Annotated in this window: 81 protein-coding genes and 4 pseudogenes; 39 read left to right on the top strand and 46 right to left on the bottom strand. The window is 65.5% G+C overall.

The genetic code is table 11. The annotated features are described in order from the left end of the window. Positions 1-139, top strand: a pseudogene (locus J6500_RS24940) (DNA repair protein); the annotation flags it as partial. Positions 140-205: 66 nt separating this feature from the next. On the opposite strand, the gene J6500_RS24935 reads toward J6500_RS24940, so the two are convergent. Next, positions 206-1,012, bottom strand: coding sequence for an ImuA family protein (locus tag J6500_RS24935; protein WP_225715348.1), 807 nt, complete (start codon positions 1,010-1,012; stop codon positions 206-208). 255 nt (positions 1,013-1,267) lie between these two features. Here J6500_RS24935 and J6500_RS24930 point away from each other — a divergent pair, with 255 nt between their 5' ends. After that, on the top strand, positions 1,268-2,683 hold the full coding sequence (locus J6500_RS24930) for a UdgX family uracil-DNA binding protein (RefSeq protein WP_225715347.1): 1,416 nt from the start codon (positions 1,268-1,270) through the stop codon (positions 2,681-2,683). 529 nt (positions 2,684-3,212) lie between these two features. After that, positions 3,213-4,841, top strand: a complete 1,629-nt coding sequence (locus J6500_RS24925; protein WP_225715346.1) for an inorganic phosphate transporter — start codon at positions 3,213-3,215, stop codon at positions 4,839-4,841. Between the two features lie 173 nt (positions 4,842-5,014). Here the strand turns inward: J6500_RS24925 and J6500_RS24920 are convergent, their stop codons facing one another. Continuing rightward, on the bottom strand, positions 5,015-6,187 hold the full coding sequence (locus tag J6500_RS24920; RefSeq protein WP_225715345.1) for a M20 aminoacylase family protein: 1,173 nt from the start codon (positions 6,185-6,187) through the stop codon (positions 5,015-5,017). 230 nt (positions 6,188-6,417) lie between these two features. On the opposite strand from J6500_RS24920, the gene J6500_RS24915 reads away from it, so the two are divergent. Further along, the gene (locus J6500_RS24915; RefSeq protein ID WP_225715344.1) at positions 6,418-6,843 is read left to right on the top strand and encodes a hypothetical protein; all 426 of its coding nucleotides are present in this window, start codon (positions 6,418-6,420) and stop codon (positions 6,841-6,843) included. A 149-nt stretch (positions 6,844-6,992) separates the two neighbouring features. On the opposite strand, the gene J6500_RS24910 is transcribed toward J6500_RS24915, so the two are convergent. Beyond that, entirely contained in the window at positions 6,993-7,763 is a 771-nt protein-coding gene (locus J6500_RS24910; protein ID WP_225715343.1) for an IclR family transcriptional regulator domain-containing protein, read from the bottom strand. A gap of 169 nt (positions 7,764-7,932) precedes the next feature. Between J6500_RS24910 and J6500_RS24905 the strand changes: the two genes are divergently transcribed. The 5 genes from J6500_RS24905 (at position 7,933) to J6500_RS24885 (ending at position 13,043) form a co-directional block, all read left to right on the top strand. Next, on the top strand, positions 7,933-8,424 hold the full coding sequence (locus tag J6500_RS24905) for a MaoC family dehydratase (RefSeq protein ID WP_225715342.1): 492 nt from the start codon (positions 7,933-7,935) through the stop codon (positions 8,422-8,424). Between the two features lie 11 nt (positions 8,425-8,435). Further along, on the top strand, positions 8,436-8,876 hold the full coding sequence (locus J6500_RS24900; protein ID WP_225715341.1) for a MaoC family dehydratase: 441 nt from the start codon (positions 8,436-8,438) through the stop codon (positions 8,874-8,876). Positions 8,877-9,106: 230 nt separating this feature from the next. Further along, entirely contained in the window at positions 9,107-10,414 is a 1,308-nt protein-coding gene (locus J6500_RS24895; protein WP_225715340.1) for an MFS transporter, read from the top strand. A gap of 99 nt (positions 10,415-10,513) precedes the next feature. Further along, the gene (locus J6500_RS24890; protein WP_225715339.1) at positions 10,514-12,133 is read left to right on the top strand and encodes a GMC family oxidoreductase; all 1,620 of its coding nucleotides are present in this window, start codon (positions 10,514-10,516) and stop codon (positions 12,131-12,133) included. A 7-nt stretch (positions 12,134-12,140) separates the two neighbouring features. Further along, entirely contained in the window at positions 12,141-13,043 is a 903-nt protein-coding gene (locus J6500_RS24885; protein ID WP_225715338.1) for an alpha/beta fold hydrolase, read from the top strand. Positions 13,044-13,414: 371 nt separating this feature from the next. Here J6500_RS24885 and J6500_RS24880 read toward each other — a convergent pair whose 3' ends face one another. Further along, positions 13,415-13,822, bottom strand: coding sequence for a GFA family protein (locus J6500_RS24880; protein WP_225715337.1), 408 nt, complete (start codon positions 13,820-13,822; stop codon positions 13,415-13,417). Positions 13,823-14,049: 227 nt separating this feature from the next. Between J6500_RS24880 and J6500_RS24875 the strand changes: the two genes are divergently transcribed. From J6500_RS24875 to J6500_RS24860, 4 genes are all read left to right on the top strand, one after another. Further along, positions 14,050-14,997 carry a metallophosphoesterase family protein gene (locus tag J6500_RS24875; RefSeq protein ID WP_225715336.1) on the top strand — a complete coding sequence of 316 codons (948 nt, stop codon included), beginning with the start codon at positions 14,050-14,052 and terminating at the stop codon, positions 14,995-14,997. 14 nt (positions 14,998-15,011) lie between these two features. Then, the gene (locus J6500_RS24870; RefSeq protein ID WP_225715335.1) at positions 15,012-15,335 is read left to right on the top strand and encodes a cupredoxin domain-containing protein; all 324 of its coding nucleotides are present in this window, start codon (positions 15,012-15,014) and stop codon (positions 15,333-15,335) included. A 94-nt stretch (positions 15,336-15,429) separates the two neighbouring features. Beyond that, complete coding sequence (locus J6500_RS24865) at positions 15,430-15,987, top strand: sigma-70 family RNA polymerase sigma factor (protein WP_225715334.1); 558 nt, start codon at positions 15,430-15,432, stop codon at positions 15,985-15,987. Next, positions 15,984-16,760, top strand: coding sequence for an anti-sigma factor family protein (locus J6500_RS24860; protein ID WP_225715333.1), 777 nt, complete (start codon positions 15,984-15,986; stop codon positions 16,758-16,760). The genes J6500_RS24865 and J6500_RS24860 overlap by 4 nt, the downstream gene beginning before the upstream one ends. Before the next feature lie 96 nt (positions 16,761-16,856). Here the strand turns inward: J6500_RS24860 and J6500_RS24855 are convergent, their stop codons facing one another. Together J6500_RS24855 and hpnO are read right to left on the bottom strand one after the other, a co-directional pair. Continuing rightward, positions 16,857-18,800: a multicopper oxidase family protein gene (locus J6500_RS24855; protein WP_376707855.1), complete on the bottom strand. Its 1,944-nt coding sequence runs from the start codon at positions 18,798-18,800 to the stop codon at positions 16,857-16,859. A gap of 363 nt (positions 18,801-19,163) precedes the next feature. Beyond that, entirely contained in the window at positions 19,164-20,555 is a 1,392-nt protein-coding gene (gene hpnO / locus J6500_RS24850) for an aminobacteriohopanetriol synthase HpnO (RefSeq protein ID WP_225715331.1), read from the bottom strand. A 102-nt stretch (positions 20,556-20,657) separates the two neighbouring features. Between hpnO and J6500_RS24845 the strand changes: the two genes are divergently transcribed. Continuing rightward, positions 20,658-21,284 carry a DUF2147 domain-containing protein gene (locus J6500_RS24845; protein WP_225715330.1) on the top strand — a complete coding sequence of 209 codons (627 nt, stop codon included), beginning with the start codon at positions 20,658-20,660 and terminating at the stop codon, positions 21,282-21,284. 127 nt (positions 21,285-21,411) lie between these two features. On the opposite strand, the gene hpnN is transcribed toward J6500_RS24845, so the two are convergent. Continuing rightward, complete coding sequence (gene hpnN, locus J6500_RS24840; RefSeq protein WP_225715329.1) at positions 21,412-24,027, bottom strand: hopanoid transporter HpnN; 2,616 nt, start codon at positions 24,025-24,027, stop codon at positions 21,412-21,414. Positions 24,028-24,480: 453 nt separating this feature from the next. Here hpnN and ispH point away from each other — a divergent pair, with 453 nt between their 5' ends. Together ispH and hpnH are read left to right on the top strand one after the other, a co-directional pair. Then, positions 24,481-25,407, top strand: coding sequence for a 4-hydroxy-3-methylbut-2-enyl diphosphate reductase (gene ispH / locus J6500_RS24835; RefSeq protein WP_225715328.1), 927 nt, complete (start codon positions 24,481-24,483; stop codon positions 25,405-25,407). A 42-nt stretch (positions 25,408-25,449) separates the two neighbouring features. Next, the gene (gene hpnH / locus J6500_RS24830; protein WP_225715327.1) at positions 25,450-26,619 is read left to right on the top strand and encodes an adenosyl-hopene transferase HpnH; all 1,170 of its coding nucleotides are present in this window, start codon (positions 25,450-25,452) and stop codon (positions 26,617-26,619) included. A gap of 83 nt (positions 26,620-26,702) precedes the next feature. Here hpnH and J6500_RS24825 read toward each other — a convergent pair whose 3' ends face one another. The 6 genes from J6500_RS24825 to J6500_RS24800 all read right to left on the bottom strand — a co-directional run bounded on the left by J6500_RS24825 (position 26,703) and on the right by J6500_RS24800 (position 32,905). Further along, entirely contained in the window at positions 26,703-27,461 is a 759-nt protein-coding gene (locus tag J6500_RS24825; RefSeq protein WP_376707854.1) for a phosphorylase, read from the bottom strand. Next, positions 27,458-29,437, bottom strand: a complete 1,980-nt coding sequence (shc, locus tag J6500_RS24820) for a squalene--hopene cyclase (RefSeq protein WP_225715325.1) — start codon at positions 29,435-29,437, stop codon at positions 27,458-27,460. Before shc ends, J6500_RS24825 begins: the two co-directional genes overlap by 4 nt. A gap of 60 nt (positions 29,438-29,497) precedes the next feature. Further along, positions 29,498-30,754, bottom strand: coding sequence for a hydroxysqualene dehydroxylase HpnE (hpnE, locus tag J6500_RS24815; protein WP_225715324.1), 1,257 nt, complete (start codon positions 30,752-30,754; stop codon positions 29,498-29,500). Further along, positions 30,754-31,593 carry a presqualene diphosphate synthase HpnD gene (gene hpnD / locus J6500_RS24810; RefSeq protein WP_225715323.1) on the bottom strand — a complete coding sequence of 280 codons (840 nt, stop codon included), beginning with the start codon at positions 31,591-31,593 and terminating at the stop codon, positions 30,754-30,756. The genes hpnE and hpnD overlap by 1 nt, the downstream gene beginning before the upstream one ends. Continuing rightward, a complete protein-coding gene (gene hpnC / locus J6500_RS24805; RefSeq protein ID WP_225715322.1) occupies positions 31,590-32,468 on the bottom strand; it encodes a squalene synthase HpnC in 879 nt (292 codons plus the stop codon). The genes hpnD and hpnC overlap by 4 nt, the downstream gene beginning before the upstream one ends. 197 nt (positions 32,469-32,665) lie before the next feature. After that, positions 32,666-32,905 carry a cysteine rich repeat-containing protein gene (locus J6500_RS24800; RefSeq protein WP_225715321.1) on the bottom strand — a complete coding sequence of 80 codons (240 nt, stop codon included), beginning with the start codon at positions 32,903-32,905 and terminating at the stop codon, positions 32,666-32,668. A gap of 405 nt (positions 32,906-33,310) precedes the next feature. Between J6500_RS24800 and J6500_RS24795 the strand changes: the two genes are divergently transcribed. Further along, complete coding sequence (locus tag J6500_RS24795; protein ID WP_225715320.1) at positions 33,311-33,814, top strand: hypothetical protein; 504 nt, start codon at positions 33,311-33,313, stop codon at positions 33,812-33,814. A 77-nt stretch (positions 33,815-33,891) separates the two neighbouring features. Here the strand turns inward: J6500_RS24795 and J6500_RS24790 are convergent, their stop codons facing one another. From J6500_RS24790 to J6500_RS24775, 4 genes are all read right to left on the bottom strand, one after another. Next, entirely contained in the window at positions 33,892-36,276 is a 2,385-nt protein-coding gene (locus J6500_RS24790) for an efflux RND transporter permease subunit (protein WP_225715319.1), read from the bottom strand. Positions 36,277-36,472: 196 nt separating this feature from the next. Beyond that, on the bottom strand, positions 36,473-37,273 hold the full coding sequence (gene eutC / locus J6500_RS24785; RefSeq protein ID WP_225715318.1) for an ethanolamine ammonia-lyase subunit EutC: 801 nt from the start codon (positions 37,271-37,273) through the stop codon (positions 36,473-36,475). 4 nt (positions 37,274-37,277) lie between these two features. Further along, positions 37,278-38,864: a B12-binding domain-containing radical SAM protein gene (locus J6500_RS24780; protein ID WP_225715317.1), complete on the bottom strand. Its 1,587-nt coding sequence runs from the start codon at positions 38,862-38,864 to the stop codon at positions 37,278-37,280. An 85-nt stretch (positions 38,865-38,949) separates the two neighbouring features. Continuing rightward, positions 38,950-40,371, bottom strand: coding sequence for an ethanolamine ammonia-lyase subunit EutB (locus J6500_RS24775; protein WP_225715316.1), 1,422 nt, complete (start codon positions 40,369-40,371; stop codon positions 38,950-38,952). A gap of 310 nt (positions 40,372-40,681) precedes the next feature. On the opposite strand from J6500_RS24775, the gene J6500_RS24770 reads away from it, so the two are divergent. Beyond that, complete coding sequence (locus J6500_RS24770) at positions 40,682-42,421, top strand: methyl-accepting chemotaxis protein (protein ID WP_225715349.1); 1,740 nt, start codon at positions 40,682-40,684, stop codon at positions 42,419-42,421. Between the two features lie 270 nt (positions 42,422-42,691). Here the strand turns inward: J6500_RS24770 and J6500_RS24765 are convergent, their stop codons facing one another. The 10 genes from J6500_RS24765 to J6500_RS24720 all read right to left on the bottom strand — a co-directional run bounded on the left by J6500_RS24765 (position 42,692) and on the right by J6500_RS24720 (position 57,851). Then, entirely contained in the window at positions 42,692-43,570 is an 879-nt protein-coding gene (locus tag J6500_RS24765; RefSeq protein WP_225715315.1) for a transglutaminase family protein, read from the bottom strand. Continuing rightward, positions 43,567-46,098: a circularly permuted type 2 ATP-grasp protein gene (locus J6500_RS24760; RefSeq protein WP_225715314.1), complete on the bottom strand. Its 2,532-nt coding sequence runs from the start codon at positions 46,096-46,098 to the stop codon at positions 43,567-43,569. Before J6500_RS24760 ends, J6500_RS24765 begins: the two co-directional genes overlap by 4 nt. Before the next feature lie 18 nt (positions 46,099-46,116). Beyond that, positions 46,117-49,377, bottom strand: coding sequence for a transglutaminase family protein (locus tag J6500_RS24755; RefSeq protein ID WP_225715313.1), 3,261 nt, complete (start codon positions 49,375-49,377; stop codon positions 46,117-46,119). A 162-nt stretch (positions 49,378-49,539) separates the two neighbouring features. Then, positions 49,540-51,063: a D-arabinonate dehydratase gene (locus J6500_RS24750; protein ID WP_225715312.1), complete on the bottom strand. Its 1,524-nt coding sequence runs from the start codon at positions 51,061-51,063 to the stop codon at positions 49,540-49,542. A 103-nt stretch (positions 51,064-51,166) separates the two neighbouring features. Further along, entirely contained in the window at positions 51,167-51,943 is a 777-nt protein-coding gene (locus J6500_RS24745) for an HpcH/HpaI aldolase family protein (protein WP_225715311.1), read from the bottom strand. A 34-nt stretch (positions 51,944-51,977) separates the two neighbouring features. Then, positions 51,978-53,063, bottom strand: coding sequence for a malate/lactate/ureidoglycolate dehydrogenase (locus J6500_RS24740; protein WP_225715310.1), 1,086 nt, complete (start codon positions 53,061-53,063; stop codon positions 51,978-51,980). A gap of 36 nt (positions 53,064-53,099) precedes the next feature. Next, positions 53,100-53,828: an ABC transporter ATP-binding protein gene (locus J6500_RS24735; RefSeq protein ID WP_225715309.1), complete on the bottom strand. Its 729-nt coding sequence runs from the start codon at positions 53,826-53,828 to the stop codon at positions 53,100-53,102. Beyond that, the gene (locus J6500_RS24730; protein WP_225715308.1) at positions 53,828-55,600 is read right to left on the bottom strand and encodes a branched-chain amino acid ABC transporter ATP-binding protein/permease; all 1,773 of its coding nucleotides are present in this window, start codon (positions 55,598-55,600) and stop codon (positions 53,828-53,830) included. The genes J6500_RS24735 and J6500_RS24730 overlap by 1 nt, the downstream gene beginning before the upstream one ends. Next, the gene (locus J6500_RS24725; RefSeq protein WP_225715307.1) at positions 55,597-56,472 is read right to left on the bottom strand and encodes a branched-chain amino acid ABC transporter permease; all 876 of its coding nucleotides are present in this window, start codon (positions 56,470-56,472) and stop codon (positions 55,597-55,599) included. The genes J6500_RS24730 and J6500_RS24725 overlap by 4 nt, the downstream gene beginning before the upstream one ends. A 233-nt stretch (positions 56,473-56,705) precedes the next feature. Continuing rightward, positions 56,706-57,851, bottom strand: a complete 1,146-nt coding sequence (locus J6500_RS24720) for an ABC transporter substrate-binding protein (RefSeq protein WP_225715306.1) — start codon at positions 57,849-57,851, stop codon at positions 56,706-56,708. Between the two features lie 244 nt (positions 57,852-58,095). Between J6500_RS24720 and J6500_RS24715 the strand changes: the two genes are divergently transcribed. Beyond that, on the top strand, positions 58,096-59,091 hold the full coding sequence (locus tag J6500_RS24715; RefSeq protein ID WP_225715305.1) for a GntR family transcriptional regulator: 996 nt from the start codon (positions 58,096-58,098) through the stop codon (positions 59,089-59,091). Positions 59,092-59,144: 53 nt separating this feature from the next. On the opposite strand, the gene hpaR is transcribed toward J6500_RS24715, so the two are convergent. Continuing rightward, complete coding sequence (gene hpaR, locus J6500_RS24710) at positions 59,145-59,681, bottom strand: homoprotocatechuate degradation operon regulator HpaR (protein ID WP_225715304.1); 537 nt, start codon at positions 59,679-59,681, stop codon at positions 59,145-59,147. A 110-nt stretch (positions 59,682-59,791) separates the two neighbouring features. On the opposite strand from hpaR, the gene hpaH reads away from it, so the two are divergent. From hpaH to J6500_RS24680, 6 genes and pseudogenes are all read left to right on the top strand, one after another. Beyond that, positions 59,792-60,598, top strand: coding sequence for a 2-oxo-hept-4-ene-1,7-dioate hydratase (gene hpaH / locus J6500_RS24705; protein WP_225715303.1), 807 nt, complete (start codon positions 59,792-59,794; stop codon positions 60,596-60,598). Between the two features lie 27 nt (positions 60,599-60,625). Continuing rightward, positions 60,626-61,024, top strand: a complete 399-nt coding sequence (locus tag J6500_RS24700) for a 5-carboxymethyl-2-hydroxymuconate Delta-isomerase (RefSeq protein ID WP_225715302.1) — start codon at positions 60,626-60,628, stop codon at positions 61,022-61,024. After that, entirely contained in the window at positions 61,017-62,558 is a 1,542-nt protein-coding gene (hpaE, locus tag J6500_RS24695) for a 5-carboxymethyl-2-hydroxymuconate semialdehyde dehydrogenase (RefSeq protein WP_225715301.1), read from the top strand. The genes J6500_RS24700 and hpaE overlap by 8 nt, the downstream gene beginning before the upstream one ends. 123 nt (positions 62,559-62,681) lie before the next feature. Next, on the top strand, positions 62,682-63,665 hold the full coding sequence (gene hpaD, locus J6500_RS24690) for a 3,4-dihydroxyphenylacetate 2,3-dioxygenase (protein ID WP_225715300.1): 984 nt from the start codon (positions 62,682-62,684) through the stop codon (positions 63,663-63,665). Between the two features lie 157 nt (positions 63,666-63,822). Continuing rightward, positions 63,823-64,695: a fumarylacetoacetate hydrolase family protein gene (locus J6500_RS24685; RefSeq protein ID WP_225715299.1), complete on the top strand. Its 873-nt coding sequence runs from the start codon at positions 63,823-63,825 to the stop codon at positions 64,693-64,695. A gap of 25 nt (positions 64,696-64,720) precedes the next feature. Next, positions 64,721-66,215: pseudogene (locus tag J6500_RS24680) on the top strand (thiamine pyrophosphate-dependent enzyme). 8 nt (positions 66,216-66,223) lie between these two features. Here J6500_RS24680 and alkB read toward each other — a convergent pair. The 9 genes from alkB to J6500_RS24635 form a co-directional block, all read right to left on the bottom strand. Next, positions 66,224-66,877: a DNA oxidative demethylase AlkB gene (gene alkB, locus J6500_RS24675; protein ID WP_225715298.1), complete on the bottom strand. Its 654-nt coding sequence runs from the start codon at positions 66,875-66,877 to the stop codon at positions 66,224-66,226. Between the two features lie 6 nt (positions 66,878-66,883). Next, positions 66,884-67,627 (bottom strand): 2OG-Fe(II) oxygenase, encoded by a 744-nt coding sequence (locus J6500_RS24670; protein ID WP_225715297.1) that lies wholly within the window; start codon positions 67,625-67,627, stop codon positions 66,884-66,886. A 143-nt stretch (positions 67,628-67,770) separates the two neighbouring features. Next, entirely contained in the window at positions 67,771-68,457 is a 687-nt protein-coding gene (locus J6500_RS24665) for a DUF2848 domain-containing protein (RefSeq protein WP_225715296.1), read from the bottom strand. Continuing rightward, positions 68,450-69,799, bottom strand: coding sequence for an amidase (locus tag J6500_RS24660; protein WP_225715295.1), 1,350 nt, complete (start codon positions 69,797-69,799; stop codon positions 68,450-68,452). Before J6500_RS24660 ends, J6500_RS24665 begins: the two co-directional genes overlap by 8 nt. Before the next feature lie 82 nt (positions 69,800-69,881). Next, on the bottom strand, positions 69,882-70,601 hold the full coding sequence (locus J6500_RS24655) for an ABC transporter ATP-binding protein (RefSeq protein ID WP_225715294.1): 720 nt from the start codon (positions 70,599-70,601) through the stop codon (positions 69,882-69,884). Continuing rightward, positions 70,591-71,319: an ABC transporter ATP-binding protein gene (locus J6500_RS24650; protein WP_225715293.1), complete on the bottom strand. Its 729-nt coding sequence runs from the start codon at positions 71,317-71,319 to the stop codon at positions 70,591-70,593. Before J6500_RS24650 ends, J6500_RS24655 begins: the two co-directional genes overlap by 11 nt. Continuing rightward, positions 71,309-72,232 carry a branched-chain amino acid ABC transporter permease gene (locus tag J6500_RS24645; protein ID WP_225715292.1) on the bottom strand — a complete coding sequence of 308 codons (924 nt, stop codon included), beginning with the start codon at positions 72,230-72,232 and terminating at the stop codon, positions 71,309-71,311. The genes J6500_RS24650 and J6500_RS24645 overlap by 11 nt, the downstream gene beginning before the upstream one ends. Beyond that, positions 72,225-73,148 (bottom strand): branched-chain amino acid ABC transporter permease, encoded by a 924-nt coding sequence (locus J6500_RS24640; protein WP_225715291.1) that lies wholly within the window; start codon positions 73,146-73,148, stop codon positions 72,225-72,227. The genes J6500_RS24645 and J6500_RS24640 overlap by 8 nt, the downstream gene beginning before the upstream one ends. Before the next feature lie 43 nt (positions 73,149-73,191). Further along, the gene (locus J6500_RS24635) at positions 73,192-74,439 is read right to left on the bottom strand and encodes an amino acid ABC transporter substrate-binding protein (protein WP_225715290.1); all 1,248 of its coding nucleotides are present in this window, start codon (positions 74,437-74,439) and stop codon (positions 73,192-73,194) included. 209 nt (positions 74,440-74,648) lie between these two features. Between J6500_RS24635 and J6500_RS24630 the strand changes: the two genes are divergently transcribed. From J6500_RS24630 to J6500_RS24615, 4 genes are all read left to right on the top strand, one after another. Next, entirely contained in the window at positions 74,649-75,062 is a 414-nt protein-coding gene (locus tag J6500_RS24630) for a Zn-ribbon domain-containing OB-fold protein (RefSeq protein ID WP_225715289.1), read from the top strand. 4 nt (positions 75,063-75,066) lie between these two features. Beyond that, positions 75,067-76,206 carry a thiolase C-terminal domain-containing protein gene (locus tag J6500_RS24625; RefSeq protein ID WP_225715288.1) on the top strand — a complete coding sequence of 380 codons (1,140 nt, stop codon included), beginning with the start codon at positions 75,067-75,069 and terminating at the stop codon, positions 76,204-76,206. A gap of 155 nt (positions 76,207-76,361) precedes the next feature. Further along, complete coding sequence (locus J6500_RS24620; RefSeq protein WP_225715287.1) at positions 76,362-77,276, top strand: SDR family oxidoreductase; 915 nt, start codon at positions 76,362-76,364, stop codon at positions 77,274-77,276. A gap of 181 nt (positions 77,277-77,457) precedes the next feature. Next, a complete protein-coding gene (locus J6500_RS24615) occupies positions 77,458-78,570 on the top strand; it encodes an SMP-30/gluconolactonase/LRE family protein (RefSeq protein WP_225715286.1) in 1,113 nt (370 codons plus the stop codon). A gap of 78 nt (positions 78,571-78,648) precedes the next feature. Here J6500_RS24615 and ppc read toward each other — a convergent pair whose 3' ends face one another. From ppc to J6500_RS24600, 3 genes and pseudogenes are all read right to left on the bottom strand, one after another. Further along, positions 78,649-81,441 (bottom strand): phosphoenolpyruvate carboxylase, encoded by a 2,793-nt coding sequence (gene ppc / locus J6500_RS24610; protein ID WP_225715285.1) that lies wholly within the window; start codon positions 81,439-81,441, stop codon positions 78,649-78,651. Positions 81,442-81,691: 250 nt separating this feature from the next. Beyond that, positions 81,692-83,237, bottom strand: a pseudogene (locus J6500_RS24605) (acyl-CoA synthetase). 143 nt (positions 83,238-83,380) lie between these two features. Then, positions 83,381-84,193 (bottom strand): crotonase/enoyl-CoA hydratase family protein, encoded by an 813-nt coding sequence (locus J6500_RS24600; protein WP_225715284.1) that lies wholly within the window; start codon positions 84,191-84,193, stop codon positions 83,381-83,383. A gap of 100 nt (positions 84,194-84,293) precedes the next feature. Here J6500_RS24600 and J6500_RS24595 point away from each other — a divergent pair, with 100 nt between their 5' ends. Beyond that, complete coding sequence (locus J6500_RS24595) at positions 84,294-85,169, top strand: SDR family oxidoreductase (protein ID WP_225715283.1); 876 nt, start codon at positions 84,294-84,296, stop codon at positions 85,167-85,169. Positions 85,170-85,410: 241 nt separating this feature from the next. Beyond that, positions 85,411-86,991, top strand: coding sequence for a fatty acid--CoA ligase (locus J6500_RS24590; protein ID WP_225715282.1), 1,581 nt, complete (start codon positions 85,411-85,413; stop codon positions 86,989-86,991). A 148-nt stretch (positions 86,992-87,139) separates the two neighbouring features. Here the strand turns inward: J6500_RS24590 and J6500_RS24585 are convergent, their stop codons facing one another. Beyond that, positions 87,140-87,616, bottom strand: a complete 477-nt coding sequence (locus J6500_RS24585; protein WP_225715281.1) for a GFA family protein — start codon at positions 87,614-87,616, stop codon at positions 87,140-87,142. 14 nt (positions 87,617-87,630) lie between these two features. Next, complete coding sequence (locus J6500_RS24580; protein ID WP_225715280.1) at positions 87,631-88,905, bottom strand: acyl-CoA dehydrogenase family protein; 1,275 nt, start codon at positions 88,903-88,905, stop codon at positions 87,631-87,633. Positions 88,906-89,125: 220 nt separating this feature from the next. Here J6500_RS24580 and J6500_RS24575 point away from each other — a divergent pair, with 220 nt between their 5' ends. After that, the gene (locus J6500_RS24575; RefSeq protein ID WP_225715279.1) at positions 89,126-89,905 is read left to right on the top strand and encodes an enoyl-CoA hydratase-related protein; all 780 of its coding nucleotides are present in this window, start codon (positions 89,126-89,128) and stop codon (positions 89,903-89,905) included. 130 nt (positions 89,906-90,035) lie between these two features. On the opposite strand, the gene J6500_RS24570 is transcribed toward J6500_RS24575, so the two are convergent. Genes J6500_RS24570 through J6500_RS24560 form a run of 3 tightly spaced genes read right to left on the bottom strand, consistent with a single transcriptional unit; the run spans position 90,036 to position 92,192 of the window. Further along, positions 90,036-90,413, bottom strand: a complete 378-nt coding sequence (locus J6500_RS24570; protein WP_225715278.1) for a DUF6285 domain-containing protein — start codon at positions 90,411-90,413, stop codon at positions 90,036-90,038. 1 nt (position 90,414) lies between these two features. After that, positions 90,415-91,401 carry a phosphotransferase family protein gene (locus J6500_RS24565; RefSeq protein WP_225715277.1) on the bottom strand — a complete coding sequence of 329 codons (987 nt, stop codon included), beginning with the start codon at positions 91,399-91,401 and terminating at the stop codon, positions 90,415-90,417. Further along, the gene (locus tag J6500_RS24560; RefSeq protein WP_225715276.1) at positions 91,398-92,192 is read right to left on the bottom strand and encodes an enoyl-CoA hydratase/isomerase; all 795 of its coding nucleotides are present in this window, start codon (positions 92,190-92,192) and stop codon (positions 91,398-91,400) included. The genes J6500_RS24565 and J6500_RS24560 overlap by 4 nt, the downstream gene beginning before the upstream one ends. A gap of 155 nt (positions 92,193-92,347) precedes the next feature. On the opposite strand from J6500_RS24560, the gene J6500_RS24555 reads away from it, so the two are divergent. The 5 genes from J6500_RS24555 (at position 92,348) to J6500_RS24535 (ending at position 96,347) form a co-directional block, all read left to right on the top strand. Further along, positions 92,348-93,130: an SDR family NAD(P)-dependent oxidoreductase gene (locus J6500_RS24555; RefSeq protein ID WP_225715275.1), complete on the top strand. Its 783-nt coding sequence runs from the start codon at positions 92,348-92,350 to the stop codon at positions 93,128-93,130. A 311-nt stretch (positions 93,131-93,441) separates the two neighbouring features. Then, positions 93,442-93,819, top strand: a complete 378-nt coding sequence (locus J6500_RS24550) for a VOC family protein (protein WP_225715274.1) — start codon at positions 93,442-93,444, stop codon at positions 93,817-93,819. Positions 93,820-93,997: 178 nt separating this feature from the next. Beyond that, positions 93,998-95,272 (top strand): acyl-CoA dehydrogenase family protein, encoded by a 1,275-nt coding sequence (locus J6500_RS24545; protein WP_225715273.1) that lies wholly within the window; start codon positions 93,998-94,000, stop codon positions 95,270-95,272. A 167-nt stretch (positions 95,273-95,439) separates the two neighbouring features. Further along, positions 95,440-96,057: a flavin reductase family protein gene (locus J6500_RS24540; protein WP_225715272.1), complete on the top strand. Its 618-nt coding sequence runs from the start codon at positions 95,440-95,442 to the stop codon at positions 96,055-96,057. Positions 96,058-96,071: 14 nt separating this feature from the next. After that, positions 96,072-96,347: a GNAT family N-acetyltransferase gene (locus tag J6500_RS24535; RefSeq protein ID WP_225715271.1), complete on the top strand. Its 276-nt coding sequence runs from the start codon at positions 96,072-96,074 to the stop codon at positions 96,345-96,347. 125 nt (positions 96,348-96,472) lie between these two features. Here J6500_RS24535 and yghU read toward each other — a convergent pair whose 3' ends face one another. Continuing rightward, positions 96,473-97,351: a glutathione-dependent disulfide-bond oxidoreductase gene (gene yghU / locus J6500_RS24530; RefSeq protein WP_225715270.1), complete on the bottom strand. Its 879-nt coding sequence runs from the start codon at positions 97,349-97,351 to the stop codon at positions 96,473-96,475. Positions 97,352-97,630: 279 nt separating this feature from the next. Here yghU and J6500_RS24525 point away from each other — a divergent pair, with 279 nt between their 5' ends. Beyond that, entirely contained in the window at positions 97,631-98,764 is a 1,134-nt protein-coding gene (locus J6500_RS24525) for a nitronate monooxygenase (RefSeq protein ID WP_225715269.1), read from the top strand. A gap of 143 nt (positions 98,765-98,907) precedes the next feature. Next, positions 98,908-99,694: pseudogene (locus tag J6500_RS24520) on the top strand (acetyl-CoA acetyltransferase); the annotation flags it as partial.

Here is a 99,694-nt window from a genome sequence, read left to right as displayed (position 1 = left end):
GGTCGGGCGATGGATCATGGAATGGAAATGTGATGAGTGCCAGTTCAGTGAACCGCCGGCGTATCCTCAGCCTCTGGCTGCCACGCCTGCCCATCGACCGCATCAAGCGCAAGCTCGCGCAGTCCGTCTCGCGAGTTGACGCTCGGGAGGTGGCAGGGCTCCCTCCCCCGCAAGCGGGAGAGGGAGCCCTGCCACCTCCCGAGCGTCAACTCGCGAGACGGACTGCGCGAGCTTGCGCTTGATGCGGTCGATGGGCAGGCGTGGCAGCCAGAGGCTGAGGATACGCCGGCGGTTCACTGAACTGGCACTCATCACATTTCCATTCCATGATCCATCGCCCGACCGGGCCATGACGGTTGCGCACGAGTTCGGCGTCGAAGCGCGGCGCGCCAAAGGAGCTCGCCGCGCTGCCCGGCGGCGAATGCGCCGCGCGCACGATCCAGCGTGTCTCGGCGGTCGAGGGGATCGGCGTAGCCGCGATCCGCAGCAGCAGCGCTGACACGCCGGCGGCTTGCGCGGCGAGAGTCAATTTACGGCTGGCGACGAGATCGAGCTGGCGGACATTGCCCCAGACCTCCAGCACGACGGCACCGAGCGCATCGCAGGCGAGCGCGTCGGCGGCGGTGCGCAAGGCGGCATCGACATCGGCGGCGCGCACGGTGACCAAGAGGCGCGGATCGAGGCCGAGCTCGCAGAGCCCGTTCATCGACAGCGCGCCGTTTTCGCGCTCTGAAAAATCCTGCCGCACCCACACCAGCGGCTTGCGCGGCGACAGCCGTCCGGCAAGGCCCGCGATGAAGCCGGTCGCAGCTCCTGCCTGATGGCCGCCGTCGGCGAACACCTCGTGCAGCGCGGCCGGCGCCAGTCCGCCGCGCAGCATCAGGTCAGCACCGGCGTGACCGAGCGCGATGCGGTTCGGCAAACCCGTATCCATCCCCGCATCCATGGGCGCCTCGATGCGCGCGATGCTGCCGCGCAGGGACGCAAGCGTGCTCATGCGTGCGCCGTTCATATGCGCCACTCCTTCCAACCAAAAATTTGAGGCCGTCACTGCTTCGAACAGAGAACCAGGGACTGGCTCATTTGTTCATGATATGTTCTAATATAAAGCTAACAGGACCGGCAGAGTCAATCGGGTTGGTGGGCTCTTCGATTCATCAGCGGAATCAAGGGGATTTGGCAGCAGCCCGAACGGGCGCGGCGCTCCCGCCGCGATCGGCGCACACGGACCCGAAGAATGGCGGCAGACGGATACGGAGCAGATCGCATGCACATCATCAGGCTCGACAACGACACCGATTTCGAAGGCTGGCGCAAGGCCGCGCGGCGGCTGGCGCTGAACGGCGTCAAGCCGGCCGATGTCACGTGGACGGTGCGCGGTGGGACCGAATTGTCCGCAGCCTCCGGTGTCGACGATCTGCCCGATGCACCGCACGCATTCAACGTGCCGGCCACATTCGTCGAGCTGACGAAGGCCGCGATCCTGCATCGAAACGGCGAACGCTTCGCCCTGCTCTATCGCCTGCTATGGCGGCTGCGCAGCCATCACGATCTGGCGGGCGACTCCGATATCGCCGAGGCCAACGCGATGGCGCGCGCGGTCTATCGCGACATGGACCGGATGATCGCGCAGGTCCGCTTCCGCGAGATCGGCCGCGAGCGGAACGCGCATTATGTCGCCTGGTTCGAGCCCGAGCATCACGTCGTCGAAGCCGCCGCGCCGTTCTTCGCCAACCGCTTCGCCGACATGCCATGGTCGATCCTGACGCCCGACCTCTGCGCGCATTGGGATGGGCATGCGGTCTCGATCACGTCAGGCATCGACAAGTCCGAAGTGCCGAACGAGGACCGGCTCGAGGAAGCCTGGCGCCGTCACACCAGCGGCCTGTTCGATCCCGCGCGGCTGAAATTGATGGAGATGCCGCAAGCCTATTGGAGGAACCTGCCCGACGACTCGATCATTAAGCCCCTGATCGAAGACGCGATGCGGATGACGAGCGGCCCTTTCATCGCCAACAAAGCGAGCGAACCGCACCAGCCGCAGCAACCGCAGGATCGGCCGATGGCACGCAAGACAACCGGCGACAGCATCGCCGCACTGCGCGAGGACGCCGCCGGCTGCCGCGCTTGTCCGCTGTGGAAGAACGCAACGCAGACTGTGTTCGGCGAAGGTCCGCAAACCGCATCGATCATGCTGGTCGGCGAGCAGCCCGGCGACAAAGAGGATCTCGCCGGCAAGCCGTTCGTCGGCCCAGCCGGGCTGATGCTCGATCGCGCGCTCGACGAAGCCGGCATCGACCGTGGCAAGGTCTATGTCACCAATGCAGTCAAGCATTTCAAATTCGTGCCGCGCGGCAAGGTCAGGTTGCATCAGAAGCCGGCGACGCCGGAGATCCGTGCCTGCCGGCAGTGGTACGAGCGGGAACTCGCCGCGATCAAACCCGATCTCGTGGTGGCGCTCGGCGCTACCGCAGCGCAAAGCGTGCTTGGCAAGATCACGCCGATCAACCGGAACCGCGGCCATCTGATCGAGCACGACGGAACCAAGGTGCTCGTCACCGTGCATCCGTCCTATCTGCTACGGCTGCCGGATCGGGAGGCCAAGACGCTGGAATATCAGCGCTTTGTCAACGATCTGAAAATCGCCGCCGGCTGGCTGCGGCGCTCCGCCCGCGCCGCCTGACTGTCCCGCATTGTCCATGGAACCACACATAGGCGTGAGATTGTTGAGAATATTTATAAAGGCCTACAACCTTTAATTGATCTGTGATAGGGTATTATATCCGAGACTCCTTGGGCGTCATGTTCACGCCATGACGTACCCTGAGGTCGGCGCGCTGCACGGTTCGCTAGCCCCAATCGTGCAGCGCGCGGCCTCGCTCCGGCTCCCACCAAGCGCTTCACTGCCGACAGCTTTCCTCTCCCGATGACGTTCGCCAAAACTCGGGCGTCCGGCGGCTCGGGCATGCTGCTGCTCACGCGCCTCATGGTTTGCACGCGGTTGCACAAGGATGATCGCGCACAATCGACGATGTCCGCGGCCGCCGCAGTATTAGAACGATTCCAAACAGAAGCCCAAAATATCTGCACAGAATTGCAGCGCCTCTCCGCTCTGTTGCCACAGTCGTTCGGGCGAACAGTTGCGACTGTCATTCAACCTTCAACTCCCTGAGCCACAACTGGGTCTCTCATTGTAGACGAGGGGCGTCAGAATGACCGACATCACACTCAATTCATCGATGGCCGAGGGAGCGCCGATTCAGCCGGCGTCGCGGCCCAATCTCGACAAGGGCTTCAACCCGCTCACCATGATCCTTTTCTTCGGCATCCTTGCCGCGGGACTGCTGTACGTCGCCTACAGCATCTACTCGGACGTCGATGCCACCGGCACCAAGGTCACGACCTACCTGCCTTACATCCTGCTGTTCATTGCCCTGCTGATCGCGCTCGGCTTCGAGTTCGTCAACGGCTTCCACGACACCGCCAACGCGGTCGCCACCGTGATCTACACCCACTCGCTGCCGGCGGAAGCCGCGGTGATGTGGTCCGGCCTGTGGAACTTCCTCGGCGTCTTGACCTCGACCGGCGCGGTCGCGTTCGGCATCGTCTCGCTGCTGCCGGTGGAGTTGATTTTGCAGGTCGGCTCCAGCGCCGGCTTCGCCATGGTGTTCGCGCTCCTGATCGCCGCGATCCTGTGGAATCTCGGCACCTGGTATTTCGGCCTGCCGGCCTCCTCCTCGCACACGCTGATCGGCTCGATCATCGGCGTCGGCGTCGCCAACGCGATGCTGCGCGGCCGCGACGGCACCTCGGGCGTGGACTGGGGCAAGGCCACCGAGATCGGCTATGCGCTGCTGCTCTCGCCGCTGGTCGGCTTCATCTGCGCCGCCGTGCTGCTGCTGCTGCTCAAGATGATCATCAGGAACCCGGCGCTGTATGCCGCCCCCGAGGGCCACAAGGCGCCGCCGCTCTGGATCCGCGGCCTGCTGATCCTGACCTGCACCGGCGTCAGCTTCGCCCACGGATCGAATGACGGCCAGAAGGGCATGGGCCTGATCATGCTGATCCTGATCGGCACCGTGCCGACCGCCTACGCGCTGAACCGCGCGCTGCCGGAGAGCCAGGTGGCGAAATTCCAGCAGACCTCGGAGGCCGCCTCCAAGGTGATCGCGGCCAAGGGCGCCGGCCACAATATCATCGGCGATCCCCGTCCCGCGGTGACGCAGTACGTCTCCTCGCACCACATCAGCGAAGGCACCTATCCGTCGCTGTCGGTGCTGGTGAAGGATGTCGGCGAGCAGGTGCAGAAGTACGGCTCGCTCAACAGGGTGCCCGCGGAAGCCGTCGGCAACACCCGTAACGACATGTACCTGACTTCGGAAGCGATCCGCTTCCTGATGAAGGACAAGGAAAACGACCTCAACAAGGAAGAGGTCGCGACCCTGAACGCCTACAAGGCCTCGCTCGACAGCGCCACAAAGTTCATCCCGACCTGGGTTAAGGTGGCGGTCGCGATCGCGCTCGGCCTCGGCACCATGATCGGCTGGAAGCGCATCGTCATCACGGTCGGCGAGAAGATCGGCAAGACCCACCTGACCTACGCGCAGGGCGCCTCGGCCGAGCTGGTTGCCGCCGCCACCATCGGCGCCGCCGACACGTTCGGCCTGCCGGTCTCGACCACCCACGTGCTGTCGTCCGGCGTCGCCGGCACCATGGCGGCCAACGGCTCCGGCCTGCAGCTCGCCACCATCAGAAACCTGCTGATGGCCTGGGTCCTGACCCTGCCCGCCGCGATCCTGCTCTCGGGCGTGCTCTATGTGATCTTCGCGCGGGCGTTCTGATCCGCACGAGCCGTAGCGGCTCACACACAAAGGCCCGCGCCGACCGCGCGGGCCTTTTTGTTTTGGTAATTGCTATCTCACCCGTCATTGCGAGGCGCGAAGCGACGAAACAATCCATATCTCCGCAAGTGGCACGATGGATTGCTTCGCTTCGCTCGCAATGACGGCGGTGCTCACGCTGCCAACGCGGTCTCCACGATCTTCACGAAATACGAGGTGCCGTAGACGATCGCCTCGTCGTTGAAATTGTAGGCGGGGTGATGCAGGCCGGCGCTGTCGCCGTTGCCGCAGAAGATGAAGGCGCCGGGGCGCGCTTCCAGCATGTAGGAGAAATCCTCGCCGCCCATCAGCGGCGGCATCTCGTGCACATTGGATTCGCCCGCGACCTCCCGGGCGATGCGGCTGGCGAATTCGGTCTGCGCGCGGTGATTGACCGTGACGGGATAGCCGCGCTTGTAGTTGAGCTCGATCTTGGCGCCGGTCAGCGTGGCGACGCCCTTGACCACTTCGCCGATCCGCTTCTCGACCAGCTGGCGGACTTCCGGGGTCAGGGTGCGGACGGTGCCGCGCAGCTCGGCGGTCTGCGGGATCACGTTGCGGGCGTTGCCGGCGTGGAATTCGCAGATCGAGACCACGGCGGACTCGAGCGGATCGACGCTGCGCGACACCACCGACTGCAGCGCCGTGATCAGCTGCGCGCCGACCATCACCGAGTCGATGCATTTGTGCGGACGCGCGGCGTGACCGCCGAGCCCCTCGATGCTGATATTGACCTCGTCGGTCGACGCCATGATCGGGCCCGGCCGGATCGCGAACGAGCCGATCGGGATGCCCGGGCCGTTGTGCATGCCGTAGACCTGCTCGATGCCGAAGCGGTCCATCAACCCGTCCTTGATCATGGCGGCGGCGCCCGCGCCGCCCTCCTCGGCGGGCTGGAAGATCACCACCGCGGTGCCGGCAAAGTTGCGCGTCTCGGCGAGATAGCGCGCCGCGCCGAGCAGCATCGCGGTGTGGCCGTCATGGCCGCAGGCGTGCATCTTGCCGGGCGTCTTGGAGGCATATGGCAGGTTGGTCTCTTCCTGGATCGGCAGCGCATCCATGTCGGCGCGCAGGCCGATCACCTTGAGCTCGCCGTCGCCGGCCGGCTTGCTGCCCTTGATCACCCCGACCACCCCGGTCTTGCCGAGGCCGGTCACGACCTCGTCGCAGCCGAACTCCTTCAGCCTGTCAGCCACGAATGATGCAGTGCGGTGGACGTCGTAGAGCAGTTCGGGATTTTCATGGATGTCGCGGCGCCAGGCCTGAATGTCGGGTTGCAGATCGGCGACGCGATTGACGATGGGCATGAGAGTTCTGGCCTCGAAGGTTGGACTGCTGGTGCCTGTCTAGCATGCAAGAGCCGGTCCACCCAACAGGTGCGGGCATGCCCTCCGGCCGGGGCCTGCATGACCGAAATGCGCGGCGTCTGCTACAGTCCATCAGACCAAAGCCTAATGGTGCGGGAAACACGGCGCGCGGATACTCGCAGAAGTTTCCGCGTCGAAATCTTCCCGCTCAAGAAAATAGGGACGGCAGCATGACGCCGGATCAAGCGGTGTTGTTTTCCACCATCATCCTGCTGGTGCCGATGGGCTATTTCCTGCTCGCCGCGCCGGCCTTCCTGCTCGTGAAGCTCGACGTCCCGCCCGTCACCCGGCTACTGCGCGGCATGTTCAATGCCTATTTCCTCGTGCTGACCGGCTCCGGCGTGATCGGGACGCTCGCCTTTGCGGCGGCGGGCCGGTTCGTCGTCGCCCTCTTCATCGCCTTGATCGCGGCGTTCGCGGTGCTGGGGCGGCGCTGGTTCTTGGCGCGGATGGACGCCGAGACCGATGCCAGGGACGCCGGCGATCCCGGCGCGGTGCGGCGGCTGCGCCAGCTGCATTGGAGCGGCATGCTGTGCAATGCAGTTCAGGTCTTTGCCCTGGTCGGCAGCATTCCCTACATGGCGCCGCCGGCCTGATCATCCTGCGCGACCGGTCCCTCAGCGCTACAGCGCGTCCGTGCACGAGCGCCTGACTGCGATGAGATTGGGTCGAACCGTCATCGCACCCTCGCCTTCCGTTTGAGCATGATCCTCTTCTTGGGACCGCTTTGCACTTCGGGTCGTGCCTAACTCAACGTGAGCATCTGGCTGCGGATCTCCTGCGCGGTTCGGCGCAGCGGCAGCAGAAATTTCTTGCGCGCCCCGGCCTCGCTGACAGTGCCTGAAATGGTATTGACGCTGAGCGCCGCGACCACGGCGCCGGCGGGATCGCGCAGCGGCACCGCGATGCCGCAGATCGCGGGATCGAGTTCACCGTCGACCCAGGCATAGCCCTCGCTGTCGGCCCGCGCCAGCAGTTCGCCGAGGCGCGCCGGATCAGTGACCGTGCGCGGCGTGACCGGCTTGAAAGCGCCGTTTGCAAGATAGGCGTCGCGGGTGGCGGGCGGCAGGGCCGCGAGCAGCACGCGGCCGAGCGACACCAGGTGCGCCGGCAGACGGCTGCCGACGCCGAGATTGGCGGAGAGGATGCGGCGCGCCGGCAGCCGCAGCGCGTAGACGATCTCGTCCTCGTCAAGCACCGCCATTGCGCAGGACTCGCCGATCTCGTTGCGCAGATTTTCCAGTGCCCGCTGCGCATGCGCCCAGTAGGGCAGCGCGTTGAGATAGGACAGGCCGAGCCCGAGCGCACGCGGCCGCAGGCTGAAATAGCGTCCGTCCGAGGCGCAATATTTCAGCGCCACCAGCGTCGCCAGGATGCGGCGCGCGGTGGCCCGGTTGAGGCCGGCGATGTCGGCGGTCTCCGCAAGCGTGTGCCGTCCCGGCGGACTGCCGAGCGCCTCGATGATCGAGAAGCCGCGCGCGATCGCACGGACGAAGCCGTCACTCTCTTTGCTCATGGGCTGATCTTCTTGCCCCGCCTCATTTTGCTCATGACATCGCCTTGGGCATGGCGGCCTGCGCATGACGCGGCCCTGCGCGCTTGCCAGGGACTTTCGACCGAGCTAGCGTGGTTCATACAGCGAATTAATTGTTCGCCTGGCGAACTCAATAGCAGGAGGATCCATGATGGCGCAAGCAGAAAATTCTGCCGCCGCACCGTTCGAAACCGACTTCTGGAAGGACGCGAAGCTGCGCAAGGTGTGGGACGAGATCATTCCCGGCGAGCCCCGCAAGACGCTGCCCTACAAGCTGACGCAAGAGGCAATCACGCTGTATTGCCGCGCGGTCGGCGAAACCAATCCGCTCTATCTGGACGAGGCGGCGGCGAAGGCGGGGCCGTATGGAGGGCTGATCGCACCGCCGGCGATCCATATCCTCCTGATGTTCGCCTGCACGCCGGCGGACGACTGGATGCGCTCGCCCGGCACAGTCAATGCCGGGCAGTCCTGGAGCTACAACATCCCTGCCCGGCCCGGCGATACCATCACGCTGCAGGCCCGCGCCCTCGACAAGTTCATCAAGCGCGAGCGGCTGTTCGTGGTGCACGACAACGTCTTCTTCAACCAGCATGGCGACGTGATCTGCTCCGGTCGCGGCCAGACCATCCGCCCGATGTAGGGAGGCGCACGATGACTTCAGCCAATTTCGAATCTCTCAAGGCCGGCGACACCATCGAGGGGCCCGCATTCGCCGTCTCGCGCGAATCCATCCGCCTGTTCTGCGACGCATCGCTTGACTACAACCCGCTGCATCTTGACGACGACTACATGAAGGGCGATTTCGGCAAGACCAATTTCGGCGGCATCATCATGCATGGCATGAACAACTTCGGCCTGATCACGCGCATGCTGACCGACTGGGCGGCGCCCGCGGGCGCGATCCACCGCCGGCTGGAGACGCGCTGGCTGAAACCGGTGAAACCCGGCGACACGATCCGCCCGGCCGGCACCATCAAGGCCAAGCAGGTCACCGCAAAATCGCGCTGGGTCGTGGTCGACGTCGCCGTGCAGAACCAGCGCGGCGAAACCGTCGCCGCCGGCGAAGCGATGCTGGAATTTCCGACAAGCTAGCGCAGATCGCGCAATTCGCGGGCTCCCCTTCGCCTCTCCCCGCCTGCGGGGAGAGGCCGGAACGCATCGTTAGATGCGTTCCGGGTGAGGGGGAGCCTCCACGAGTGCAGCCCTCTCCGTTGATGCGGAGACGGCCCCTCACCCCAACCCTCTCCCCGTAAGAACGGGGCGAGCGAGTTCACCGTCTTTGCGGCTACTAACAATTCAAAAAACATTCGAGGGAGGTTTCAATGCACGATACCGCCGATGCGCGGCTCTATCGACGGATCGCCTGGCGACTGATCCCGTTCCTGCTGGCGTGCTATACGATCGCGATCATCGACCGCTTCAACATCGGCTTCGCCAAGCTGCAGTTCCTAAAGGATCTCAACCTCGACGATGCGGTGTTCGGGCTCGCGGCCGGCGTCTTCTCCATCGGCTATGTTGCGCTCGAGGTGCCGAGCAATCTCCTGCTGGTTAGGATCGGCGTCCGCAAGACGCTGCTGCGGATCATGGTGCTGTGGGGCGCGGTCACGGTGCTGCTCGCGCTCGTGCAGAACCAGTACCACCTCTACCTCCTGCGCTTCCTGCTCGGCGCGGCCGAAGGCGGCTTCTTTCCCGGCATCCTGTATTATCTGACGCTCTGGTTCCCCGACCGCGTGCGCGGCCGCATGACCAGCCTGTTCGTGATGGCCGTGCCACTCGGTGGCATCATCGCAGGTCCGTTGTCGGGCCTCATCATGGACCACATGCAGGGCGTCCATGGCCTGCACGGATGGCAGTGGCTGTTCATCATCGAAGGCGGTCCGGCGGTCCTGCTCGGTATCGCCGCCTATCTCTATCTGTCCGACGGACCGCAGGCCGCAGCATGGCTGAGCGCCGAGGAGCAGCGGCAGGTCGCGAACGATCTCGCGCGCGATCGCGCCAGCGCACCCGGCACCACGCGCAGCTTCGCCGCGGCCCTGCGCGAGCCGCGCGTCTACCTGTTGTCGTTCATCTACTTCGCATTTTTCTGCTCGCTCAATACCATCCTGTTGTGGACCCCGACGCTGCTCAAGCGGGTCGGCGTGGCGACGGCGACCGAGATCGGCTGGCTGAGCGGGGCGATCTCGGTGGCGTCGGCGCTCGGCATGGTCGCAATCGGCTACAGCTCCGACCGCCTCATGGAGCGGCGCTGGCACGTCGTCGCTTGCGGCCTCGTTGCGGCGACCTGCTTCATCGCCCTGCAGGCCGCACAGGGCAGCATCGTGTTGACCGTCGCCATGCTCGCCGCCGCTTCGATCGGCATCTTCGCGATCCTGTCGCTGTTCTGGACGATACCCAACGCAACGCTGGACGGCAGCGCGGCGGCGGGCGGAATCGCGCTGATCAGCGCCATCGGCTCGTTCGGCGGCGCGGTCTGCCCTGCCCTGATCGGCTGGATGAATGTCGCGACCGGAAGCATCTACAGACCGCTCGCCCTGGTCGGCGCGCTGCTTGCGCTCGGTATGCTGACGCTGATTCTCGGCGTTCCCAAGCCGAGGGAGGCCAGCGCGCTCGGCGAGCCCAGCCGGCCGTGACCCCTCATCGCAAGCCCGGCTCTCTGCGCCGGGCTTGTCTCCACCGGCTGCGTCTGACTAATAGATGCCCAACAAGAGACGCTTGCCGGGAACGAAGATATGCCGCGAAGGCTCGAGGGTGATTTCGACTACATTATCGTCGGCGCAGGCACGGCGGGCTGCATCATGGCCAACCGCCTGTCGGCCGATCCGAAGAAGCGCGTGCTGCTGCTGGAAGCCGGCGGCAAGGACAATTGGATCTGGTTCCACATTCCGGTCGGCTACCTCTTCGCAATCGGCAATCCACGCTCGGACTGGATGTTCACGACCGAGGCCGAGCCCGGCCTCAACGGCCGCGCGCTGAGCTATCCGCGCGGCAAGGTGATCGGTGGCTCGTCGGCGATCAACGCCATGATCTCGATGCGCGGCCAGGCAGCGGACTACGATCACTGGCGGCAGCTCGGCCTCACCGGCTGGAGCTACAGCGACGTGCTGCCGGCGTTCAAGAAGCTCGAGGATCATTTCCTCGGCGAGAGCGAGCATCACGGCACCGGCGGCGGCTGGCGCATCGAGGCGCCGCGGCTGTCGTGGCAGATCCTCGATGCGGTCGGCGAGGCCGCCGAGGAAATGGGCATCAAGCGCATTGCGGACTTCAACACCGGCGACAATGAGGGCACCAGCTATTTCCACGTCAACCAGAAGCGCGGCCGGCGCTGGTCGTCGGCGCGCGGCTTCTTGAAGCCGGCGCTGAACCGCCAGAACCTGAGGCTCGAGACCCACGTGCTGGTCGACCGCCTCGTCATCGAGAGCGGCCGCGCCGCCGGCGTGTTGTTCCGCCAGGGCGGCGAGACGGTGGAGGCGCGCGCGAGGGGCGAAGTCATCCTGTGCGCCGGCGCGATCGGAACGACGCAGGTGCTGCAACGCTCCGGCCTCGGCCCGTCGGAATGGCTGTCGCCGCTCGGCGTCGACATCGTCGCCGACGTACAGGGCATCGGCCGCAACCTGCAAGACCATCTGCAGCAGCGCGCGATCTACAAGGTGTCGGGCGTGCGCACGTTGAACGAGACCTATTACAACCTGTTCCGCCGCGGCCTGATGGGCCTCGACTACGCATTCCGTCGCCGCGGGCCGCTGACCATGGCGCCGTCGCAACTCGGCATCTTCACGCGCTCCGACGCGACGCGCTCGCGCGCCAACATCCAGTTCCATGTGCAGCCACTCTCGCTCGACAAGTTCGGCGATCCGCTGCACCGCTTCCCGGCGATCACGGTGAGCGCCTGCAATCTGCAGCCGACCTCGCGCGGCACCGTGCGTATCCGTTCGGCGACACCGGACGACAAGCCGTCGATCGCGCCGAATTATCTGTCGACCGAGGACGACCGCCAGGTCGCTGCCGACGCGATCCGCACCACGCGCCGACTGATGAAGCAGAAGGCGCTGGAAAAATATCGGCCCGAGGAATTTCTGCCCGGCCCGTCCGTCGGCGACGACGACGCGTCGCTCGCAAAAGCCGCCGGCGATATCGGCACCACGATCTTCCATCCCGTCGGCACCGCGAAGATGGGCACCGCCAACGATCCCTTGGCCGTGGTCGACGAGCGGCTGCGCTTCTATGGCCTGCACGGCCTGCGCATCGCCGACGCCTCCGTGATGCCGACCATCACCTCGGGCAACACCAACACGCCGACCGCGATGATCGCCGAAAAGGGCGCGACGATGATCCTGCAGGACGCGCGGTAGCCGGGCCATGAGCTCTCCGACGCGACTCCTCATTGGCGACGCGAGCGCGCCGATCGCGCTGGCGCGATGGGGCGAGCCGGCTTCCGGCAAACCGCCGGCGCTGCTGCTTCACGGCACGGGCTTTGTCGCCGAGGTCTGGACCGAGGTGGCGGAGGCGCTGGCCGCGGACTACACGGTCTATGCGCTCGACCGCCGCGGCCATGGCCTGAGCCACAAGCCGGCCGCCGACCGCTATCACTTCCAGGATTTCGCCGACGACCTCTGCATGGTGGTCGAGCGTCTCGATCTCCACGGCATTTACGGCATCGGCCACAGCGCCGGCGCCACCGACCTGTTGCTCGCGGCGAAGCTGATGCCGGATCGATTTGCGCGGCTGTTCGTGATGGAGCCGACCGTGATGGACCCGCGCACGCCGCGCACCGCCGGCCTGAGCGACATGTCCAAGGCATCGGTGCAGGGCACGCTGCGCCGCCGCGCCGAGTTCGACAGCGACGACGCGCTATTCCGGCGGCTGCGCGCCGCGCCCGCCTTCGCGTCCTGGACCGAGTCCTCGCTCTGGGCCTATGTCAACAACGGTTTTGCCAAGCTCGACGACGGCCGCATGCGGCTGCGCTGCACGCCGGAGATCGAGTCCGCGCTGCTGGTGCCGATCTTCGAGGCGATGGAGCAGATCTACATCGGCGACGGCCGCGGCAATCCCTTTCCGTGGCTGTCCGAGATCACCTGCCCAGTCTGCATCGCGACCGCCGAGCAGTCCTGGCCGATCTACAGGCAGATGGCCGATCGCGCCGGCGCCCTGATCCCGCACGCCAGCCGCCGGACGTTCGACGGCGTCGGGCATTGCGTCGCGCAGGAGGCGCCACAGAAGCTGGTTGAGGCGCTCAGGACATTCGCCGCACAGCCGGATTAGAGCGCCAGCAAAGAAGACGCCGCCCCCTTGCGGGGACGGCGGACGCTACTCACGCAGTACTGGAACCGTTTCTTCGTGCTTGCCGTGATGCCCGGCGCGAGCCAGCTAAAGCGCGATGAGATTGGGTTGGATCGTCATAGCGCTTTAGCTCCTTGTTTGAGCATGATCTCCGCGCAAATGCTTCGCGTTTGTCGCGAGGGAAAGCCGCTTCGCACTTTTCCGGATCATGCTGTAGCCCTGGTGTGGGACGCCAAGCGTGACGGATAAGAACCGTGCCACCCATACACATGGCCGCTGACACTACGCTGACGGTTGCAAGACAGCCGTGTTGCGGCCCGTTCGTGTGGCTGCCGGGCAACGGCCACCGCGGTCTACGCCTGCGGCGGGTAGCGGTCGAAGGTCGGCAGATGGTGCGCATCTTCCATCCAGCGCAGCCGCTCGGCGACCTGGATGTGCACCGTGGCCGGCACGGCGTCGGGGTCGTCATAGGTTCCGCTCTGGATGTCGATGATCCCGGGCATGATGTCGGCGTTGAAGTAGAACAGCCCGGTGCCGCAGTCCGCGCAGAAGTGCCGGCGGCCGTGTTCCGATGAATGATAGACCTTGGGCTGGCCCTTGGTCAGCTTGACCGCATCCTCGGTGTACATGGTCCAGCCGACCATCGGCGCGCCGGCATGGCGCCGGCAATCGGTGCAGTGGCACAGCGCGTGGACGATGGGTTCTCCCGTCACCTCATAGCGAATGGCACCACAATGACAGCCGCCGGTGATATTGGCCATGGTCGCCTCCCTCTGATGCGTTGTTTGCCGGAGCGTAAGTCCCTGCCGGTCGCGGCTTCAACTCCGCATCGTGCCGTTGCGTCCACCTGTCGCGCGACACGCCCGGCGCGCTCACGAAATCGTCATCGTCGCTCCGGGCCTTGCCGTGGCGGGCGGGAATAAACCCCGGCCGCGGCCAATCACCTCTTGCGGAAACCCAAATCCCTGGGCCCACGGGAGATGTTGCCATGAGCGGACACGACCACGACCATCACGACGAGCACGGCGTCAGCCGGCGCAAGGTGCTGGAATGCATGACATGGGCCGGCACCGGCGTGCTCTGGACCATCACCGGCGGCGTGCCGCACTCGCTCGGCATCGTCGGCTCGGCCGCGGCCGCCGAGCCAACCGGCATGACCTTCCTGCAGATCAGCGACAGTCATGTCGGCTTCGACAAGCCAGCCAACCCGAACGCCCTCGGCACGCTGGAAGAAGCCATCAACACCGTCCGCGGCATGCCCGCAAAGCCGTCCTTCATGATCCACACCGGCGACATCACGCATCTGTCGAAGGCCAAGGAATTCGACGACGCCGACCGCATCATCTCGCAGGCCAAGCTCGACGTGCACTACGTGCCGGGCGAGCACGACTTCATCGACGAAGAAGTGAAGCTCTACAAGGAGCGTTACGGCAAGGGCACCAAGGGCGCCGGCTGGTATTCGTTCGATGCCGGCGGCGTGCACTTCATCGGCCTCGTCAACGTCGTCGACCTCAAGGGCGGCGGCCTCGGCAATCTCGGCAACGAGCAGCTCGAATGGCTGGAGAACGATCTCAAGGGCCGCTCCAAGTCGACGCCGATCGTGCTGTTCGCGCACATCCCGCTGTGGACGGTGTATCCGCAATGGGGCTGGGGCACCGAGGACGGCGGCCGCGCGCTGGAATACGTCAAGGGCTTCGGCTCGGTCACCGTCCTCAACGGCCACATCCACCAGGTGATGCAGAAGGTCGAGGGCAACGTCACCTTCCACACCGCGCGCTCCACTGCGTTTCCGCAGCCGGCGCCCGGCTCCGCCCCCTCGCCCGGCCCGATGAAGGTCGAGGATGCCAAGCTGCGCAGCATGCTCGGCGTCGCCAGCATCAACTTCAAGCAGGGCACCGAGCGCCTCGCTATCATCGACACGCCGCTGCAGGGCTGAAGGGACGACGGAAGATGAGTACGCTCAATCGCCGCGACTTCGGCATCGCCGTGGTCGCGACCATGCTCCTGCCTGTCTCTGCGGCCCGCGCGGACGACATCGCGGTTCATATCGACAATTTCGTGTTCGAGCCGGCCAAGCTCGACGTCAAGGTCGGCACTACCGTGACCTGGACCAATCGCGACGACATCCCGCACACCGTCGTGTGCGCGGGCAAATTCCGCTCCAAGACGATGGACACCGACGGCACCTTTTCGTTCACCTTCACGGAGCCGGGCGAGTACAAGTACTTCTGCTCGCTGCATCCGCACATGACAGGCAGCATCAAGGTTGGCTAGTTTGGCAAGCCAGGTCATCACACCCATGCCCGGCCGGTGGGCTTCCGACCCCGGCCGGGCACGAACGCCTTCTGGAAATGCCGGGCAGGACACGATGGCTGTCAAAGCGTCGGACGACGATCCCGAAAAGGCGCGGCGCTTTCGCGAGGCCGCGCTGCCTTATCTCGACGAGGCCTATACGCTGGCGCGCTATCTGCTCCGCGATGCCGCCGATGCCGAGGATGCCGTGCAGGAATGCTATCTGCGCGCCTACAAGCATTTCGACAGCTATCGGGGACCTGCGATGAAGCCGTGGCTGTTCGCGATCCTGCGCAACGTCTGCCATGCCGAGTTTGCCCGGCGCAAGTCCGCGCCCGCCCCGGTCGAGGACGTGGCCGAAACCGCCGAGCAGGCGCCGATGTGGAACGAGCCGCCGGAGACGCCGGAGCGGCAGCTGCTGCGCCGCTTCGACGGCGACACCGTGCGCAAGCTGATCGCCGCGCTGGCCGAGCCGTTCCGCGAGACCTTCGTGCTCAGGGAAATCCAGCATCTCTCATACCGCGAGATCGCCGACGTCGCCGCCGTGCCCGTGGGCACCGTGATGTCGCGTCTCGCGCGCGCCCGCGCCATGCTGCGATCGGCCTGGCTGGCGGAACAGGAGCGAACGAAATGACCTGCGAGGAAGCCGAAGTGCTGCTTCACGCGCTGATCGACGGCGAGCTCGACGCCGGCCATGCGCGCGAGGTCGAAGCCCATATCGAGAGCTGCGCGCATTGCGCCGCGCTGATCAGCGAGTACCGGGAGATCCGCCAGGCCATGGCCGAGACCGACCTGCAATACAAGGCGCCATCAGCGCTGCGCCGCCGGATCGAGGAGGCACTGCCGCAGCCGCGCCCGCTTCCGCAAGCCGTGCCGAGCCGGCGCGCGGTGCTGCGCGGTTTTGCGATGGGATCTGCGGTCTCGGCGCTCGCCGCGACCGGGCTCGTCGCCATCGTGCTGCGTAACGATGACGAGCAGCGCATCGAGTCCGAGGTGGTGTCGGCGCATCTGCGCTCGCTGCAGGCCGGCCATCTCACCGACGTGATCTCGACCGACCAGCACACCGTCAAACCTTGGTTCAACGGCAAGCTCGACGTCTCGCCGCCGGTGATCGATCTCACCGCGCAGGGTTTTACCCTGATCGGCGGCCGGCTCGACTATGTCGACGCCCGCGCCATCGGGGCCGTGGTCTACAAGCGGCGCCAGCATGTCATCAACCTGTTCGTGGCGCAGACCGCCGGCACCGAACGGCGCGCGGCCAGGACCAACACGCTGCAGGGCTTCAACATCCGCCGCTGGAGCGACCGCGGCCTGAACTACTGGGCGGTCAGCGACCTCGGCGCCGACGAGCTCGCCGAGTTCGGCGAGACGTTCGAGACCGCGATGCGCGCAAACAAGGAGGGGTGACGGCTCGTAGCCCGGATGGAGCGCAGCGCAATCCGGGGCCGGTCGCATTCCCGGATTTCGCTGCGCTCCATCCGGGCTACGAGATGATGATGCCGGTCAGTGATGGCTGGCCGCCACCGCGCCCGCGCCGTCGGGAAGTCCGATCCGGACGTTCTGCATCATGCCCTGATCCTCGTGATCGAGGATGTGACAGTGCAGCACGAAGTCGCCGATATAGCGCTGGTAGCGGGTCCGCACGAACGCCGTGTAGCCCTGGCGGACGAACAGCGTGTCCTTCCAGACGCCCTTGAGATTGGCATATTGCGGCTCGTTGGCATCGCCGGTCTCGCTGACGTCCTGTCCCGCGGGATTGATGATCTTGCTGATCTGGAATGGATTGACGTGGATGTGGAACGGGTGTCCGAATGCGTTGGTGGTGGACAACTTCCATTCCTCCACGCCACCGAGCGGCAGCAGCTGATCGATCCGGTCCGGTTTGTAGGGATTGCCGTTGATCATGAAGCCTCCTGCCCCGATCTCGAAGCGCGCTTCGCGCTGCGGCGGCTTGATCTCGCCGTCGGCGATGTCGGGATGCGCGACGAACGCGCGCAGCCGCAGGCCGTTGCTGAGATCGTCCTTCACCCGCTGCTTGACCGATGGCGGCATGAAGCGGTCGGCGGCGGCCAGCAGCTGGGCCTGGATGTGGGCGCGGATGTCTGACACGGCGCTGCCCGGCGCCACCGCGACGCGGCCGAGATACTGGCGGCTCTTGGCCTGGCTGTTGACGACGCTGGCCGCCGGCGCGGCGCCGTCGAGCACGCAATAGTTTCCGGACTCCGGAAACACGATCAGCATGTCCTCGCGATAGCCCGGCTGCAGCGTGCTCGATGTCCGCTCGACCAGTTGCGCGCGCGTCAAGCCGTCGGCGGCGAGCGCGAACTGCGGCAGCAGCGCCGGGCCCGGACAGTTGCGCGTGACCCAGTCCTCCTGCTGCTGCGTCGCGACCGATGCATAGGGCTCGGCGCCGTCCTTCATCTTCCGGAACTGCAGGTTGACGGTGTCGCGCACGCCGGCATGGACCACGCGCCAGCGTTCGATCTCGCCGGCCTTCGCTCCCTCGAATGTCGGCACGACCTCGCCGTTGATGCTGGTGTAGCGCCCGGAATTGCGCCAGGTGGTCGGGCCGAACTGATCGTATCCCTCGATCCCGCCGACATCGGTGGCGGGGTCACAGAGATAGAGGCCGGCGCCATCCTGCTTGATCTTGCCGGCGGCGTCGCGGCAGGCGTACTGGATCTGCTGCAGCAGCACCGGACGCTCGCGGAAGCTTCGCCCGTCGACGTAGCGCAGCAGGGTGTCGACGTCGCCGGGCACGTCGGCGCCCGGCAGCCGCGTGCCGCGAACGATCAGCACGCCGGCCATGCCGCTCGACACCTGCAGCGCGGTCGAGCCGTGCCGATGCGGATGATACCAGTAGGTGCCGGCCGGATGATCCGGCGGGATGTTGTACTCGTACTGGAAACTGACGCCCTGGTTGATGCTCAGCAGAACGTTGTCGCTGTTGCCGGTCGGACTGACCCAGAGGCCGTGCGCATGCAGATTGGTCCGGTTGAAGCAATTCGGATCATTGACGTCGTTATTGCCGGGCGGGCATTTCGGATCGGCCGGCAGCTTGTCGTTGTTGAGCGTGATGCGCACCGTCTCGCCGGGGAAGATCTCGATGGTCGGCGCCACGAACGGAATCTTCGGCGGCTCGGTTTCGCTGACGTCGCGGTAGGAGCGCAGTTTCACCGGATCGTACTGGTTGGTCCCCGGATTGTAGATTTTGGCGTCGGTGTACTGGATGTTGAACGCGAACACCGCTTCGTGTCCGACCGCCGCGCGCGGGCCCGCCGCTTCCGGCTGCGCAGTGATGGAGATCTCCGGCGCCGATCGCCGCGCCTTCGCCACCGGCGGATCGGCCACCGCGCGTTCGGCGGTTTGCGCGAGCGCGCCCTGGGCGGCGGCCGACAGCAGCGCCGCGCCGGCCAGCGGGAGCAGCGCCGGACGAAGCCGGTGCATCAGGATGTTCGCGGCGTTCGAACGCTCAATCAAGCGGAGGCGAGACGGCATGGCAGAATGCTCCGGTCATCGAAAATTGCGAAGATGCGTCGGCGCTGCTCCCGGCGCAGCCAAGGGCCATTGGCCGCCGATCAGCAGCTGCTTATGATAAATCTTAGGTTGCTATCGTTAGCACCCTATCGTACAGGGCGATTATTCGCAAGGCCCGCTGGAGCGGCAAGATGCGCGGGGCCGAAGACGATCGGACTGGATTGACTGACTGAAGCTGTGCAGCCCGGATGCAGCGCAGCGGAATCCGGGAATGTCTCGCAAGTTTCGAGAACCCGGATTTCGCTGCATCCGGGCTACAGCTACGGTTCGGCGTTACGCCGATTTGCGCACCGCGTTGTCGACCAGCGTCTTGCCGAGCGACCAGATCGCGCCGGGGACCTTGTGACTGCCGGCGATCACCTCGTCGAACGCCTTTTCGATCCACGCGCAATCGTCTTCCGTGATCGTCAGCGGCGGCAGCAGCTTGATGGTGTGCAGGCCGTGGCCGGCGACCTGCGTCAGGATCTTGTGATCCTTGAACAGCGGCACCGTGATGAGCTGGCAGAACAGGCCCTTGTTGGCGGTCTCCAGCAGGTTCCAGGACGCCTTCAGGCGCAGCGATTTCGGCGGACCGAACTCGACGCCGATCATCAGGCCCTTGCCGCGGACTTCCTTCATCAACTCGTAGCCCGGCACCATGCGGGTCAGCGCGAGGCGCAATTGCGCGCCGCGCTTGGCCGCCTGCTCGACCAGTTTCTCGGCCTTGATGACCTCGAGCGTCGCGATGCCGGCGGCCATCGCGAGATCGTTCTTGCCGAACGTCGAGCCGTGCACCACCGCACGGTCCATCTGGTTGAAGATCTTGTCGAAGATATTCTTGCGCGTCAGCAGCGCGCCGACCGGAACGTGGCCGCCGGACAGTGCCTTCGCCAGCAGCACCATGTCGGGCTCGATGTTCCAATGCTCGACCGCGAGGAATTTTCCGGTGCGGCCGATGCCGGTCTGGATTTCGTCGGCGATGAACAGCGTGCCGTATTTGCGGCACAGCGCCAGCGCGCCGGGCAGGAACTCGTCGGTGGGCAGGTTGACGCCCTTGCCCTGGATCGGTTCGACGATGAAGGCGCCGACCTGGCGCGACGACAGCGCCTTCTCCAGCGCTTCGAGGTCGTTGAAGGGGATCGGCGTGCAGCCGGGCAGCAGCGGCTCGAAGCCGCTGCGGAAGTTCGAATCATCCGTCAGCGACAGCGCGCCATAGGACAGGCCGTGGAACGAATGCGCGCAATAGACGATGCCGGGCCGGCCGGTCGCGGCCCGCGCGAACTTAATCGCGGCTTCGACGGTTTCAGCGCCGGAATTGGCGAAAAACACCTTGTCCAGATATGGGACATGTTCCAAAAGGCGTTCCGCGAGCACGCCGGCGAGCGTCGAGACGTCGAGTTGCACGAGATTCGGCAGATCGGCGTCGAGCACGCTCTTCAGCGCCTGGCGCAAGGCCGGATGATTCCGGCCAATCGCAAAAACGCCAAATCCGCTCAATAGATCGAGATAGCGAGCCCCCTGACGATCGTAGAGGTACTGGCCTTGCCCCTTCTGGAAGCCGACGTCGTAGCCGATGGTCTTGAGAACGCGAACGAGCTGTTCGTTGAGGTGACGCGTGTGCATGGCACCGCGCTGCCCCTCTCGCTCCACAAAAATCTCGGAAACGTCTAGATTGGAACTTACCATTCGCTACATACGTCGGTTGATGGCCATTGCGTCAACATAAAACGCTCGATAGCGGCGTTTTGCCCCCCGCTCGGATCGTCTAGTTAAGCACAGGTTTGGACCATGTTGCACTGCCCAAGAACTTTCGCGCGCACAATAGCCTTTTCAGGTTTATTTTTGGCCACCCTATTCTCACCGGCATTGGCTGCAGATCCCACGGGCGATTGGAGGGACGCAGACGGTTTTGCCAACATCCGCGTTGCCCAATGTAATGGCAACATGTGGGGTGCCGTCGTCTGGGAAAAAACCCCTGGCGGCACCGACAAGAACAATCCCGATCCGGCAAAGCAGAGCCGGCCGACGCTCGGCATGCCGATCCTGATCGACATGAAGAAGAAGCCCGGCGCCGATGCCTGGGAAGGTCAGGTCTACAACTCGCGCGACGGCCAGACCTACAGCGCGACCATCAAGCCGATCGGCAGCGATCAGCTCGAGATTCAGGGCTGCGTGCTCGGCTTCCTCTGTGGCGGCCAGACCTGGACGCGTGTCGGCCCGCCGATTCCGGTGAGCGCCGCAGGCAATCCGGCGGCCAAGGGCGCCGCGCCGAAATCGGCCGTGCCGCCCAAGACCACCGGCGCTGCGCCGCCGGCCGCCAAAGGTGGCCAGAAGCAGGCAGCCGGCGCACCCGCCGACCCCGTCGGCGACATCTGCCTGCTGCCCGACATCGCACGGTCGGCCCCGTCGCGCTAAAGCGCGACGAGATTGGGTTGAATCGTGATCGCGCTTGAGCTCTTTTGAGCATGATCTTTTCGGAAAACCGCTTCGCACTTTTCCGGATCATGCTTTGGCGCCCTGTTTGAGCATGCAGCGCAACGCGTCAGGTGACGTCGTTGCCCTGCTCGGCGTCGTTCGCGACCTCGCGCGGCTTGCCCATCAGCGCGGGCTGGAACAGCAACACCGCTGCGAGCGTGGTGATCAGCGACAATGCCAGCAGCTTGCCCATGCTCGCGGTGCCGGGATGGCTGGATAGCCACAGGCTGCCGAACGCGGTGGCCGTCGTCAGCGCGCTGAAAAAGATCGCACGCGTCAGGCTCGACTGCAGCAGGTTGGTCCTGCCCTGCCGCCATGCCGTGACATAATAGATCTTGAACGCCACGCCGACGCCAAGCAGCAGCGGCAACGCGACGATGTTGGCGAAGTTGAGCGGCAGGCCGATCAGCACGCAGATCTCGAGCGTGACGATGCCCGCGACCAGGAGCGGCACCAGCGTCAACAGCACGTCGACGACGCGCCGCAGCGCCAGGTAAAGCAGCACGCTGATCGCCACCAGCGCCAGGATGCCGGCGTGGATGAACGCATCCACGACCACGTCGCCCGATTTCAGGATCGACACCGGCCCGCCGATCGCGGCCGGCTCGGCGGCGAGCACGGCGTCGGCAAAGCGGCGCAGATTGTCGTTGTCGTTCGGATCGCCCTTCGGCTCCACCTCGACCCGCATCAGGCCGTCCTTGGTCTTCCAGGCCGCGACCAGTTCCGGCGGCAGGTTCTGCAGCGTGACGGTCTGCGCCTGCAGCGTGTTGCGGAGCTGATCGAACACGATCTTCATCGGCGCGACGAACACGTCCTGCGCCTTGTCGCGAACCGCCTGGCTCGAATCGGCGAGCTTCTGCAGGGCGTCGGCGAGCCGTCGCGCGGCCACCGCGCCCGGCCCCTTGCCGTCGCCCGCGTTCTTGCGCAGGCTGTCGACCGAGCTTTTCAGCGCTTCGACATTCTCCTGATCCGATGGCGCCGGATCGACCGAGTCGGGGTTGATCGCCGGACCCAGCGTCTTGGCCGCCTGCGCGATCAGCTTCAGCTTGGCCGGCTGATCCTCCGGCACGAAGCTGTCGAGCGACATCACGCGCGACACTTCCGGCAGCTTCTCCAGCTTGGCCTCGATCTTCTTGGCGTCGGCTTCGGAACGCGTCATCACGTTGATGGCGTTGGCGCCGGTGTTCGGGTCCTTCCTCAGGTCGAGGAAGGTCGCGATCGATTCCGCGTTCTTGTTGCGCAGATTGATCGGGTTGAAGTCGAACTTCATGTAGTGGAGCAGCGGCAGGCCCGCGACCGACACGAGGATCGTGCCGACGATGATCGGGATGCGATGCTTCTCCAGGAAGTGATCGACAGGCGCGAGGAAAGCGTAGCCGACCGGCTCCTTTTCGCCGGGCGGATTGAGCAGATCGAGCAGCGCCGGCAGCACGGTGATGCTCGAAATGAACGCCACCACCATGCCGACGCCGGCGATCTTGCCGAGCTCGGAGATGCCCTTATAGTCGGTCGGCAGGAAGCAGAGGAAGCCGGCCGCGGTGGCCATCGCCGCGAGCGACAGCGGCACCGCCGAACGTCGCGCCGCGTTCTCCAGCGCCAGCGTCAGATTGTCGTTCTTGAAGCGCTCGGAGCGGTAGCGCACGCTGAACTGGATGCCGAAGTCGACGCCGAGGCCGACGAACAGCACCGCAAATGCAATCGAAAGCAGGTTCAGCGAGCCCACCATCATCAGGCCGACCGCCGTGGTGACGGCGAGGCCGATGAACAGGTTCACGAACACCGCGAAGATGATCTTGCCGGAATGCAGCGCCATCCAGAGGATGATCAGCACGATCACGACGGTGCCGATGCCGTTGGTGATCGCACCGTCCTGCACGGTGGCGTATTCCTCGTTGGCGATCGGCACCGGCCCGGTGAGACGAACGCGCGCGTGATATTCGGTCGGGAATTTCAGCTCGGCGGCCGCCTGCCGGATCGCGTCGGTTGCGCTTTTGCCCGGCTCCAGCGCTGAATAGTCGATGATCGGCTTGATCTCGATGAAGGCGCGCTTGTCGGAATCGGTCAGCGGCTGGTCGCTGGTGAGCTCGCGCCAGGAGAAGGTGGCGTCGCCGTTGGCGAGGACGGTCTCGACCGTCCCGGCGATCAGGTTGAACGGACGCGCGGCGTTGTCGAGCTTGACCTGCCCGCGCTTGACGCCGGCAAGTCCGGTCTCGAGTGCGCCGGTCAGGCCGCGGATCGAGGGGTCGCCCGCCATGATCTCGACCAGCGGAGCCGCCTGCTCGAGCTGCGCCGTGGTCTTGGCGACCTCCTCGGTCGGCAGGAACAACAGGCCGTTCTTCTCGAAGAACTCGCCGGAGCCGAGCGGCGTGATCGCCTCGAAGTTCTTCTTGTCGCCCTGCAGTCTCTCGGTCAGCGCCTTCGCCGCCGCGCTGGTCAGCTCGGGCGTCTGCGCCTCGACCACCGCCAGGATCAGCCGTTCGCGGTCGAATGCCTCCTCGAACTGGTTGTCGCGCTTGCGCCAATCGAGATCGGGCGAGATCAGCTTGTTGATATCCGTGTTGATCGAGAAGTTACGCGCCGCGTAGATGCTGGCTCCGACCGACAGGAGCACGGAGAAAATGACAACAGGAAGAGCAAAACGCGTGCACGTCTTAACAACGGAGACGACAATATTTGTCAGCACTTCGTATCTTTCTAATCTCGGGGAAGCATGGCCGAAAACGCCCGCTCTCTAGCGGAGTTCCCGGGGCGGACCCAATGTTGTTTTGGTTAGCCTCCTCGACGAATGGGCGAGGCGATTCCAAATATCAGGCGCGACCTTGGATCGCCGGTATAAACCGCCCGAGTGGGCGATAAAGTGACGAACAAGTGAGCGGGACGGACGGTCGCAGGGACAATCTGCCGTATCATGATACCAAGCAAGTCACCCCGGCACCGTTCGTCGCACTTACTTTTTCAGGCAAAACCCTGTAGTTCCATGCGCTTGGGGCGTTAATTAGGTCCTCGAACGGTGAAGGTTCGGACGTTGCAGCTCATGCTGCTGATGTCCGGCCGGGTGGACTGCGTCGCCGAGAAGGCCGCAAGAGCATTGCGAGGGCAATGATGAAGCTGGTGCAATTTGCGTAACGGACGTCCGATGGAAGTGTTTCTGGCTCAGCCGCGCGGCTTTTGCGCGGGCGTGGTGCGTGCGATCGAGATCGTCGAGCGGGCGCTCGAGAAGTATGGCCCCCCGGTCTATGTCCGCCACGAGATCGTTCACAACAAATACGTGGTCGAAAGCCTGAAGAAGAAGGGCGCGATCTTCGTCGAGGACCTGTCCGAGGTACCGGCCAAGGCGGTGACCGTGTTCAGCGCCCATGGTGTGGCCCGGAGCGTCGAGGAAGAGGCCGCCGCACGCGACCTGTCGGTGCTCAATGCCACCTGCCCGCTCGTCACCAAGGTCCATAACCAGGGCAAGCGCTACATCTCCCGGGGTCGCGCCCTGATCCTGATCGGGCATGCCGACCACCCCGAGGTCGAGGGAACCATGGGCCAGGTTCCCGGCCCGGTTCGGCTGGTCCAGAGCGTCGAAGACGTCGCGGAACTCACCCTGCCGACCGACACACCGGTCGCCTATATCACCCAGACCACCCTGTCCGTGGACGACACCAAGGACATTATCGGGGCTCTTCAGGCAAAATTTACAGATATTCAAGGCCCGGACACCCGGGATATCTGCTATGCGACACAGAACCGCCAATCTGCGGTAAGGGACCTGAGCAAACTGGTGGACGTCATATTGGTGGTGGGGGCCGCTAATAGTTCCAACTCAAACAGGCTTCGCGAAATCGGCACCGAGGTCGGCGTCGCGAGTTACCTCATTGCTGACGGGAGCGAGCTCAACCCGGATTGGCTGAAGGATGCGACGGCCGTCGGCATCACGGCGGGCGCCTCGGCGCCCGAGGTCTTGGTCGACGATGTAATCGAGGCGCTGCGGCGTATCGGACCGGTCTCGGTCTCGGTGCTCCCGGGCCGGGAAGAGAATATCGAATTCCGGCTGCCGGCCGAACTGACTGCGGGCTGATCCGAACTCAATTCCCTTAAAGTGCAGAAAGAAAATCGTCTAATGGCTATACCGTTCTTCAAGGAAATGCGTATCGGCGGTTATCTGATCAAGCAGAAGCTGCTTGGCCGAAAACGCTATCCGCTCGTGCTGATGCTGGAACCCCTGTTCCGCTGCAACCTCGCCTGCGTCGGCTGCGGCAAGATCGACTATCCGGATGCGATCCTCAACCGCCGCATGACCGCGCAGGAGTGCTGGGACGCAGCCGACGAATGCGGCGCGCCGATGGTGGCGATCCCCGGCGGCGAGCCCCTGATCCACAAGGAGATCGGCGAGATCGTGCGCGGCCTCGTGGCGCGCAAGAAGTTCGTCTCGCTGTGCACCAACGCGCTGCTGCTCGAGAAGAAGCTCGATTTGTTCGAGCCCTCGCCCTATTTGTTCTTCTCGGTGCATCTCGACGGCCTGAAGGACCATCATGACAAGGCGGTGTCGCAGAAGGGCGTGTTCGACCGCGCCGTTTCCGCGATCAAGGCCGCCAAGGCCCGCGGCTTCACCGTCAACGTCAACGCCACGATCTTCGACGGCCACCCGGCGGAAGAGATCGCCAAATTCCTCGACTTCACCACCGAACTCGGCGTCGGCGTCTCGATGTCGCCCGGCTATGCCTATGAGCGCGCGCCCGACCAGGAGCACTTCCTCAACCGCACCAAGACCAAGAAGCTGTTCCGCGACGTCTTTGCGCTCGGCAAGGGCAAGAAGTGGAACTTCATGCATTCCAGCCTGTTCCTCGACTTCCTCGCCGGCAACCAGGAATACGAGTGCACGCCCTGGGGCATGCCGGCCCGCAACATCTTCGGCTGGCAGAAGCCGTGCTATTTGCTCGGCGAGGGCTACGCCAAGACCTTCAAGGAGCTGATGGAGACCACGGACTGGGAGACCTACGGCACCGGCAAGTACGAGAAGTGCGCCGACTGCATGGCGCATTGCGGCTACGAGCCGACCGCGGCGACCGCTGCGATCAACAACCCGCTGAAGGCGATGTGGGTGTCGCTGCGCGGCATCAGGACCTCGGGCCCGATGGCGCCGGAAATCGATCTCTCCAAGCAGCGTCCGGCGCAATACATCTTCTCGCAGCAGGTGCAGAAGAAGCTCTCCGAGATCCGCCGCGACGAGGCGCTCGCCGCCGAGCAGAAGGCTGCCGCCGCTGCGCAGAAGGCCTCCACGGCCGCCTGAGCCGCGCCGACAGAGCAGAATCAGAAAGGCCCGGTCACGGACCGGGCCTTTTGCTTTGACCTATTGGCGGGCTGGCGGACCGATCAGGCCGCCCTTGCCGTAACCAGGACGTCATCGGCCGGAACCAGAACGTCGCTGCCGAGCAGGAAGCCGCGGCAGCCGCGCAGCGAGCGCAGCGCACGGTTGAAGTCGATCCCGGTCGAAACCAGCGCGCGCAGCGTGCGCGGATTGCGCACGATGCCGCGCAGCACCTTGCGCAGGTCGATATCGCCATTCGGCTTTACCGCGGATTTCGCCAGTTCGGGCAGCGCACGGTCGGCGGGATCGCTGATGACGCGCAGCGCGGCAAACGGAATGCCCGCATTGGCGGCATAGGCAGCCGCAATATGGCTCTCCATGTCGACCGCGGCAGCGCCCGTGATCGACCGCAGAGCGGCCTTGCAGGCCTTCGCCGCGATCACCTGCTCGACACCGGCGAGGCCACCACGAACGATCCTGCGGCGCTTCAGCGCGGCGCTGGCGATCATCTCCTCGTTCAGTGCGGATGCCGCCAGGAACCTGGTGTCGCCGGCCGTCACCTCGGTCGCGACCACGACGTCGCCGGACTTCAGCGCCGGGTCGAGCCCGCCGGCCACGCCGAACGAAATCACGCCGCGGAATGTCGTCGGATCGAGCGTCGCGAGCAGCGCACGGAGCTGCTGCGGATCGCTGGAACTGCAGATCACAATCATGCCGGGACCCGCCGCGATGCGGGCCTCCTGCACCAATCCAGTCACAATCAACACCGGCCGAGGATCAATTCTGCTGCCCACGGTCTCGGCGGCCCCCGCCCCCAAAATCACATCCCGACCCCTACCACCCTGCTATTGGTGCTTCTCAGATTCCGATACCGCGCCAGTGCCCAGAGCGGAAAGAATTTCGAGTAGCCATGATATCGCAAGTAAAACACCCGCGGAAACCCCGTAGCGGTGTATCGCTGCTCGTCCCACAGTCCTTTTTCCGTCTGTGTTGCCTTTAGGTACTCCACCCCCCGCGCAACAGCCGGATTCTCGACCTCTCCGGCCGCCATCAAGCCAAGCAAGGCCCATGCCGTTTGCGAGGCTGTGGATGGCGCGACCTCGTAACCCTTGTAATCGAGCCGGTAACTGACGGCGTCCTCGCCCCAGCCGCCGTCCTGATTCTGGACCGACACCAGCCAGTCCACCGCCTTGCGAATCATCGGATCGTTGCGATCGATCCCTGCGACATTCAGCGCGGAAAGCACCGACCAGGTGCCGTAGATGTAATTCAGCCCCCAGCGGCCGTACCAGGAGCCCTCGGCGAGCTGGGTGCGGCGCAGATAGGCGACACCGTCGGCCACCGCCTTGCTGCTCTCGGCGGTCTCGCCGAGCTGGCCCAGCATCGAGATACAGCGCGCGGTGACGTCCTCGGTCGGCGGATCGAGCAGCGCGCCGTGATCGGAGAACGGAATGTTGTTGAGGTAGTATTCGAGGTTGTTGGCGTCGAACGCGGCCCAGCCGCCGTCGCGGCTTTGCAGGCCCTCGATCCACTCGCGGCCGCGCGCGATCGCGTCATCGTAGTCCTTGGTTCCGGTCTGGCGCCGCGCGCGGTCCATCGCCATCACGACGACAGCTGTATCGTCGAGATCGGGATAGTGATCGTTGTTGTACTGGAACGCCCAGCCGCCGGGGCGAACGTCCGGCGCCTTCACCGCCCAGTCGCCCTTCAGCTCCAGCACCTGGCGCGGCTTCAGCCAGTCGAGGCCCTGCTTGGCCTTGGCGAAGCTATCGTCGCCACCGGCCTCCTGCAGCGCGTGGCAGGTCAGCGCGGTGTCCCACACCGGCGAGACGCAGGGCTGGCAATAGGCTTCGTGCTCGCCGACCACGAGCAGCTTGTCGAGCCCGCGGCGGGTGGCGGCGCGCGGCGGATAGTTCTCGTCCTTGCCGAGCGCGTCGTACATCATGACGATGTTGGCCATCGGCGGATAGATCGCGCCCATGCCGTCCTCGCCGTTCAGCCGCTCTTCGGTGAAGGCGAGCGCGGCGTCGATCGCGCGCTGGCGCAGGCGCTTCGGGAACATCGGCTCGATCACGCGCAGCACAGCATCGAGCGAGCGGAACAGATAGAACCAGCTCGCGCTCTGATGCGGCGCCTTCGGCGCCATGCGCACCGACTTCGGATCCTCGAGGAACAGCTCGTCGATGCCGACGCCCTTCGGGTTCTTGGCGCGCGGCTTCAGCGCGGCCAGCACCATCAGCGGCACCATCGTGGTGCGCGCCCAGTAGGAGATCTTGTTGATGTGGAACGGCGACCACATCGGCAGCAGCATGATCTCGACCGGCAGCACCGGCGTGGCGCGCCAGGTCACGACGCCGTAGAGCGCGAGCAGGAAGCGGGTGAAGACGTTGCTGCCCGACGCGCCGCCGCGCGAGCGGATCGCCTCGCGTGCCCGCACCATGTGCGGTGCGTCGACGGAATCACCGATCATCTTCAGCGCGAAGTACGACTTGACGCTGGCGCTCATGTCGAACGGGCCGTCATGCACCAGCGGCCAGCCGCCATGCGCGCCCTGCACCCGGCGCAGATAGTTGCCGAGCTTGGCTTCGAGCACGGTGTCGATGGGCTCGGCGAGATAGTGGCGCAGCAGGATGTACTCGGCCGGAATCGTGCTGTCGGCCTCGAGCTCGAACACCCAATGTCCGTCGGGCTGGCGGTAGCCGAGCAGCGCTTCGGTCGCCTTTGAGATGCTGTTCTGCAGGGCGACCGGGTCGACTGTCGCGACGCGATCGACTGTTACGCTGTCGTCTCTCGAAAGCATGTCGCTCGATATCCTCTTCATCGCGGGCCGGCCTCAGGAGCGCGGTACCGCAGCAACAGGTCAAATTGAGCGTCTGGCAAGAACCAGATCGGCGGCGCGATCACCCGACCGCACCGATCCCTCGATGGTTGCCGGCAACCCGGTAGCAGTCCAGTCGCCGGCAAGAAACAGGTTTTTCTGCGCGGTTTCGGGCCCCGGACGCAGCGCATTCTGTTCCGGCGTCGCCTCGAATGTGGCACGGCGCTCGCGCACGATCTGCCACGGCGGCAGATCGCCCGACACGCCCGACGCCTTGCAGACGTCGCACCAGATCGCCAGCGCCAGTTCCTCGCGCGGCATGTCGACCAGGCGGTCGCCGTTGCTGATCGTCACCGACAGCCGCTGCGGGAACGCGAACAGCCATTCCACGAGACCGCCGACGACACCCAGGATCGGCGGCGCATCGCGCGGCGGATCGATGCGGAAATGCGCATTGACGATGGCACGGAACTTGGTCGGCGTCTTCAGGCCCGGCAGCAGCGCGGCGGCGCCACGCGGCGGCACCGCGAGCACGACGGCATCGCCGTCCGCCAGGGCAATCTTGTCGCCGCCGCCGAAGTCGAGCTCGCTGACGCGATCGCCCGACATGGTGAAGGCGCGCAGCTCGTGACCAAGCTGGACGCTGTTGCCGCGCTCCTGCAAGAGCTTTACCGCCGGCTCGATCAGGACCGAGCTCAAGCCGTCGCGCGCGATCAGCGGACGGCAGGCCTGTCCGCCCGCGAGCAGCGTCTCGCGCACGATCGCGCCCGCAAGCCCGGCCGAACCCTCCGGCGGATCGACATTGAGCGCGGCGAGCAGCAGCGGCTGCACCAGGCGGTCATACAGCGTCCCCTTGCAGGGAATGGTGTTGCCGACCAGCGCCTCGGTGCCGGCCCAGGCCAGCGGCGCCAATGCGAGGTAATCGCGCAGGCTGGTGTCGGGGACGCGGCGCGCCTCGTCGAACACCCAGAGCGGCAGGCGCGAGTCGCCGAGATCGAGCTGCCAGCGCTGGCCGCTCGACAGATCGACGAACGGAAACTGCGCGCGCTTCGGCCCGATCAGCCCAGCCTCGGTGCCGATCGAGCGCGCATAGCTCAGCGCATGGCGGTTGCCCGACAGCAGCAAATGGTTGCCGTTGTCGATGGTGAGGTTGGTGGCGCCGTCGAAATAGGAGCGACAGCGGCCGCCGGCATACTGCGTCGCCTCGTGGACGGCGACCTTGGTGCCGCCGTTGGCGAGCCGCACGGCGGCGGAGAGGCCGGAAATACCGGCACCGATGATATGAACCGTGTTTTGCATCAGATGATCGCGTAACGAAGAAGAATGCCGATCTTGGCGGCCTTCGACACCTTCACCGGCGCGCGCGGGGCGGCAAAGCCACGCGCGATCAACAGGTCGAGGATCGCCCGGTAGTATTTCGACATGATCCGCGGCGCGCGCACGGCGCGGCGCGAATTGCGCTTCATGATCTCGTCGGACTTCTGGAAGTGCTGCCTGGCACGCTCGGCGAGCGGCGCGCAGACCTTCGGCAGCGCGCGATCGGCGGTGACGCGCGCCGGATCATTGCTGGTGATGCCGGCGTGCCAGAGCCATTCGCGCGGCAGATACAGCCGGCCGAGGCCGGCATCCTCATCGATGTCGCGCAGGATGTTGGTGAGCTGCAGCGCGCGGCCGAGATGATGCGCAAGCTCGATGCCGTCCTCCTCGGGCAGGCCGAACACGCGCACCGACAGACGGCCGACCGCGCTGGCGACACGATCGCAATAGAGATCGAGCGTCGCGAGATCGGGCGCGCGGATGTCCTGCGGCACGTCCATCTCCATGCCGTCGATGATCGCGATGAAATCCTCGCGCTTGAGACCGAAGGTCTGCACCGAGGCGACGTAGTCCTTCAGCCGCTCCGGCGGATTGCCCTGATAGAGCGCATCGACGTCGTCGCGCCACGCCTGCAGCGCTGCGAGGCGCTCCGGACGCGGGCCGTCGGAATCGGCGATGTCGTCGACCTGCCGGCAGAAACTGTAGATCTGGAACATCGCCTCGCGCTGCGCGCGCGGCAGGATGCGCATCGCGGCATAGAACGAACTGCCGGAGGCAGTGCTGCCGTAGTCGCCAGCGTTGGCCGCCGCCTCGACGCTCATGCGCCGGCCGCCGTCTTGGAGACCGTGCGCCGCCCCGTCGCGCGGCGCGCGGTCTCGCCGGCGACACCGCCGAGGCTCTGCAGCAACAGCTCGACAGGATTGAGATGCACGCGCTCGCTGAGCGGATCGCGCACCTTGAGCAGGTTGACGATCTTGTCGGCGAAAGCCTGGATCACGGAGATCTCGAGCCCGAGCCGGAAATCCTTCACCTCGGCGGCAAGCGACTTGCTCTGCTCGAGCAGCGCCTCGGTGCGCACGGCGAGCGCCTGCAGGCAGGTGAGCAGTTGCGGCGGCGACTTCGCCTCGCCCAGCATCTCGGCGGTCGCGCCTGCTGCGGCCAGCGCATCGCGCGGCAGGTAGACTCGATTGAGATTGCGGTAGTCCTTGCCGCAGTCCTGCAAATGGTTGTTGATCTGCAGCCCGGCGCACAGCGCGTCCGAGGCGACCCAGGTCGAGGTATCCTCGCCGTGCACGTCGAGCACGAAGCGCCCGACCGGCATCGCCGAGTACCGGCAGTAGTCGATCACGTCGTCCCACGTCTCGTAGCGCAGCTTGGTGACGTCGAGGCGGAACGCCACCAGCACGTCGAGCGCGTGCCTCGGCGGCATGCCGCGCTCGGCCAAGGCGCGGCGCAGCGTCACGGCCTCCTTCTGGGTCTCGCCATTGCCAAGCAGCTCCGCCTCCATGAGGTCGAGATAGCGCAGCTTCTCCTCGGCGGGCAGCGTGGCGTGATCGGCGATGTCGTCCGCGGTGCGGACGAAGTTATAGAAGGCCAGGATCAGGGCACGATGCCGCGGATGAATGATCCACGACGCGACGGGAAAATTCTCGTCGCGGTGGGTCTTTCCGGATCGCAGGTCGCTCGCGGTAGTCATCGGAGATTTGGGCTACACTGGTCATGGCACGGCGCAGGCGGGGCCTGTCAGGCACGTGCGGGGATTTGCGAGCCCCATATAGGGGAATACGCTCCCAAAACCAATGCTAACTGTGACCGCCAGCATGGCCGGCCCGCGGCCGGCACCGATGCCGATCGCGGGCTTCGCGGCGGTCCTGTTGAGGCCTGAAAGCGGCCTTACTGGCCGTGAGTCTTCAAGACCTGGTCGCAGGCGGCGCTGATCTTGGCGCGGTTCTGCTGCAGGCAGGCAAGGATGGTGAAGTCGCCCTGATCGATCACGGAGCGGCAGTGACGCTGCACGTCGCGGGTGCAGGCCTTCTGTTCGTCGGGCGTGCCGCGGCCCTGCTGCTGCTGAGCGAAGGCGGTGGAGGAAAACGGGACCGACAACAGGGCAAGAGCCAGGACAAATTTACGCATCGTATTCCTTCATTTCCGACAGCAGAAAACCTGACCCCGAAAGCGCTTCGGCATGACCGGGACAGATTTGTTGGGATTTCAAACGCCGCGTAACGCAGCAACGGACCGATGACAAGCACCGCTAAATGCGGCTAAATTTGCGGCGCTGTAAACCCCCACGTAAGTCATTGATCAAAAACAGCGATTCATGTCATCACTTTGCCGTTTATGCCGATTGCGGACCGTGCATGTGCGAAGCTACATGCGATCCTTGGCACCGGTGGTTTTGATTCTGTTCGGTGACCGAAGCTGCGTCGCGAACGCTGTTCGGTCATTTGAACCTAACATACTGCGGTGACACTAAACCTTCGATGCGGCGAGACGTTTTCTTGCGAAAGAAGCGTTGATTTTGATGGGAATGTTACAATGAAACTGTTTGGTTCCGGCCTTTGCAGTCAGGCCCTGAAGGCTGTCGGCGTCGGCGCCGCGCTTCTGCTGTCTGTCTCCGCGGGCCACGCGCAATCGGCCGGGCCGTTCGCCGGTTTTGCCGGCTCGTGGACCGGCTCGGGCACGGTGGCGTTGTCCAACGGCACGACTGAACGCATTCGTTGCAAGGCGGACTACAAGGTCGCTCCCTCCGGCATGAACCTGAAGCAGAACCTGCATTGCGCCAGCGACAGCTACAAGTTCGACCTCACCAGCGACGTCACCAGCCAGGGCGATCGCATCTCCGGCAACTGGAGCGAGGCGAGCCGCAACATCTTCGGCAACCTGCAGGGCACCGCGGGCGGCGGGCGCATCGACGTGTTCGTCGAGGCGGCCGGCTTCGCTGCGAACCTCAATTTGCAGACCAACGGCTCCAAGCAGGTCGTGCAGATCGACTCCAAGGGCGAGATCCGCGGCGTCACCATCACGATGACCAAGACCTGACGCTTTCTCTTGCTCCATGAGCGACAAAAAGGCCCGGTTCCGACCATTCGGAACCGGGCCTTCTGCTGTCGAAGCGATCAGGCCTTTTCGATCGGCGCCGGCTCCCCGGCCTTGCCGCGAAGCTTCTGCGACAGATTGATCAGGAACATCGAGGTCGGCCGCAGAATGAAGAGATCCGCAACCAGCGCTGCGACCATCGAGAACGCGCTGAGCCAGCCGAACAGCCGCAGCGACGGCAGGTCGGAGAACACGGTGACGACGAGGCCGCAGGCCAGCACCACCGTGGTCAGGATCAGCGCGGGCCCGACCAGCACGGTGGCGCGCTCCACCGCGAGCTCCGGCGTGACGCCGGGCCTGGTCTCCAGCCGCAAGCGGTTGAGGAAGTGGATGGTCGCGCTGAGGCCGAGGCCGAACGACACCGTCAGCGCCACCACGCTGGCGAATTGCAGCCCCTCCCCGAGCAGCCACAGCACCGTGCCCGACAGCACCACCGGGAAGATGCCGGGCAGGATGCAGGAGAACATCACCACCACCGAACGGAACGCGAGCCCGATGAAGATCGCGACCAGCAGGAATTCGATGGTGAGGCCGTGGTTCAGTTTCTCGATCATGTTGGCGCTGTTGCGCGCGGCGATCACCGACAGGCCGGTGACCGCGATCTCGTAACCGGGATGCTCGGCGCGCACCTTGTCCAGCGCGTGATCGAGCTTGTTCACCACCGGAAGCAACTGGCTCGAATCGACGTCCGGGACGCGGCCCGACACCACGACCGCGTCCTGATTCTTGTCGATGAAGCGGCGCACCAGGTGCTCCGGAATCAGGTCGACATATTCCTTCAGCGTCGCGACATCGTTGCTGCCGGCCTTTTCGGCGAGCCAGCGCCGCAAGGTTTCCAGCGACCAGACATTGCCGACGCCGGCCGTGTCCTCGACCATCGCATGGACCTGGGCGATTGTCTTCAGGGTCTCCGGCGAATACAGCGATTGGCCCTTTGGGAATTCGATCAGCACATCGACCGGATTGGCGCCGGTCAGCTTGGCATCGAGACGGCTCGAGGCCTCGACCGCCTGCCGCTTGTCCGGCACCTGATCGGCGAGCCGGTAACGCGGCTCGAGGCTGCCATAGATGACGCCGAGCCCGCCGACGACGATCAGCGCGATCAGGCTGAACAGCCCCGGCCGGCCCACCATGCGCACCGCGATCCAATAGCAGAAATTGCGCAGCGCCTGGACGCCGGCGTCGGCGCTCTGGAATTTGACGGCGAAGATCCGCTCATTGCGCACGAACAGGATGCCGAACACCGGCACCAGCGAGAGCACCGCGACCAGCGCGATGATGGTCGCCGCGAGCCCCGCCTCGCCGAATTTGCGGATCAGGTCGGAATCCGAGAACTGCAGCGCGATGAACGAAATGCCGGCAGTGCCGTGGGTCAGCACGCAGGCCGGGCCGACCACCAGCACCGCGTTCTTGAACGCGGTGAACTTGTCCTGCCCCGCGATCAGGCGGTCGCGCGCCGCGAAGGTCAGCTGCATCGAGTCGGAGAAGCTGATCACCATGATGAGCGGCGTCATCACGTTGAGGAACATGTTGAGATTGAAATTGGCCCAGCCGAGACCGCCGAGCGCGAGCAGGATGGCGATCATCGGCGGGAACGCCGCCGCCACCATGAAGGAGATCTTGCGGAAGAAGATGATGGCGATGATGCAGCCGGCGAGGATGCCGAGGATGTTGTAGGTCAGGCCGTCGCGCTCGACCGCGTTGCGGATCTCGAGCTGCATGACCGGCACGCCGGAGAGCTGGGCGTTGAGCCCGCTGGCGGAGAGATCGTCGGCCATCACCTTCCTGATGTCGCCGACCACCTTGGAAAGCTTGCTGCTGCCGACCACCTCGGGATCGAGCGACAGCACGACAAGCGCCAGCGTGCCGTCCTCGGACAGCAGCTTGCCGCGGATGATCTCGTTGCTTTTGACGGTCTCGACGAACTTGTCGTAGGCCGCGCCCTCGGGCAGCTCGTTCGGGAACAGCGCCGCCGGCAGCTTGCCCTTTTCGGGCGCCTGGCGCGCCGAGAACAGCGACACCAGGCCGCGCACCCCCTCGACCAGCTGCAGGTCGGTGACCATGTCGCGCAGCTTCTCGAGATTGTCACGGACCAGCAGCGTCTTGCCTTCGACCACGACGAGGACGTCGAACTCGGTCGCCGGGAAGCGCTTGGTCACCGCCTCGTATTGCTTGTAGTCCTTGGAATCGGAGCGGAATAGCTGCGACAGCGAGTCGTCGATCTTGATCCGGTGGACGCCGAACAGAGCGCCGATCATCAGCAGGACGAGCACGATGCAGGACAGGATTGGCGTCCGCATCGGGATCAGGCCGAGGCGCTCGATTCCGAATGCGATGCTGGGTCCGGAGCGCGGCTCTTCGACTTTCTCGACGTGGACCTGACTTTCGGAATTCTTTTCGAGCATGCCTTGTCCAGTTCTGAAGTCGGCTCAATCTGTTTGGCTGGGTCCTGCGGCGCGAATGCGGCTCATGAGCGCAGCTGATCGGCGCTAGTCCTTGAAAACACGCGAATATTGACCGGCGCCGGTTTTACAGGCCCGCCCCCCTGCTCGCAAGCGCGAGGGCCACGCCGAATCGGCGGGGAACCGGCGAAAAGCGCGGCTAAGTAGCTGATTTGTCACACCCGGGTAGCGCATTTCGGGACGATCCGCCGCCGCTCTCATCTTTCAGTGCGACCCCGGTCATCTGGCGTGCCAGACCCTCGCGTACAAGCCAGGAAATCCTGAACGCGGCCTCCGCATAACTCAGTCCGGCGCGGTGGATGTTGGAGACGCAATTGCGCTCGGCATCGGTGAGGCCGATTCGCGGTGCGAAGGTCAGATAGGCGCCGAGGCTGTCAGGTGCTGACAGACCGGGCCGTTCGCCGATCAGCATCACCAAGATGCGCGGGCCGATGATGGCGCCGATCTCGTCACCGAGCGCGACGCGCGCACCGGATGCGACGATCACCGCATTGGTCTCGATCTTGTCGGCGGCGAGCCGAGGCAGCAGCTCATCCAACAGGTCGACGGCATGCAGATTGACCGCCGCCGGCGACAGCCCGTCGCCGATCACGATGGCGCACGAGCCCGCAGTGACGCCGCTCGCCTCCAGCGTTCGCCGCGAGGCCGGATCGAGCATCCGCCCGAGATCGGGCCGGCGCAGATAGTCGCTCCGGCTGCGCGCCTGGCTCGCCACCTCGACCGGCGTGATGCCGAGATCGCCGAGACCCGCCGCGATGGCGGCGGTGTCGAAGGCGGCATGAACGGCGTCGCGGGCGCGCGCGTGGTCGAGCGTGAATGACAGCAATGCTCCGGTCGGCAGGCTGGCGCCGGCACGGCCGAGGCCGACCCGCGCCGGCGTCAGCGCGCGCAGATCGGCAATCGACGGGGACGATGACAATCGTGACGGTGGTTTCGACATGCTGTTATTCGGCGGGCACCGATGCCTCGCGCAGCCGGAGCGAATAGTTCGACGCATTCTGCCGGCCGCTGGAGGCCGCGCGTGCGAAGGTGATCAGATGATGCGCGACCAGCGTCGCCCCGATCAGGCCCTCGATATCGCCGCGCTTGAGCCGCCCGAGCGCGAACTTCCAGAACACGCGCCTGTAGTCGCCGAGCACGCCGACCTTCCAGAAGATGTTGCGCAGCATGATGAGGCCGCGGCGGATGTTGGCCCAGGTCTTCATCTCCGGGCTGACCGGCACCTTGATGCGGTTGGCATAGGTGTAGTCGCATTGATGCTGGTAGCGCGCGAACAGTTTTGCGGGCTCGTAGGCGATCTCCATGCACTTGCGCCACGAGCTGACGACGTCCTCATAGGGCAGCAGGAATTGCACGTTGGAGTCGCGGCTCTCGTCGTCGATCAGCCGCCCGGCCCTTTCCAGCCGATCCCACAGCGGCGTCTTCGGCAGCGCCTGCAGCAGATTGATGGTGAGCAGCGGAATGCGCGACTCGTCGACGAAGGACAGCAGCGCGTCGCCGGTCTCGGGCTTGTCGGTGTCGAGCCCCATGATGATGCCCGAGACCACCTCCATGCCGTAGGAATTGATGGTGCGCACGCCCTCGAGGATCGGAACCATCATGTTCTGATCCTTGTGCATCGCCTTGAGCGCGTCGGGATCCGGCGTCTCGATGCCGACGAAGATGGTGACGAAAAAGGCCTCGCGCATCTTCTCCAGGATCTCGGGGCGCTTGGCGATGTTGAGCGTCGCCTCGCAGGCGAGACGGGTGACGTAGCCGGTCCGCTTCTGCCACGCGATCAGGTGCGGCAGCAGCTCGACGGCGGCCTTGCGGTTGCCGATGAAATTGTCGTCGACGAAATAGACCGTATCTGTCATGCCGCAGGCGCGCAGCTTGTCGAGCTCGGCGATGATCTGCTGCGGCGATTTCAGCCGCGGATTGCGGCCATAGAGGCCGGGGATGTCGCAGAACTCGCACTGATAGGGGCAGCCGGAGGAGAACTGGATGCTGCCGAGGAAATACTTCTTGGTCTCGGCGAGCTCATAGGCCGGCAGCGGGAAATCCGTCATCGGCAGGCGGTCGAGCGTTTTCAGCACCACCTGCTCACCCGGACGGGTGACGTCCTCCGCCAACCGCCTGATCAACTCGTCGGTGGCGTCGCCGAGCTCGCCGACATGGAGGTAGTCGAATGAGGGATAGTAGTCTGGGCAGGCGCTGACCGAGGGACCACCGATCGCAACCGGAAGGTCATGGTCATGCGCGCGGCGGCAGATGTCGTTCATCTGCTGGCGCTGGATATGCATACCGCTGACGAACACCGCATCCGCCCACTCGAAATCCGCCGCTGTGGCTGGACGCAGATTCTCGTCGATGAAACGGACCTGCCAGGTCTCGGGCAGATAGGCGGCGATCAGCAGCAGCCCCTGCGGCGGCATGAACGCCTTGACGCCGTCGGTGAGCGGATAGGAGTGCTCGAAGGTGCCAAAGGAGGACGTATAGCGCGGAAACACGCAGAGGATACGCCGGACCGTTTCAATGCCTTGAGCTCTCATCAAACGTCCCCGAAGCACCACCAAATCTAACCACGGCGCGGGACGCTGGGCCAGAAATTCTTCAAGATTGTGGCACTGCTTAACGTCACAACGACGAGATGGTTGCCAGGGTCTCACTGTGGCCCGGCGCCAGCAGCCTGGAGGCAAATTCCGGCAACCGCTCCGCATCGGCGACAGGGCGGAAATCCTGCCCGGCCAACCCTGCGCGCGCCAGCCAGTCGTCGAATTCGGGCGCCCGCTTCAGGCCGAACAGGTCGCGGACATAGAGCGCGTCGTGAAACGACGTCGACTGATAGTTCAACATAACGTCATCGGCGCCCGGCACGCCCATGATGAAGTTGGCGCCGGCGGCCGCGAGCAGCGTCAGCAGCGTGTCCATGTCGTCCTGGTCGGCTTCGGCGTGATTGGTGTAGCAGATGTCGACACCGATCGGCAGGCCGAGCAGCTTGCCGCAGAAATGATCCTCCAGGCCGGCTCGGACGATTTCCTTGCCGTCGTAGAGGTACTCCGGACCGATGAAGCCGACCACGCTGTTGACGAGCAGCGGATCGAAGGCGCGCGCCACCGCATAGGCGCGGGCCTCGCAGGTCTGCTGGTCGACCTGATGGTGCGCATTGGCAGACAGCGCGGAGCCCTGCCCGGTCTCGAAATACATCACGTTGTCGCCGACCGTGCCGCGCTCCAGCGACAGCCCCGCTTCGCGTGCCTCCCGCAACAACGAAAGGTCGACGCCGAAGCTGCGGTTCGCGGCCTCGGTGCCGGCGATCGACTGGAACACGAGGTCGACCGGCAGCCCCTGCCCGATCAGGCCGAGCGTGGTCGTGACATGGGTCAGCACGCAGCTCTGCGTCGGAATCTGCAGCCGCGTGATGATGTCGTCGAGCAGCCGCAGCAGGGTCGCAATCGCGTTGGGATCATCGCTGGCCGGGTTGATGCCGATGCAGGCGTCGCCCGATCCGAGCAGCAGCCCGTCGAGGATCGAAGCGGTGATGCCCTTGGCATCGTCGAAGGGATGGTTGGGCTGCAGCCGCGTGCTCATCCGCCCGCGCAGGCCGATGGTGTTGCGGAAGCGCGCCGTCACTTCGCACTTCTTCGCCGCCAGGATCAGGTCCTGGTTGCGCATCAGCTTCGACACGGCAGCGATCATCTCCGGCGTGACGCCGCGCGAAATCTTCCTCAAGCTCTCGCCGGTGGCGGCGTCCGACAGCAGCCAGTCGCGCAAGCCGCCGACGGTGAGCGAGGACAGCGGCACGAATCCCGCGACGTCGTGGCTATCGAGAATGAGCCGCGTGACTTCGTCGTCCTCATAGGGGATCACCGGCTCGTCGAGGAACTGCTTGAGCGGAACGTCTGCCAGCGCCAGCCGCGCCGCGATCATCTCTTCGGCGCTGCCGGCGGCAATGCCGGCCAACCGGTCGCCGGAGCGCGGCGGGCTCGCCTTGGCGAGCAGGTCGCGCAGGCCATCAAACACGTAGCTGGTGGCATCGACAGTGTGACGATAGACCATGGGGAAAGTTCGGATCGAAATGGGCGGGGTGCGCCCGTGCAGTCTAGCACTTCTTTGCGAACGCCGCGCCAACTGTGTATTGGCGCGCTCGAAAATGTGGAAGGCGGGTACCTACGCCGGACCTGAAGCCCGCCAGCCGCCCGGCGCACCGCGATCGGACGGCCAAAGGTCTGACGAAATTCGGCAAATTTCGAAAGTTGCAGCGGCAACAGGTACGCGCATTAAGGGATTTTCCATAAACATTTTGCATCTTTCTAAATCGGCCGAAGGTGCTCCCCGGCCTCTTGGAGTGCCCTCAATGCCTGCCCCCATGACATCGCCCGACTCATTTTCCGGACCCCCGATGGCATCTCGATTCTCACTCGCTGCCAGGCTGTACTCGACGTTTGCCCTGATCGCGGTGCTGACCGCGGCGATCACCGTGTTGTCCGACTACAGCGCGCGGCGGAACGCCGAACTGACCGAGGCCGTCGACCTCGCGAGCCGCGCTGCCCTCAATGTCGAGCGGGTCAACTCGCTGGTCTACGCGGTCGTGATGGAATCCCGCGGCATCTACATGTCGACCGAACCGGCGACCGTGAAGAAGTATGGCGAAGGCCTCCTCAAGTTCAACGACCGCATCCTCGCCGTGGTCAAGAACTGGGAGACCCTGGTCCAGGCCGACGACGCCGAGCAGTTCGCGACGTTCAAGAAGCGCATCGAGCAGTTCATCGAGTTCCGCAAGGAGCTGGTCCGCCGCGGCATCGAGATCAATGCCGCGGCCGGGCGCGAATGGGGCGACAATGACGCCAACCGCGACGTCCGCACTGCCCTGAACAAGGATCTCGAGGCGCTGTCGAAGGTCTATGCCGAGCGCAGCAAGAAGCTGGCGCTGCAGGCCGACGCCAATCGCGCGATGGCGCTGATCCTGACCGGTCTCGGCGCGGCCGCCCTGATCGCGGTCGTGCTCGGCGTGCTGATCATCGCCCGCTCGGTCGCCCGGCCGCTGTCGCAGATCACGGCGACCATCAAGCGCGTCGCCGACGGCGACGACCATGTCGAAGTTCCGCACACCGGACGCGGCGACGAGATCGGCGCGCTGGCGCGGGCCATCAAGGTGTTCCAGGAGGCAATGGACCGCAACCGCAGCCTCAACGCGCAGGTCGTGCAGGACTCCGCGGCGCGCGATGCCCGCGGCCGGCACATCGAGACCTCGGTCGAGGCGTTCCGCGGCGCGATCGGCTCGGTGCTGCGCGCAGTTCACGACAATGCGGCCACGATGCGCCAGACCGCACAGACCATCGCGAGCGTCGCCGCCAGTGCGAGCGGCCGTGCGGTGACCGCGGCGAGCGCGACCGAGCAGGCCTCGAGCAACGTCTCGGCCGTGGCCGGCGCCGCGGAAGAACTTTCGGCCTCGGTCCAGGAAATTGGTCGCCAGGTCAAGCAGTCCTCCGGCGCAGTGGACCAGGCCGGTGCGCGCACCGACCGGTCGATCAGCGAGATCGAGAGCCTTGCCGCCACCACCCAGCGCATCGACGGAGTGCTCAGCCTGATCCAGGCGATCGCCGAGCAGACCAACCTGCTGGCGCTGAACGCCACCATCGAGGCCGCCCGCGCCGGCGAGGCCGGCCGCGGCTTTGCCGTCGTCGCGCACGAAGTCAAGGCGCTGGCCGAACAGACTGCGAAGGCGACCGCCGAGATCGGCGAGAATGTCGGCCTGATCCAGGCCTCGACCCGCAACTCCGTCGCCGCGGTGCGCGAGATCGGCCAGGCCGTGCGCGAGATCAGCAGCGTCACAGCGAACATCGCGAGCGCGATCGGCGAGCAGGACGCCGCCACACGCGAGATCTCCGTCAATGCCCAGCTCGCCGCGCAGGGCAACCAGACGCTGGTCGACAATATCGGCTCGCTGCGCGACGACATGGGCCAGACCAGCCAGGCGGCGGAATCGGTGCTCACGGCATCGAGCGAGCTGACCGCGACCGCCGACACGCTGTCGCGCGAGGTCGAGCAGTTCTTCCGCAACCTGCGCGCCGACGCCGCCGACGATGTGCGACGGACCGGAACGTAGGTTAGGTGCGAGCCTACCACTCCGGAAATCCTCGCTCGCTGTGCGCGGGGTCAGTGCAAGCTAAGGCATCGTTGGAGCGCCTCGTGGGGGCGCGCTGCCAAAACAGCGAAAACAACCCCATGCAAAGGAGCCGGCGGGGCTGCCGGCGTCCGATTTGGCGTCCGACCAGGCGGCGCACTCGGAAAAGCGGAAAAGCGACTTGACACGTCGGGCAACTCAGGGGTACTTTTCCAATATTCCGAATTTGCGCAAATAGCCCTCTTCGAGCGCTCACTCCACCGGCAGCACGTCGACCGCGACGCTGAGTTTCTGCTTGCTGGCACCGACGATGACGCCATCGACCGGCGAGACATCGGCGAAGTCGCGGCCGATGGCGAGGATGATATGGTCATTTGCGACCATCAGATCGTTGGTCGGATCGAAGCCGATCCAGCCGAGGTCGTTGCCGCACCAGACCGATACCCAGGCATGGGTCGCGTCCGCGCCTTGCAGCCGCGGCTGGCCCGGCGGCGGCATGGTGCGCAAATAGCCGCTGACATAGGCCGCGGGCAGGCCGAGCCCGCGCAGCCCTGCGAGCATCACATGGGCAAAATCCTGGCAGACGCCTTGGCGCTTCTCGAACACGTCACGGAGCGGCGTCGAGATCACCGTGGCTTTCGGGTCGTATCTGAAATCATTGCGGATGCGACGCATCAGGTCGGCCGCGCCTGACAGGATGGCCTCACCCGGCGGAAAGCTCGCGGCGGCATATTCCGTCACCGGCCGCAGCACCGGCGCCAGCGCGCTGGCAAAGATATAGCCGACCGGCGAGCGAGGGCCGAGGCTCGTCGCCTCGAAGGCGATGTCGCGGACGTCCTCCCATCGCGGGCTCCCGGCATCGCGCGCCGGCGGCTGCCGCGTCAGCGACACCCGCGAGCGCGAGTCGATGCGGAGATTGCGGTGCGCGGTCTCGATCAGGACGCTTTCGGTCAGCGTGCCGAAGAAATCGCGCCGCGACGTGCGCTCCGCGGGCTTCGGGCGGATCTCGATCGAATGCGAGATCAGCTCCTGGCCGTCGCCGATCATCGGCTCCAGCCGCAGCGCGCAGCGCGCGAAGCTCACCTGGGTCTCATAGCTGTAGGTCGTGACGTGACGAATGTCGTAGATCACGCCAGCCCCGTGAGCTTCTCCGGCCGGCTGGCATTCGGTCCATGCGGGAAGTAGTGCAGCGCGATGGCGTCGGCGAGGTTGAGCAGATCCTGCTCCAGTGCGAACAGCGTCTTGACGTCGAGGCTGGCTGCCTCCGCCGTCGTCAGCATCGCCTCGACGGCGACGGCGAGCCGCTGCGGCCGCTCGATCAGGCCGTGCTCCTTCAGGCTCGGCAGCGCGGCGATGTGCTCGTTGAGGCCGGCGACCTGGAATGCGACCGAGCGCGGATTGTAGGGATCGAGCACCGCCAGATCGCGCACCGGCGCGAGCAGCGGCTGCACCAGGTAGCGCGAGCGATAGGTGATCTGGCAGTCGATCAGCGTCAGCAGCACGTCGAGATCCTCGTCGCCGGCCTCGTCATAGGCGAACTGGCGGGTGAACCGCGCGGTGTTGATGGCGCGCTCGGCGCGGCGGCCCATGTCGAGGAAGCGCCAGCCGGCGGCGCGGTTCATGTTCTCCTGCGCGAGCCCGGCGAAGCTCGCCAGCTCCTGCAGGGTCAGCTCGGCGGCGCTGATCACGCCGTCATCGTCATGGACCTCGATCGCGAGCCGTTCGGCCATCTCGGTGATGACCTGCCAGGCATCCGGCGACAGCCGTTCGCGCAGGCCGGTCGCGGTGCGCTGCGCCGAACGCACCAGCGACAGGGCCGAGCCGAACCTCTCCTCGTTCTGCAGCGCCTCGAGCGCGATCCGTGCGGGATTGGCCCGCGCGGTCTGCGAGGCCGCGCCCCAGGCCACCAGCAGGCGCTGGATGCGCTCGGCCGAATGCAGCGCCGGCGCGGCCCCGTTCGAATTGGTTCGGGCCGGGTCGCGCAGCGGCGTGCTCAGCGCGCGGATCAGCCGGATCGTCGCCTCGGCGCGCTCCAGATAACGGCCGAGCCAGAACAGATTGTCGGCGGCGCGGCTCGGCAGCACGCCGGCGATGCGGCGGATGCGCACGGTATCGACGGCCGGCAACAGCGTTGCCGTCGAGACCTCCTTGTCGGACACGACCCAGACATCGGCGGAGCTGACGCCGTCGCCCATCGACACCGCCCGCGCATCCGCGCGGTCGGCGATGCGGCAGAAGCCGCCGGGCAGCACGGTCCAGCCGTTCGGCGTCGCGGCCGCAAACACCCGCAGCACGAAGGGCCGCGGCGCGATGCGGCCGTTCTCCCACACCGGCGTGGTGGAGAGCCGCACCAGCTCCTGGCCGACATAGTCAATGCCGCGATGGCTGATCGCGTCCTTCAAGCGGTCGCGGTCGGCCGCCGAGAGCTCGGCAGGAAGCACCGGGCCATGGCCGGGGAAGTCCGGCACGCCGCGGCCGTAAGCGCCCTCGATGGCGAACTCGTCGAGCCGCGACAGCACCTCCTCGCGGGCGGACTTCTGACCGCACCACCAGGTCGCGATGTGCGGGATCATCAGATCTTCGCTAAGCAGGCGTCGGCAGAGATTGGGCAGGAAGCCGAGCAGCGCCCGTGCCTCCAGCACGCCCGAGCCCGGCATGTTGGCGACCACGACGCCCTGTTTGCGCAGCACCTCGATCAGGCCGGGCACGCCGAGATAGGAGGAGGCGTCGAGCTCGAGCGGATCGAGCATGTTGGAATCGACCCGGCGCAGCAGCACGTCGAGCCGCTTCAGCCCGGCGACGGTGCGGATGTGCACGCGGTCGCCGGAGACCGCGAGGTCATCGCCTTCGACCAGCAGGAAACCGAGATAGCGTGCGAGCGTCGCATGCTCGAAATAGGTCTCGCTGAAGGCACCCGGCGTCAGCAGCCCGATCCGCGGCTCGTCGCGATCGGCACTGGCTCGCAGGCCGTCGCGGAACGCCTCGAAGAACGGCGCGACGCGCTCGACATTCATCGACTTGTACAGATTGGAGAAGGCGCGCGACAGCACCAGGCGGTTTTCGAGCGCATAGCCGGCGCCCGACGGCGCCTGGGTGCGATCGCCGAGCACCCACCAGCGGCCATCAGGGCCGCGGCCGATGTCGGCGGCATAGAAAGGGAGGTAGCGCCCGCCGGGCGGCTTGATGCCGCTGACCGCGCGCAGATATTCGCTGCTGCCGGCAATCGCCGCGGCAGGGATAGCGCCGCTCGCAACCAGGCGGCCCTCGCCGTAGAGATCGGCCAGCACCATTTCGAGCAGCTGTGCGCGCTGGGCGATGCCGGCCGCGAGCTGCCGCCAGTCGGCGGCATCGATGATCAGCGGCAGATGGCTGAGCGGCCAGATCCGGTCGGCGGTGTCGCCCGGCGCGCGATAGGTCACGCCGGCCTCGCGCAGATGCCGGTCGGCGGAGGCGAAACGCCGCTCGATATCGGCCGGCGACAGCGCGGCGAAGGCGTCGAAGAAGCGGCTCCAGACCGGACGCGGCGCGCCGTCCTGCGCAATGTACTCGTCGGGAATGCCGGGCAGCCGGACGTAGTCGCGCGTCCATTGCGCCATCCGGCGCTGACCGGGACGGGCCCTGCTCTCCTGACTGCTGCCTTGGCCGCCCGATCCGGTCATTCCCTGCCCTCGAATCGATTAAAGCAGCAGCGGCGTGCGCAAGTCGAGGGTCAGCGGAAACTCATTTGTGCGTTCCTCCGGCGGCGGCTCGATCCTGCCGGGGGTGTGGCCATGGTCCTGGAAGCGCGCCAGCCGACGCGCCTCGGCCTCATAGGAATTGACCGGCTTGGTCTCGTAGTTGCGGCCGCCGGGATGGGCGACGTGATAGACGCAGCCGCCGAGCGAGCGGCCGTTCCAGCTGTCGATCAGATCGAACGTCAGCGGCGCGTGGACGGGAATGGTCGGATGCAGGCCGGAGGCGGGCTGCCAGGCCTTGAAACGCACCCCCGCCACCGCCTCGCCGCCCCGGCCGGTCGCGGTCATCGGCATCCGCCTGCCATTGCAGGTGACGATGTGGCGGCCCTCGACAAAGCCGGTCGCCTTGACTTGCAGCCGCTCGACCGAGGAATCGACATAGCGCACGGTGCCGCCCGCGGTCCCCTCCTCGCCCAGCACGTGCCAGGGCTCGAGCGCCTGGCGCAGCTCGAGGGCGACGCCGCCATGGTGGACGCGGCCGAACACCGGAAAGCGGAATTCGAGCTGGGCCTGGTACCACTCCGGCTCGACCTCGTAGCCGGATTGCTTGAGCTCGGCGAGCACGCCGAGAAAATCCTCCCAGAGGAAATGCGGCAGCATGAAGCGGTCATGCAGCGCGGTGCCCCAGCGCACGAAGCGGCCCTGCTGCGGCTCGCGCCACAGTTTTGCGATCAGCGCGCGGATCAACAGCTGCTGCGCCAGTGACATCCGCGGATCGGGCGGCATTTCGAGCGCGCGGAATTCGACCAGGCCAAGCCGGCCGGTCGGTCCATCGGGCGAGTAGAGCTTGTCGATGCAGATCTCGGCGCGATGGGTGTTGCCGGTGATGTCGACCAGGATGTGGCGGAACAGGCGGTCGACCAGCCACAGCGGCGCCTCCATGCCCGGCGGCGGCACGTGCGACAGAGCGATCTCGAGTTCATAGAGCCCGTCATGCCGCGCCTCGTCGATGCGCGGCGCCTGGCTGGTCGGCCCGATGAACATGCCGGAGAACAGATAGGACAGCGACGGATGGCGCTGCCAGTACAGCACGAGGCTCTTCAACAGATCCGGCCGGCGCAGGAACGGCGAGTCCTCCGGCCTGCTGCCGCCGACCACGATGTGGTTGCCGCCACCGGTGCCGGTGTGCCGGCCGTCGATCAGGAAACGGTTGGCCCCGAGCCGCGTCTTCGCGGCATCCTCATAGAGGCCGAGCGTGATGCCGACGGCCTCGCGCCAGTTCTGCGCCGGCTGCACGTTGATCTCGATCACGCCGGGATCGGGCGTCACCTTGATCACCTCGAGGCGCGGATCGAACGGCGGCGCGTAGCCTTCGACGTGGACTTGCAATTGCAGCTCTTCGGCGGTCGCCTCGATTGCGGCGATCAAATCGAGGTAGTCCTCGGCCTTTTCGACCGGCGGCATGAAGGCGCAGAGCACGCCGTCGCGTACCTCGATCGACATCGCGGTGCGCACCGGCAGCGGCTCGGGAATCTCCTTCAGCGCCTGCCGCAGTTCGGCATCCGCCAGCACATCGCGCGGCGCCATCGGATCCTGCTCGACGATGTAGGGATAATCCTCCGGCGGGACGTACTCGAGCGAGGCGATCGGCAGCCGCAGGCCGAGCGGGGAATCGCCGGGCGCGAGGAACAGATGGCTGCGCCGGATCTTCCAGTGCTCGCTGCGCCAGCGCGCCGGCACGCGATCGCCGAGCGGGGTCCAGCGCTGGATCGGCAGCACATAGCCCTTCGGCGTGGTCAGCCCCTCGTCGAACACCCGTGCCAGCCGCGCGCGCTCCTCCGGATCGGTCAGTCTGGAATTGGCAGGACTGACATTGGCCGGCAGGCCGGCCTCGCGCTGCAGCCAGAAGCCAGTATCCTCGTAGGCGGGCATGACATGGCCGGCGCTCAGGCCGAGCCGCTTCGCGGTGTGCTCGGCGAAGCGCTTGGCGTCGGCGATCTCCGCCTTGCTTGCGGTGCCGATGCTCGCGATCAGGCCGGCATTTTTCCAGATCGGCTTGCCGTCCTTGCGCCAGTAGAGGCCGAAGGCCCAGCGCGGCAGGCTTTCGCCCGGATACCATTTGCCCTGGCCGTAATGCAGCAGGCCGCCGGGCGCGAAGCGCGTGCGCAGCTTGCGGATCAGATCGTCGGCCAGCGCGCGTTTGGTCGGACCGACCGCGGCAATGTTCCACTCCGGCGATTCCAGGTCGTCGACCGAGACGAAGGTCGGCTCGCCGCCCATGGTGAGCCGCACGTCCTCCTTCGTCAGGTCGGCATCGACCTGCTCGCCGAGCCGGTCGAGCCGCGCCCAGGACTCGTCCGAAAACGGCCGCGTGATCCGCGGCGCCTCGCCGATGCGCCTGACGCTCATCTCGAAGCCGAACTCGACATTGGCAACGCCCGCGGTGCCGGTCACCGGCGCTGCCGACCGGTAATGCGGAGCGGCGCAGACCGGAATGTGCCCCTCGCCGGTCAGCATGCCCGAGGTGACGTCGAAGCCGATCCAGCCTGCGCCGGGCAGATAGACCTCGGCCCAGGCATGCAGGTCGGTGAAATCGCTCTCGACCTCGCGCGGCCCCTCGACGGGATCGATGTCGGGCCGGAGCTGGATCAGGTAGCCGGAGACGAAGCGTGCGGCGAGCCCGAGATGGCGCAGGGTCTGGATCAACAGCCACGCCGAGTCGCGGCAGGAGCCGGAGCCCGCGGCCAGTGTCTCTTCCGGCGTCTGCACGCCGGTCTCCATGCGGATCACGTAGCTGATCTTCTTCTGCAGCTCTGCGTTCAGCTCGACCAGGAAATTGACGGTCGAATCGGCGGTGCGCGGAATGTCCTTGAGGTAAGCCGCAAGCAGCGGCCCGGGCTCCTCCGTTTCCAAATAGGGCGCGAGCTCAGCCTTCAGATCGCCGGAATAGTCGAACGGAAAGCTGTTGGCATAGGGCTCGACGAAGAAGTCGAACGGGTTCACCACCGTCATCTCGGCGATGAAGTCGACCTCGACCCTGAGCTCGGTCGCCTTCTCCGGGAAAACGTAGCGCGCCAGCCAGTTGCCTTGCGGATCCTGCTGCCAGTTCACGAAGTGATTGGCCGGCGTCACCTTGAGCGAATAGCTGAGGATCGGCGTCCGGGTGTGCGGCGCGGGCCGCAGGCGTATGGTCTGGGGCCCGAGATCGATCGGCCGGTCGTATCTGTAGTGCGTGACGTGATGCAGTGCGACTGATATCGACACGGACCCAGGACTCCAGCGGCTTTTTTGAGCAGAACACCGGTTCCGGTCGACATCAAGCACTAACAAAGGGCATGGGGTGCCCAAGGTGAGGGCGAATAGCGAATGGCGAGTAGCGAATGGAGCTTGCCCTATTCGCTACTCGCTACTCCCTATTCGCCCCTCTCACATCGTCGCCCCTAACACCCAGGGCGCGAACTCGGCGCCGCCGAAGTCAAAAGTCTCGCTCTTGGTCGGTTGGCCCGAGGCGGTCTTGAGGATGAGGTCGAAGATGCGCTGGCCGCATTCCTGCACGCTCTCCTCGCCGTCGAGGATGGTGCCGCAATTGACGTCCATGTCGTCTTCCATCCGCTTGTACATCGGCGTGTTGGTGGCGAGCTTGATCGATGGCGCCGGCTTGCAGCCGAACACGCTGCCGCGGCCGGTGGTGAAGCAGACGAGGTTGGCGCCGCCTGCGACCTGCCCGGTCGCGGCGACCGGGTCGTAGCCGGGCGTGTCCATGAACACGAAGCCCTTCTTGGTGACGGGTTCGGCATAGTTCAGCACATCGACGAGGTTGGTGCTGCCGGCCTTGGCCATCGCGCCGAGCGACTTCTCCAGGATGGTGGTGAGGCCGCCGGCCTTGTTGCCGGGGCTCGGATTGGCGTTCATCTCGGCGCCTTCGCGCTGGGTGTATTCCTCCCACCAGCGCATCAGGCCGACCAGCTTTTCGCCGACCTCGCGGCTGACGGCACGCCGGGTCAAGAGATGTTCGGCGCCGTAGGTCTCCGGCGTCTCCGACAGGATGACGGTGCCGCCGTGCCGCACCAGGAGATCACTGGCGGCGCCGAGCGCCGGATTGGCCGACACGCCGGAATAGCCGTCGGAGCCGCCGCATTGCAGCGCCACCGTCAATTCGCTCGCCGGCACAGGCTCGCGCCTGACCTTGTTGGCGTCGGCGAGCGCCTCCTTCACGAAGGCGACGCCGGCCTCCACCGTCTTGCGGGTGCCGCCCACCTCCTGGATGTCCATCGCGCGCAGCCGGCCGGCGAGCTTCTGCTCGGCCATCAGGCCGCCGATCTGGTTCACCTCGCAACCGAGGCCGAGCACGATGACGTTGGAGAAATTGACATGCCGCGCGTAGCCGCCGAGCGTCCGGCGCAGCAGCGCCAGCGGCTCGTCCTGGGTCATGCCGCAGCCGGTCTTGTGGGTCAGCGCGACGACGCCGTCGACGTTGGGGAAGTCGGCGAGCGGATTCTCGCCGGTGAACGGGTTCTTCTTGAACATGTCGGCGACGATGCCCGCGACATGGGCGCTGCAATTCACCGAGGTGAGGATGCCGATATAGTTGCGCGTCGCGACGCGGCCGTCAGCGCGGCGGATGCCCTCGAAGGTCGCCGGCAGATCGAAGTTCGGCACCGGCTTGACGTCGACGCCATAGGCATAGTCCTTGGCGAAATCGCCCATGCCGCAATTCTGCACGTGCACGTGCTGGCCAGGCGCGATCGGCTGGGTCGCAAAGCCGATGATCTGGCCGTAGCGCCTGATCGGCTCGCCCATCGCGATCGGCTTGATCGCGACCTTGTGGCCGGCCGGAATGCGATCGACGGTGGTGACGCCGTCGGCGACCTCGAGCCCCGGCGGCAGGCTCGCGCGCGCAATCAGGACGCTGTCGTCAGGATGCAGGCGGATTACTTGCGTCGGGGCCATGTGGAATCTCCTTTGGAGGCGAATAGCGAATGGCGAGTAGCGAATAGCTCACTACTCGAACCGGCAATCCCTATTCGCCATTCACTACTCGCTATTCGCGTCCTTATGCCTTGCCGCCGGACTTCTCGCGGGTCGCGTTGACCTGCATCTTGGCGTAGGTCTGCATCAGGCCGACCTCGTTCGACAGCGTCACGAGCTTGAAGCCCATGTTGATCGCGCGCACCGCGCCCTCGGCGCCGGAGCAGTGGATGCCCGGATTGAGGCCGCGCTTGCCGCACTCCTTGATGATCTTCTCGTAGATCTTGAGGATCTCCGGCTCGTCGCGGTCGAGCTTCGGCACCAGGCCGTAGGAGAAACCGAGATCGGACGGACCGATATAGACGCCGTCGATGCCCTCGACGTCGAGGATCGCTTCCATGTTCTCGACCGCGGTCTTGGTCTCCATCATCGGCAGCAGCACGATCTCGTCGTTGGCAGTCTGCTGGTAGCTGCCGGCCGAGCCGTACATGCCGGAGCGGATCGGGCCGTTGGAGCGCACGCCCTTCGGCGGATATTTTGCATACGAGACGAGGTTCTTGGCTTCCTGCGGCGTGTTGACCATCGGGCAGATCACGCCATAGGCGCCGCCGTCGAGCACCTTGCCGATGATGCCGGGCTCGTTCCAGGGCACGCGGACCATCGGCGTCACCGGATGGGCGTGCATCGCCTGGAAGCATTGCACCATCGACAGATAGTCCTGCACGCCGTGCTGCATGTCGACGGTGACGCTGTCGAAGCCGCATTGCGCGATCACTTCGGCGGAGAACCCTGACGGGATCGCGAGCCACGCGTTCACCACCGCCTTGCCCGACGCCCAGACCTGCTTGACCTTGTTTGCCATTGATCGCGTTTCCTTTTGTGTTTCTTGGAGGACCTTAGCTGGTTGCCCGCTGGATGGAGACTTCACTGACGCCGACTTCGCGCGCGGTATTGACTATCGCTGCCCAGGTGTCGTCAGGCAAGGGGATGCCGCTTTTGGTGCGCTCGGCGCGGGTTTTCCGTTCGGGATCGCCCGGAATCAGCACGGAATCCGTGCCGGCGATCGGCTTGGTGGCGCGGATGAAATCGCTGTAGCGGGTGATTTCCTGATCGAAGAAGTTGCTGGTGTCGATCACCTTGGGATCGATGTAGAACGCCATCATGCCGTTGGCGAAGCGGCGGTCCGACGAGGTCGCGCCGGTGCCGGTCAGTGCGCCGCCGAGCAATTCGCAGATGAATGCAAGGCCCGAACCCTTGTGATCGCCGAAGGCGCGGATCGCGCCGGTTCCCTTGGTGTGGTCGCGCGGCCCATCCGGCGTATACGGGCCGTACAGCACGTGCGGATCCTCGCTCAGCGTGCCGTCGGCATCGACCAGCGCGCCCGGCGGCAGCTTCTTGCCGCCGCGGCTTGCCACCAGGCACTTGCCCTCGGCAACGACGGAGGTGGCGAAATCGAGCACGATCGGATCCTGGCCCTGGCGCGGAACGCCGACGCAATACGGCGCCGTCGACAGCCGCTTCTCCACGCCGCCATAGGGCGCGACCAAGAGCGAGCCCGCCGCGGTGACGAAGTGGATCGAGACGAGGCCTTCGGCCGCAGCCATTTCGGCCCAATCACCGACGCGGCCGAGATGGCCGGAGTTGCGCAGCGCGACCGCGGCAAGTCCCGCCTTCTTGCACTTCTCGATGCCGAGCTTCACCGCGATCGGCGTGACGGTCTGGCCGTAGCCATACTTGCCGTCGACCACCGCGAGCGACGGCGTGTCGACCACCACTTCCGGCGTCTGGTTCGGCACGATCGAGCCCATCTTCTTCCACCTGATATAGACAGGCACGCGGATCACGCCGTGGCTGTCATGCCCGGTGAGGTTCGCGGTCGTCAGGTAGGTCGCGATGCGCTTCGCTTCCTCGGGAGAGGACTCCGAATGCGAAAACACCTCGGAGACGAAATTGATGAGGTTATCGACCTTGATGGTGACCATGAAAGACTAGCTCGCTTGATGAGACACGGGGCGTTGTTACGCGTGGGCTTTGGCGTGGCCGCCGAGATAGGCCGCGGCGATGGCTTCGTTGCCCCACAATTCATCGGGCTTGCCGCCCAGCACGATCCGCCCGGTTTCCAGCACGAAACCGTGATCGGCGACTGAAAGTCCCATGCGCGCATTTTGCTCGACGAGCAAGACCGTGGTGTCCTTCCTGATCTGCGAAATGATCCGGAACACGGCCTGCACGATGACCGGCGCGAGGCCGAGCGAGGGTTCGTCGAGCAGCAAAAGCCTCGGCTTGGCCATCAGGCCGCGCGCGACCGCGACCATCTGCAACTGGCCGCCGGACAGCGTCCAGCCCAGCGCATTGGAGAAGGCGCGGATATCCGGGAACAGGTCGAACATCGCGTCGGCCTCGCGCGAGATCTGCGATGCCGGGACCTTCCGGTTCGACGCCCCGAGCATGATGTTCTCCTTCACGGTGAGGCCCGGGAATACGCGGCGGCCTTCCGGCACGTGCGAGATGCCGAGCCGCACGATCGCCTCAGGCCCGAGGCCGGCGATCGAGTGACCGTCGAATATGATGTCGCCGGAGGCCGGTTTGGCGAGTCCGCTTATTGCGCGCAGCGTGGTCGACTTGCCGGCGCCGTTGGCACCCAGCAGCGTGACCACCTGGCCCTGCTCCACCGCGATGGTGACGCCGCGCAGCGCCTCGATCTCGCCGTAGCGGACCACGAGATTGCGGATTTCGAGCAGCGGCATCATTCGCTCCCGAGATAGGCGGAGACGACGTCGGGATGGCGCAGCACCGCCATCGATTCGCCGTCCGCGATGCGGCGACCGAAATTCAGCACGGTGATGTGCTGGGCGGCTTCCGAGACCAGCGTCATGTCGTGATCGATGATCAGGATGGTGAGGCCTTGGGCGGCGATGCGCTTGAGCAGCTCATGCAGCTCGAGCTTCTCGGTCGAGTTGAGGCCCGCTGCCGGCTCGTCGAGCAGCAGCAGCGTCGGGTTCGACGCCAGCGCGCGGGCGATCTCGATCAGCCGCTGGTGGCCGTAGGAGAAGCTCGAGATCAATTCGTTGGCGCGGTTGCCGAGGCCGACGAAGGTCAGCGCCTCCATCGCCCGCTCGGTCAGCGCGTCATCACCCTTCCCGACCATGGTGTTGCCGGGCCGCTCGGCGCCGATCTCGACGTTTTCGAGCGCCGTCATCGAGCGGAACAGGCGGATGTTCTGGAACGTGCGCCCGAGACCCGCGGCGGTGCGCTGGTGCGGCGCCATGCTGGTGATGTCGGTGCCGTCGAGCACGATCCGGCCCGAGGTCGCCTTGTAGAGGCCGGACAAGACGTTGAGCGTCGTGGTCTTGCCCGAGCCGTTGGGCCCGATCAGCGCGTGCACGCTGCCGCGCTTCACCGCGATGTCGACATCGTCGACCGCCTTGAGGCCGCCGAAGTGCTTCGAGAGCCCGGTGACTTCGAGCACGATGTCACCGCCCGTCGTCGCCGGCTTGAGCTGCAGCACAGCCGCGGCCGGCGGCGCCTTGGTCTGCGCGCGCCAGCGCGTGAAGGCGTCGGCGACAAAGCCCCAGATGCCGTCGGGCATGAAGCGGATGATCAGGATCACGAACAGGCCGTAGATGGCGAGATAGAGTCCCGGCACGCTCTTGAGGAAGCGCAGCCATTCCGGAATCAGGATCAGGAGCCCGGTGCCGATCACCGAGCCGATCGGCGAGGCCACGCCGCCGAGCAGCGACATGGTCAGGAACACGATCGATTCCGCGAACGAGAACTGGTCCGGGCTGACATAGGCGAAGCCGCCGGCGAACAGCCCACCGGCGAGGCCGCCGAGCAGCGCGCAGATCCCGAAGGCGTAGATCTTGGTGCGGAACACGTCGATGCCGTTGACGCCGGCCGCGAGCTCATTGTCGCGCACCGCGCGCATGGCGCGGCCGAGCTTGGTGTCCGGCAGATGCCAGACGATGTAGCCGACGATCGCGAGCATCGCGACGCAGAAGGCAAGATAGCTCTGCGAGGACTGGAACAGCTCGGGCCGGCGAATATTGGCGACACCGTCCGGCCCGTGGGTCAGGCCGATCGCATTGATCATCACCAGCGTCACGATCTGCTGGAACGAGATCGTCACCATCGCCAAATAATGGCCGCCGAGCCTCAGCGTCGACATGCCGAGGAACGCGCCGGCGACCAGCGTGATCGCGCAGGCCCCGGCCAGGCAGAGCCAGAAGTTCAGATGCAGATCGGCGGTGCCGAGGCCGACGGCATAGGCGCCGAAGCCGAAGAACGCGGCCTGCGCCAGGTTGATCTGGCCGCACAGGCCGAGCACGACCGACAGCCCGAACACCGCGATCGAGAACGTGGTGGCCTGCAGCAGGATGTTGAGCACGTAGCCGTCGAACCGCATGCCGGCGGCCAGCGTCACCAGCGCGGCGGCGCCGATGAAGTACGGCAGATGGCGGACGATCAGCGGCCTCGAGCGTACCGCGGGCGCCGGGATCATGTTGTCGCTGGCGCTCATGCTTTCTCCGCGACGCGTTCGCCGAAGATGCCCTGCGGCCGGAACACCAGGAAGGCGATCAGCACCAGGAAGGCAAAGCCGTCCTTGTAGGGCACCGAGACATAGGCGGCGCCGAACGTCTCGATCACGCCGAGCGCAAGTCCGCCGACGATGGCACCGGCAACATCGCCGAAGCCGCCGATGATGGTGGCGGCAAAGGCCTTCAACGCGATGGTCGAGCCCATCTGGATCGAGACGAACAGCACCGGCGCCACCAGGATGCCGGCAAGGCCGCCGAGCACGGCGGAATAGATGAAGGTGATCATGATCATGGTGGAGACGGAAATGCCGAGCAGCGAGGCCATCTCCTTGTCCTGCGAGGTCGCCTGCAGCTTCTTGCCGAGCAGCGTCTTCTCGAAGAACCAGAAATTGAACAGCACCAAGAGGATCGTGACGGCGATGATCAACAGATATTGGCTGTCGAGATAGACCGGGCCGAGCTGGATGCCGGGGGTATCGAACCAGCCCTGCAGCACCTGCGGCTGCGGGCCGTAGATCGCCAGCACAGAGTTCGACAGCAGGATCGACGCGCCGATGGTGGCGATGATCACGGGCAGGTAGGTGCGGTTGCGCAGCGGATAGTAGACGCCGAGATTGAAGATGACGCCGAACAGCGCCATGCCGGCGAGCGCGATCAGGAACGACAGCCAGTAAGGCCAGCCGAGATCGACCGAGAACACCACCATCAGATAGGCGGCCACCATCGAGAATTCGCCCTGCGCGAAGTTCACGACGTTGGTGGCGCGGAAGATCAGCACGAAACCGAGCGCGACCAGCGCGTAGACCGCGCCGATGCCGATGCCGGTGAACAGGAGTTGAAGGACCAGATCCATGACAAGCGTTCGGTTGAAGGGGAAGCGAATATCCCGGCACGGCCGGATCGGAGTGTTGTTGTATTGGGGACACGCGGGAGGTGGTCGGGCTCCCTCCCGCTTGCGGGGGAGAGTTGGAGAGAGGGATAAGCCACGAGCACCGCCCGTGCGGCTTACCCCTCTCCCTAACCCTCCCCCGCAAGGGGGAGGGAACCCATCCGTTCGTGGCTCCCTGACCCTGTGACCGTGTCAGATCAGTCGTTGAAGTCGATGTGCTTGTCGTAAACGATCTTGCCCTTGTCGTTCTTCACGACGTTGTAGCCGTGCAGACCGTCGCCGTTCTTGTCGAAATTGTATTCGCCTTCTGCGCCGGCGAATTTCTGCGTCGCCAGGATAGCGTCGCGGATCTTGTTTGGGTCGGTCGAGCCCGCCTTGTTGATCGCCGCCGACAGGATGGTGATCGCATCATAGGGCCAGGCGCTCTGGTTGTCGGGCGCGGTCTTGTAGGCATCGCGATAGGCCTTACCGAACGCCTTGGCAGCATCGCTGGAATCCTCCGCGAAGTCGGCAACGCCGTAGGTGCCGAACAGCGCCGGGCCGGCGAGCTTGGTCGAGGAGACCGCCACCACCGAAGGCGAGCCGACCCAGGGAATGTTGACGCCGAGCTGGCGCAGCTGCCGGGCAAAGATGCCGAGGTCGTTCTCGAAGGTGAAGTAGGTGCCGAGCACGTCGGCGCCGGACTGCTTCACCGCCAGCACCACCGGGGTGAAGTCCTGGCTCTGATTGGCATAGCCCTGGTCGAGCACCGGCGGCGCGCCGAGCTTGGTCAGGGCTTCGGTGAGCGCCTTGCCGCCCGCGGTACCGAAGGCGTCGGTGGAATGGACGATCGCCCACTTCTTCTTGCCCAGAGTATTGACGCCGAAATCGGCGATCACGCGGCCGGAATAATTGTCGTTCGGACGGAAGCGGAACAGCCACGGATTGCCCGAATGCGTGAGGTCGGGGTTGGTGCCGCCGATCATCACCGGCTTGCCGACCTTGATGACGTCGGGCGCCATCGCCTGCACCTGGGTCGAGCGGATCGAGCCGAGGAAGGCCACGATGTCGGATTGCGCGGCGAGCTTGGAGAAGGCGAGCACGATACCGGGATTGGTGGTCTGGTCGTCCTCGATCACGAGTTCGACCTGCTTGCCGAGCACGCCGCCGGCCTTGTTGACCGCAGCCAGCGCCAGCTTGGCGCCGTTCTGCGCCCACAGCCCCTGCTCCGCCGCCGGTCCGGTGACGGGCACGCACATGCCGATCTTGATGGTGGCGCCCTGCGCCCACGCGCTCCGCATCAGTGCGGGAGCAGCGAGACCTGCCGCCAAACCGGCGGAAAACTCACGTCTCGTCAGTTTCATTCAATCCTCCCTGTATCGCGCCGAGCTTGCATGCCGGCTGTTCTGAGATGAACTCAACGCAAACGTTGACGCCGCTGCAGCGCGCGCGACGCACAACGGCGATCGTCAATTCAATCGTCCGATCAGCTAATCATGATTGGACATTGCACGCAATGACCAAAAATTCATCATGGGCGTGCGTAAATGCCTGTTGCGGGCGACCTCGCTGAGATCACGTGTTAGTGTGGTCGCCGGGCAGCCATCGATGTCGATTCCGAGAGCGAAATCGCAGACCAGACGGAAGCAGCCGGCCTATGCGCTGATCAAGGCCGCATTGGCCAAGCGCATCCGCGCCGGCGACGTCCCGCCCGGCACCGTGTTGTCCGAATCGGCGATTGCGACCCTGTTCGGCTCCAGCCGCTCCCCGGTGCGGCAAGCCTTCGAGCAGCTCGAGACCATCGGCCTGGTGCGCCGGTTCGACGGCCGCGGCGTCATCGCCGGCAAGCGCGAGGTCGAACCACGGCGCGTCCCGATCACCCCGCAAATGCTGGGGCTGACCAACGGGCCGGTCGAGGCCGTGCGAAGCGACGCCTGGGACACCCTCTATTACAAGCTCGAACGCGAGATCATCTACCGGTCGCTGTTCGGCCGCTTCCGCGTCAGCGAGCTGGCGCTGGCGCGGCATTTCCGCGTCGGGCGCACGGTCGCCCGCAACCTCCTGCTGCGCGCGCAGGCGCTCGGAATTCTGGAGAAAGGCGCCAAGGCGCACTGGTACGTCGTGCCACTCGACGAGGACCGCCTTCGCGACATCTTCGAGGTGCGGGCAACCCTCGAGCCGCTGCTCTTGAAATCCGCCGCGGCGAAGATTCCGGCGGCGTTGCTCGACCGGATGGCGGAGCGGCTGCGCGAGGGAATTCGGTGTCGCGACCGCATCGGTGTCGCCGAACTCGACGAGATCGAGGGCGATCTGCACATCCATTGCCTCGGCTACGGCGTCAATCGCGAGATGATCGAAGCCCTCAAGCGCACCCACTGCGCCTTCGTGATCGGCAAGCACATCCAGGTGGCCCTGACCGCGCCGCAGATCGATTCCTTCATGGACGAGCATCTGGTGATCATCGAAGCGCTGCGCGCCCGCGACGGCGAGGCCGCAGCCGCGACCTTGCGGCGGCATATCGAGTGGTCGCATTCGAAGGTCGCCGGCTGGATCGCCGAATTCCGCGCCCTCAACGTGATTTCGCGCGTTCCCTACATGGCCTGACCTTTCTCTTGCGAGGGGCGAAGCGACGAAGCAATGACGGACGGATGTCACAGCTACTCGTCGGCTTCGACCTCGCCCTCGTCGGCGGCCGCCATGTCGGCCAGACTCGCTTCAAGGCCGCCCAGCATCTCCTGCAACTCGGCGAGCTTGCGTGAACCGAACCGCCTGGTGATCTCGGCATAGATCGCTTCCGACGTCGGCGCCACCGCCTCGATCAGCTTCAGCCCCTTCGCGGAGATCGAGACCACGGCGCGGCGCGCGTCGGTCTCCGCCGCCTTGCGCTCGATCAGTTGCCGCCCCTCGAGGTCGCGCAGGATCCGCGACAGGCTCGGCCCGAGCAGGAACGCCATATGCGCGAGCTCGGTGACTTCAATCTCGTCCACGGCCGACAACGCCCGCAGGATGCGCCACTGCTGCTCGGTGAGCCCGTGATTGCGCAGCGAGGGCCGGAATTGCCGCATCACGGCTTCGCGCGCGCGCAGCAGAGACATCGGCAGCGAGCGCGAGAACTCGCGCATCGGCGCGCGGCGGGGCGGCCCCGCCTCGGCCGGCCCGGATCGTGTCTCGTGCGACGATTTCTTGCGCGCCATGCTTCAATCCACTGCGACAAACTTTTGCGCTGCAACATGCAGCGATTCAGTTTGCGGGAATCTACTTAACATGTTAATCATCTTCCGGCATCCAATTTTGTGTAGCACGCATGGCCCTCTCCAAGGACGACATCCGCACTGCCGCAGCCAGGCTCGACCAGGCGGAAAAGACCCGCAAGCAGATCCGCCAGCTCTCGCTGGAATATCCCGGCATTACGCTTGAGGATGCCTACGCGATTCAGAAGGCCTGGGTCGAGATGAAGGTCGCGCAGGGCCGCGTGGTGAAGGGCCACAAGATCGGCCTGACCTCGAAGGCGATGCAGAGCGCGCTCAACATCGACGAGCCGGATTCCGGAATCCTGCTCGACGACATGTTCTTCGCCGATGGCGGGCTGGTGCCGACTGATCGCTTCATCGCAACCCGCGTCGAGGCCGAGCTCGCCTTCGTGATGAAGCACCGCCTCGCGGGGCCGAATTGCACGCTGTTCGACGTGCTCAACGCCACTGACTTCGTGGTGCCGGCGCTGGAAATTCTCGACACGCGGGTCGAGCGCGTCGATCCCGAGACTAAGGCGACCCGAAAAATCTTCGACACCATCGCCGACAACGCCGCCAATGCCGGCATCGTGCTCGGCGGCCGGCCGATCCGCCCACTGGACGCCGACCTGCGCTGGATCGGCGCGCTGTGCTTCCGCAACGGCCAGCTCGAGGAAACCGGATTGGCCGCCGGCGTGTTGAATCATCCGGCGACCGCGGTGGCGTGGCTCGCCAACAAGATCGCGCCGAACGGGCTGGCGCTGGAGGCCGGCCAGGTGGTGCTGGCAGGCTCCTTCATCCGCCCGATCGAGACGCGCAAGGGCGACACGATCCAGGCCGACTACGGACCATACGGTTCCGTAAGCTGCTATTTCGCCTGACCGCCCCGATATCAGCAGGAGAGCCGCATGCCGCACTTCACGCTCGAATATTCCGCCAATCTCGACGGCCTCGTCGATATGGGCAAGACCGTCGAGGTGGTCCGCACGGCCGCGGTCGAGACCGGCATCTTTCCGCTCGGCGGCATCCGCGTCCGCGCCGTCAGATGCGAGCATTACGCGATCGCTGACGGCAGAACCAATTACGGCTTCCTCGATATGGTGCTGCGGCTCGGCGAAGGCCGCGATCTCGCCACCCGCAAGACGGCCGGCGAGCATATCTTCAAGAAGCTGTCGGCGCACCTCGATCCGGTGTTCGCCAGCAGCAAGTTCGCGCTGTCGTTCGACATGCAGATCAACGACAAGGACACGAGCTGGAAGCGCAACAACATCCACGAGGCGCTGAAAGTGGAGACGGTCAATGGATAAAGCCAGCCCGACATCTGCCGACGTGTTCCAGGCCAACCGCGACCGCGCCCGCCCCCTCCTCGCAAAATTGAAGGCGGAAGGCATCGGACATGTGATCGACGGCAAGGTCGTGCCGTCGGCCTCGGGCCAGACCTTCGAGACGAAGTCGCCGATCGACGGCAGCGTGCTGGCGACGGTGGCACGCGGCAATGCCGAGGATATCGACCGCGCTGCGGCCGCGGCCGCGCGCGCTTTCAAGAGCTGGCGCGACTTGCCGGCCGCAAAGCGCCGCAAGCTGCTGCACAGCGTCGCCGATGCGATCGAGGATCGCGCCGACGACATCGCGGTGCTCGAATGCATCGACACCGGCCAGGCGCACCGCTTCATGGCCAAGGCCGCGATCCGCGCTGCGGAGAATTTCCGCTTCTTCGCCGACAAATGCGCGGAGGCGCGCGACGGCCTCAACACGCCGAGCGAAGAGCACTGGAACATCTCCACCCGCGTGCCGATCGGCCCGGTCGGCGTGATCACGCCATGGAACACGCCGTTCATGCTCTCGACCTGGAAGATCGCCCCGGCGCTGGCCGCTGGCTGCACCGTGGTGCACAAGCCGGCCGAATGGTCGCCGGTGACGGCCGACCTGCTGGTCAAGCTGGCAAAGCAGGCCGGCATTCCCGACGGCGTGTTCAACACCGTGCACGGTTTCGGCGAGGACGCCGGCAAGGCGCTGACCCAGCATCCCGCCATCAAGGCGATCGGCTTCGTCGGCGAGAGCGCGACGGGATCGGCGATCATGGCGCAGGGCGCGCCGACGCTGAAGCGCGTGCATTTCGAGCTCGGCGGCAAGAACCCGGTGATCGTGTTCGATGACGCCGACCTCGACCGCGCGCTCGATGCCGTCGTGTTCATGATCTACTCGCTCAACGGCGAGCGCTGCACCTCGTCGAGCCGCCTCCTGGTCCAGCAGAGCATCGCCGACAGCTTCATCGCGAAGCTGACGGCGCGGGTGAAAGCGCTCAAGGTCGGCCATCCCCTCGATCCCGCGACCGAGATCGGGCCGCTGATCCATGAGCGTCACCTCGCCAAGGTGTGCAGCTATTTCGACGTCGCGAAGCAGGACGGCGCCACCATCGCGGTCGGCGGCAAGCCGCATGACGGCCCCGGCGGTGGGCACTACGTGCAACCGACGCTGGTCACCGGCGCGAATGCAAAGATGCGCGTCGCGCAGGAAGAGGTGTTCGGTCCGTTCCTGACCGTGATCCCGTTCCGCGACGAGCAAGACGCGATCGAGATCGCCAATGGCGTGAATTACGGACTGACCGGCTATGTCTGGACCGGCGACATGGGCCGCGCGCTGCGCGTCGCCGACGCGCTGGAGGCCGGCATGATCTGGCTCAACTCCGAAAATGTCCGCCATCTGCCGACGCCGTTCGGCGGCATGAAGGCGTCCGGCATCGGCCGCGACGGCGGCGACTACTCGTTCGACTTCTACATGGAAACCAAGCACGTCTCGCTCGCACGCGGGACGCACAAGATCCAGAAACTGGGAATGTAACAATCACCGTCATTCCGGGGCGGTCCGCAGGACCGAACCCCAATTCGCAATTTGCGAATTTTGGAATCTCGAGATTCCGGGTTCGCTGCGCGCCCCGGAATTACGATTGAGAGGGGAAACACCATGCCCGTTCCGACGCACGTCTTCGATCCGCCGTTCAACATCATCCGCTGCAGCCACGCCGTGCTCGACGTCACGGACCTCGACAAGAGCGCCGCGTTCTACGAGAAGACCGTCGGCCTCCATGTCGAGGACCGCGACCACAACTCGGCTTACTTGCGCGCCAGCGAGGAGCACCAGCATCACTCCGTCGTACTGCGCAAGGCGGCGAAAGCCGCCTGCAACCGGCTCGGCTTCAAGGTCGGCAATGACGGCGACCTCGACAAGGCCGCGTCCTTCTTCTCCGAGAACGGCATTGCCTACGCCTTCGTCGAGCAGCCGTTCCAGGGCCGCACCCTGCAGTTCACCGACCCCTTCGGTTTCCAGATCGAGCTCTATGCCACGATGGAGAAGCGCCCGCATCTGCTCCGGCGCTACGACCTCTACAAGGGCTGCCACCCGCAGCGGCTCGACCATTTCAACGTGTTCGCCGCCGAGGTGCAGGACACCGTCGACTTCTACGCCCGGCTCGGCTTCCGCCTCACCGAATATGCCGAGGAAGACGGCGACAACGGCCGCATCGCCGCGGCCTGGATGCACCGCAAGGGCAATGTCCACGACTTCGCCATCACCAACGGCAAGGGGCCGCGGCTGCACCACATCGCCTATTGGGTGCCGACCGCGATGAACATCGTGCATCTCTGCGACGTGATGGCGTCAAGCGGCTTCCTGAAGAACATCGAGCGCGGCCCCGGCCGGCACGGCATCTCCAACGCGTTCTTCCTCTACATCCGCGATCCCGACGGCCACCGCATCGAGCTCTACACCAGCGATTACTTCACCGGCGACCACGACCACGAGCCGCTGCGCTGGTCGCTGCGCGATCCGCGCCGCCAGACGCTGTGGGGCGCACCGGCGCCGCGCTCCTGGTTCGAGGAGGGCTCGCCCTTCGCCGGCCAGGCGGTGCGTGAGCCGCGCTTCGTCGCCGACGTGCTGGTTGCGGACTAGTTCGCGAAACACCATCCACCCGTCGTGCCGGCGAAGGCCGGACCCATAACCACCGAATCGAGTCGTCGAAACAATGTCTGGCCGCGTGCCCCTTCCGATGGCCGCGGAGTATGGGTCCCGGCCTTCGCCGGGACGACATCAAAAAATTGGACCGCCCATGCCCACTCTCCGCCTCGCCACCTATTCCGTGAACGGCGTCGCCAGCTATGGCGCCGTCACCGACGCCGGCATCGTCGATCTCTCGTCACGGTTTGCCAAGGATTACCCGACCCTGCGCGAGGCGATCGCGGCCGGCGCGCTGCAAAAGCTCGCGGAGGACGCCGCAAAGCGCACGCCCGACCACGCGCTCGACGCGGTCGCCTGGCAGCCGCCGATCCCCTCGCCGGAGAAGGTCATCTGCATCGGCGTCAACTATCCGGATCGCAATGCCGAGTACAAGGACGGCTCGGACGCGCCGAAATATCCCAGCATGTTCCTCCGCGTGCCGCGCTCGTTCGTCGGCCACGACACGCCGGTGGTGCGGCCGCGCATCTCGCCGCAGCTCGACTATGAAGGCGAGCTGGTGCTGGTGATCGGCAAGGCCGGGCGGCACATTCCGGAAAGTGCCGCGCTCGATCACATCGCCGCGATCACGCTGTGCAACGAGGGCACCATCCGGGACTGGGTGCGCCATGCCAAATTCAATGTCACCCAGGGCAAGAATTTCGATTCCACCGGCAGCCTCGGCCCGTGGATCGTGCCGTACACCGATGAGGCGCAGATCGCCGATATCCGCCTGACCACCCGCGTCAACGGCGAGATCAGGCAGGACGACCGCACCTCGCGGCTGATCTTCGGCTTCCGCTATCTCATCAACTACATTTCCACCTTCACAACGCTGATTCCCGGTGACGTCATCGTGACGGGCACGCCGACCGGCGCAGGTGCGCGGTTCGATCCGCCGCGCTATCTGAAACCGGGCGATGTCGTCGAGGTCGAAGCCGAGGGCGTGGGCATCTTGCGCAACGGCGTCGTCGACGAAGCCAGCTAACCTCTCAAAGCAAGTGGACCGTGCCATGACCTCAACATCCGGCGGCGAAGCGATCGTCAACGGCCTCGTCGCCCACGGTGTCGACACCGTGTTCGGCCTGCCCGGCGCGCAGATCTACGGCCTGTTCGATGCGTTCCACCAGGCGCAGCTCAAGGTGATCGGCGCACGGCACGAGCAGGCCTGCGGCTACATGGCGTTCGGCTATGCGCGCTCCAGCGGCCGGCCCGGCGTGTTCAGCGTGGTGCCCGGCCCCGGCGTGCTCAACGCCTCGGCGGCGCTGCTCACCGCGTTCGGCTGCAACGAGCCGGTGCTGTGCCTGACCGGCCAGGTGCCGACGCCGTTCCTCGGCAAGGGCCGCGGCCATCTGCACGAGATGCCGGACCAGCTCGCGACCTTGCGCACCTTCGTGAAGTGGGCCGACCGGATCGAATATCCCGACAGCGCGCCCGCGATGGTGTCGCGCGCGTTCCAGGAGATGCTGTCGGGCCGGCGCGGCCCCGCGTCGCTGGAGATGCCGTGGGACGTGTTCACCCAGCGCGCCCAGGTCGCGCCGGCAAAGCCGTTCGAGCCGTTGCCGGCGCCGCAGCCCGATCCCGACCGCATCAAGGCGGCCGCCGATCTGATCAAGGCCAGCAATGCGCCGAGCCGCGGCCTACAAGCTCTGGCCGAAGACCGATCTGATGATCGGCATCGGCACCCGCATGGAATTGCCCGCGTCGGGATTCCGCTGGCCCTACCAGCCGCCGGGCTTGAAGTCGGTTCGCATCGACATCGATCCCGTCGAAATGCGCCGGCTGGTCTGTGACGCCGCAATCGTCGCCGACGCCAGGGCGGGCACAGCCGATCTCGTCGCGGCCGTGAAGAAGGCCGGATTCAGCAAGACAGGCGGCCGGCGTAGCGTGATCCGCGAAGCCACGGCTGCCGCAGAGCAGGAAATCCAGCGCATCCAGCCGCAGATGGCTTATCTGAAGATTTTGCGCGAGGTGCTGCCGGCGAACGCCATCGTGACCGACGAGCTGTCGCAGGTCGGCTTCGCCTCCTGGTATGGCTTCCCGGTCTACCAGCCGCGCACCTTCGTCACTTCGGGCTATCAGGGCACGCTCGGCTCGGGCTTCCCGACCGCGCTCGGCGCCAAGGTCGCCAATCCGGACAAGCCCGTCGTCGCGATCACCGGCGACGGCGGCTTCATGTTCGCCGTGCAGGAGCTCGCCACCGCCGTCCAGTTCAAGATCGGCGTGGTGACGCTGGTGTTCAACAACAACGCCTACGGCAATGTGCGCCGCGACCAGCAGGAGCGCTTTGACGGCCGCGTGGTCGCCTCCGACCTCGTCAATCCTGACTTCGTCAAGCTGGCGGAATCATTCGGCGTCGGCGCTGCGCGCGTCACCTCGCCGGACCATTTCCGCCCGATGCTGGAGAAAGCGCTCGCCGACGGCGGGCCTTACCTGATCTCGGTGGAAGTGCCGACCGGTTCCGAGGTCTCGCCTTGGGCGTTCATCCATCCCGCGAAGAACATCTGAGGCGCGCCTCAGCGCACCTTGCGAAAGGTCAGGTTGATGCGCTGCCGGCCGAGCACGCCGTGCTCACCATCGGCGAGCGGCGCGACGCCGTGGTAAAACAGCCGTGACGGTCCGCCCCAGACCGCGACGTCGCCATGCTCGAGCCGGTAGCGGCGCGGCGTGTCGCTGCGCTTCAGGCCGCCGAACAGGAAAGTTGCCGGCAGCCCGAGCGACACCGAGACGATCGGTGCTGCGTAATCGAGTTCGTCCTTGTCCTGATGCAGCGACAGCTTTGCGCCCGGCACGTAGCGGTTGATCAGGCATGCCTCCGGCGCGAAGTCCTCAAATCCGCCTTCGGCCGCAGCGTTGGCGGCGAGCTTGCGCAACACGTTCGGCAGCGCCGGCCAGGGCTGTCCCGTGTTCGGGTCGATCGGGTCGTAGCGATAGCCGCGGGGATCGGAGACCCAGCCGAGGCTGCCGCAATTGGTCATCGCGACCGACATCCTGTGGCCGCCCGGCGTGACCAGATGGCGGAACGGCGACTGTTTCACGATCATCCGCAACGCGGGAATCAACTCCGCCTCGAACGGCCTGGCAAAGCCGCGCAGCAGCACGGCGCCCTCCGCGATGATTTCGCGCGAGGGCCGTGCGTCGCCGACGGTCTCGAATAGATCAGCGGTCACCTGCACTCACTTCGCATCGTGGAAGATCACACCGACGGTGTGGCGATGGCCGGACCTGATCCGGCTGACGCCATGGCGCAGATTGACACGATACGGCCCGCGCGTCCCCTGCACCGGACGGTGATGCACGGCAAACGCCACCGCGTCGCCCTTGGTGAGCGGCACCACTTCGGGCCGCGACTGCATTCGCGGCCGCTGCTCGGTGAGCACGAACTCGCCGCCGGTGAAATCGCGCCCCGGCTGCGACAGCAGGATCGCGACCTGGATCGGGAACACGTGCTCGCCATAGAGGTCCTGGTGCAGGCAGTTGTAGTCGCCCTCGCCATATTGCAGCAACAGCGGGGTCGGCCGGGTCTGCCCGGCGTCATGGCAGCGCTTCAGGAACGCCGCGTGCGATGCGGGATAGCTGATGTCGACGCCCATCGTCTGGTTCCAGCGATTGGCCGTCGCGGCGAGATGCGCGTACAGCGCCGGCCGCAGTTCGGCGAGCAGATCCGGCAGCGGATAGGAGAAGTACTTGTACTCGCCGCGGCCGAAACCGTGGCGGCCCATCACGACCTTGCTGCGGAACTGGCTGTCGTCGGGATAGCGCGCGGCGATCGCGTCGCATTCCTGCGGCGTCAACAGGCCGGGAAGAACGGCGCAGCCCTGCGCGTCGAGATCGGCCGTGATCTGGTCCCAATCGAGGGCGTCGACGCGGGCCTGGACGCCGCCGGGTGAGCGGGTGATGGTCTTGGCTGTGGCTGTCATGGGGTAAATCTGGTGCATGACAATCGTCGGCGCCACCCGATTTCCGATGGTTCCGCCGTCATCGCGAGCAAAGCGAAGCAATTCATGTCGCCGCAAGTGGAGACATGGATTGCTTCGTCGCTTCGCTCCTCGCAATGACGGAGCTAGCCTCGTACCGGCAGCGTGACCACGTCATAGCCGTGGCTGATCTTCCGCTTCAGCACCGGGTCCTCCAGCTCGAACTCGAAGCGGCTGGCCGGGCGGATGCCGCCCTTGGCCGCAAACGTGCCGCCGAACATTGCGCAGCCGTCGGGCAGGCCTTTGCCGTCGAAGCCGCGCGCGATCAGATCCTGCACGGGCAGCATATGATCGAGCGTGCCTTCCTGGTAGAGCACGCGCTGGCCGCCGATCGTGGCCCAGGAACGCAGGATCAGCTGGTCCCAATGGCCGATCACGTCCTCGAGCTCCCACAGCTCGGAGGCCATCGGCTTGTCGCACATCTGCTTCGAGACGGTGACGCTGTAGCTCTCGACCTTGCGGTCGGTGTGATCGGAGCCGCAGCCGACGAAGACGCGGCCCTGCCAGCCGATCAGCACGAACTCGACCTCGCCGCTGGAGTCCTCGCCGCAGACCTCGATCGTGTCGGCGAAGGTCAGCCGGCGCGCCGAGCAGCGATAGTAGATCGGCGTCGTCGCCGGCCGCGCGATGCCGATCGCTTCCAGCTCGGCGATGTGCTTGTCGCGCGCGACCGGATCGCGGCCGGTCCAGCCGGCGATCACCGCCTGCCGGATCTCCATCGTCAGCGGCGTGGCGACGCCCTTGTCGTCGATAGTGAAGGTGAGGTCAAACACGGATGACGGCCTCCATTCCGGCCGCAAGCTCGAAGATGCGGCGATCCGAACCGCCGGCGGCGGCAAGCATCAGGCCGACCGGCACCTCGCCCTCGCGATGCGCGGGCAGCGAGATCGCGCAGCCGTCGAGCACGTTGATCAGCGAGCAGTTGCGCAGCGCGCGCAGGTTCTCGGTGGTGAAGGCTTTGTCGTCGGCAAGATCGGCAATGCTGGGAGGCAGGTTCGCGGTGGTCGGCAGCACCATCGCATCATAGGGCGCAATGCGCTGCCCGGTGCGGGCGATGAAGGAGCGGCGCGCATTGAGCAGATCGATGTAATCGGCAGCCAGAAAACCCTCGCCGCGCGCGATCCGCACCGCCACGCGCGGATCGTAGATGTCGCCCTTGCTGGCCAGCAGGAAGCGGTGCCAGGCGTAGCTTTCCGCCGCGGCAAAACCGCCCTTGGCGTTCATGACGCCGACATCGAGAAACTCCGGCATCTCGATGCGCTCGACCAAGGCGCCGGCGCGCGCCAGCGACGCCAGCGCACGCTCGAAGGTCTTTGCCACGACATCGTCAAGATCGTCGAGCGCAACGGTGGTCGGCACCGCGAGCCGCATGCCCTTCACCGGCCGCGGCGTCAGCGGCCGTACCGGCTCGTCGGCGAGCACGGCATCGAGCGCGGCGCAGCACGCCACCGAGTTGGCCAGCGGGCCGTAGCTGTCGAGCGTGAACGACAGCGGCACGCCGCCGTCGAGCGGGATGCGGCGCTGCGTCGGCTTGTAGCCGACGATGCCGTTGAACGCGGCCGGGATGCGGCAGGAGCCGCCGGTGTCGGTGCCGAGCGCGCCGAACGCCATGCCATCGGCGATCGAGACCGCGGCACCCGAGGACGAGCCGCCGGGCACATGGCCGACGCTCCGGTTCCAGGCGCTCTTCGGCGTGCCGTAATGCGGGTTGATGCCGATGCCGGAATAGGCGAACTCGGTCATGTTGGTGCGGCCGATCACGATGAAGCCGGCGCGCTTGAGCCGCGCCACCACCGGCGCATCGGCCTCGGCCGGCGCCGAATCCTCCAGCGCGCGCGAGCCGGCGCGCGTCACCTGTCCCTTGATGTCGAACAGGTCCTTGATCGAGACCGGAATGCCGGCAAACGGCGACGGCGCCGCATTGGCCTTGCGCAGCCGGTCCATCGCGTCGGCTGCCGCAAGCGCGGCCTCCTTATCGACATGGATGAAGGTGCGCTGGCCCTCGCCGGCGGGATCGGCGATCCTGGCGATGCACTGTTCGACGAGCTTGCGAGCGGTGGTCGCGCCGCTGGCGAGATCGGCGGCAAGGGAGGCGAGAGTCGGATTATCAGGCATGGCTTTCACTTTGTGAGGCGGGAGCCGACTATCGCCCAGACCGGCGCGGATTTCCAGATCGCCCGCGCCGCACCGGATCGTGTCACTTCAGCCCGAAATAAGCGCGATGCAGCTCCTCATTGCCGCTCATCTCGGCAACCGTGCCGGAGAAGCGGATGCGGCCGCCTTCCAGCACGAAGACGCGGGTGGCGATGTCGAGGAAGCCGATATTCTGCTCGGCGATCAGCAGCGACAATCCGCGGCTCTGCAAGCTCGACAGGGCGCGGAGCACCTCCTTGACGAACAGCGGCGACAGCCCGGCCGAGGGCTCGTCCATCACCAGCAGCTTCGGCTCGGCCGACAGCGCCTTGGCGATGCCGAGCATCTTGCGCTGGCCGCCGGACAGGCTGGAGGCCGGGTCGCGGCGCTTGTCGCGCAGCACCGGGAACAGGCCATAGAGTTCGTCGACCCGCGCGCCCGGATTGGCATGGCCCAGCGCCTGCGCGCCGACCCGGATGTTCTCCTCGATCGACAGATCGGGAAACACCGCGAGCTCCGACATGTAGGTCATGCCGCGCTTCATGCGGTCCGACGAGCGCATCCTGGTGATGTCGTCGCCGCCAAGCCTGATCTGGCCGCTGCGCGCCTCGATCAGGCCGACCAGCGATTTCAGGAAGGTGGTCTTGCCGGCGCCGTTGGCGCCGAGCAGCAGCACGGTCTCGCCGGGACGGACGTCGAGGTCGACGCCCCACAACACCTGCATGGTGCCGTAGCCGGCGTCGACGCCCTTGGCGTCGAGAAGCGGCGCCGTCTCAGCGGGCATGCTCGCCTCCCAAAAACACCTCGATCACCTGCGGCTCGCGCACCGCAGTCGCGAGCGTGCCCTCGAAGATCTCCTTGCCGGCGTTGAGCACGATGACGCGGTCGGTGATCTGTTCGATGAAACCCATCAGATGCTCGACCACGATGATGGCCATGCCCGTCGCGGCGAGCGCCTTGATGCGGCCGGCGATCCAGTCGAGCTCGGCCGGGTTGAGGCCGGCCGCGAGCTCGTCGAGCAGCAACAGCCGCGGCCGTGTGGCGAGAGCCCGGGTAAGGTCGAGCATCTTCTGCTGCGCGCTGTTGAGATCGGCCGCGGGGCGGTCGGCGACCTCCTTCAGCCTATAGTCGTCGAGCAGCTCCGCGATCGACGGCGCGCCGGTCGCCCCGCCATAGGCCAGCGCGACCTGGATGTTCTGCCGCACCGTCAGCGACAGGAACGGCTTCGGCACCTGGAAGGTGCGGTTGATGCCGCGATGAACCAGTCTGTGCGACGCGGCACCGCCGGCGGACGCGCCGTCGAAGGTGACCTCGCCGCCGTCCGGCGCGTACAGGCCGGAGATGACGTTGATCGCCGTGGTCTTGCCGGAGCCGTTGGGGCCGACCAGGCCGAGGATCTCGCCCGGGGTGACGTGAAAGCTCAAGCCATCGAGCGCATGGAAGCCGCCGAAGCGCTTGACCAGGTTCGAGACCTTGAGGATCGGGGTTCGCTCAGGGGACATTCCACCCCCTGCGCGTTGCCAGCGACACCAGCCCTGCGGGCAGGAACAGCACGAGGCCCATGATCAGGAGGCCGTAGATCAGCTGGAAATATTGCGGCGTGGTGAAGCCGATCAGGTTGTAGATGCCGTAGAGGATGATCACGCCGACGATCGGCCCGGTGATGGTGGCGACGCCGCCGAACAGCGCGAACACGATGGCGAAGATCGAGAACTCGCCGGAGAACACGTTGTCGGGATAGAACACCGAGACGTACCAGGCGTAGATGCCGCCGGCGAGGCCGGCGATCAGCGCGGAGGCGAGCCAGGCGATCACCCGCATCTTGACGACGTTCACGCCGGCCATCGAGGCGGATACCGCATCCTCACGCACCGCCTGCAGCGCAAGCCCGAACGCGGAGTTCTTCAGATAGACGACGGCGGCCACGGTCAGCCCCATCACCACGACCGCGGCGTAATACGCATGCGTCGGATTGAACGTGCCGGTGAGCGACACGCCGTAGGGCCCCTTGGTGATCCCCTCCAGCGCCGGGTTGGCGACGAAGTGCAGCACCGCGAGCGAGGCCGCGAGGTTGGCGATCGCGAAATACGCCCCCGACAGCCGCAGCAGCGGCGTCAGCAACAGGCCGAGCAGCACCGCGACCACGCCGCCGACCAGCACGGCAAGCACCGCAGGCCACTGCAGGTGCATCACCATGATGGCAAAACCATAGGCGCCGGCGCCGAAGAAGCCGACATAGCCGAACGGCAGATAGCCGGTGAAGCCGTAGATGATGTTCACGCCCTGCGCGAGGATCAGGAAGATCACGAAGTTGAACAGCAGAAGGTGGTTTTGATAGACGCCTGGCAGCAGTGCGAACACCGCGACCAGCGGCGCCAGGATGAACAGCAGATGTCTGGATGCAGCACTAGGCAACGCGCACCCGCCTTCCGAGCAGGCCGCTCGGACGCAACAACAGGATCACGATCAACAACACGTAAGGCAAGAGATCAGCCCAGGAACTGAGATAGGTCTGCACCAGCATGTAGCAGAGGCCGTAGACGATGCCGCCGAGCGCGGTGCCGAGCGGATTGCCGAGCGAGCCAAGCACCACGATGGCAAACGACGTCACCGTGGCGTCGGCGCCGAAGGCCGGCGTGATCGAGCCGAACATGAAGGGCGCGAATACCCCGGCGACCGCCGCGATGCCGAGCCCGATGCCGAACGCCGCGGCCGAGACCCGGTCGACGTCGATGCCAGTCGCGAGCGCCTCGTCGCGCCGTGACATCACCGCGCGCGTCAGGGTGCCGAGCCGGGTGTGGTAGAGATAGAGGTAGACCAGCGCGATCACGATCAGGCTGGTGACGGCCGCGATCACCCAGGGCGCGGGAAAGCCCTGGCCGAGGATCTGGATCGGCCCTGCCCCGCCGGCCTTGCCGCCGAACCACTTCACCTTGATGGTCGTGAACACGCTGCCGAGCAGCCGGCTCTGGATCGAACGCTCACTGGTGCCAGCGAAGATCGTGGTCACCGCCTCGATCACCTGCGACAGGCCGAAGAACAAGATGATCGACAGCATCTCCGGATTGGCCGAGCCCTGCAGGCGCGGCACCAACACCCAGTACAGCAGCAGGCCCGCGAGCAGGAAGACCACGAAGGCCAGCGGCACCGCGAACAGCGGATCGATGCCGGCGATGCCGACCACGCCGAGCGCGATGAAGGCGCCCAGCATCAGCATGTCGCCATGCGCAAGATTGACGATGCGCATGACGCCGAACACGAGATTGAGACCGATACCGACCAGGCTGAAATACAGCCCGAACAGCACGCCGGCAACGAGCGCATAGGTCATGGTATGACCCGCGGCCGAAGCCTATACTTGCCGCCAGACCGCATCACGGCGCCGGATAGATCGGCTTGCCGGTGGCGGTCTCGTGCGGATAGATCGAGACGAACTTGATGTGGTCGTGCTCGTCCACCGTGAGCTGGCCGAGCGGCGTCAGCTCGCCGATCTGGCCGCCGGTCTCGTCGAGCGCGAAGGTGCCGTCGAGGGTCTTGAGCTGGCCGCTGAGCGAGAACACCGCGCGGCGCAGCTCCATCTGGTCGAGGCTCGTCGCAACCGACAGCGTCTTCTCGATCACCAGCGCGGTGGTGTAGCCGGCCACCGCGTTGAAGCCGAACTCCATCTTGCCGTCGTTGTACTTCTTCTGCCAGGCATCGCGGAACTCCTTCATGTTCATCCCGAAATTGACGGGATAATCCAGCTCGGACGGCGGCACATAGGTCCAGACGTGCTCGAGGCCCTTGGCGCCGACGTTCTTCTCCAGCAGCTCGGTCTCGAGCCCGGCATAGATCGCGAACAGCATCTTGAACTTGGTGCCGACGTCCTGGACGTTGCGCAGGAAGGCGATGTCGTTCGGCGCGTAGCCGAAATGGATCACCGCGTCGGGATTGGCCCGCGTGATGTTGTTTATGATGACGTTGTAGTTGGTGGTCTCGGTCGGGACGCCCTGGTCGTAGACGATCTCGATCGGCGCGCCGGAGTCCTTGACGAACTTCCTGAACGCGTTGGCCTGCGTGCCGGTGAATTCGTTGGTGGCGTAGAGGATCGCGATCTTCTTGATGCCGAGGCCCGGGCCGTCATGACTGATGAAATCGGCGACCGGCTTCGGCCAGACGGTCGACACCGGGTCGGCCATCAGCGCAATGTAGGGATTGTCCTTCGAGAAGAAGCTCGCGCCGGTCCCGGTCTGGTCGAACAGGAACATCTTGTGGTCGCGCGCGATCGCAACTGCCGGTGCGGTCAGCACCGATCCGGAATCGGCGACCAGCAGGTCGACCTTATCCTGGGTGATGAGCTGGTTGTAAAGCGTCGAGGCGGTCGCGGTGTTGCTCTGGTCGTCATAGGACACGAGCTTGATCGGGATCTTCTTGTCGAAGGCCTTCACGAACACGCCGCCCTCGGCGTTCTTCTGCTCGACCCACAATTTCAGCGAGCTGTAGACCGGCATCGAGATCGAGGCGTAGCGGCCCGAGGACGCGTAGAGGGTGCCGATCTTGATCTCCGACGGCGCATCCGCAGCCATCGCCTGTGTCGCCATTGCGAGGCTGGCAGCGAGTGCCGCGCCGATCATCCTCAACATGAATATTCCTCCCGGCTTGTCTTTGAACGCGGCCCTTCTACGCGCCGCGACCGGGGGACACAAGCATTGCAGCCCAGCAATTGTGCGAGGGGCGGAATATGCGGCATGCGTGGAACACAGGCGTCATGCGTGAGCGCGGATAGACCGTTGACGTCCATTAGTCCAATGTCGCATCAGTGTTGTAACGATTTCGGGAGGAGCGAACAGACATGGCCGAGCCCGCGCGCGCGAAACCAAAACCGACACCGGAAACCCAGCATTATTGGGACGGCGCCAAGGCCGGCGAATTGCGCCTGCAGCGCTGCGATGCCTGCGCCCATGTCTATTTCCCGCCGCGGCCGTTCTGCCCCTCCTGCGCCTCGCGCAAGGTGTCGGTGTTCAAGGCCAGCGGCAAGGGCAAGCTCTACAGCTACGTCATCAACCATCGTCCCGCCGCGCCGGGCTTCACGCCGCCCTACGCCATCGCGGTGGTCGAGCTCGACGAAGGCCCGCGCATGATGAGCAACATCATCGACTGCCCGCAGACGCCGGAAGCGCTCGAGCTCGACATGAAGCTCGAGGTCGCGTTCCAGGCGCTCGACGACAAGATCACCCTTCCCGTATTCCGTCCGGCCAAGGGGTAACGCGATGCGCAGGAACCAGGTTGCCGTCGTCGGTGCGGCCGAAACCACCGAGCTCGGCGTCATCCCGAACATGTCGCAGATCCAGCTGCACGCGGACGCAGCGCTGAACGCGATCGCGGATGCCGGCCTCAAAGTGTCGGATATCGACGGCATCGCCACCGCGGTCGAGACGCCGCAGCAGATCGCCCATTATCTCGGCATCACGCCGACCTGGGTCGACGGCACCTCGGTCGGCGGCTGCTCCTTCATGCTGCATGTCCGCCACGCTGCCGCGGCGATCGAGGCCGGCCTCTGCAAGACCGTGCTGATCACCCATGCCGAGAGCGGCAAGTCGATGATCGGCAAGCTGCCGCGCTCGACGCCGGCGGACAGCCTCAACGGCCAGTTCGAGGCGCCCTACGGCGTCTACGGGCCGCCGAGCATGTTCCCGATCCCGGTGCTGCGCTTCATGAAGACGCACGGCATCACCCATGAGCAGCTCGCGATGGTCGCGGTCGTGCAGCGCGAATGGGCGGCAAAGAATCCGCGCGCGACGATGAAGGACCCGATCACGGTCGCCGACGTCTTGAATTCGCGGATGATCGCCTATCCATTCCGCCTGCTGCAATGCTGCCTCGTCACTGACGGCGGCGGCGCGCTGATCCTGACCTCCGCGGACCGCGCCAGGGACTTTCCGAGAAAGCCGGTCTACATTCTCGGCACCGGCGAGAGCGTGGAAACGCCGATGGTCAGCCAGATGCAGACCTTCGACTCATCGCGCGCCTTCAAGGTCGCGGGCCCGCTCGCCTTCAAGGAAGCCGGCATCACGCACAAGGACGTCGATCATCTGATGATCTACGACGCCTTCGCGCACCTGCCGCTCTACGGGCTTGGCGATCTCGGCTTCATGCCCTATGAGGAGACCGGCAAGTTCATCGCCGACGGCAACACCCGCCCCGGCGGCAAGCTGCCGCTCAACACCAATGGCGGCGGCCTCAGCTACATGCATTCCGGCATGTACGGCATGTACGCGCTGCAGGAGAGCGTCCGGCAGATGCGCGGCATCGCGCCGGCGCAGGTGCCGAACGCGAAGATCTCGGTCTGCCACGGCGTCGGCGGCATGTTCGCGGCATCAGGCACGATCATCTTTACCAACGAACGGTAGCAATGGCCGGCGCGAGCGCAGCACCCGCTCTGTCATTGCCGGGCTTGACCCGGCAATCCATCACCTTGTGAAAAGGATGGATGCGCGGGTCAAGCCCGCGCATGACGAGTGGAGTTCTGCATGAGCCTCCAAACACAGCAACAAGGAGAACCCACATGGCAAAATCACTGCAGGACAAGGTCATCATCGTCACCGGCGCGGGCCGCGGCATCGGCCGCGAGATCGCGCTGCTCTGTGCCGCCGAAGGCGCCAAGGTCGTCGTCAACGATCCCGGCGTCGCGGCCGACGGTGCCGGCACCAGCGCGGCGCCTGCCGAGGAGGTGGTCGAGGAGATCAAGAAGCGCGGCGGCACGGCCGTCGCCAATTTCGAGTCGGTGGCGGAAGCAATTCCGGCCAGCAAGATCGTGAAGACCGCGACCGATGCTTTTGGCCGGCTCGACGGCGTCGTCAACAATGCCGGCATCCTGCGCGACATGATCTTCCACAAGATGAGCGTGGAAGCCTTCGAGGCCGTCATCAAGGTGCATCTGATGGGCTCGTTCTACGTCTCGCACGCAGCGGCACGCATCTTCCGCGAGCAGGAGTCGGGTTCCTTCGTGCACTTCACCTCGACCTCGGGCCTGATCGGCAATTACGGCCAGGCCAATTACGCCGCCGCCAAGCTCGGCATCGTTGGGTTGTCGAAGTCGATCGCGCTCGACATGGGCCGCTTCAACGTGCGCTCGAACTGCGTGTCGCCGTTCGCCTGGACCCGCATGATCGGTACCATCCCGACCGAGACCGAAGCCCAGAAGGCGCGGGTCGAGAAGATCAAGCAGATGGGCCCCGAGAAGATCGCGCCGGTCTGCGCCTATCTGCTCTCGGACGCCGCCAAGGACGTCACCGGGCAGATCTTCGGCGTACGCATGAACGAGATCTTCCTGTTCGGCCAGCATCGTCCGGTGCGTTCGGTGCATCGCAGCGAAGGTTGGACGCCGGAGACCATCGCCGAACACGGCATGCCGGCGCTAAAGGATTCGTTCGCCAAGCTCGACCGCTCGGCCGACGTCTTCACCTGGGATCCGATCTGAGTTTGGGATCTGATCTGATCTGACAATTTTATGAAGCGCCGTTCCGGCGATCTCTGCGCGTAATCGCGCAGAGAACCCGGACGGCACACTCTTTGGTTGTTTCGTCCCAGCGTGCCCGCATTGTGCCAGAATTGCGGGCGCATGATCGTCCTCCCGATAACAAGAAACTTGGGAGGACTTCATGACAAATCCGAGCAATGTTCAGAAACATCATGACGACGGCGCAAAGGCGTTTGACCGTCGCACGATCTTGCGCGGTGCAACCGCGCTTGCTGCAACTGCGCTCGCGGCATCGGATGCTGCGGCGCGCGATTATGGCCCCAATGCGGAGCCGCAGCGCTATCCCGATCCCGACATCGTCGTGATCGACGACAAGCGCTTCAAGGCCAAGGTCGGCAATACCGCGATCAAGCGGCTCTACACCGGATGTCTGTGGGCCGAGGGCCCGGCGTGGAACGCGCAGGGCCAGTATCTGGTATGGAGCGACATTCCGGCGAACCGGCAGCTGCGCTATCTCGACGATGACGGCCACATCTCCGAGCAGTTCCACAAGCCGTCGAACGAAGCCAACGGCTCGACGTTCGATTATGAGGGCCGGCAGATCACCGCCGAGCGCACCCGGCTGGTCCGCTACGAGCACGACGGCTCGGTCACGACATTGGCGGAGAAAGCCAACGACAAGCCGCTCAACGGGCCGAACGACATGGTCGTGCATCCCAACGACAAGTCGATCTGGTTCACCGATCCCGGCTACGGCGCGATCTCGATCTATGAAGGCCAGCTCGCCAATACCGGCTCGAAACAGCCCTACCAGAAGGAAGCGGTCTATCGCATCGATGCCTCGACCGGCCAGATCACCAAGGTCGCCGACGAGCCGTTCAAGCCGAACGGCATCGCCTTCAGCCACGACTACAAGAAGGTCTATGTCTGCGACACCGGCATCACGCACTATCCGAACGCCAAGAACATCGTCTGGCAGTACGACCTCAACGGCGACAAGCTCTCCAATCCGCGCACGCTGATCGACATGACGCTGGACGGCAAGTCAGGCTTCCCGGACGGCCTGCGCGTCGACGTCGACGGCAACGTCTGGGTCGGCGCCGGCTGGGTCGGTCCGGGCTATGACGGCGTCCAGGTGTTCGCGCCTGACGGGCAGCGCATCGGCCAGATTCTCCTGCCGGAGACCTGCGCCAACCTCACCTTCGGCGGCAAAAAGCGCAACCGCCTGTTCATGACCGCGAGCCAGTCGCTCTATGCGGTGTATGTCGAGACCAAGGGCGCGCATATCTGCTGAAGAGGGCGAACAGTGAGTAGCGAATGGCGAATAGGGATCTCCCTATTCGCTACTCGCCATTCGCTATTCGCATTCTCGTCACCCGCTATTCCTGAGTCCCGCCGAGATGCCGTTGATCGTGATCTGGATCCCGCGCAGCACCTGCTCATCCGGGTTCTGCGCGCGATGCTCCTTGAGCAGCTCCACCTGCACGTGGTTGAGCGGGTCGAGATAGGGGAAACGGTTGCGGATCGAACGCTCCAGCAGCGGGTTGCCCTGCAGCAGACGGTCGTGGCCCATGATGTCGAGCAGCGTCTCGATCGACAGGTGCCATTCGCGGCGGATGCGGCCAAAAATCTTCTCGCGCAACTCGACATCAGGCACCAGCTCGGCATAGCGCGAGGCGATCGCGATCGAGCTCTTTGCCAGCACCATGTCCATGTTGGACAGCAGCGTGCGGAAGAACGGCCACTCCCGGTAGAGCTCCTGCAGGAACGCCATGCCCTGCTCGGGATGCTGTGCGATCCAGGTCTCGACAGCAGCGCCAAAACCGTACCAGCCCGGCAGCATCAGGCGGCATTGCGCCCAGGAAAAAACCCACGGAATGGCGCGCAGGTCCTCGATCGCGCGGGTCTTCTTGCGTGAGGCCGGACGGCTGCCGATGTTCAGCGTCGCGATCTCGTTGATCACGGTCGAGCCCCAGAAATACTCGGCAAAGCCATCGGTCTCGTAGACGAGGCCGCGATAGGCCTTGAACGCGAGCGCCGAGATCTCCTCCATCGCCTTCAGATATTCCGGGCGCGGCGCGCTCCGCCGCGGCTGCAGCAGGCTGGTCTCGAGTGTCGCCGCGGCAAGAATCTCCAGATTGCTGCGGCCGACCTCGGCATTGGAATATTTCGAGGAGATGATCTCGCCCTGCTCGGTGATGCGAATCTGGCCGTTCACCGCCCCGCCCGGCTGCGCGATGATCGCGTCATAGCTCGGACCGCCGCCGCGGCCGACCGAACCGCCGCGGCCGTGGAACAGCCGCAGCCGCACGCCATGGCGCTCGAACACTTCGACGAGACCGATCTCGGCCTTGTAGAGCTCCCACCCCGAGGTAACGAAACCGCCGTCCTTGTTGCTGTCGGAATAGCCGAGCATCACCTCCTGCACGCTGCCAAGGCTGTCGACCAGCTTGCGGTAGTCGTGCAGCGCCAGCATGCGGTCCATGATGCCGCTCGAGGCCTGCAGGTCCTCAATGGTCTCGAACAGCGGCACGATGTTGATCGCGCTGCGGCCGGACGGGTTGACGAGCCCGACCTCCTTCAGCAGCACCGCGACCTCCAGCATGTCGGACATGCCCTGGCACATCGAGATGATGCATTGAGAGATCACCTCGGGGCCGAATTTCGCATGCGCTTCGGCCGCGGCCCGGAACACGGCGAGCTCGCTCTGGGTCTCCTCGGAATACTTGACGAAGGGCGAAGCCAGCGGCCGCGCGCTGCGCAGCTCGCCGAGCAGCAGGTTGACGCGGGCCTCCTCGCCGAGCGCCAGATAGGACATGCCGGGGATCGCGGTATCGAGCAGTTCCGCCACCGTGCGCTCGTGCACCGCCGAGTTCTGGCGGATATCGAGCCGTGCTAGATGGAAGCCGAAGCAATCCACCGCGCGGCGCAGCAGCCGCAGCCGCCCGCGCGCGATCACGCCGGAATTGTTCGATATCAGCGAGCGGTTCAGCACGTCGAGATCGGCCTGGAACTCTTTCACACTGGCATAGGGCTCGGCCTTGCCGACTGGCGGCCGCGTGGTCTCGACCTCCAGCCTGACCGCCGTCGCCGTGAGCCGCGCATAGATGCCTGACACAGCCAGCCGATAAGGCTCGCCGCTGCGATGCGGCGAGGTGTCGGGCGAGCGCTCGGCCAGGATCCGCAGCTCCTCCGAGATATCGGCCAGATGCGCCGCCAGCGACAGCTCGGCGCCGAGCGCATGCAGCTCCTCCAGATAGAAGCTGAGCGCGCGGCTCGATTGCAGCCGCAACGTGCCGCGCATCACTTCCGCGGTGACGAACGGATTGCCGTCGCGATCGCCGCCGATCCAGCTTCCCATCCGCAGGAACGAGGCGAGATCGCCGGGCTCGCCGCCCTCCTTGTTGAGGCGGTCCTCCAGCGCGCAATGCAGCCGCGGCACTTCCTGCAACAAAGTGTAATCGTAGAACGACAGGCCGTTGCCGACCTCGTCGAGCACGGTCAGCTTGGTCCGGCGCAGCAGGTTGGTCTGCCACAACGTCACGACGGCGCGGCGCAGCTGCTCGTCGCTGGCCTCGCTCTCGTCCGGTGTCATCTGCAGCCGCTCGCGGCGGTCGAGCAGGTCCGCGATCTCCATCTCGCGGTCCATCGTGCTCTTGCGGCGGACCTCGGTCGGGTGCGCGGTCAGCACCGGGCTGACCAGCGCGCCCCGGAAGAAGCTGCGCAGGTCGGCCGGGCTGATGCCAGCCTGCCTGGCGTGGGTCAGTGTCTGCTCCAGCGTACTCGGCCGCGGCGCCCCGCCCGGCCCGCGGCTGCGCATCTGGCGGATGTTGTTCTGGTCCTCGGCGATGTTGGCGAGGTGGGAGAAGTAGCTGAAGGCGCGGACGATCCGCACCGTGTCGGCGATCGACATGCTGTCGAGGATGGCCTCCAGCTCCTGCCGCGCCAGCCGGTCCTCGTCGCGGTGGAACCGGACCGAGGTCTGCCGGATGCGCTCGACCAGGTCGAACACCTCGGCCCCCTCCTGGTCCCGCACGGTGTCGCCGAGCACGCGGCCGAGCAGGCGAATATCGTTGCGCAGCCGCGCATCTTCCTCCTGCGCCTGCATCTCGGCGGCGCTCCGGGCGCGGATATCGGTCTCGGAAGGCATGGTCTGGGGAGACATCGGCTTGGCTACTCCACAGGCTGCCCGGCTCCTTCCGAGTGTGCGCTTTTTTTGCCGCAGCGCAAGATGAACTTGGGGGCGCTGCACACTGCCGTCGTCCCCGGCGAGGCCCTGAGGTTATGCACATATCTCATTCAGCCGATTTTGCTTAAGGCCGCACGGGAGGTGACAGGGCTCTCTCCCCCCTTGCGGGGGAGAGTTGGAGAGAGGGGTAAGCCACAAACACTGTCCGCGCGGCTTACCCCGCGCCCTAAATCCTCCGTCCGGCCTGCTCCCAATACGGGTCGCGCAGGCGGCGCTTGAAGATCTTTCCGGAATCCTCGCGCGGCAGGTTGCTCTGGATTTCGATGTGTTTCGGCACCTTGTAGTCGGCGAGCGAGGTCTTCAGCTGGGCCCGGATCGAGGCCAAATCGAGCGTCACGCCCGGCTGCGGCTCGACCACCGCCATCAGCGCCTCGCCGAACTCGGCGTCGGGAATGCCGAACACCGCGCAGTCATGCACGCCCGGGACGGCATGCAGCACCGCCTCGATCTCCGCCGGATAGATGTTGACGCCGCCCGAGATCACCATGTCGCGTTTGCGGTCGCAGATGAAGACATAGCCGTCCTCGTCGATATAGCCGACGTCGCCCGAGGTGATGAATCCCTGGCGGTCGATCTCGGCGCGCTTCTCCGGCTTGTTGTGGTAGGTGAAATCGGGATTGCCGGCGATCCGCGAATAGATCTCGCCGATCTCGCCCTGCGGCACCTCCTTGCCGTCCTCGCCGATGAAGCGCAGCTCGGCGCCGGGCGAGATCTTTCCGACCGTGCCGGGCTTCTTCAGCGCGTCCTCGGAATTGGCGAAGGTGACCGCGCCCGACTCCGTCGAGCCGTAGAATTCGTAGATCACCGGCCCCCACCATTCGATCATCGCGCGCTTGACGTCGGGCGGACACGGCGCGGCGGCATGGATGACGTGGCGCAGCGAGGACATGTCGTATGTCCGGCGCACCACCTCCGGCAGCTTCATCAGGCGGATGAACATGGTCGGCACCATGAAGATGGTGTCGATCCGCTCGCGCTCGATCAGCTTCAAGAATTCCTCCGCGTCGAAGCGCGGCATCAACACCAGCGCGCCGCCGAGTTTTCCCGAGCGCAGCCCGAACGAGTTCGGCGCGGAATGGTACAGCGGCCCCGGCAGGATCGCGCGCGCCGGGCTTCAGGCCGTAGATCATCGCCCGCATCGCCTCGGCGTTGGCGGTCTGCGCCGGCGTCGGCGCGAAGCGGCGCACGCCCTTGGGGTGGCCGGTGGTGCCCGAGGTGTAGATCATGTTCTGCGGCTGTGGCACCACCGGGCCGTCGTAGCGCGCCTGCTGCGCCAGCCACGCTTCGAAATCGATCGCGAAGTCCGGCGTCGCGAGATGATCGCGATCGATCTTGTAGTTGGCGAGGATTTCCGGCGGCGTCGGCACGCTGAGCACGGTGACATCAGGCGGGATCGCACCGCGCAGCGCATGCAGCATGTCGGCATGACCGATCAGGACGCGCGAGCCGGAATCGGTCAGCACGTAATTGATCTCCTCCGGCTTGAAGTGCCAGTTGATCGGCACGCCATAGGCACCGAGCCGCATCGCCGCATAGGCCGCCTCGATGAAGGCGATGTCGTTGCGCATCAGCATGCAGACGCTGTCGCCCGGCTTGACGCCGAGCTTGTTCAGGCCGCTGGCGATGCGCTCGCTGCGTTCGGCGACCTCCGCATGATCGCGCCGTCGCTCGCCGCTGATGATGCCGAGGAATAGGTTTGGCGTTTCGCTCATCTTTGTTTTGTCTTTGTTTTGTCTTTGTTAGCGGCCCTGGTTGTCGCCGTCATCACCGGACTTGTCCCGGTGATCCACGTCTTCATCGCCGCAACAAAAGACGTGGATGGCCGGGACAAGCCCGGCCATGACGGACGCATAAATCACACATCCGCAAACTTCGGGGCGCGCTTGTCGAGATTGGCGCGCACGGATTCGGTCTGGTTCGGGCTGCCGATCAGCTTCTGCTGCTCGACGGATTCCGCAAGCAGCGCCGGGCCGGGATCGACCGAGAGATTGTTCAGCATCCGCTTCGCGGCGCGGATCGCATCCGGGCTCTTGCCGGCGATCTCGCGTGCGACCTCGAGCGCGGCAGCGCGCGGGTCGTCGCAGATGCGGGTGGCGAGGCCGTAACTCTGCGCCTCCTGCGCCGAGAAGATGCGGCCGGTGTAGGTGAGCTCGCGCAGGATGTCGTCGCGCACGAGGCTCGCCAGGATCGGGGTGCCGGCCATGTCGGGCACGAGGCCCCATTTGATCTCCATGATCGACATCCGCGCATCGGGCGAGAGGAAGCGCATGTCGGCGCCGAGCGCGAGCTGGAAGCCGCCACCGAACGCGACGCCATGCACCGCGGCGATCACCGGCACCGGAAGCTGACGCCAGCCCCACACCGCCTGCTGCGCGAAATTGGCCTTGCCATGGGTGCGGACGGTGAGGTCGCGGTTCTCGCCACCGGGCACCCCGTTACCGCCCTTCTCCTTCATGGCGGCAAAACGCCCCATGTCGAGACCGGCACAGAAGGCCCGGCCCTCGCCGGACAGCACGACCGCCCGCACGCCCTTTTCCCTGGAAAGCCGCTCGGTTGCCGCCACCAGTGCCTCGAACATCGCGGCATCGAGCGCGTTCATCTTGTCGGCCCGCACCAGGCGGACATCCGCGATACCGTCCGAAATCGATATCGAAACGCGATCTTCCATTGAAATCTCCTCCGCTTTCCCTCGTTGGCGCTTTACAGAAAGGCCGTTGTCCGGTTTTAGTCAATCGACCAATTAACTGACAACCCCCGTGGAGGAAACGATGTTCTCTGATCAGCTTCTCGTCGGGCGGCGCATCCTGGTAACCGGCGGCGGCACCGGTCTCGGCAAGGCCATGGCCTCGCGGTTCCTCCAGCTCGGTGCCGAGGTTCATATCTGCGGCCGCCGCAAGAGCGTCTGCGACGAGACCGCCACCGAGCTGATGGCCGAATATGGCGGGCGCGTCGTCAGCCACGGCGTCGACATCCGCAACGCCATGGCGGTCGACGAGATGATCGAGGCGATCTGGACCACCAGCGGTCCCCTCACCGATCTGATCAACAACGCCGCCGGCAATTTCATCTCGCGCTCGGAAGAGCTGTCGCCGCGCGGCTTCGACGCCGTCGCCAACATCGTGATGCACGGCACCTTCTACGTGACGCACGCGGTCGGCCGGCGCTGGATCGCCGGCGGCAATCGCGGCAATGTGGTGTCGATCACGGTGACCTGGGTGCGCAACGGCTCGCCCTATGTGGTGCCGTCGGCGATGAGCAAGTCGGCGATCCACGCCATGACGATGTCGCTTGCGGTCGAATGGGGCCGGCACGGCATCCGCCTCAACACCATCGCGCCCGGCGAGATCCCGACCGAGGGCATGAGCAAGCGGATCAAGCCCGGCGACGAGGCCGGCGCGCGCACCAAGGCGATGAACCCGATGGGCCGCGTCGGCACCATGGAGGAGTTGCAGAACCTCGCCGTGTTCCTGATCTCCGGCGGCTGCGACTGGATCAACGGCGAAACCATCGCGATGGACGGCGCGCAGGCGCTGGCGATGGGCGGCAATTTCTACCAGCTGCGCGACTGGAGCGACGACGACTGGACCAAAGCGCGCGAGTCGATCAAGGCGCAGAACGAGAAGGACCGCGCGGCGCGGGGCTGACGCGACAGCTTGCCTCAACCTCCACCGTCGTCCTCGCGAAAGCCAGGACCCATAACCACTGCTGTATGTCATCGTATACGCCGTAGCCCCAGCGGCGCACCACACATGCATTTGTGATAATGGGTCCTGGCTTTCGCCAGGATGACGATGTGGAGACATCGTGGTCGCTCACCCCGTATTGTTTTTCGCGCGAGATGCCGCCACACTCCGCGCAACCAAAACAAGACTCTTCGGGGGAAACATGTCCGTTGCGCCGAAACTGACCAACCTTGCCGACATGGTGCGCGACCGCGCCAGGAGCCGCGGCGACGCGCTGGCCTACGAGTTCGAGGGACGGACCACCAGCTTCGCCGAATTCGACATCAAGACCAACCGCGTCGCCAATGCCCTGATCGCGATGGGCGTCAAGAAAGGCGAGCGCATCGCCTATCTCGGCAAGAACAGCGACTACTATTTCGAGCTGTTGATGGGCGCGATGAAGGCCGGCGTGGTGATGGCGCCGGTGAACTGGCGGCTTGCGGGACCCGAAGTCGCCTTCATCGTCGACGACTGCAAGGCGCCCGTCTTGTTCGTCGGCCCCGAATTCATCACGCAGGTGCGCAATATCAGGGACAAGCTGCCGAGCGTGCGCACGGTCATCACCACCGAAGGCGGCGCGCCGGAATGGCCCGACTACCTCGCCTGGCGCGACGCGCAGAGCGGCGACGACCCGCGCGTGCCGATCGAGCCGAAGGACATCGCGATCCAGCTCTATACGTCGGGCACCACAGGCAAGCCGAAGGGCGCGATGCTGTCGCACGCCAACTTCCTCAACCTGGTGCAGACCGGCAACGAGGCCGACAAGCCGGAGTGGAACAAGTGGACCACCGACGACGTCTCGCTGGTGGCGATGCCGATCTTCCACATCGGCGGCTCCGGCTGGGGCGTGATGGGCCTCTACCACGGCGCCCGCGGCGTGATCGCACGCGAGTTCGACCCGACCAAGGTGCTGGATTTCTTCGAGCAGTCCGGCATCACCAAGCTGTTTATGGTGCCGGCCGCGATGCAGTTCGTGGTACGGCAACCCCGCGCGCGGCAGGTCGACTTTTCGCGCCTGAAATACATGCTCTACGGCGCCTCGCCGATTCCGGCGGCGCTGCTGAAGGAATGCATCGAGGTCTTCAAATGCGGCTTCGTGCAGATGTACGGCATGACCGAGACCACCGGCACCATCGTGGCGCTGCCGCCGGAGGATCACATCGAGGGCCTCGACCGCATGCGTTCCGCCGGCAAGGCGCTGCCCGGCGTCGAGCTTGCGATCCTCGATCCCGAGGGGAAACCGCTGCCGCCCGGCGAGGTCGGCGAGATCGCCACCCGCTCCGGCTCCAACATGGCCGGCTACTGGAATCTGCCCGAGGCGACCGCCCGCACCATCGACAGCGACGGCTGGCTGCGCACCGGCGACGCCGGCTACATGGACCGTGACGGCTATCTCTACATCCATGACCGCATCAAGGACATGATCATCTCCGGCGGCGAGAACATCTACCCGGCCGAGGTCGAGGGCGCGCTGTGCGATCACCCCGATGTGGCGGAAGCTGCCGTGATCGGCATCCCCGACGACAAATGGGGCGAGGCGGTGAAGGCGGTGGTGGTGATGAAGCCGGGCAAGAGCGCAACCGCGACCGACATCATCAACTTCACCCGCGAACGGATCGCCGGCTACAAGATACCGAAATCGGTCGACTTCATCGCCGCCCTGCCCCGCAACCCGTCGGGCAAGATCCTGAGGCGAAGCCTGCGCGAACCGTACTGGGCGGGGAAAGACCGGCAGGTGAACTAGCCTCTCGTCGTCCCGGCGAAGGCCGGGACCCATAACCACCGCTATTCGTTGCGGCGCGACGCTGGGGCCACATCTCGCTCAACCAATAACCGACTGTGGTTATGGATCCCGGCCTTCGCCGGGACGACGGTGGAGAAAGCGTCGGGCATCACGCCTTCACCTTCTCCCGCAGGATCCGCCAGCGCTCCAGCGCCTCCTTCGGCCAGACGTCTCTGCGATCGTAGTACTCCGCAAACACCTTTGCGCCCGGCGGAAACGTCACCCAGTGCTGCTTCGACGAGGTGAAGATGTGCACGTCGGGCGGACACTGGTTCGGATCATCCATGGTCCCGACGCGGACGAAGCGCACGGCCGGCCCTGCACCAGGATAGTTGCTCCAGACCGCGACCTTGCAGACCGGGCAGCGCGCGATCTTCTGGCCCTTGCCGCTCGCCGACGGGGTGTCGAGGATCTCCGGCTCGGCCGCGATGTGCTCGACCCGCTCGGCCTCATACATCGCATTCAGCGCATGCGCAGTGCCGGTCTCGCGCTGGCACCAGGTGCAATGGCAGGCGTGCACGATCAGCGGCCTGCCGTTGAGGCGGTAGCGGATGGTCCTGCAGGTGCATCCGCCTTCCATGCTCATGCCACCCTCCCAGCTTAGTGCTTCCCCGCTCCCATGTAGCCGAACAGGAAGCCCGCCACCTTGCGCTTCTGGATCTCCTCGCTGCCCTCGGTGATGCGGTAGCGGCGGTGGTGGCGATAGATGTGCTCGAACGGCTTGTGCCGCGAATAGCCCATGCCGCCATGCACCTGCATGGCGCGGTCGGCGGCCTCGCAGCATAGCCGGTTTGCCCAGAAGTTGCACATCGAGACGCGGTCGGACAGCGTGTGCTCGACCTGCGCCTGGGTGAGCTGGTCCATCTCCCAGGCGGTCTTGCGGATCAGCAGGCGGAGCATCTCGGCCTGGGTCGCGAGTTCGACCAGCGGCCACTGGATCGCCTGGTTCTCGGCCAGCGCCTTGCCGAACGGCTTTCGCTCGCGCGCATATTTCACGCTTTCGTTGATGCAGTAGACCGCGGCGCCCAGCGAGCTCGCCGCCTGGCGGATGCGGTTCTCGTGCACGAAGCACTGCGCCAGCGACAGTCCCCGGCCGACCTCGCCGAACAGCGCATCCTCCGGCACGAACACGTCGGTGAAGCTGACGCGCGGGTGATCGGTCGGCATGTTGAAGGTCCACATATACTGCTCGACCTTCACGCCCGGCGATTTCGCCGGCACCAGGAAGCAGGTGATGCCGCGGGCGTCGCCGTCATTGCCCGAGGTGCGGGCGAACAGCGCGCAATGCGTCGCGACATGCATGCCGGTCGTCCACATCTTCTCGCCGTTGATGACCCAGCCCTTGACGTTGTCGCGCGTCGCCGGCGCCGCCCTGGTCTCCATATGCGTCGCGTCGGAGCCGTGCTCCGGCTCCGTCAATCCGAACGTGATGCGGTACTTGCCGGTGATCGAACCGTCGATCATCGCCTTCTGCTCGTCGGTTCCGTAGCGGTCGAGCATGGTGACGATCGGCAGGTTTCCAACGATCGAATGCTCGTTCTGCAGGTCATTGTGCAGGCCGAGACCTTTCGACGCGAAATGCTCGCGGATCACGGCCATCCAGAGATTGGAGCCGTCCTTGCCGCCATAGCGTTTCGGGATCGCAAAGCGCAGATGGCCGGCGGCATCGGCCAGGTTCTTGGCCTTGCGCAGCAGCGCCTCCCATTCGTGGCGCGGCAGGCCGCCATTATCGAAATCGGTGCGCGCCCATTCGCGGCGATGATCGAAGAAGCGGATGTTGTCGTCGGCCTCTTCCAGCGGCTTGATCTCGCGTTCGATGAAGCGGTCGAGCTCGGCGAGATAGGCGACTAGGTCAGCCGGCAGATTGAAATCCAAGGCGGTCTCTCCCGAAGATATCGTTGATTCCGGTTTTGCGTTTAGGCGCTATCACGCGCACGCGTTCGGATCGATTAAGGTGAGATGCGCGGGTCCAAGTCAAGCAGGCGGATGACACCAGCGCGCGCGGTCGCCTTGCGTATTTGGATGGCACGGAACGGCGCGCAGGCGCTAGGATATCAGCCATATTCTTCGCCGCAGAAAATCCACGGGAGCAAACATGGATCTGAAATTCTCCAAGGTGACGCGCAAGGGTCCCATCACCATCGTGACGCTGTCGCGGCCGGAGGTCTACAACGCGCTGCATATCGACGCGCATTTCGAGCTCGACAAGGTGTTCGACGAGTTCTCTGCCGATCCCGAGCAGTGGGTCGCGATCGTCACCGGCGCCGGCGACAAGGCGTTCTGTGCGGGCAATGATCTGAAATGGCAGGCCGCCGGCGGGAAGCGCGGCTGGGGCAAGGGCGGTTTCGCCGGCCTTACCACCCGCTTCGACTGCGACAAGCCGATCATCGCGGCCGTCAACGGCGTCGCGATGGGCGGCGGCTTCGAGATCGCGCTGGCCTGCGACCTGATCATCGCCTCGGAGAATGCCACCTTCGCGTTGCCCGAGCCGCGCGTCGGCCTCGCCGCGCTCGCCGGCGGCCTGCAACGGTTGCCGCGGCAGATCGGGCTGAAACGCGCGATGGGCATGATCCTGACCGCCCGCCATGTCGGCGCCAAGGAAGGCCTCGAGCTCGGCTTCGTCAACGAGGTGGTGCCGCAGGGCGAAGCGCTGGCCGCCGCCGAGCGCTGGGCCGAGACCATCGCCAAGAACTCGCCAATGTCGATCCGAGCTTCCAAGCAGGCCATCCAGAAGGGCCTCGAGGTCTCGCTGGAGCAGGCGATGACCGAGCAGCGCGAATATCCCGCGGTGAAGGCGATGGCCGCCTCGCAGGACTACATCGAGGGTCCGAAGGCGTTCTCGGAGAAGCGGCCGCCGAAGTGGCTGGGGAAATAGCGCTCGCCCTCCTCCCGTCATTCCGGGGCGTCGCGAAGCGACGAGCCCGGAATCCATAACCACGATCGTGAGTATGGATTCCGGGCTCGCGCCTGACGGCGCATCCCGGAATGACGAACGTGGATGATCGCTAACCCTTCTGCTCCAACTCCCTTTTGTAGGACGCGTAGTTCGGCTGGTCGACGGCAAGCTTGTCCATCGTGGTCTGCCAGAGATGCTCCCGCAGGCCGGGCGTATTCAGATCCACCTCGCCGCTCGCGATCTTCTCCGACAGCGCGCGGTTCAGCTCCATGAGCGTCCCGTCGGCGCCGAGCAATTGCTTCAGCCGCGCGGCCTCGGTGGCATCGGCGGCGTCGGCCAGCGCGAGCTGCCGCGTCACCAGGTCGAGCGCATTGATGCCGACGCGCAGCTTGAAGGCGTTGTGGCCCTTGATGGCAGGCGTGATCTCGCTGCGCAGGAAATCGGCGACGGCCTTGATCAGCTCGGTGGTGGTCGGTTCGTCCTGCATCTCATTTGCCTCGCGGCGCTAGCAGTCTCAAAAGGTCTATCTCGGTCTCCGACGCGCGCCGGCCGATCATCGCGCGCTCCATTGAATGATCGGGACCAGCGCGAAAACGCTGCATCATGCCGCAGCACATCACGCCCCAGCGCAACGTGCCCATCACCTCCCAGAACATCACGCGGTCCGCATCCGGCTTGCGGCCAGCCTCCGCGTAGCCCGCGAACAGGTCCTCGCGGGTACCAAAGCCGCCGACCGGTTTGTCAATCTCGCCGAAGCGCCAGGAGTTGACGCAGATCCAGCCGAGGTCCTCCATCGGGTCGCCGAAATGCGCGAGCTCCCAGTCGAGCACCGCGCGCACGCCATCGGGCCCGATGATCAGATTGCCGTGGCGGAAATCGCCGTGCACCAGCGTCACCTCGGACGACGGTCCGGGATCGTGATCGCGCAGCCAGCGCAGGGCCAGTTCGAACACCGGCCGCGGCCAATTGAAGCTGTGGTACTCGCGGGCGAGATCCTCGATCTCCCTGGTCGCGCTCATGCTGCGTAGCTGCGGCAGTTTTTCCCGCGGCAGGCCGTGAATGCCGGCGATGACGCGGCCGAGCTGGCGGGCGAGCAGCGGCCGCGCGGCAGCAAATTCCTCGTCGCGCAAAATCTTGCGCGCGATGGTCTCGCCCTCGACCCGCGCCATGATGAAGCCGCGGCCGAGGCCGTCGTCCGGCGTCAGCACATGCATCACCTTGGGCGACGGCAGCCCGGCATCATGCGCGAGCTGCATCAAGGTGGCCTCGGCATCGAGGCCGGCGGCGCGGCCTGGTGCCGCACCATAGCCTGGCGGCGCGCGGCGCAGGATCGCGCCGACATTGCCGTTCGGATGGACGATATCGAACGTCCAGGTCTCCTGGCTCGCGCCGCCGGAGAGCTTTGCTGCGCCGGTGACGCCGGTCGCACCCGGATGAAAGGAGGCGACGCAGCGCCCGAGCTCGGCCTCGATCATTTGCCCTTGAACTGCGCCGGGCGCTTCTCGAGAAACGCGGTGACGCCTTCCTTGAAATCCGCGGTGCTGCCGGCGGTGCGCTGCGACTCGAATTCGAGGTTGAGCTGCTCCTCGAAGGAATTTTCCGGGCTGTCCCAATACAGCTTGCGGATCAGCGACAGCGCGACCGTCGGCCCGCTGGCGAGGTCGTGCGCGAGCTTCATCGCCTCCTCCATCAGCGCGCCGTCGTCATAGACGCGGTTGACGAGGCCCCATTCCAGCGCCTTCTCGGCCGGCAGCCGCTCGCCGAGCAGCGACAGCTCGACCGAGCGCGCCTTGCCGATCAGCCGCGGCAGCAGCCAGGTCGAGCCGCAATCCGGCACCAGGCCGATGCGGCGGAACGCCTGCAGGAAATAGGATGAGCGCGCGCACAGGATCATGTCGCCCATCAGGGCGAAGCTCATCCCCGCGCCGGCGGCCGGGCCGTTCACCGCGGTGACGATCGGACAGTGCAGCTTACGCAACCGGCGCAGGAACGGGTGGAACGCGGTCTCCAGCGCCGCGCCGGCATTGCTGCGGCCGGGCTTCGCCTGCGCGTTGCGCCCCTGCAGATTGGCGCCGGTGCAGAACGCGCGGCCGGCGCCGGTGATCACCAGGCAGCGCACCTCGTCGCGCTTGTCCTCGATCGCATCCAGCGCCTCGGCAAGTCCGCCCAGCATGTCGATCGAGACCGCGTTCATGACCTCCTGATGGTCGAGCTTGAGGATCGCGACCGATCCGTCGAAGTCGAGCGTGACGTGCTTGAACTGCATGGTTTCCTCTCTCATGTTGCGGCGGCGGGTACCGCGGTAGGTCGAACTTGATATGTCGGCCCATATTTGATTTTTGCAGCGGGCTTGTCCATGGTTGGCCCAAGCCCATCCCTTGGACGCGTGATTAACGCGCGCCACAGCAAATGGAAACCCCAATGAGTGGCATCTTCGATCTCACCGGCCGCGTCGCCGTCATCACCGGCGGCAATGGCGGCATCGGCCTCGGCATCGCGCAGGCGCTCAACGCGGCCGGCTGCAACGTCTCGATCTGGGGCCGCAACGCCGAGAAGAACGCCAATGCCGCGGCCTCGATGGCGGCCGGCCCCGGCAAGGTCGACACGCAATTCTGCGACGTCAGCGATCCCGGCTCGGTCAAGACCGCGATGAAGGCGACGCTCGACAAATTCGGCCGCGTCGACGGCTGCTTCGCCAATGCCGGCATCGGCGGCGGCGGACGGCGCGCCTTCATCGACCGCACCGAGGAAGAGTGGCGAAAGATGTTCGCGACCAATCTGGACGGCGTCTTCCACGTCTTCCAGGTGGCGGCGCGCCACATGACCGAGCGCGCCGAGGCCGGCGACAAGTTCGGCCGGCTGGTTGCGACATCGAGCCTCGCCTCGCTGTTCGGCACCGCGCGCAACGAGCATTATGCCGGCACCAAGGCGGCGCTGAACGCGCTGTGCCGCGCGCTCGGCGTCGAGCTCGCCCGCCACGGCGTCACCGCCAACGCGATCCTGCCCGGCTGGATCAAGAGCGACATGACCGCCGGCATCATGGCCAACGACAAGTTCGTCGCCAACGTGATGCCGCGCATCCCCCTCCGCCGCTTCGGCGAGCCGAGCGATTTCGGGGGCATCGCCGTGTACATCATGAGCAAGGCGTCGTCCTATCATACGGCGGATTGTTTCGTAATCGATGGCGGGTATACGGCGTTTTAGATTAGTGGCCCGGCGATCCATCGCTGCCGGCAGCCCCGTCATCCCGAGAGGATGTGAAGCTTTGTCATCCACGACTGTCATCGTCCGGCTTGACGGGCGATCCAGTATTCCAGAGACAGTCGTTATTGAGCCGACAGGCCGCGGCGTGCTGGATCGCCCGGTCCATGTGCGCAGTTGCGCACAGGCCGGACGATGACAGCGGCGATGGAGACGCAACTCCGGCACGACCGTCGGACACGGCCTCGCTTCCGTCGCGACGCGACTGCTGCTAGCGTTGCGCGTTACTTTGCAAAATCGGGAGGAGTCTTGAGATGTTTTCGCACGTGATGGTCGGCACCAACGATCTGGACAAGGCCAAGGCGTTTTACGATGCGCTGCTTGGCACGCTCGATGTCCGGCCGGCCCGGGTCGATGGACACCGCATCATGTATCTCACCAAGACCGGCATTTTCATGGTGTCCAAGCCGATCAACGGCGAACCGGCGACGCACGCCAATGGCGGCACGATCGGCTTTGCCTGCAACTCGCCGGAGCAGGTCGAGGCCTGGCACGCGGCGGGCATAGCCAATGGCGGCAAGACCTGCGAGGATCCGCCGGGCGTGCGGGAAGGCAACGGCATCAAGCTCTATCTCGCCTATCTGCGCGACCTCGACGGCAACAAGATCTGCGCGATGCACCGGCTGCCCTGACGGCGATAGCTTTCGATTCCGTGCCATGACCGGCGGCGGCGTTCAAACAACGTTTGAAACGCCGTCGCGAAATTCCGCGATGCGGTACACGGCGTCGCGAAAATCGGCGCTCGCGCTTGGCGTCTCCCTTGTCTATTGTCCGCCGCAACAAAGGCCTTCGCCGATGGGAGAAACGACAATGAAACACGCCTACGTGCCGCGCACGACCAACTACACGCTCAGCCCGGGCGACGAGCTCAACGATCTGCGCATGTCAGATGAGGTCCGGCCGCTCTACGACCACGTGAAGCAGTTCATCCGCGACGTGGTCGAGCCGATGTCGGTCGAGTTCTATCGCGCCGGCGAGAAGAAGACCGACCGCTGGAGCTTTACCGACGAGCAGCTCGCGATCCTGCAAAAGGCCAAGGACAAGGCCAAGGAGGTCGGCCTCTGGAACTTCTTCCTGCCCGACGCCGAGACCGGCGAAGGCCTGAAGAACCTCGACTACGCCTATATCGCCGCCGAACTCGGCAAGAGCCCGCTGGCTTCCGAAACCATGAACTGCTCGGCGCCGGACACCGGCAACATGGAGGTGCTGGAGCGCGTCGGCACCAAGGAGCAGAAGGAGAAGTGGCTGAAGCCACTGCTCAACGGCGAGATCCGCTCCGCCTATGCGATGACCGAGCCGAACGTCGCCTCCTCCGACGCCAAGAACATCTCGACCACCGCCAAGCTGGTCGGCGACGAGTGGGTGATCAACGGCGAGAAGTATTACATCTCCGGTGCCGGCGATCCGCGCTGCAAGATCATGATCGTGATGGTGAAGACCAATCCCGATGCACCGCCGAGCAAGCAGCAGTCGCAGATCCTGGTGCCGATCGACACGCCCGGCGTCGAGATCCTGGGGCCGATGCATGTGTTCGGCCATGATCATGCGCCACGCGGCCACATGCACCTGCGCTTCAACAATTGCCGGGTGCCGAAGGAGAACATTCTGCTCGGCGAAGGCCGCGGCTTCGAGATCTCGCAGGTCCGCCTCGGCCCGGGCCGCATCCATCACTGCATGCGCACCATCGGCAAGGCCGAGAAGGCGCTCGACATGATGGTGCAGCGCGGCCTGACCCGCGAGGCGTTCGGCAAGAAGATCGCCCATCTCGGCGGCAACACGCAGATCATCGCGCAGGCGCGCTGCGAGATCGAGGCGATGCGGCTGATGGTGCTGAAGGCAGCCAAGGCGATGGACGTGCTCGGCAACAAGGAGGCCCGCGTCTGGGTCTCGATGGTCAAGGCCATGGTGCCGGAACGCGCCTGCAAGGTGATCGACCAGGCAATCCAGATGCATGGCGCCACCGGCATCTCGCACTGGACCCCGCTCGCCGAAATGTACCAGGACGTCCGCCACCTGCGCTTCGCCGACGGTCCGGATGAGGTGCACTGGATGGTGGTCGGCCGCCACGAACTGAGCATGCCGTAGGCTCTTCTCCTTCTCCCCGCGTGCGGGGAGAAGGTCGGGATGAGGGGGAGTCTCCGCGAGGACGGTGAGAGACGGCTCGCGGAGAGTCCCCCTCACCCGGAATCCAAGCTACGCTTGAATTCCGACCTCTCCCCGCAGGCGGGGCGAGTGAACAGGAAAGTTCCCCCATGGAATATGCCCCCAGCGATCTCAGCCGGCGCGAACGCTACAAGGTGCTGACCTCCTTCGTGCTGCCGCGGCCGATCGCATGGGTGACGAGCCTCGGCGAGGGCGGCGTCGTCAATGCCGCGCCGTTCTCGTTCTTCAACGTGTTCTGCGAGGACCCGCCGCTCTGCATGTTCGCGGCCAACCGGCGGCCCGACGGCCGCGAAAAGGATACGCTGATCAATATCCGGCATACTTCCGAATTCGTGGTCCACCTCACCGACGAGCCGCTGGCGCGCGCGATGCATGAGAGCAGCGGCGACTTTCCGCCCGAGATCAGCGAGCCCGATTATCTCGGCCTGAGACTCGCGCCGTCGCGCAAGGTCGCGGTGCCGCGCCTTGCCGACGCGCCGTTCGCGATGGAGTGCAAGACCTGGAAGCTGATCGACGTCAACGGCGACCGTCAGCTGATCATGGGCGAAGGCATCCACTTCCACATCCGCGACGAATTGTGGGATCGCGAGGCCATGCGCGTGCACATGGAGCGCTACCACCCGATCGGCCGCATGTTCGCCGACCGCTACTGCCACACCGATGACCGCGTGGTGTTTCCGCCGGCCGAAGGCGCGCAGACGAAATAGCCGAGGACTAGACAATGAGCGAAACATTCCGCGACAACGAGACACAAAGCCGGTTCGAGCTGAACGTCGACGGTGCAACCGCCTTCGTGGCGTACCGCAAGACCCCCGATGAAATCACGCTGGTTCACACCGAGGTGCCGCCGGAGCTCGGCGGGCGCGGCATCGGCTCGAAGCTCGCCCGCGCGACGCTTGAGGCGGTGCGCACGCAGGGCCGCAAGCTCGTGGTGAAGTGCGAGTTCATCCAGGGCTTCATGAAGAAGCATCCGGAATACAACGACCTGCTGGCGTAGTTTCGCAGGGCGGGTTAGCGAATGCGTAACCCGCCCTGCGAGATGGCGGATGACGCTGACGTTCATCCCGCCAGCGCTTCCGAATCTCCCTCCCCCGCTCCTGCAGGGCGAGGTGAATGCGATCGTTACGACGCCGTGCTCTCGCCGATCTTGTCCTGCGTCTTTGTCTCGAAATCGCTGGCGTCGTGGCGCTCGTGGAGCTGGCTCGCCGGGTCACCCGAAATGCGGTTGACCATGCGGCCACGCTTCACCGCGGGCCTCGCTGCGATCGCGTCGGTCCAGCGCTGCACATTCTTGTAATCCTGCACCGAGAGGAATTCGCCGGCGCCGTAGACGAGGCCTTTTGCGAGCGCGCCGTACCACGGCCACACCGCCATGTCGGCGATGGTATAGACGCTGCCGGCGAGATATTCGTTGTCGGCGAGGCGGCGGTCCAGCACGTCGAGCTGCCGCTTCACCTCCATCGCGTAGCGGTCGATGGCGTATTCGATCTTGGTCGGCGCATAGGCGTAGAAGTGCCCGAAGCCGCCGCCGAGAAACGGCGCGGAGCCCATCTGCCAGAACAGCCAGGACAAGGTCTCGGCGCGGGTCCTGGCATCGGTCGGCAGGAACGCGCCGAATTTTTCCGCCAGATGCAGCAGGATCGCGCCCGACTCGAACACCCGGATCGGCTCCGGCCCACTGCGGTCCATCAGCGCCGGGATTTTCGAATTCGGATTGACGGCGACAAAGCCGCTGCCGAACTGGTTGCCGTCGATCTTGATCAGCCAGGCGTCGTATTCGGCCCCGGTGTGGCCGGCCGCGAGCAGCTCCTCCAGCATGACCGTGACCTTGACGCCGTTCGGCGTCGCCAGGGAATAAAGCTGCAGGGGATGGCGGCCGACCGGCAGTTCCTTGTCATGCGTAGCACCGGCGATCGGCCGGTTGATGCTGGCGAAGCGCCCGCCGCTCTCCTTGTTCCAGGTCCAGACTCTCGGCGGCTCGTAGGCAGGGGTATCAGTCACATGTGGCTCCCGGTTTATTTGCTCGGTTTCGGAAGGGTGGCAAAGGCGCGAAGCGCCGTGCCCAGCTTCGGCATACCTGCACTAGATGGTGGGCACGCCTCGTTTTGCCCACCCTGCGCATCCGGCTTTTTCTACCGAGCGGAATGCAGTCGCAGGCAGCGTCTGCACGCAAGATCGCAGCAAGCGAAACCCGCTTGGCTTGGTCGCATCTGATGCGCTAGCGTCGCAATGGCAGATGCCGAAATGCACAAGACGCGGCCGCCGGGAGAGAACCAGCCCATGAAATCACCGATCTGCGACATGCTGGGAATCGAATTTCCCCTGCTCGCCTTCAGCCATTGTCGCGACGTGGTCGCCGCGGTCAGCCGCGCCGGCGGCTTCGGCGTGCTCGGCGCCACCGCGCACACGCCGGAGACGCTGGAACAGGAGCTGACATGGATCGACGCCCATGTCGACGGCAAGCCCTACGGCATCGACGTGCTGATCCCGGAAAACATCTCGACCGCGGGCGAGAAGAACGTCACCTGGAAGAGCCTGGAGGCGCGAGTCTCGCAGCAGCATCGCGACTTCACCCGCAATCTGCTCAAGAAACACGACATCGAGCTGACGACGACCAGCGTCGCCGACAACCAGCCGCAGCCGTTCGACGGCGAGACCGCGCTGCAATTGCTCGACGTCTCCTTCCGTCACCCGATCAAGCTGATCGCCAACGCGCTCGGCGTGCCGCCGAAGGCGATGATCGAGCGCGGCCGCGCCCACGGCGTTCCGGTGGCGGCGCTGGTCGGCGCCAAGGAGCACGCGCTGCGCCAGGTCGCGGCCGGCGTCGATATTCTGGTGGTGCAGGGCACCGAGGCCGGCGGCCATTGCGGCGAGGTGTCGACCATGGTGTTGGTGCCGGAGGTGATCAAGGCGATCAAGCCGATCCGCGACGTGCCGGTGCTGGCGGCCGGAGGCATCATGACCGGCAAGCAGATGGCGGCCTGCATGGCGATGGGCGCCGCCGGCGCCTGGACCGGCTCGGTGTGGCTGGCCACGGTGGAATCGGAGACCTCGGAAATCTTCCGCGAGAAGATGATCGCGGCGTCCTCGCGCGACGCGGTGCGCTCGAAAGGCCGCACCGGCAAGCCGGCGCGGCAGCTCCGCTCGGTTTGGACCGACGCGTGGGATCGCGGCCCGGACAGCCCCGGCGCCCTGCCGATGCCGCTGCAAAGCATCATCAGCCGCGACGCCTTCAACTCGATCGACCGCGCCGCCGCCGCCGGCAACCCGAAGGCACGCGACCTCGTGAGTTACTTCGTCGGCCAGGGCGTCGGCCTGATCGACAGCGTGAAATCCGCGGGCGCCGTGGTGCAGGAGTTCAAGGAAGACTTTGCCGAGGCCGTCGAGCACATGAATGCGCTGGTGGCGGAATGACGGCCGGCCCTCCCCGTCATTGCGAGGGAGCGAAGCGACGAAGCAATCCACCTGCCCCCGAGTCGAGGCGTGGATTGCTTCGCTTCGCTCGCAATGATGCCTAGACCAGGCATCGAATCCACTTCTGAAAGCGAACAACAAGAATGTCTGACAGCATCCCCGAAGACCGCATTCCCGTCATCGTCGGCGTCGGCGAGATCGTCGATCGTCCGAAGGAGATCGCCGCAGGCCTCGAGCCGCTGACATTGCTGGAAGAGGCACTGAAGCGCGCGGAAGCGGACAGCGGCGCAAGACTGCTCGGCGAGATTCAGTCGCTCGACATCGTCAACTTCCTGAGCTGGCGCTACCGCGATCCCGAGCAGCAGCTGGCGCAGCGGCTCGGCATCACGCCAGCGCATCTCTACTACGGGCCAGTCGGCGGCGAGAGCCCGATCCGCTATCTGCACGAGGCGGCGCAGCGCATCGCCCGCGGCGAGTGCAGCGTCGCCGCGGTATGCGGCGCCGAGGCGCAATCGACCGCGACCAAGGCGCAGCGCGCCGGCATCGAGCTGCCGTGGACGCCGTTCGCGCATGATGTGGAAGAGCCGAAGCGCGGCGCCGCGTTCCAGAAGCCGATGGCCGTGGCGCTCGGCGTGTTCAGGCCGATTACGGTCTATCCGCTCTATGAATCCGCGACGTCTGCGGCGTGGGGCCAGACGCCGCGCGAGGCGCTGAAGGAATCGGGCGAGCTGTGGTCGACCTATGCGCGCGTTGCCGCCGACAACCCGAACTCCTGGCTGAAGAAACGCTTTTCGGGCGAAGAGATCACGACCGCGACGCCGGACAACCGGATGATCGCCTGGCCCTACACCAAGCTGATGGTGGCGAACCCGACCGTGAACATGGGCGGTGCGCTGATCCTGACCAGCCTTGCCAAGGCGCGCGCCGCCG

The sequence above is a fragment of the Bradyrhizobium semiaridum genome (assembly GCF_020329505.1).
Classification (GTDB): domain Bacteria; phylum Pseudomonadota; class Alphaproteobacteria; order Rhizobiales; family Xanthobacteraceae; genus Bradyrhizobium; species Bradyrhizobium semiaridum.
This window is presented reverse-complemented; position numbering and strand designations above follow the sequence as displayed.

Bases quoted from the DNA above. Each gene is read 5' to 3' on its own strand.
- J6500_RS24750 (WP_225715312.1), bottom strand. From the start codon at position 51,063: ATGGCCCCGACGCAAGTAATCCGCCTGCATCCTGACGACAGCGTCCTG.
- J6500_RS24885 (WP_225715338.1), top strand. From the start codon at position 12,141: ATGAGCTCTCCGACGCGACTCCTCATTGGCGACGCGAGCGCGCCGATC.
- J6500_RS24670 (WP_225715297.1), bottom strand. From the start codon at position 67,627: ATGACAGCCACAGCCAAGACCATCACCCGCTCACCCGGCGGCGTCCAG.
- J6500_RS24730 (WP_225715308.1), bottom strand. From the start codon at position 55,600: ATGAGCGCCAGCGACAACATGATCCCGGCGCCCGCGGTACGCTCGAGG.
- J6500_RS24550 (WP_225715274.1), top strand. From the start codon at position 93,442: ATGTTTTCGCACGTGATGGTCGGCACCAACGATCTGGACAAGGCCAAG.
- J6500_RS24555 (WP_225715275.1), top strand. From the start codon at position 92,348: ATGAGTGGCATCTTCGATCTCACCGGCCGCGTCGCCGTCATCACCGGC.
- J6500_RS24575 (WP_225715279.1), top strand. From the start codon at position 89,126: ATGGATCTGAAATTCTCCAAGGTGACGCGCAAGGGTCCCATCACCATC.
- J6500_RS24660 (WP_225715295.1), bottom strand. From the start codon at position 69,799: ATGCCTGATAATCCGACTCTCGCCTCCCTTGCCGCCGATCTCGCCAGC.
- J6500_RS24880 (WP_225715337.1), bottom strand. From the start codon at position 13,822: ATGGCCAATATCACCGGCGGCTGTCATTGTGGTGCCATTCGCTATGAG.
- J6500_RS24570 (WP_225715278.1), bottom strand. From the start codon at position 90,413: ATGCAGGACGAACCGACCACCACCGAGCTGATCAAGGCCGTCGCCGAT.
- J6500_RS24740 (WP_225715310.1), bottom strand. From the start codon at position 53,063: ATGGTCACCATCAAGGTCGATAACCTCATCAATTTCGTCTCCGAGGTG.
- J6500_RS24915 (WP_225715344.1), top strand. From the start codon at position 6,418: ATGACGCCGGATCAAGCGGTGTTGTTTTCCACCATCATCCTGCTGGTG.
- J6500_RS24935 (WP_225715348.1), bottom strand. From the start codon at position 1,012: ATGAACGGCGCACGCATGAGCACGCTTGCGTCCCTGCGCGGCAGCATC.
- J6500_RS24615 (WP_225715286.1), top strand. From the start codon at position 77,458: ATGACAAATCCGAGCAATGTTCAGAAACATCATGACGACGGCGCAAAG.
- J6500_RS24565 (WP_225715277.1), bottom strand. From the start codon at position 91,401: ATGATCGAGGCCGAGCTCGGGCGCTGCGTCGCCTCCTTTCATCCGGGT.
- J6500_RS24655 (WP_225715294.1), bottom strand. From the start codon at position 70,601: ATGCCCGCTGAGACGGCGCCGCTTCTCGACGCCAAGGGCGTCGACGCC.
- ispH (WP_225715328.1), top strand. From the start codon at position 24,481: ATGGAAGTGTTTCTGGCTCAGCCGCGCGGCTTTTGCGCGGGCGTGGTG.
- J6500_RS24585 (WP_225715281.1), bottom strand. From the start codon at position 87,616: ATGAGCATGGAAGGCGGATGCACCTGCAGGACCATCCGCTACCGCCTC.
- J6500_RS24590 (WP_225715282.1), top strand. From the start codon at position 85,411: ATGTCCGTTGCGCCGAAACTGACCAACCTTGCCGACATGGTGCGCGAC.
- J6500_RS24540 (WP_225715272.1), top strand. From the start codon at position 95,440: ATGGAATATGCCCCCAGCGATCTCAGCCGGCGCGAACGCTACAAGGTG.
- J6500_RS24700 (WP_225715302.1), top strand. From the start codon at position 60,626: ATGCCGCACTTCACGCTCGAATATTCCGCCAATCTCGACGGCCTCGTC.
- hpnO (WP_225715331.1), bottom strand. From the start codon at position 20,555: ATGGTAAGTTCCAATCTAGACGTTTCCGAGATTTTTGTGGAGCGAGAG.
- J6500_RS24870 (WP_225715335.1), top strand. From the start codon at position 15,012: ATGAGTACGCTCAATCGCCGCGACTTCGGCATCGCCGTGGTCGCGACC.
- hpnE (WP_225715324.1), bottom strand. From the start codon at position 30,754: ATGCAAAACACGGTTCATATCATCGGTGCCGGTATTTCCGGCCTCTCC.
- J6500_RS24735 (WP_225715309.1), bottom strand. From the start codon at position 53,828: ATGCCGCTGCTCGAAATCCGCAATCTCGTGGTCCGCTACGGCGAGATC.
- J6500_RS24775 (WP_225715316.1), bottom strand. From the start codon at position 40,371: ATGGTCTATCGTCACACTGTCGATGCCACCAGCTACGTGTTTGATGGC.
- eutC (WP_225715318.1), bottom strand. From the start codon at position 37,273: ATGTCGAAACCACCGTCACGATTGTCATCGTCCCCGTCGATTGCCGAT.
- J6500_RS24535 (WP_225715271.1), top strand. From the start codon at position 96,072: ATGAGCGAAACATTCCGCGACAACGAGACACAAAGCCGGTTCGAGCTG.
- J6500_RS24600 (WP_225715284.1), bottom strand. From the start codon at position 84,193: ATGGAAGATCGCGTTTCGATATCGATTTCGGACGGTATCGCGGATGTC.
- hpaE (WP_225715301.1), top strand. From the start codon at position 61,017: ATGGATAAAGCCAGCCCGACATCTGCCGACGTGTTCCAGGCCAACCGC.
- hpnC (WP_225715322.1), bottom strand. From the start codon at position 32,468: ATGACTACCGCGAGCGACCTGCGATCCGGAAAGACCCACCGCGACGAG.
- J6500_RS24640 (WP_225715291.1), bottom strand. From the start codon at position 73,148: ATGACCTATGCGCTCGTTGCCGGCGTGCTGTTCGGGCTGTATTTCAGC.
- hpaR (WP_225715304.1), bottom strand. From the start codon at position 59,681: ATGGCGCGCAAGAAATCGTCGCACGAGACACGATCCGGGCCGGCCGAG.
- J6500_RS24925 (WP_225715346.1), top strand. From the start codon at position 3,213: ATGACCGACATCACACTCAATTCATCGATGGCCGAGGGAGCGCCGATT.
- J6500_RS24860 (WP_225715333.1), top strand. From the start codon at position 15,984: ATGACCTGCGAGGAAGCCGAAGTGCTGCTTCACGCGCTGATCGACGGC.
- J6500_RS24905 (WP_225715342.1), top strand. From the start codon at position 7,933: ATGGCGCAAGCAGAAAATTCTGCCGCCGCACCGTTCGAAACCGACTTC.
- J6500_RS24900 (WP_225715341.1), top strand. From the start codon at position 8,436: ATGACTTCAGCCAATTTCGAATCTCTCAAGGCCGGCGACACCATCGAG.
- J6500_RS24620 (WP_225715287.1), top strand. From the start codon at position 76,362: ATGGCAAAATCACTGCAGGACAAGGTCATCATCGTCACCGGCGCGGGC.
- J6500_RS24545 (WP_225715273.1), top strand. From the start codon at position 93,998: ATGAAACACGCCTACGTGCCGCGCACGACCAACTACACGCTCAGCCCG.
- J6500_RS24715 (WP_225715305.1), top strand. From the start codon at position 58,096: ATGTCGATTCCGAGAGCGAAATCGCAGACCAGACGGAAGCAGCCGGCC.
- J6500_RS24865 (WP_225715334.1), top strand. From the start codon at position 15,430: ATGGCTGTCAAAGCGTCGGACGACGATCCCGAAAAGGCGCGGCGCTTT.
- J6500_RS24875 (WP_225715336.1), top strand. From the start codon at position 14,050: ATGAGCGGACACGACCACGACCATCACGACGAGCACGGCGTCAGCCGG.
- J6500_RS24760 (WP_225715314.1), bottom strand. From the start codon at position 46,098: ATGACCGGATCGGGCGGCCAAGGCAGCAGTCAGGAGAGCAGGGCCCGT.
- J6500_RS24720 (WP_225715306.1), bottom strand. From the start codon at position 57,851: ATGAAACTGACGAGACGTGAGTTTTCCGCCGGTTTGGCGGCAGGTCTC.
- J6500_RS24790 (WP_225715319.1), bottom strand. From the start codon at position 36,276: ATGCTCGAAAAGAATTCCGAAAGTCAGGTCCACGTCGAGAAAGTCGAA.
- J6500_RS24895 (WP_225715340.1), top strand. From the start codon at position 9,107: ATGCACGATACCGCCGATGCGCGGCTCTATCGACGGATCGCCTGGCGA.
- J6500_RS24920 (WP_225715345.1), bottom strand. From the start codon at position 6,187: ATGCCCATCGTCAATCGCGTCGCCGATCTGCAACCCGACATTCAGGCC.
- J6500_RS24685 (WP_225715299.1), top strand. From the start codon at position 63,823: ATGCCCACTCTCCGCCTCGCCACCTATTCCGTGAACGGCGTCGCCAGC.
- J6500_RS24855 (WP_376707855.1), bottom strand. From the start codon at position 18,800: ATGCACCGGCTTCGTCCGGCGCTGCTCCCGCTGGCCGGCGCGGCGCTG.
- J6500_RS24630 (WP_225715289.1), top strand. From the start codon at position 74,649: ATGGCCGAGCCCGCGCGCGCGAAACCAAAACCGACACCGGAAACCCAG.
- hpnH (WP_225715327.1), top strand. From the start codon at position 25,450: ATGGCTATACCGTTCTTCAAGGAAATGCGTATCGGCGGTTATCTGATC.
- J6500_RS24890 (WP_225715339.1), top strand. From the start codon at position 10,514: ATGCCGCGAAGGCTCGAGGGTGATTTCGACTACATTATCGTCGGCGCA.
- J6500_RS24635 (WP_225715290.1), bottom strand. From the start codon at position 74,439: ATGTTGAGGATGATCGGCGCGGCACTCGCTGCCAGCCTCGCAATGGCG.
- shc (WP_225715325.1), bottom strand. From the start codon at position 29,437: ATGCTTTCGAGAGACGACAGCGTAACAGTCGATCGCGTCGCGACAGTC.
- J6500_RS24560 (WP_225715276.1), bottom strand. From the start codon at position 92,192: ATGCAGTTCAAGCACGTCACGCTCGACTTCGACGGATCGGTCGCGATC.
- J6500_RS24770 (WP_225715349.1), top strand. From the start codon at position 40,682: ATGACATCGCCCGACTCATTTTCCGGACCCCCGATGGCATCTCGATTC.
- J6500_RS24525 (WP_225715269.1), top strand. From the start codon at position 97,631: ATGAAATCACCGATCTGCGACATGCTGGGAATCGAATTTCCCCTGCTC.
- J6500_RS24625 (WP_225715288.1), top strand. From the start codon at position 75,067: ATGCGCAGGAACCAGGTTGCCGTCGTCGGTGCGGCCGAAACCACCGAG.
- J6500_RS24745 (WP_225715311.1), bottom strand. From the start codon at position 51,943: ATGGCAAACAAGGTCAAGCAGGTCTGGGCGTCGGGCAAGGCGGTGGTG.
- ppc (WP_225715285.1), bottom strand. From the start codon at position 81,441: ATGTCTCCCCAGACCATGCCTTCCGAGACCGATATCCGCGCCCGGAGC.
- J6500_RS24930 (WP_225715347.1), top strand. From the start codon at position 1,268: ATGCACATCATCAGGCTCGACAACGACACCGATTTCGAAGGCTGGCGC.
- J6500_RS24725 (WP_225715307.1), bottom strand. From the start codon at position 56,472: ATGGATCTGGTCCTTCAACTCCTGTTCACCGGCATCGGCATCGGCGCG.
- J6500_RS24650 (WP_225715293.1), bottom strand. From the start codon at position 71,319: ATGTCCCCTGAGCGAACCCCGATCCTCAAGGTCTCGAACCTGGTCAAG.
- J6500_RS24845 (WP_225715330.1), top strand. From the start codon at position 20,658: ATGTTGCACTGCCCAAGAACTTTCGCGCGCACAATAGCCTTTTCAGGT.
- J6500_RS24780 (WP_225715317.1), bottom strand. From the start codon at position 38,864: ATGAGAGCTCAAGGCATTGAAACGGTCCGGCGTATCCTCTGCGTGTTT.
- J6500_RS24595 (WP_225715283.1), top strand. From the start codon at position 84,294: ATGTTCTCTGATCAGCTTCTCGTCGGGCGGCGCATCCTGGTAACCGGC.
- hpnD (WP_225715323.1), bottom strand. From the start codon at position 31,593: ATGAGCGTCGAGGCGGCGGCCAACGCTGGCGACTACGGCAGCACTGCC.
- J6500_RS24800 (WP_225715321.1), bottom strand. From the start codon at position 32,905: ATGCGTAAATTTGTCCTGGCTCTTGCCCTGTTGTCGGTCCCGTTTTCC.
- J6500_RS24910 (WP_225715343.1), bottom strand. From the start codon at position 7,763: ATGAGCAAAGAGAGTGACGGCTTCGTCCGTGCGATCGCGCGCGGCTTC.
- J6500_RS24795 (WP_225715320.1), top strand. From the start codon at position 33,311: ATGAAACTGTTTGGTTCCGGCCTTTGCAGTCAGGCCCTGAAGGCTGTC.
- hpaH (WP_225715303.1), top strand. From the start codon at position 59,792: ATGGCCCTCTCCAAGGACGACATCCGCACTGCCGCAGCCAGGCTCGAC.
- hpaD (WP_225715300.1), top strand. From the start codon at position 62,682: ATGCCCGTTCCGACGCACGTCTTCGATCCGCCGTTCAACATCATCCGC.